The sequence below is a fragment of the Streptomyces bicolor genome (assembly GCF_000719285.1).
Lineage (GTDB): Bacteria > Actinomycetota > Actinomycetes > Streptomycetales > Streptomycetaceae > Streptomyces > Streptomyces bicolor.
Genome location: NZ_JOFS01000014.1, coordinates 113,535 through 228,877, shown reverse-complemented (window position 1 = coordinate 228,877; position 115,343 = coordinate 113,535). Strand labels below are relative to the sequence as shown.

Below are 115,343 nucleotides of genomic sequence, written 5' to 3'. Positions count from 1 at the left end.
GCGGGCCGCCTCCGGGTTCACCCGCCGGGCCAACTCGGCACTGCCGCTGGGCGACCCCGGGCTGCCCCTGCCGGCCGCCCTCGATGCCGTACGGCGCTGGTACGGCGACCGTGGGCTCCCCGCGTACGTCCAGACGGCGACCGGCGCCGCCGGCACGCAGGAGCTGTTGTGCGCGGAGCTGGATCGGCTGGGGTGGGTCCGGGAGGTTTCTGCGGAGATGTGGATCGGGGCGCTGGCACCGGTCGCCGACCGGGCCGAGGACGCCGGGGTGGTGCTGTCCCGGGAGGCGGACGAGGCTTGGCTCGGGCGGTATCAGCGCAAGGGGGTGAGCGAGGTGGCCCTGAAGGTGCTGGCGAGCGGGCCGTCCGTGTGGTTCGCGACCGTGCCCGGCGCCGCGGGTGACGCGCCCGCCGCGATCGGGAGGTGTGTCGTGGACGGGCGGTGGGCCGGGTTCGCCGCCGTGGAGGTGGATCCGGCGCTGCGGCGGCAGGGCCTGGCCACCCGGGTGATGGCGGCGCTGGCCCGGCGGGCCCTGGACGAGGGGGCCTCGGCTGCGTGGCTGCAGGTCGAGACGGAGAACGCGGGGGCGCGGGGGTTGTACGCCGGGCTGGGGTTCGCCGCGCATCACGTGTACCACCACTATCGATCACTCTGAGCAGCGGTACGGATCGCCGTGAAAGGGCACGAGCCAGCTATGCGTACCCCCTATCCCCCCTCACCCGAGCGCTCCGCCGAGCTGCGGCGGCGGTTCGCCGAAGAGGCGCGGTCCGAGCGGCCCGATCTGTCCATGCTGTGTCTGCTGGTGGGGGCCGAGGCGGACGGGGCGCTGGACGAGGCGGGCATGGACGCGGTGCAGGTGGAGCTGGACGGGCTGGCGGGGCAGCTGCCGTTCCGGCCCGGGGGGCCGCGGGCGTGGGCGGTCGCGCTGCGGGAGCTGCTCGGGGAGCGGTACGGGTTTCGCGGCTCCGCCGCGGACTATCAGCGGCTGGAGTCGTCCTTGCTGCACGAGGTGCTTCGGCGGCGGCGTGGGCTGCCGATCCTGCTGTCGGTGGTGTGGATGGAGGTCGCTCGGCGGGCGGGGGCGCCTGTGTACGGTGTCGCGCTGCCCGGGCACTTCGTGGTGGGTTTCGGACCGACGGACGAGCAGGTGCTCGCCGATCCGTTCGACGGGGGGCGCGTGCTGACGGGGGGCGATGCGGAACTACTGGTGGCGGGGGCCACGGGGGCGCCGCTGCATCCGTCGATGCTGACGCCGGCCGATCCGCTGGATGTGGTGCTGCGGATCCTGAACAACGTGCGGGCCTGGGCCGCCACCCGGCCCGAGCGGACGGATGTGGCCCTGTGGGCGGTGGAGTTGTCGCTGTTGCTGCCGTCGCATCCGGCTCGGTTGCGGTTCGAGCGGGGGCAGTTGCTGGTGCAGAGGGGGGAGTTCGTCGAGGGGGCCGTGGAGTTGGAGGGGTACGCGGAATTGATCAGTGCGGTTGATGCTGCCGCGGCGGAGCGGGTGCGGGGGCAGGCTCGGGCGGCTCGGGCGATGCTCAACTGATCTTCGCCGGTTCGCCGTAGGGGCTTGTGTGGTTGTGCGAGTGCGGGTGCTTCCTGGCTGATCGCGCAGTTCCCCGCGCCCCTGGGGGCGTTGCGCTTGGCCGGCGACTTACAGCCAGCCCTTTTCCCGTGCGCTCCTGGCCGCCTCCGCCCTGTTCCGTACCGCCAGTTTCTGGATCGCCGTCGACAAGTAGTTGCGGACCGTTCCCTGGGACAGGTGCAGGGCCGCCGCCAGTTCGGCGTTCGTGGAGCCGTCCTCCGCTGCTCGCAGGACCTCTCGCTCGCGGTCCGTCAGAGGGTTGGCGCCCTCCGCCAGGGCCGCTGCCGCCAGGGTGGGGTCGATGACCCGTTCGCCCGCCAGTACCTTTCGTACCGCTTCTGCCAGTTGGGCCGCGGGCGCGTCCTTGACCAGGAAGGCGTCGGCGCCCGCCTCCATCGCGCTGCGGAGGTAGCCGGGGCGGCCGAAGGTCGTGAGGATGACCAGCTTCACGGCCGGCAGTTCCGCGTGCAGCAGCGCCGCCGCCTCGATGCCCGTCGCGCCCGGCATCTCGATGTCGAGGAGCGCCACGTCCACGTCGTGCTCGCGGGGCGCCGCCAGCACCTCGCCGCCGGTGAACAGGACGAAGAAGGCGACGAGGATGGCGATGTCCTGGGCCCGCGGGGCCTGGCTCTGCTCGATGGCCCGCCCCAGGGCAGCGTACGCGTGCGTGGGCAGCCACTCGGCGATGTCCTGCAGCCAGGCCGGGAAACCCGAGGACGGGAACCACAGGCCGCCGAGGAGCGACAGGGCGAAGTAGATGATCATCGTGATGGGGCGGACCGCGTCCCCGGAGGCGAGGTAGCCGATGGCCACGCCGAGCGCGGCGAAGACCAGGCTGCCGGCCCAGATCGCGGCGGTGAGGGCGAGCCACTGCCAGGCGTCCAGACGTACGTCCTTGACGACGGCGGCGACCAGGAAGACGACCACGATGGACGGCAGGCTGACGACGGCGGCACCTGCCGTCTTGGCCAGGACATAGCCGCGCCCGGGCAGCGTGGTGAGCCGCAGCTGCCGTACCCAGCCGTTCTCCCGCTCCTTGGCGATGCGCTCGCTGTTGCCCATCAGCACGGCGGTCAGGGCGCCGAAGGAGGCCATGGAGACCATGACGTACGCCGCGACGGTCAGCTGGGTGCCGGCGACCTTGCCGTCGGTCCCATTCTGGTTCGAGGCGAGCAGGAAGATCACCGAGGGGTAGATCACCGAGAAGAACATGAACTTGCGGTTGCGCAGGGCGCGGGTGAGTTCCAGCTTGACGAGGCTGTTCACGAGCGGGCCTCCTCGGCCTCGGTGATGGCGACGAAGGCCTGCTCCAGACCGAGCCTGGCGACTTCGAGGTTGCGGGGGTACACGCCGAGGCCGTAGAGGGCGTGGACGGTGGCGTCGGCGTCGGTGGACTGGATGCGGACGGTGCGGCCGGAGACGGCGATCGTGCTGAGGAAGGGGAGGGCGCGCAGGGTCGGCTCGTCGATCTCCGGGTCGTCCAGGTCGAAGGAGATCCTCCGGGCGCCTGCCTTGGCCTTGATCTCGGCCGCCGTGCCGTCGGCCAGGAGCCTGCCCCGGTGCAGCACCAGCACCCGGTCGGCGATGGCGTCGGCTTCTTCCAGGTAGTGCGTGGCGAAGAGGACCGTACGGCCCTGGTCGGCCTGTTCGCGCATGGTGGCCCAGAAGGCCTGGCGGGTGGTGACGTCCATGCCGGTGGTCGGCTCGTCCAGGACGATCAGGTCACTGTCACCGGCCGTGGCGAGGGCGAAGCGGACGCGCTGGGCCTGGCCGCCGGAGAGCTTGTCGACCTTGCGGTCGGCGATCTGCGCGATCCCGGCGCGGGCCAGGACGTCGGACACCTGGTACGGCCGTGGGTGCAGATCGCAGGCGAGGCGCACCAGCTCCGCGACGGTCACCTCGTCCATCAGCCCGCCGCTCTGCAGCATCGCTCCCACGCGTCCGGCGACGATGGCCTCGCGCGGCCCGGTACCGAAGACGCGGACCGTCCCGCTGTCGGGTCGCTTGAGGCCGAGCAGCAGATCGAGCGTGGTCGACTTGCCGGCGCCGTTGGGGCCGAGCAGGGCGACGGTCTCCCCCGGGTGCAGGGTCAGACTCAGGCCGTCCACGGCCCGGACGTCGCCGTATGCCTTGCTCACCTGGTCGAATGCAGCCGCTGTGGTTGTCATGCGATCCAGAGTGGCTTTCGCGGCCCCGGGTCCGGCAGTGTCGGCGGTCCTGACTGCCGGATGACAGATGTCATACGACGGCCAGGGGCACCCGGCGAGTGCCGGGTGCCCCTGGTCCGACTGGTCCGAGCGGTTCCGCTAGCTCGGGTTGGTGTCGATGGTGACCGTGCGCTCCGCCGCCGTCTTGCCGCGCAGGGCCTTGCGCAGGGCGGAGGCGACGTCCTCCGGCAGGACGTCACGCTTGCCGCTCGCGCCGTTGATCTGCACGCCGTCGAAGGTGGCGCCGTACGCCTCCTTCAGCGCCTTGAGGTCGTACGTGTCCACGAGCTTGCCGTCGACGGCCTTGACGCCGAGGATCTTCGGCAGTGACAGGGCGCCGAACGGGATGCTGTGCGCGGCGTCCGTCTGGATCGTGACCTTGTTGGCCATCGCCGGCTCGGCGAACTCCTTCATGAACCGGTCGACCTCGGCGTTCGTGATCGTCGGCTGCTGGGTGGTCGTGGCGACCCGCACCGCGGCGGACGTGCCCGTCTCCACCTGGCTTCGGTACGCCTCCTCGACCGCCGTGGTCGACTTGGCGACGTCGATGCCCTGGCCGGCCTTGCCGTACACGGCGACCGCCTTGCCGGACGTGAACGTGACCGTGCCCTCGGTCACCGAGCCGGAGCCACCGGAGAGTTCCTCGAGGGCGGCGTGCAGCTTCTCCTCGTCGGTGGGCATGACCGGGTCGACGACCCGCTCCTGGCCGAACAGCGAGCCGATGACGGAGATCGGGTTGTAGTCGCTGGTCGCGGCCTTGCTGACGGTCTGCTGCATGTCGAACTGCAGCCCGGCCTTGTCCGGCTCCAGCGTGACGGTCCTGCCGCCCACCGACAGCTCGAGCGGCTTGTTGACCTGCTCGTCGAAGGCGTCGTTGAGCTTCTTGACCGCTTCGTCCCGGGTGCCGCCTCCGATGTCGACGCCGAGCACGCTCGTGCCCTTGGGCACGTCGGAGTGGGCCATCAGCAGGCCGGCGCCGTAGACGCCGCCCGCGAGGACGATCACTCCGCCGCCGACCAGCGCCAGCTTGTTGCGGCCCTTCTTCTTGGGCGCGCGGGAGGCCGGGGCGTCCGACGAGCCCGGTTCGGGCAGCTTCGGGGGCGTGTGCGGCGCCGGTGCGTCGGTGGTGCCCGCGCCGAAGGGGCCGTTCTGGGCGCCCGGAGGAACGACGGGGATGCCGCTGGTGACGGTGTGGCCCGAGACGTTGTCGGCGACGCCGCCGTACCGCGGGGTGCCGGGTTCGGGGGCCGGTTTCTGCGGGGTGAGGATCGCGGTGTCGTCGCTCAGGCCACCGCCGGGACCGGCGGGGCCGCCGGAGACACCGGGAGCACCCAGGCCTCCTGGACCACCCGGACCGGAAGGTCCACCAGGACCGCCCGGACCGGCGGGCCCACCACCCAGACCACTGCCGGGACCACCGGGCCGCCCCGGACCCGTGAAGATCCCGGTGGCACCCGTATCGCTCGGACCACCCGGACCGGCGGAAGGACCGGAGCCGCCCGGACCGCCCGGACGGCCGCGCGTACCGGAGCCGGGGAGACCACCGGGACCACCGGGCCCGCCCCGCCCACCGCCGGCGATCGGAGGCACCGCCGGACCGTCGCCGGTGACCGGACCGGTCGTCGGGCCCGCGGGACCCTGCGGGCCGCCCTGGCCGCCACGGCCGTTCGGGCCGCCGTAGTCCGGGCCGTTGAAGTCGCCGGAGCCGTTGAAGTCGTTCGGGGTGCCGAAGTCGGCGGCGGGGTCGAAGGGGTTCGGGGCGGTGAAGTCTTCGGAAGCGCCGAAGCCGTTCGGGCCCTTGGGGCCGCCGCCCTGGGCGCCGAACCCGTTCGGGCCGCCCTGCCCGTTCTGGCCGTTCTGGCCGTTCTCGGAGAAGTACGGCAGGTCGTCACGGCGCGTCTCGGCGCCGGGGCGGGAACCGTTGCCGCCGCCGCTGCCGTTGCCCAGCGAGCTCGCCGCCAGTGCCTCGGTCACGTCGAAGGAACCGGTGCCGCCGCCGTGCCCGGGAGCCACGGGCCCGCCGGTCGCGCCGGGGAGCCCCGCGCCCGTCCCGCCGCCGGGGCGGGAGCCGCCGGGCGCGCTCATCGAACCGACGACACCACCGGGCCGACCGGCACCCGGACGCGCACCACCGGGCGCACCGGCACCGGCACCGGAAGCCCCGGCGCCTGAACCGCCGGGCAGACCGGCCCCGTTGCTGGGCGGGCCGCCCTGACCGCCCTTGCCCGCCGAGGACTTGCGGGGCGCGAACCAGTCGCTGGTCTTCTCGTCCGCCTGCCCCGTGGGCTCGGCCGGAGCCTCGACGGTGCCCGTGGAGGTGGCGGTGGGCGCGGACGGCGCCGGCGGCTCGGTGTCCGCGGGGGCCCCGGCACTCTCGGCCTCGGTTACGGGTTTGCGCACGACGACCGGCGGAATCGGCCGCGATCCGGGGATGTTGATCCGGATCCGGGTCGTCAGCGTGGTCTCGGTCTTGCGTTCCTCCGGCTGCGTGGCCGAACGGCCCGCGTCCGCACCGCTGTCGGAAGCCATGGGGGTCCCGTACGGCGGCGTGCCGGAGGGGTATGCGGCTCCGCCGTGCCCGTTGGGCCCGGAGGACGGAGTGTCAGTTTCACGACTCAAGGCAGGTTCTCCCGGTTGGCTCCGCCGCCCGTACCTCACTGCTTCGGGCGGCTCGGCGGCGCGCACCACCATACTGGCCACTTCTGGCCCGTATCCCACGACCGCCTGGGAAACCCACACGGGACTCGCACGAGCGCGGCGTGGAGAAGTGGTACGTCAATTGCCAAGTCGGACGCCGTCGTCGCCCGGTTGCCGCACCGGGGCGAGGGTGGCGCAGATCACAGCCACCGCCATGCCGCCGAGCAGGAAGAGGTAGGAGGCGGCGCCTGTGCCGAAGACGAAGTCTCCTTCGGGGCGGCTGGCGGTGAGCAGTATGACGGTGATCATCCAGCCGCCGGCGGGTGCGACGGCCCCGGCCCGGCTGCCCGTCGCGCGGGCGCCGCCGAGACAGAGCCCGGCCTCGCCGGCGAGCGCCAGGAGCAGACCGCCCGGGAACCAAGCGGGCTGCACCAGCGCCCCGGCTGTCCCCACGAGGGCGCCGAGCAGGAAGAGCCCGAGGTGGGCGAGGGCCCGCAGGGCGGAAGGCCGCTTCAGCTTCAGCGGCTGGGCGAGCATCGAGCTCATGACGCCTCCTCGAAAGCGACACCGGCGAACAGATCAGACTCCGTCTCCGCCGAACCCGGCTCCCCGCGCACCAACTCGTAGTACTCGGTGGTGAAGAGGGGTTGGGCGAGTTCGTTGGAGAGCGCGAAGTACAGCTCGGCCACGTCGATCTGCGTGGCGTGGGCCTGCATCGCGCGGGCCTTGGCGGTGGCGTACGCGGCGCCGTCGATCACGGTGGTGATCCGCTCGTCGTCGACGACACCCGGCACGTCGTCGACGGTGGCGGCCTTGCTGAACGGCAGTCCGGGCAGATCCGCCTGAAGCCGGACGAAGGCCTCTTCGACGACCGTGCGCGGGACGCGGTTCCAGTAGGTCTTGGGGATCCGCCACCCCGAGTCCGCCGCCAGCTCGGCGGCGCGCATGGCGATGCGGTGGGCCTGGATGTGGTCCGGGTGGCCGTAGCCGCCGTCCGGGTCGTAGGTGACGAGGACCTGGGGGCGCACCTCCAGGATCACCTCGACAAGGTCCCGAGCGGCCGCTTCGACGTCCGCCCGCCAGAGGCAGGCCGGGTCGTCGTTGTCGGCGATGCCCATCATCCCCGAGTCCTCGTAGCGGCCCTTTGCGCCGAGGAGACGGAAGTCCTCGACGCCGAGCTCGCGCATCGCGGCGGTGAGCTCGGCCAGCCGGTGTTCGCCCAGTTCGGTGCCGGCCAGGTGCTGGAGCTCGGGGGGAATGACCTCGCCGTGCTCCCCAAGGGTGCAGGTGACCAGGGTCACCAGGGCACCCTCGGCCGCGTACTTGGCCATGGTCGCGCCGTTGTTGATCGACTCGTCGTCCGGGTGCGCGTGCACCAGGAGCAGACGCCGAGCGGGGAGTTCCGTCATGGACCCCACCCTACGAGGCGGCACCGACACCGCCACGTGGGCGGCTCAGAACTTGATGCTGCCGATCATGCCCGCGATGTTCGTCGTCAGCTCGCTGATGGTGGGAGCGACGGTCGACGACGCCAGATAGAAACCGAGCAGCATGCAGACGACCGCGTGGCCGGCCTTCAGCCCTGATTTCTTGATCAACAGGAAGACGATGATCGCCAGCAGCACCACCGCCGAAATCGAGAGTGCCACGGCGGCTCACCTCCAAGAATCCCAGGCGCGGGGGGTCGGACTATGGGGGCAGATAAATCCATGCAGCAGCCAGCAGGTTCATACCCACTATGCGGTTGTGATCATAACTATCCGGGCGTGCGCATCGATCGGCGCACAGCCGCACAAGGGGGCGCACTGGCCAATATGGTCGGGTCATGACGACCGAGCCTGTGTCCTTCCCCCGGCGGCACGCCCGTACCCAGCGGTTCACCCTCGGCGCGCCGCGCGCGTTCACGGTGGCGCCCGACGGCAGCCGTGTCGCGTTCCTGCGCTCCACCTCCGGTACGGACCCGGCGAGTTCGCTGTGGGTCCTCGACACCGCGGACGGCGGGGAGCGCGTGGCGGCCGACCCGCGCGCCCTGCTGGGCGGTGCGTCGGAAGACCTCCCGCCGGAGGAGCGGGCCCGGCGCGAACGCAGTCGCGAGGCCGGCGCCGGCATCGTCGCCCACGCCACCGACAGCGCCGTCGAGTTGGCGTCTTTTGCCTTGTCAGGGCGGCTATTCACGGCGGAACTGCGCGCCGGCACGGCACGCGAACTTCCGGTCCCCGGACCGGTGATCGACCCGCGCCCCTCCCCCGACGGACGGCACATCGCGTACGTCGCGCAGGGCGCCCTGCGGGTGGTGGGCGCCGAGGGCGAGGGCGACCGTGCGCTCGCCGAGCCGGAGTCGGAGGGGGTCACCTATGGACTGGCCGAGTTCATCGCGGCCGAGGAGATGGGGCGCTACCGGGGCTTCTGGTGGGGTCCGGAGTCGGACCGGCTGCTCGTGGCGCGCGCGGACGACACGCCGGTGCGCCGGTGGTGGATCGCCGATCCGGCGCGTCCGGAGAGCGAGCCGCGGCGGGTCGCGTACCCGGCGGCGGGCACCGGGAACGCGGACGTACGGCTGTTCGTGATCGGCCTGGACGGGGTCCGCACGGAGGTCTCGTGGGACCGGGCGCGGTACCCCTATCTGGCGCGGGTGCACTGGTCAGCGGCGGGTGCGCCGCTGCTCCTCGTCCAGGCGCGGGACCAGCGCAGCCAGTTGTTCCTGGCCGTGGACACGGCGACGGGGGCCACGCGGATGGTGCACGCGGACGAAGATCCACAATGGCTGGATCTTTTCCCTGGAGTGCCCTGCTGGTCCCCTTCCGGGCAGCTCGTGCGCATTGCCGACGAGGGCGGCGCGCGCGTGCTCACGGTGGGCGAACGCCCGTTGACGGGGCCGCAGTTGCACGTCCGCGCGGTGCTGGACGTCTCCGACGACGACGTGCTGATCTCGGCATCCGCCGGTGAGGCCGCGGCCGGTCCGGAGGTCGGCGAAGTGCATGTGTACCGGGTGAACGAGCTCGGCGTGGAGCGCGTGTCACAGGAGCGCGGCGTGCACTCGGCGGTGCGCGCCGGGGGCGTGACGGTGCTGGTGTCCCACACCCTCGACCGGCCCGGGTCGCACGTCCAGGTCCTGCGTGAGGGAAAGCGAATGGCGGCGGTCCGGTCGTATGCCGAAGATCCCGGTGTGACCCCGCGCGTGACCCTCACCGAGGGGGGCGCACGACGCATCCCGTGCGCCGTGCTTATGCCTCGGGACTACGCCGGTGACACTCCGCTCCCGGTTTTGCTGGATCCGTACGGGGGACCGCACGGCCCCCGGGTGGTCGCCGCGCACAACGCCCACCTGACCTCGCAGTGGTTCGCCGACCAGGGGTTCGCGGTGGTCGTCGCGGACGGGCGCGGTACACCGGGACGCTCGCCCGCCTGGGAGAAGGCGGTCCACGGCGACTTCACGGTCTCGCTCGACGACCAGATCGACGCGCTCCAGGACCTGGCGAAGTCCCACCCGCTCGACCTGTCCCGGGTGGCGATCCGCGGCTGGTCGTACGGCGGCTGGCTGGCGGGACTGGCGGTGCTGCGCCGCCCGGACGTCTTCCACGCGGGCATCGCGGGCGCGCCGGTCACGGACTGGCGCCTCTACGACACCCACTACACGGAGCGGTACCTGGGCGACCCGGCGGCACAGCCCGAGTCGTACGCGAAGAGCTCGCTCATCACCGACGACGGCCTGTCCTCCCCCGCCGAGCCGCACCGCCCGCTGATGATCGTGCACGGTCTGGCCGACGACAACGTGGTCGTCGCGCACGCCCTGCGGCTGTCCTCCGCCCTGCTGGCCGCCGGCCGGCCGCACGAGGTGCTGCCGCTGTCCGGGGTGACGCACATGACCCCGCAGGAGCAGGTCGCGGAGAATCTGTTGCTGCTTCAAGTGGACTTCGTGAAGCGGTCGCTGGGACTGAACTGAGCCCCCGGCCCGCTCAGTTGCCCGACCAGGCGAGGAAGAGCACGAGAGGAAGACCGGTGAGCAGGAGGTGGACGAACCCGGTCTTCCAGTAGCGCAACACCGCGGCGAGGGCGAAGCCGCCGCAGGTCAGCCACGCGGTGAAGACCGCGATGTCGTGCTGCCCCGCGGCCGCCCGCTGGTCGGCGTACTCGTCGAAACCCGCGCCGATGCCGGACGCGACCATGCCGTAGCCGAGGACGATCACCAGCAGGACGTCGAGGAGGCCTACGAGCACCGCGCACAGACCGTCGTGTTCTCCGGGTCGGCGTTCCATGGGCCAAGCCTCGGGCAGGGGCGGGCCGGAGTCCTGAGTACCCGTACTCATGTGCCGAACAGCAACGGACCGGGGTGACATGGCGCACCCCGGTCCGTTTACGGCACCCGCACGGCCGTACGCTGTTCAGCCTGACGCGTCCGTATATCGGGATCGGGTCGACGAAGTTGCCTGTGTGTTAACGCGGTTCGTGTGCGTTTGTACGGCTATGGCATCGGCTCCGGCAGCACCACCCGCTTCACCTCGGCGAAATGGCAGGCCGAGTCGTGCGCCGCGGGCCCGCCGCCCGGACCGCCCAGGTTCGACGGCACCGCGAGCGCCGGCACCTCCTGGGCGCAGCGTTCCCGGGCCTTCCAGCAGCGGGTGCGGAAGCGGCAGCCGGAGGGGACGCTCGTCGGGGAGGGGACGTCGCCCGCCAGGATGATGCGCTCGCGGTGCGCGCGGGCCTCCGGGTCGGGGACGGGGACCGCGGAGAGCAGCGCCTGGGTGTAGGGGTGCGTGGGGTGGTCGTAGATCTCCGCGTCGCTGCCGATCTCCACGATCCGGCCGAGGTACATCACCCCGACCCGGTCGGAGATGTGCCGGACGATCGACAGGTCGTGGGCGATGAAGACGTAGGAGAGCCCGAACTCGTTCTGCAGGCGGTCCATCAGGTTGATGACCTGGGCCTGGACGGAGACGTCGAGGGCGGAGACCGGTTCGTCGGCGACGATGATCTCCGGACGCAGGGCCAACCCCCGGGCGATGCCGATGCGTTGGCGCTGGCCGCCGGAGAACTGGTGCGGATAGCGGTTGATGTGCTCGGGGTTGAGGCCGACCACGTCCAGCAGCTCCTGGACTCTCTTGCGCCGGTCGCCCCTCGGGGCCGCCTCGGGATGGATCTCGTACGGCTCCCCGATGATGTCGCCGACCGTCATCCGGGGGTTGAGGGAGGTGTACGGGTCCTGGAAGACCATCTGGATGTTGCGCCGTACGGCCTTCAGGGCGCGGCCGGACAGTCTGGTGATGTCCTCGCCCTTGTACCTGATGGCGCCGGCCGTCGGCCGTTCGAGGTTGACCAGCATCCTGGCGACCGTGGACTTGCCGCAGCCGGACTCGCCGACGATGCCGAGGGTTTCGCCGCGGTGGAGGGTGAAGTCGACGCCGTCGACCGCCCTGACCGAGCCGGTCTCCTTCCTGAAGAGGATGCCCCGGGTGAGCGGGTAGTGCTTGACGAGGCCGCTGACCTCCAGAATCGCCTCAGCCATTCAGGCACTCCCTCCAGAAGTGGCAGGCGCTGCCCCGCACTTCGGAGACCTCGCTCAGCGGAGGTACGTCGGTGCGGCACACGTCCCTGGCCATCGGGCAGCGGGGGTGGAAGGCGCATCCCTGGGGGATGTCCATGAGGTTGGGGGGCAGGCCTTTGATGGCGTAGAGCTCCTGCCCCTTCTGGTCCAGGCGGGGGATGGAGTCCAGCAGGCCGCGGGTGTAGGGGTGGGCGGGCGCCTTGTAGAGGTCGTGGACCGGCGCCGTCTCGACGATCCGGCCCGCGTACATCACGGCGATCCGGTCGGCGACGTCCGCGACCACGCCGAGGTCGTGGGTGATGAGGATCAGCCCCATGGCGTACTCGTGGCGCAACTCCGCGAGGAGATCCATGACCTGGGCCTGGACGGTGACGTCGAGGGCGGTGGTGGGCTCGTCGGCGATGATGAGGGCCGGTTCGAGGGCGAGGGCCATCGCGATCATGATGCGCTGGCGCATACCGCCGGAGAACTGGTGCGGGTACTGTCTGACGCGCTCCTCGGCGGCCGGGATGCGCACGCGGTCCATCAGCTCGACGGCCTTCGCGCGGGCGTCCCTCCGCGACATCCCCCGATGCACCACGAACATCTCGCCGAGCTGGTCGCCGACGGTGAGTACGGGGTTCAGCGACGACAGCGCGTCCTGGAAGATCATCGCCATCTCGGCGCCGCGAACCTTGCGCCGCTGCTCCTCCTTCAGCTTCAGCAGGTCCCTGCCCTGGAAGAGGACCTCGCCGCCGGTGATCCGGCCGGGCGGCATGTCGAGGATGCCCATGATCGCCTGCGCGGTGACGGACTTCCCGGAGCCGGACTCACCGAGCACGGCGAGGGTCTCGCCCGAGTCCACTCCGTAGCTGACGCCGTTGACGGCCTTCGCGACACCGTCCCGGGTCCTGAACTCCACGTGCAGATCCCGCACTTCGAGCAGCATGCGACGGCTCACCTCAGCTTCGGGTCGAGGGCGTCGCGCACCATGCGCTCCGCTGGGGGGTGCCACAACGGGCCGCCGATCGTCTGCGGCTCCGTCGTGGTCGGTCGCGCCCACGCGGCGGTAGCCGCACATCGACACAGCCCCGCGCCCCTTCGGGGCGCGCACCACGTCACCGTGCACACCATCACGCCGTCACCTCAGCTTCGGGTCGAGGGCGTCGCGCACCGCGTCGCCGAGCATGATGAACGCGAGGACGGTGACCGCGAGCGCTCCGGACGGCCACAGCAGGGCGTGCGGGGCGTTGCGGATGTACGGGGAGGCCGCCGAGATGTCGATGCCCCAGGAGACGCTCGGGGGTTTCAGGCCCACGCCGAGGTACGACAGGGTCGCCTCCAGGGCGATATAGGTGCCGAGCGCGATCGTCGCGACCACGATCACGGGGGCGACGGCGTTGGGCGCGATGTGGCGGAGCAGGACGCGGGAGTTGGAGGCGCCCAGGGCGCGGGCGGCCTGGACGTAGTCGTTCTGCTGGGCGGTGATGACCGCGCCGCGGGCGATCCGGGAGATCTGCGGCCAGCCGAGCAGCACGATGAAGCCGATCACCGGCCAGACGGAGTTGCTGGTCACCACCGACAGCAGGACCAGGCCGCCGAGGACGACCGGGATGGCGAAGAAGATGTCGGTGACCCGGGAGAGGAACGAGTCCCACAGCCCGCCGAAGAAGCCGGCCAGCGCGCCCAGCACCGAGCCGAGGACCGCGACTCCGAGCGTGGCGCAGACACCGACCACGACGGACGTACGGGCGCCGTAGACCGTGCGCGTGTAGACGTCGCAGCCCTGTCCGTCGTAGCCGAAGGGATGGCCGGGCGCGGAGCCCTGCTGGGACTTGGCGAGGTCGCACTTGAGGGGGCTGCCGGGGGCGATCGCCGAGGGCCACAGCGAGACGAAGAGCAGGAAGATGATGATCAGGCCGGAGACGATGAAGACCGGGTTGCGGCGCAGGTCGCGCCAGGCGTCGGACCACAAGCTGCGGGGTCGCTCGGCGGAGACGGCCGCCGGCTCGGGTTCCACGGGCGCCCGCCCGCCGAAGGGCCGCTCCAGGGTCTCCGCCTCACTGGCGGCCAGGTGCATCGCCCCGGCCGTACCTCTGCCGGAGATCGCCCCGTCGGACGGGAACGGCTGGTCAGGCATAGCGGATCCTCGGGTCGAGTGCGGCGTACAGGAGGTCGACGACCAGGCTGCAGAGGAGAAAGACGAGGACCAGCACCGTCACGAAGCCGACGACGGTCTGGGTGTTCTGGCGCAGGATGCCCTGGTAGAGCTGGTAGCCGACGCCGTGGATGTTGAAGATCCGCTCGGTGACGATCGCGCCGCCCATGAGGAAGCCGATGTCGGCGCCGATGAAGGTGACGACGGGGATGAGGGAGTTGCGCAGCAGGTGCCGGGTGACGACCCGGTGCCTGGGCAGGCCCTTGGCGATGGCCGTACGGACGTAGTCGGAGCGCCGGTTCTCCGCGATGGACGTCCGGGTCAGGCGCGTGACGTACGCGAGGGAGACCGAGGCGAGGACCAGGCCGGGCAGGAGCAGCTCGGCGAAGGGGGCCGCCGAGGAGACGGAGGGGCGGATCCAGCCCCATTCCACGCCGAGCAGCAGCTGGAGCAGCAGGCCGGTGACGAAGGTGGGAACGGAGATGACGACGAGGGTGAGGAGGAGGACGCCGGTGTCGACGGGGTGGCCGCGGCGCAGGCCGGTGACGACGCCCAGCGTGATCCCGATGAGGATCTCGAAGGCGATCGCCACGATGGTGAGCCGGAGGGTGACCGGGAAGGCCGTGGACATCAGCTCGGTGACTTCCTGGCCGTTGAACGCCGTACCGAAGTCCCCGGTGAAGACGTTCCCCATGTAGGTCAGGTACTGCTGCCACACGGGCTGGTCGAGGCCGAACTCCTTTCTCAGCTGCGCGGCCGTCGCCGGGTCGCACTGCCGGTCGCCGCACAGGCCCGCGACGGGGTCGCCCATCACGTTCACCATGAGGAAGATCAGCAGGGTCGCCCCGACGAAGACCGGGATCATCTGCAGCAGGCGCCGTACGACGTACTGCCCCATGGCGGGCTCAGCCGACCTTGATCTGGTCGTAGACGGGGACGCTGAACGGGTTGAGGGACACGTTCGACAGCCGCTCGGACCAGCCGGCGCTGCCGTTCTGGTACCACAGCGGGATGGACGCCATGTTGTCCCGGACGACCTCCTCGGCCTTCTGGAAGGTCTCGACGGCCTTGGCGAGGTCCGTCTCGGCGTTCGCCCGGTCGACGAGCTTGTCGAACTCCTGGTTGGACCACTTGCCGTCGTTGGAGGAGGCGTTCGTGTAGTAGAGCGGCTGCAGGAAGTTCTGGGGCAGCGGGTAGTCCATCTGCCAGCCCGCCCGGAAGGGCCCGGAGAGCTTCTGGGTCGTGGACTTGCTCCGGAAGTCGGCGAAGGTGCCGATCGGGTTGCCGACGCAGGCCCGGTCGTTGCCCAGGGCGTTGTTGATGGAGTTGCAGACGGCGTCCACCCACAGCTTGTGGGAGCCGGTGTCCGCGTTGTACGTGATCTTCACCTGCCCGCCGGGCAGCCCGCCCCCCTCCTCGATCAGCTTCTTCGCCGCGGCGGGGTCGTATTCGCACCACTCACCGCACAGCCCTTCCTTGTATCCGCCCTCCGTGCCGAGGACGGGTGAGGTCCAGTCGGTGGCGGGGGTGCGGGTCCCCTGGAAGATGGTCCGGGTGATCTGCTCCCGGTCGATCGCCCGGGACAGCCCCTGGCGGACCTTGACCGAGCCGGGCTTGTTCCAGTCCTTGTCGTAATGGGGGAAGGCCAGGGTCTGGATGATGCCGGCCGGGGTGTTGAGGTAGCGGTCGCCGAGGTCGCTGCGGACGTTCCTGAGCTGCTGGGCGGGGATGTCGTCGACGAGGTCGAGGTTGCCGGCCATCAGGTCGGTGTAGGCCGTGTTGTTGTCCGTATAGACCTTGAGGGTGACGCCGTCGTTGCGGGCCGCGTCCTCGCCCGGATAAGCGTTCCATCTCGTCAGGCGCATCTCCGAGCCCTTGGTGTACGACTCCACGGCGTACGGCCCGTTGCCCACGGGCTTGGCCAGCCAGCCGGCGTGGTCGTCGAAGAACGCGCGGGGCAGCGGGACGAAGGCGTTGTAGCCGAGGGTGTCGGGGAAGCTCGAGAACTTCTGGCTGAGCCTGACGGTGAAGGTGCGGTCGTCGAGCACCTTCAGCCCGGACATCGTGTCGGCGCTCTGCTCGCCCTTCGCCGGGTGGACCTTGTCGTAGCCCTCGATGTAGCTGAAGAAGTAGGCGTTCTTCTGGTTGTTCCTGAGGCTCGCCCCGTAGTTCCAGGCGTCCACGAAGGACCGGGCGGTGACCTTCTCTCCGTTGCTGAAGGTCCAGCCGTCCTTGACGGTGATGGTGTAGTTCTGCGAGTCGGTCGTCTCGAACTTCTCGGCGAGCATGTTCTCGGCCTCACCGGTCTTCGGGTCGTACCGCTTCAGCCCCCGGAAGATCATGTCGAGCACCTTGCCGCCCTGCACCTCGTTGGTGTTGGCGGGTTCCAGCGGGTTCTGCGGATCGGTCCACGAGGAGCTGAGCACCGCGCCCCCGTCGGCGGCACTGCCGCCCCCGCCTCCGCAGCCCGTCGCCGCGAGGGCGAGCACCACCGCGCATACGGCCCATCTGGCGTGCGTGGCTCCGTGCATGGAGCGCCTCCTCCGGGTGCTGATCGGGTGCTGACCGGGCACTGATCGGACATTGATCGGGGTACTGATCCCTCACGGCCAATATCGAATCAAAAGGCGCGTATCGCACATGGACCGACCCAATGGGGCGACACACCATCCGGATGTACGCATCCGACGGATGATCTTTGATGCAACACGCAACGGATCTTCGCGATCCGATGCCGAACCGTTGGATTGAGCCCTCGGGATGTACACATTTCGGCACTGGACCATCCGCATATCGAACTCGTTGCCCGAATAGTCCAGTTGGTCCGAGTCAAGGCACAACTCAATCACGTTGCGCTACCCGCGTAGCTACGGAATGGTCAAGGCAGGGTAAAGAACGTAAAGAGACAACCAAGTCGGCCGAGAATTTATTGACCTTGAATGAATTGCGTTGAAAAAGTCCGGCGTAGCCCGTAGGGGAGCGTGCCCTGCGGAGTCACTCAGACCCTCCCTTGGGCCAGGAGCACCATGACCCCCCCAACTCCATCAGCGGCTGCCCCGCTTGAGGTAACCGATGAGAGCGCCGAGAAGTCGATCACTTCTCCCGCCCCCTCGGCCAACGAGAGCAAGTCCCCGGGACAGCTGGCCTGGCGTCGCTTCAAGCGGGACCGCACGGGCGTCGCCGCGGCATGCATCGTGATCTTCTTCTTCGTGATCGCGCTGTGCGCCCCACTGATAGCCAAGCTTTACGGGAAGGACCCGTACACGACGTACGGCCTGAGCACCCCCGGACTGCTGGGTGACAACGGCTTCCCAGTGAAGCCCAACGGTGGCATCGACAGCGAGTTCTGGTTCGGTATCGAGCCTGGGCTCGGCCGGGACCTGTTCACCTTCCTGCTCTACGGGATCCGCAACTCCCTGCTCATCGCCACGGCCATCACCCTCCTTGTCGTGATCATCGGTGTGACCCTGGGCGTCACCGCCGGCTATGTGGGCGGCAAGACGGACTGGTTCATCGGGCGGGTCATCGACATCCTGCTGGCGTTCCCCTCGCAGCTCTTCTTCGTGGCCTTCACCCCCGTGGTGCTCGCCCTGTTCGTGGCCGCCGACGAGAACACGCCCACCTGGCTCACCGTCGTGTGCCTCGTCGGCCTGCTCACCGTCTTCGGCTGGGCCTCCATCGCCCGACTCCTGCGCGGCCAGGTACTGGCCCTGCGCGAGCGGGAGTTCGTCGAGGCCGCCAAGGTCACGGGGGCATCTCCGGCGCGCATCATCTTCAAGGAACTGCTGCCGAACCTCTGGACGCCGATCCTGATCCAGGCGACGCTCAGCGTCCCGGCGATGGTCACCACGGAGGCCGGCCTCGCCTTCCTCGGCGTGGGCATCCAGGACCCGACGCCCGACTGGGGCGTCATGATCGGCCAGGCTGCCAAGGTGTACCAGGACGACATCACCTTCCTGCTCTTCCCCGGCCTGTCCATGGTGATCTTCGTCCTGGCGTTCAACCTCCTCGGCGACTCGGTGCGAGACGCACTGGACCCGAAGACCAAGCGTTAGCTCCGGCCCTTTTCAGGACCACGGCGAAGGCGCCGGGGTGCCGGATCTCTCTCATCACTCACCTTTCGAAGGCAGGATTGCGATGTCCTTCTCGCGCAGAAACTTCCTTATTGCCACCGGTGTCGTGGCGGCGTCCAGCTCCGTGCTGTCCGCGTGCAGCAGCGGCGACACCACCAACAACACCGGTGGTGGCGGCAAGCAGGAGGCGGCCAAGGCCAACGCGACCGTCGTCAAGATCGGCACCGCCGAGGACTCCAAGGGCCCGGCCCCCGAGGTCTCCGGCGCGAAGAAGGGCGGCACCGTCTACCTGCTGAACGACGACGACTTCTCGCACCTCGACCCGCAGCGCATCTACTACGCGTGGAACTCGCTCGCGGCGATGGTCATCTCCCGCACGCTGACCAACTACAAGATCGCCGACGACGGCTCCATGACGCTGGTCGGCGACCTGGCCACCGACACGGGCACCATGAAGGACGGCGGCAAGACCTGGTCCTTCACGCTCAAGGACGGCATCAAGTGGGAGGACGGCTCCGACATCACCGTCGATGACGTCCGCCACGGCATCGAGCGCTGCTTCGCCAACTTCGTCACCGAGGGCGCCTTCTACGTCCAGACCTGGCTGACCGGCTCGGCGGAGTACCGCAAGTCGTACCCGGGCCCGTACGGCGGCAAGCACCTGAAGTCCATCGAGACCAGCGGGAAGACCATCACCTTCCGCCTGTCCGAGGCGCGTCCCGACTTCAACTACGTCCTGGCGATGCACTCCTACGCGCCGACCCCGGTGAAGAAGGACACCAAGCAGGACTACGACAAGAAGCCTGTCTCCAGCGGTCCTTACAAGATCAAGTCGCACGTCACCGACAAGTCGATGACGCTGGTCCGCAACGAGCACTGGGACCCGGCGACGGACCCGATCCGCAACGCCTACCCGGACCAGTTCGACTTCACCTTCGGCATCGAGCAGCTGACGGCCATCGACCGTCTGCTGGCCGACGCCGGCAAGGACCAGTACGCCACCAGCTGGCGCACGATCCCGCAGGAGCGCATCCAGAAGGCGCAGACCGAGGCGAAGGACCGCGTCTTCGAGCAGCTCGGCAACGGCGTCAGCTGCTACTGGATCAACACCAGCCGCGTCAAGGACAAGGCCGTCCGTGAGGCCCTCATCAAGGCCTGGCCGACCGCCGGCATCCGTCAGCTGCTGGGCGGCAAGGTGCGCGGTGACTACGCGACCGGCATCATGAGCCCGCTCGTCGCCGGCTACGAGTCGCAGGACGTCTGGGGCAAGCTGGCGAAGCCCGAGGGCGACCCGAAGGCCGCCAAGGAGATCCTGAAGAAGGCCGGCAAGTCCGGCTACAAGGTCGTCTACGCCTACCAGCAGGACCCGCAGCAGGCGAAGATCAAGGTCGTCATCGAGAACGCCCTGAAGGCCGCCGGCTTCGAGGTCGTCACCAAGGGCATCGACTCCACCACCTGGTACGACCAGATCGGCAAGCTCGACAACGAGTTCGACGTCTACTGGGGCGGCTGGTCCTCCGACTGGCCGACCGGTTACTCCGTGTTCCAGCCGCTGTTCGACAGCAAGAACGTCGTCGACCAGGGCCAGAACTACTCGCACCTGAAGGACCCGGCCATCGACGCCGCCATCAAGGCCGCGACCGCCGAGACCGACCAGGACAAGGCCAACAAGATGTGGGCCGCCCTGGACAAGCAGGTCACCGAGACCGGTGCGTTCATCCCCGACGTGTACATGCGCCGCATCTACATGCACGGCTCCAAGCTCGGCAACGTGAAGATGGACCCGAACTTCGACGGCAGCATGCTCTACAAGATGTACGTCAAGTCCTGATCCACACCTGAGAGGTGGGGCGGCCGTGTGCCGCCCCACCCTCGGCTCGTCCACCGGGCCCCCGGGTGATCCCCGGTCCGGCCTTTCCGCACGACGGCCTCTCCCAGGAAAGCCACTCCCCATGCTTCGCTTCCTCGTCCGCCGGCTCCTCGGCGCCGTGATCACGCTGCTGATCATCAGCGCGGTCACGTTCATGCTCTTCTACGCGGTGCCACGCGACCCGGCCCGGATCGCCTGCGGCAAGCTCTGCACGCCGGAGACGCTGGAGCTGATCCGCCACAACATGGGGATCGCGGATCCGATGCCGGTCCAGTTCTGGCACTGGCTCAGCGGCATCTTCCTCGGCCGGGAGTACCCGGGCTTCGGCAACTGCGACGCACCGTGCCTCGGCTACTCGTTCGTCAACCGCGAGCCCGTCCTCGCCACCATCCTGGACCGGTTCCCGACGACGTTCTCGCTGTTCCTCGGCTCGTCCGTGGTGTTCCTGGTCTTCGGCGTCGGCGCCGGCATGCTGGCCGCGCGCAAGCAGGGCAAGGCCACCGACAAGGTCGCCAGCAGCGCCTCGCTGGTCGCGTCGTCCATGCAGATCTACTTCGTGGGCACCCTGGCCCTGTACCTCTTCGTGTACCAGTGGCAGATCCTCGACCAGCCCGGATACACGCCCTTCTCCGAGAACCCGGGCCAGTGGTTCGCCGGACTGCTGCTGCCGTGGCTGATCCTGGCGCTGATCTTCACCGCGAACTACACCCGTATGACGCGCTCCCAGATGGTCGAGCAGCTCAACGAGGACTACGTCCGCACAGCCCGGGCCAAGGGCCTCTCCGGACCGAACGTGTTCTTCCGGTTCGCCTGGCGCGGCGCCATGGGCCCGATCGTCACGATCTTCGGCATCGACATGGGCGTCCTGCTCGGCGGCGGCATGATCACCGAGAAGACCTTCAGCATCCAGGGCATCGGCATGCTCGCCGTCAAGTCGGCGACCAACAACGACCTGCCCATGCTCCTCGGCGTCATGGTGGTCACGGCCAGCTTCGTCGTGCTCGCCAACATCGTCGTCGACGCCTGCTACGCCCTGATCGACCCCCGCATCAGGCTCGCCTGACCCCGCCCCCACCAGCTACCCCGCATCACCCCTCACTGGAGCGTCCCCGTGACGAGCACCGATCAGCAGCCCTTCCTTTCCATCAAGGACTTGAAGGTGCACTTCTCGACCGAGGACGGCACCGTCAAGGCCGTCGACGGTCTGTCCTTCGACCTCGTACGCGGCAAGACGCTGGGCATCGTGGGCGAGTCCGGGTCCGGCAAGTCGGTCACCAACCTGACCATCCTGGGCCTGCACAACCCGGACAGCACCAAGGTCGAGGGCTCGATCACCCTGGACGGCGAAGAGCTGAACGGCGCCTCGGAGAAGACGCTGGAGAAGCTCCGCGGCAACAAGATGTCGATGATCTTCCAGGACGCGCTGACCTCGCTGTCGCCGTACCACACCATCGGCAAGCAGATCGGCGAGACCTACCGCAAGCACACGGGCTGCTCCAAGAAGGCGGCCCGGGAGCGGGCGATCGAGATGCTGAAGCGGGTCGGCATTCCGCAGCCCGAGGTCCGCGTCGACGACTACCCGCACCAGTTCTCCGGCGGTATGCGCCAGCGCGCGATGATCGCGATGGCGCTGGTCTGCGACCCGGAGCTGCTGATCGCGGACGAGCCGACCACGGCCCTCGACGTGACCGTGCAGGCCCAGATCATGGACCTCCTGAAGGACCTCCAGAAGGAGTTCGGCACGGCCATCATCTTCATCACGCACGACCTCGGTGTCATCGCCGACATCGCGGACGACGTGCTGGTGATGTACGGCGGCCGGTGCGTGGAGCGCGGCACGAAGAAGGAGGTGCTGCGCGACCCGCAGCACCCCTACACCTGGGGCCTGCTCAGCTCGATGCCGAGCCTGGACCACCCGGTGGACGTGCCGCTCAACCCGATCCCGGGTTCGCCGCCGTCGCTGCTGAACCCGCCGTCGGGTTGCCGTTTCCACCCGCGGTGCGCCTTCGCCGAGAAGGTCGAGGGCGGCCTGTGCTCGTCGGAGCGGCCGCTGCTGGAGCTCGTCGACGGACGAGGCTCCGCCTGCCACCTGACCGCCGAGCAGCGCGGCGAGTACTTCTCCGACCTGGCCGGCAGCGCGGCCAACTGACGTACAAGAGACGGGATTTCACCACCATGAGCAGCACCACTCCCCTCCTGGACGTCTCCGGGCTGACCAAACACTTCCCGATCAAGGGCGGCTTCCCGATCCGTCGCACGGTCGGCCACGTCCAGGCCGTCGACGGTCTGGACTTCCAGGTCAACGAGGGCGAGAGCCTCGGCCTGGTCGGCGAGTCCGGCTGCGGCAAGTCGACCACGGGCCGGCTGATCACGCGCCTGCTGGAGCCCACCGGCGGCAAGATCTCCTACCAGGGCAAGGACATCACGCACGCCAACCGCAAGCAGTTGGCGCCGGTCCGCTCCGAGATCCAGATGATCTTCCAGGACCCGTACGCGTCGCTGAACCCGCGCCAGACGGTCGGCAAGATCATCTCGGGCCCGATGGAGATCAACGACATCAACCCGGCGGGCGGCCGCGAGAAGCGGGTCCGCGAACTGCTGGAGATCGTCGGCCTCAACCCCGAGCACTACAACCGCTTCCCGCACGAGTTCTCCGGCGGCCAGCGCCAGCGCATCGGCGTGGCAAGGGCGCTGGCCCTCGAACCGAAGCTGATCGTCGCGGACGAGCCGGTCTCGGCACTCGACGTCTCCATCCAGGCGCAGGTCGTGAACCTGCTCCAAAAAGTCCAGCAGGAGCTGGGCATCGCGTTCCTGTTCATCGCCCACGACCTCGCCGTCGTACGGCACTTCTCGCAGCGCGTGGCGGTCATGTACCTCGGCAAGATCGTCGAGATCGCCGACCGCGAGGACCTGTACGCCAACCCGCGCCACCCGTACACCCGGGCGCTGCTGTCCGCCGTGCCCGAGGCGACGGTGGACGAGACCCCGGCCCGCGAGCGCATCCGCCTCCAGGGCGACGTCCCCTCCCCCATCAACCCGCCCTCCGGCTGCCGCTTCCGCACGCGCTGCTGGAAGGCGACGGAGAAGTGCGCGACCGACGCCCCGCCGCTGGTCCAGGTCGAGGGCAACAAGCCCGGTCACCTGACGGCCTGCCACTACCCGGAGACGGCCGACGCGACGCCCGCGCCCCGCCTTTCGAAGGACTCTCAGCCGGCGGCCTGACACAGCCAAGGCAACCAGGGCCCGTGCACACCTCTCGCGTGTGCACGGGCCCTCGGCCGTCCGGCCCATGCACGACCTTCGGCAGATCTGGTGCTCAGGGGTTGAGGTCGAGGATGCGCACCGGCCGCCCTTTTCGGTCGCGGGCTTCGGCGGGGATGCGAAGCTCCTCTCACTCACCTACAGAGGGTACGGGTACGTACCCGTACGCGATTGGCGGGACGGATCCAGGCGGGCGCCCTTGCCGCACGCCTGACCAGGCGGCAAAACTGCCTCCCCGTGGCCCTTCACCTGCGCGGCACCGTCCTCCCAAGCGGCATCCCCCGTGACCTCTGGATCCTCGGCGACCGCATCACCTTCGACCGCCCCTCGGCCGAGGCGGACACGGTGGCGGACGGCGGCTACCTGCTCCCCGGCCTCGTCGACGTGCACACGCACCCGGGATCCCCGTCCGAGGACGAACCCGCCTTCGACCCCGACGTGTTCGTCGAGCAGATCGCCGCGCACCGGGACGCCGGGACGACGGCGTTACGGTTCCCGGGGTTGCTCGGGGAGATCCCGGACGGGCTGCGGGACGCGGCCGACGCGCCGCGCATGATCACGGCAGGGCGCTGGCTGGCCTGGGCGGGCCTGTCGAAGAGTGCCGACTTCCACACGGTCACCGACGACCTGGTGACCGCCGCCGTCGCCGAGGCCAAGGCCCATGACGGCTGGTGCAAGCTCATGGGCGACTGGGACTTCGAGGCGGCCCCCGTGCCGTACGACATCCTGCGCGCCGTCACCGACGCGGTGCACGCGGCCGGTGGGCGGGTCGCCGCGCACTGCCAGTCCGCCCAGGGCGTGCTCAACGCCGCCCGCGCGGGCGTCGACTCGATCGAGCACGGCATGGGGATGCCGGAGGAGTGCGTGGAGCTGATGGCCGCGCACGGGGCGGTCTACGTCCCCACCCTCACCGCCTTCGCCCGCAGCGCGCCCCGCATCAAGGACAACCCCCGCGGCCGGCTCTGGCACGCAGGGCACCGCATCATGATCCAGCGCGTTCGCGAGGCCCATGACGCCGGCGTCACCGTCCTCGCCGGCACCGACTCCACCCCCTTCGGCAACGTCGCCACCGAGGTCGAGCACCTCATCGCCGCCGGGCTGCCCGCGGACGTGGCGGTGGGGGCGGCGAGTTGGGCGGCGCGGGAGTTCCTGGGGCTGCCGGGGCTGGTCGAGGGCGGGCTCGCCGATGTCACCGTCTACGACGTGGATCCGCGACGGGAGCCGGGGGTGCTGCGGCATCCTCGGCGGATCGTGCTGCGGGGGCGGGTCGTGCGGTGAGTGGGCCGCGCCTCGACGTCCCGGCGGTGCTGTCGGCGCCGAAACCGCCGTAGCGCAGCGGCAGTTGTGGCACACTTCCGCGAATGGTCGATCGGTCGTTCGGGGATCTCTCGCTCGCCGCGTGGTACGACGCCCTCAACCCGTGGGGTCCGGGTGACGACTTCTACCTCGGGTATGTGACGTCCGCCCGCGCCGTGCTCGACGTCGGCTGCGGCACCGGACGGCTGCTCCGGCGGGCCCATGCCGACGGTCACCGCGGGCGGCTCGTGGGGCTCGACCCGGCCGCCGCCATGCTCGTACAGGGCCGCCGGCACGACGGTGACGTCGAGTGGGTGCTCGGAGATCTGCGGACGCGCGACTGGCGCGCGGAGTTCGACCTGGTCGTGATGACCGGGCACGCGTTTCAGGTGCTGCTCTGCGACGAGGAGCTGCGTGCCGCGCTACGCGCCGTGCGTCGAGCTCTTCGTCCCGGTGGGCGGTTCGTGTTCGAGACGCGGAATCCGGGCGCGCGGGCGTGGCGGGCGTGGACACCGGACCGGGTGCACCGGGCCACCGACGCGGACGGGCGTGCCGTACGCGTGTGGCATGAGGTCGAGGGGCCCGTCGCCGGAGACCGGGTGACCTTCACCGAGACGTACGACTGCGACACCTGGCCGGCTCCTGCCGTCAGCCGCACCACCCTGCGCTTCCTCGGCCCCGACGCCCTGTCCGCCTTCCTCCACGAAGCCGGTCTCGCCGTCGTCGAGCAGTACGGCGACTGGGGACGAGGCCCGCTCACCTCCACGTGCCCCGAGATCATCACCGTGGCGGAGGCCTACCGCCAGGCCTACCGCTAGGGCCTGTCCCCTTGGCCCTCCCCGCCCTCCTCCAGCGCCGCCAACGCCGGATCCAGCACGATGTCCTCGTCCCGCGCCTCGGTCGTCGGCTCCTCCGGGAAGTGGCAGGCCGTCAGGTGGCCCGCGTGGTTGCCGGAGATCTGGACGAGCGGCGGCTCCTCGGCCGCGCACTTGTCCTGTGCCTTCCAGCAGCGGGTCCGGAAGCGGCAGCCGGAGGGCGGTGAGATCGGGGACGGCACGTCACCGGCCAGCCGGATCCGCTCCCGCTGGGTCGCCTCCTCGCCGGAGACGTTGACCTCGGGCACTGCGGACAGCAGGGCGTGGGTGTAGGGGTGCCGGGGGCGGGTGTAGATGGAGTCGCGGTCGCCGACCTCGATCACCTTGCCGAGGTACATGACCGCCACGCGCTGCGAGAAGTGCCGTACGACGGCGAGGTCGTGGGCGATGAACAGGAACGCGATACCCAGCTCCTGCTGGACTTTCTGGAGCAGGTTCACGACCTGCGCCTGGATGGAGACGTCGAGTGCCGAGACCGGCTCGTCCGCCACGATCAGCTTCGGCTCCAGGGCCAGCGCCCTTGCCACGCCGATGCGCTGGCGCTGACCGCCGGAGAACTCGTGCGGGAAGCGGTTGTAGTGCTCGGGGTTGAGGCCGACGATCTCCAGCAGCTCACGGACCCGCTTCTCCCTTCCTCCCTCCGGCTCGATTCCGTTGATCTCCATCGGGCCCGAGATGATCTTGCCGACCGTCTGGCGAGGGTTCAGTGAGGAGTACGGGTCCTGGAAGATCATCTGGATCTCGGACCTGATCGGTGCCATCTGCTTGCGCGAGGCCCGTGTGATGTCCTTGCCGCGGTACGCGATCCTGCCCCCCGTCGGCTCGAGGAGCTTGGTGATCAGCCGGCCCGTCGTCGACTTGCCGCAGCCCGACTCCCCCACCAGACCGAAGCTCTCACCGACGTGCACGGTCAGGTCGATGCCGTCCACCGCCTGCACCTGGCCGACCGTGCGGCGGATCGGGAAGCCGCCCTTCACCGGGAAGTGCTTGACGAGTTTCTCCACCACCAGCAGCGGTTCGCCGGGCGCGTCGGTGGCGGCCTCGCGGGGAGCGGGGAGGACGAGGTCCTCTGTCATAGCCGTAGTCCTCCTCAGACGTGGCTGATCGGGGCGCTGGCCCATGCGGGGCGCATGGCCCATGCGGGGCGCTAGCCCAGTCGGGGCTTGATCTCTTCGATGAAGATGGTTCGTTTCTGCTCGGCCGTGAGGTGGCAGGCGGACGAGCGGTCCGGGGCGAGCAGCGGGATCTCCGTCTCGCAGCGGGTGCCGCCGACGCGGTCCCGGAAGGTGCAGCGGGGGTGGAAGCGGCAGCCGGAGGGCGGATGGAGCAGGGAGGGCGGGGTGCCGGGGATGGGGGCCAGTGGGGCGTTCGGGTCCGAGTCCAGGCGGGGCATCGAGTTCAGCAGGCCCCAGGTGTACGGGTGTTGGGGCGCCCTCAGCACCTCGTCGACGGTGCCGCGCTCCACCGCGCGGCCCGCGTACATCACCATGATGTCGTCGGCCATGTCGGCGATCACCCCGAGATCGTGGGTGATGAAGATGATCGCCGAGCCGAACTCCTGCTGCAGGTCCTTCAGCAGGTCGAGGATCTGGGCCTGGACCGTGACGTCCAGGGCGGTGGTCGGCTCGTCGGCGATGAGCAGGTCGGGGTCGCAGACCAGGGCCATCGCGATCATCGCGCGCTGGCGCATACCGCCGGAGAACTGGTGCGGGTAGTCCTTCGCCCGCTGCCTCGGGTTGGGGATGCCGACCTTGCCCAGCATCTCCACCGCTCGCTCCCAGGCGGCCTTCTTCGAGGCACGCATGTGCTTCATGTACGGCTCGGCGATCTGCCGGCCCACCGTGTAGTACGGCGACAGCGCGGTGAGCGGGTCCTGGAAGATCATGGCGGCCTTGTTGCCGCGCAGCCTCTCCAGCTCGGACTCCCGGGCCGTGGTCAACTCCTGGCCCTCCAGGAGGATCTCGCCCTCGACGGTGGTGAACATCGGGTTGTGCAGCCCGAGGATCGTCAGGTTCGTCACCGACTTCCCCGAGCCCGACTCGCCCACGATGCCCAGCGTGCTGCCGCGCTCCAGGTCGAAGGAGAGCCCGTCCACGGCCCGTACGACGCCGTCCTCGGTCCGGAAGCTGACGTGCAGGTCCCGCACCGAGAGGAACGCGTCCGCGTCGGCCGGCACGGGGGCGCCGGCTTCCTTGGTCAAAGTGGTCACGTCAGTGCTCCCAAAGCAGCTCCTCGGCGCGGGCTAGGCCAGCCGCACGCGCGGGTCGATGAAGGCGTACGCGGCGTCGACGACGATGTTGCAGAGCAGAATCATGGTGGCGGAGAACAGCATCACGCCCAAGAGGAGCGGCAGATCGCTGAAGAACACCGACTCCACCGCCAGCCGGCCGAGCCCCGGGAGCCCGAAGGTGTACTCGGTGATGATGGCGCCGCCGAGCAGTGAGCCGAGGTCGATGCCGAAGATGGTGACGATGGGGATCAGCGAGCCGCGCCAGGCGTAGCGGAAGAAGACGTACCGCCGGGACATGCCCTTGGCGCGGGCGGTGCGCACGTGTTCCTCCTGGAGCTGCTCGATCATCGACGAGCGGGCCATACGGGTGTACTGCGAGGCGAAGATCGTGGAGAGGACGACCCACGGGATGATCAGCCCCGAGAACCAGGCGCCCGGGTTCTCGGTGAACTCGTTGTAGGCGGGCTTGTCGAAGAGGTGCGTCTGGTACACGAGGATCGCCAGGGCGAGCGGGCCGAGGAAGTAGATCTGCATCGAGCTGATCACCATCGCGCCGGCCGTGAAGCTCTTGTCGACGATCGTGCCGCGCTTCCACGCGGCGATCAGTCCGGCGCCCAGGCCGATGATCAGGAAGCAGACCGCCCCGCCGAGGGTGAGCGAGAGGGTGGTGGGCAGACGGTCCATCAGGGTGCCCCAGACCTGCTCGTTGGAGTGGTACGAGTACCCGAAGCAGGGGGCGGGGCAGGGGCCCTGGGCAAAGTCGTCGCTGCCCGTGACGAGGTTGGTCAGGAAGATCCAGTACTGCTCGGGGATCGGCTTGTCGAGGCCCAGCACCCGGTGCAGGTTCTCCAGGTTGGCCGGGGTGCACGTCTTGCCGCACATCAGGAGCGCCGGGTCACGCGGCATCCCGAAGAACAGCAGGAACGTGACGATGCTCAGCAGGAAGAGGATGACGACGGCGCCGAGGGACCGGCGGACCAGGAAGCGCAGCATGGCAGGCAGCTCTCAGACGTCGGCGGGCTCTGGCCTGTCCGGCGCGGCACCCGGTGCGCCGTCCTGAGCGGCGGACGCGCCGGGTGCCGGGCTGGCGGGGTTACTTGACGTACAGGCGGCGCGGGTCGACGCCGGCGATGATGTCGTCGTAGACGAGGCCGCCGATCTTCGACCCGGCGATCTGGGTCTGCTTGTAGTAGCCGGTCGGCACGACGTTCACGACCTCCGTGAGCAGGTACTTGTCGAGCTTCTCCCACTCGGCCGCGGCCTTCACCGGGTCGGTGATCTTGCTGATCCGGTCGATCTCGCTGTTGACCTTGGGGTCGTTGACCTGGGAGTAGTTCTGGGCGCCCTCGGCGATCCCGCGTCCGTCGTACAGCGGCGGGATCACGGTCGAGGCGGACGGCCAGTCGGCGCCCCACGCGGTGTGGAAGATGTCGTAGTTGTTGTCCAGCCTGCTGACCTGGTCGTAGTACGTCTCGGCCGGGATCTCCTGGCGCTGGACGTCGAAGCCGGCCTTCTCCAGGCCCGCCGCCATGGCGGTGGAGTACTGCTGGCCCTCCGGGGTGTTGATGTAGCCGAAGGTCAGCTTCAGGCCGACCTTGCCGGCCTCCTCCAGGAGCTTCTTGGCCTTGGCCGGGTCACCGGCGGGCTTCTTCTTCTTGCCGAACGGGTCGAACGAGGGGTCGTAGCCGCTCACGGTCGGGCTGATGATGCCGCCCGCGACCTCCATCGCGTCGGTGCCGCCGTAGGCACGCACGAACGGCGTGGACGGCAGGGCGTAGGCGATGGCCTGACGGACCTTGAGTTCCTTCATCTCCGGGTGGCTCATGTTGATGTTCATCTGGCCGACGTACGGCTGGTAGCCGCCGACCGTACGCGACTTCAGCTTCGGGTCGTTCAGGACCTTGGAGAGGTTGCCCGCGTCGACGGCGTTGCTGAAGCTCACACCGGTCTTGTCGGCGCCGCTGTCGGCGAGGAGCGCCTTGGTGGAGTCCTCGTACTGCTGGTTGAAGGTGATGTTGAACCGGTCGACGTACTGGTGGCGCAGCGGGTCCGTGGCCGGGTCCCAGTTGGTGTTCTTCACGAGCACCATCGACTTGCCGGACTTGAACTCCTGGATCTTGTACGGCCCGGTCACCACCGGGTCCTTGTCGTACTTCTCCTTGGTGTCGCCCTTCTCGGAGACGATGGCGTAACCCGTCATGGCCAGGGCGTACGGCAGGTCCGGGCGCGCCGTCTTGAACTTGAAGACGACCGTTTTCTCGTCCGGCGTCTCCAGGATGCTGTCCGGCAGGTGCTTGCCCTTGTACGGCCCGTCCGGCAGCAGCTTGCGGTAGTCGGCGCCCGGGGTGTCGGCCAGCCACTGCTGGACGTAGGGCGGGCCCTGGTTGATGAAGGACGCGAACTGCCGCTCGAAGGTGTGGCGGACGTCGGCCGAGGTGATCGCGGAGCCGTCCTCGAACTTGATGCCGTCCTTGAGCGTGTACTTCCAGGTCTTGCCGCCGTCCGTGGTGGTGCCGGAGTCGGTGGCGAGGTCGCCGACGACCTCGTGCTTCTTGCCGTCGTTGCTGGTCGCCTTGTAGCCGGTGAGCCCTCTGTGCAGCAGCTGGGAGACCGACATCTCGTCCTGGACGTAGACCTGGGCCGGGTCCAGGTGGGCGTAACTGTCGCGGGCCGGCACCGAGATGGTGCCGCCGCTCTTGGCGCCGGGGACCTCGGCGGCTGGGCCCTTGGACGCCGCGGCGTCCCCGAACTTGATGGCCGCCTGCTGCCGTTCGGCGTTCTCCTGCTGTTCCTTGTCGTTGCCACTGCCCTTGCTGCCGCCCTCGCTGCACCCGGTCAGCACGAGTGCGCCGGCCGCGAGCACCGAGATTGCCGCGTATACGTGGCGTCCGCCCCTACTCATCACTCAGTTTCCACCCATCTGTGTGTCACCAGTGCTGTGCGAAGGAAGTGCCAGGTGCCAAATGCGAAATGCGTAGTGCCTGGTGCGAAGTGCGTAATGCGTAGTGCCTAGTGCGTGGTGCGTAGTGCGTAGTGAGAAGTGCGTAGTGCCAACCGGTGCGTCAGCGCGCCGTCTTGGGGTCGAAGGCGTCCCTGACGGAGTCCCCCAGCAGGTTGAACGCCACGATGAAGATGATCATCGAGATGCCGGGGAAGAACATGTAGGTGATGTCGTTCTGCATCACGAGCTCGGTGGACGCCTTGGAGAACATCTGCCCCCAGTCCGGCGTCGGTTCGACGATGCCCACGCCGAGGAAGGACAGACCGGCCTCGGCGGTCACGAAGTTGGGGAGCATGTAGGTGCCCTGTACGAGGATCGGCGTGACCACGTTCGGCAGGATCTCCTTGCGGATGATCCGCCACGGCGGGGCCCCGCTGACCTTGGCCGCCTCGATGAACTCCCGTTCCCTCAGGGCGAGTGTGGTGCCTCTGAGGATCCGCGCGAGGCTCATCCAGCCCAGGAACCACATCACGAGGATCAGGGCGACCACCCGGACGTAGACGGGCGTCTCGTCGCGCGGGCTGACGAACAGTGAGACCACGACCGGCATGCTGGCGATGAAGAACAGCTGGGACGGGAAGGCGAGGAGGAAGTCGATGACCCGGCTGATCCAGTAGTCCGCCTTGCCGCCGAGGTAGCCGGCCGTGACACCGAGGAGGATCCCGGTGAGCACGGTGGCGAGGGTGACGGCGACCGAGATCCCCAGCGAAGTCCGGATGCCGTAGAGCAACTTGGTGAAGACGTCGTATCCGTTGCCCGGTTCGAGGCCGAACCAGAACTCGCCGCTGATCCCGCCGTTGGGCTGCACCGGCACGCCCGCGCTGTCGAACAGCTCGGGGCGTTCGTCGGCGTACACCGTGTACGGGTCCTTGCCGTACAGCCGGGAGATCACCGGCGCGAGCAGGCCGATCAGGAAGAAGAAGATGACGACATAGGCCGAGATCACGCCGGTGCGGTCACGTTTGAAGCGGATCCACATCAGCTGGCCGGGGGAACGCCCGACCAACTGCTCGTCCTCGGCCTTCGCGTCCGGCGGTGGTTCGCCGTCCGTGATGGCCGAGGTACCGCCACCCTCAATACCGATACGACTTGTCACGTTTCGCCCGTTTCGCTGGTATGGATATGCCAGAACGAGGCGTGCGGGATCCCGCAGCCGGACGCGCGTAGGAAGGGTCAGCCAACCCCCTGGTGCCGCTAACTATCTGCCATGCGCCAACTACCGACCACCCGTCTTAAATCTCAATTCAGTCACAGCTCACGCAAAGATCTTCCAGAATCCGGACAAACCGTTTGCCCGTGAAGGGCGCGAAACGGACTTGTTACCTGGCTATCGTGCGAGATTCTCCGCATTTCGGTCATGGGGTCGGTTCTCGGCCAGGAAAAACGGCTTGCGAAAAAGCCCGGGCTCCCCCATGACGGGGGAGCCCGGGCTCAAGTGTCCGATACTCAGCCGTGCTTGGCGCGGCTCGCGGCGCGGGCGCGCTCGCGCGCGTCCAGGTTCACCTTGCGGATGCGCACCGCTTCCGGCGTCACCTCGACGCACTCGTCGTCACGGCAGAACTCCAGGGACTGCTCCAGCGACAGCTTGCGCGGCGGGACGATCGACTCGGCGACATCGGCCGTGGACGACCGCATGTTGGTGAGCTTCTTCTCCTTGGTGATGTTGACGTCCATGTCGTCGGCGCGCGAGTTCTCGCCGACGATCATGCCCTCGTACACCTCGGTGCCGGGCTCCACGAACAGCACGCCGCGCTCCTGGAGGTTGGTCATCGCGAACGCGGTGACGGCACCGGAGCGGTCGGCGACCAGCGAGCCGTTGTTACGGGTCGTCAGGGTGCCGAACCAGGGCTCGAAGCCCTCGTGGATGGAGTGCCCGATGCCGGTGCCGCGGGTCTGCGTCAGGAACTCGGTCCGGAAGCCGATGAGACCACGGGACGGAACGACGAACTCCATCCGCACCCAGCCGGAGCCGTGGTTGGACATGTTGTCCATACGGCCCTTGCGCACGCCCATCAGCTGCGTGACGGCACCCATGTGCTCCTCGGGCACGTCGACGGTCATGCGCTCGACGGGCTCGTAGACCTTGCCGTCCACGTCCTTGGTGACGACCTGCGGCTTGCCGATGGTCAGCTCGAAGCCCTCGCGGCGCATCTGCTCGACCAGGATGGCCAGCGCCAGCTCACCACGGCCCTGCACCTCCCAGGCGTCGGGGCGCTCGGTGTCCAGGACGCGGAGGCTGACGTTACCGATCAGCTCGCGGTCCAGGCGGTCCTTGACCTGACGGGCGGTGACCTTGCGGTCCTTGACGGCCGCCTTGGCGTCGGCGCCCTTGCCGGTGCCGCCGCGGCCGACCAGCGGGGAGGTGTTGGTGCCGATGACCATGGAGATCGCGGGCTCGTCGACCGTGATCAGGGGCAGCGGTACCGGGTTCTCGGTGTCGGCGAGGGTCTCGCCGATCATGATGTCCGGGATGCCGGCGACGGCACAGATGTCACCGGGGCCCGCCACCTCGGCCGGCTTGCGGGTGAGCGCCTCGGTCATCATCAGCTCGCTGATGCGGACGTTGGTCACGGAGCCGTCGCGCTTCATCCACGCGACGGTCTGGCCCTTCTTCAGCTCGCCCTGGTGCACGCGGAGCAGGGCGATACGGCCGAGGAAGTTGTCGGCGTCCAGGTTGGTGACGTGGGCCTGGAGCGGGGCGTCCTCGTCGAAGGTGGGGGCCGGGATGTGCTCCAGGATGGTGGAGAAGAACGGCTCCAGGCTGGTGGAGTCGGCGGGCACGGTCCCGTCCTCCGGCTTGGTGAGGGACGCGATGCCGTCCCGGCCGCAGGCGTAGACGATCGGGAACTCGATCTGCTCCTCGTCGGCGTCCAGGTCGAGGAAGAGGTCGTACGTCTCGTTCACGACCTCGTCGATCCGGGCGTCGGGCCGGTCCGTCTTGTTGATGCACAGGATGATCGGCAGCCGGGCCTGGAGGGCCTTGCGCAGCACGAAGCGGGTCTGGGGCAGCGGGCCCTCGGAGGCGTCGACGAGCAGCACGACGCCGTCCACCATCGACAGACCGCGCTCGACCTCGCCACCGAAGTCGGCGTGGCCCGGGGTGTCGATGATGTTGATCGTGATCGGGTCCCCGCCGTCCTTGGGGTGGTACTTCACCGCCGTGTTCTTGGCGAGGATCGTGATGCCCTTCTCACGCTCCAGGTCGTTCGAGTCCATCATGCGGTCGTCGACAGAGTCGAGCTGGTGCGCGGCGAAGGCACCGGCCTGCTTCAGCATGCCGTCGACGATGGTGGTCTTGCCGTGGTCGACGTGGGCGACGATGGCGACGTTGCGGATGTCGTGGCGCGTGGCCATATTGCGGCGTACTCCCGGAGTGAGTGGACGGCCCTGCTGCGTACGTCTGTGTTACGCGGGCCCTGCCGGGCGGAACATGCCACGGCCTCACCCCATGGTACGGGGCCGCTGCCGCTGGGGCTTGGCGGGATGCTTCAGTGCAGGTCAGCTGGAGGATTGCCGCTCCTGCAGGCCCGCACTGGGGGCCTGCGGCCCCCTGCCTAGCCGGCCGACGCCGTCGCCGACGGCTTCGCCGCCTTCTTCAGGAAGCCCATGTCCTCGTACACCGGTGTCCCGAAGCCGAAGGCGCCGGCGTTGGCGACGTTCGTCCTCGCCGCGGTGAGCTGGGGGCGCTGGTAGAGGGGGATCGAGCCGGCGGCCGCCCAGATCCGGGAGTCGGCCTTGCGGATCAGGGAGCGGGACTCGGACTCGTCGAGTGTGGCGATCGCCTGGTCGAAGAGCTGGTCGACCTGGTCGGTGCCGACGCGCGTGTAGTTCTGCTCGACGTTCAGGGAGCCGTCGGCGGCCGGCACCGGCTTGGCGTAGATGGGGCGGGCGTCGGTGGCGGGGTAGGCGGAGCTGGGCCAGGAGTACAGGGCGAGGTCGTACTGGCCGGACGCGATGTGGTCCTTGAAGTAGCTGTCGTCCGAGACCTTGGTGATCGCCGTGCGGATGCCGACCCGCTCCAGCATCAGGCTGATCCGGTCCGCCACCGTGCGCAGCGTCTGCGAGCCCTCGCCCTCCGGCACCACGAAGCGCAGCGACAGCGGCTTGCCGTCCTTCGCCAGTGGCCGGGCAGCCGCCGCACCCGCCGGTGCGGGAGTGCCCGCCGGTGCCGGAGTGCCCTGGGGGGCGTACGCGCCGGGCGCCGAGCCCTGGTTCAGCGGCTTGTTGCCGTACTGCTTGCCCTCCTGGGCGAGATGCTCCCCCTCGCGGCCCTCACCGCCGTCCGCCTTGTTGTCCTCCCCGACGATGTACCGCCCGGCGTCCCCGCCCGACGACTCCGGGTCCTTCCCCGGGTCCTTTCCGGTGTCCTTTCGGGTGTCCTTCGCGCCGTCCTTCTCGGCGTCCTTCCCGCTCTTCTCCGCCTTGTCGGCCTTCTTCCCCTCCGGTCCCGCCGCGTTCTTCTCCTTCTCCGTCTCCTTGATCGGCCCGCCCCGCACCCACCCCGCGTCCTCCAGCAGCGCCTGGGCCTCCGCCGTGTCCTGGCCGCCGATCGCCCCGCTGTTGTCGGCGTACGCGGCCTGGCCGGACAGCGCGAGGTGGCTGCCGACCGGCTCGGCGGGCAGGCCCAGCGGGGTCAGGACGAGCTTCGCCAGCTCCTTGCGGTCGATCGCGCGGGCCACAGCCCGGCGCACCCGTTCGTCGGCGAGCGGACCGTCGGCGCCGTTGAGGGCGAGCTGGGTGTACGTCGGCTCCAGGGACTTGCGCACCTCGAAGCCCCGGAAAGCCGCCGCCTCGCGCCGCTGCTCGGGGGTCATCCTGCGCCGGTCCGGGCCCATCAGCGGCGAAGCGGAACCGGCCGGTGTCCCGGTGGTCGCGGTCCGGGGAGGCGCGGCGAGCGCGATGCGCCGGGCCGCGGCGGGGTCGACCTCGGCCAGGTCGAGCTGTCCGGAAGCCAGTGCGGCGGCGCGCTCGTCGCGCGGCACGGACCGCAGCACGATCTCCTGCAGCTTGGCCCGCTCTCCCCACCAGCGGGGGTTGCGGGCGAGCCGGACCTCGTCGCTCTTGCGGTCGATCCGCTTCACGGCGAACGGCCCGGCGCTGACCTTGAGCTTGCGCCGCGCCCCGTCGTTGAACGAGTCCGGCGTGCCCATGACCTCCTTCGGGTACAGTGGCGAGAAGAGAGAGCGCCAGTCGGCGTACGGCCGCGCGAAGGTCACCCGGACCTCCAGGTCGCCCTTGCCGCGCTCGATCTTCTCGATCCGGTCGTAGCCGGCGTTGCGGGCGGTCCAGTAGGCGCTGTCCTTGCCGGACAGGGCCCGCCACTGGGCGGCGAAGTCGGCGGCGCCGATCTCCCGGCCGTCGCTCCAGACGGCCTGCTGGTTCAGCTTGTACAGCACGACCTGCTTGGGCTCGGTCTCGACGATCTTGGCCGACTCCAGGTAGTCGGGGTTGCGCTCCGGGCGCCCGCTCGCGTCGAGCCGGTACATCGAGGGCAAGGTGGCCTGCGCGATCCGGGTGGTGGTCGCGTCGGCGTCCGACTGGAACGTGTTCAGCGTCTCCGGCACGGCGTCCACGGCCCACCGCAGCGTGCCGCCGTCGGCGACCTGGTCCCGGTCGGCCGATCCGATGTCCTGCCCGGCGAGCGGCTTTCCGGCCGGGTCGGGGTCGCTGCAACCGGCGAGCGCGGGCACGGCGAGCACCGCCGCGGCCAGGAAGGTGACCGACCGCGTGACCGAGGTGCGGCCAGGGCCCGTCCGGCGCCCGGGTCCGACGCCGCCGTAGGACATCTCGCCGTCGTAGGACATCTCAGGTACCTCCGGGGAGCCGCTCCCGCCGGTGACAATTAGTGTGTTCTGATCACGTTTGGCGGTATTTTGGAGTTGATCAGATCTAAGGGCCCCCACTGAAGAGGAAAGGGTTCGCCAGGCGGAGTCGACACGGCGGCGGGGACGCGCAACGCCACCCGTGTGGAGCAACGCATCAGCAAAGAGCTCCCACGCGGACGGAGCAACGCGCCCCCGCACTCCGTCCGGCCCACCGGCGTACACAGAGCGCATGCGGGCGCGCGTCGGAGGTGTGCAATCCGCCAATCGCTGCACACGCCTTCACAGCGACAGGTGTGACGCGCAACACTCGCAGGCGCATGAACGTTGCCACCCAGGGCCGAAGGGCCCACGGAAGTGAGGTCACGTCATGTCCGTGCAAGACGACCTGACAGCTGTCCAGCGCTGCCTCGACGACCTGGCCCGGTCCGTGGGCCGGCTGGAGAAGCAGCTCGGCACCGCCGGGCTCGAGATGCGCCGCGTCCGTACCGACGCCAACCATCTGCGCGAGAGCGTCGCGCTGCTTCGGGAGGCGGCCGCGAGCCCCACCCCGCAGCGCAAACCGGAGCTCGTCACCATCCCCGACACGCCGTACGACGACTCTCTGTGGATCGACACGGATGACGAGGGTCTCGGCGCCCGGGACCGCCACGCCCCCTAGAACCCACACCCGACCGGAGTCATGCATTGGCCACTGGTACGGAACCCCATCTGAACAGCGGCGGCGTACGAACCGGTACGCGCGCCGCGATCGCCGCCCCGCACCTGCGGACCGACCGCTGGTGGCTGGCTCCCGCCGCCACCGCGGCCGGTCTGCTCGCCTTCGTCGTCTACTCGACCTGGCGGGCCTTCGCGAACGCGGACTACTACGCGGCGCCGTACGTCTCCCCGTTCTACTCGCCCTGTCTGGCGGAGAACTGCGAGCCCATGCGCGCCGGGCCGAACTGGGACCTCTTCGGGAGCTGGTGGGGCATCTCCCCCGCGATCATCATCCTGATCTTCCCGCTCGGCTTCCGCCTGACCTGCTACTACTACCGCAAGGCCTACTACCGCGGCTTCTGGATGTCGCCCCCGGCCTGCGCGGTGGCGGAGCCGCACAAGAAGTACTCCGGTGAGACGCGCTTCCCGCTGATCCTGCAGAACATCCACCGGTACTTCTTCTACGCCGCGATCCCGGTCGCCGGGATCCTGACGTACGACACGGTGCTCGCCTTCCGCGACGAGAACTACGAGTGGGGCCACATGGGCCTCGGCACCCTCGTCTTCCTCGTCAACATCGTGCTGATCTGGGCGTACACCCTGTCCTGTCACTCCTGCCGGCACATCGTCGGCGGCAAGCTCAAGCACTTCTCCAAACACCCGGTGCGCTACCGGATGTGGCAGTGGATCGGGAAGCTCAACGCCCGCCACATGCTGCTCGCCTGGACGTCGCTGGTGAGCGTGGCGCTCGCCGACTTCTACGTCTATCTCGTCGCGTCCGGGGTCTTCGACGATCCGCGCTTCTTCTAGATTGAGTGGGGACTGAAACCAATGTCCGTGGTCGAACGGCAGGAGTGGGACGTCGTCGTGGTCGGCGCCGGGGGCGCGGGCCTGCGGGCGGCGATCGAGGCGCGCGAGCGAGGCGCCCGTACGGCCGTGATCTGCAAGTCGCTGTTCGGCAAGGCGCACACGGTGATGGCCGAGGGCGGCATCGCGGCGGCCATGGCCAATGCCAACCCGCACGACAACTGGCAGGTCCACTTCCGCGACACCATGCGCGGCGGGAAGTTCCTCAACCAGTGGCGGATGGCCGAGCTGCACGCGCAGGAGGCACCGGAGCGGGTGTGGGAGCTGGAGACCTGGGGCGCGCTGTTCGACCGTACGAAGGACGGCCGGATCTCGCAGCGCAACTTCGGCGGCCACGAGTACCCGCGCCTGGCGCACGTCGGCGACCGTACCGGCCTGGAGCTGATCCGCACGCTGCAGCAGAAGATCGTCTCGCTCCAGCAGGAGGACAAGAAGGAGACCGGCGACTACGAGTCCCGGCTGAAGGTCTATCAGGAGTGCACGGTCACCCGGATCCTCAAGGACGCGTCGGGCCGGGTCTCCGGGGTCTTCGCGTACGAGCGTGAGACCGGCCGTTTCTTCGTGCTGGAGGCCCCCGCCGTCGTCATCGCGACGGGCGGGATCGGCAAGTCCTTCAAGGTGACGTCGAACTCCTGGGAGTACACCGGCGACGGCCACGCGCTGGCGCTGCTCGCCGGGGCACCCCTGCTGAACATGGAGTTCGTGCAGTTCCATCCGACGGGCATGGTCTGGCCGCCGTCAGTGAAGGGGATTCTGGTCACGGAGTCGGTGCGAGGCGACGGAGGGGTGCTGCGCAACTCCGAGGGCAAGCGGTTCATGTTCGACTACATCCCCGACGTCTTCAAGGAGAAGTACGCCGAGTCGGAGGAGGAGGGCGACCGCTGGTACGAGGACCCGGACAACAACCGGCGGCCCCCCGAGCTGCTCCCCCGTGACGAGGTGGCGCGCGCGATCAACGCCGAGGTGAAGGCGGGCCGGGGCTCCCCGCACGGCGGGGTCTTCCTCGATGTGTCCACCCGGATGCCGGCGGAGGTCATCCGCCGACGCCTGCCCTCCATGTACCACCAGTTCAAGGAGCTGGCGGACGTGGACATCACGGCGGAGGCGATGGAGGTCGGGCCGACCTGCCACTACGTCATGGGCGGTATCGCGGTCGAGTCCGACACGGCGGCGGCGCGTGGCGTGCCCGGCCTGTACGCGGCCGGTGAGGTGGCCGGCGGCATGCACGGCTCGAACCGCCTGGGCGGGAATTCGTTGTCCGACCTGCTGGTGTTCGGGCGCCGGGCGGGCTGGCACGCCGCCGAGTACGCGGCCGCGCGGGCCTTCGAACGCCCCGAGGTCAGCGACCTGGAGGTCGACACGGCGGCCGCGGAGGCGCTGCGGCCCTTCTCGGCGGAGGGCCCGGTCGGGGGCGAGGCGGACGGACGCCCGCCGGAGAACCCGTACACCCTCCACCAGGAGCTCCAGCAGACCATGAACGACCTCGTCGGCATCATCCGCCGCGAGGGCGAGATGGAGCAGGCGCTGGAGAAGCTCGCGGATCTGCGGGTACGGGCCCGAAGGGCCGGCGTCGAGGGCCACCGCCAGTTCAACCCCGGCTGGCACCTCGCGCTGGACCTGCGCAACATGCTGCTGGTCAGCGAATGCGTGGCCCGGGCGGCGCTGGAGCGCACGGAGTCGCGGGGCGGCCACACCCGCGAGGACCATCCGACGATGGACCGCAAGTGGCGCAACATCAACCTGCTGTGCCGGCTGGCCGACCCGACGGGCGGCCTCGCGGCCATGGACCCGGAACGCGGCCAGATCGACCTCGTACGGGAGACCACCGACCCCGTCCGCCCGGACCTGCTCGCTCTCTTCGACAAGGAGGAGCTGGTCAAGTACCTCGCCGAAGAGGAGCTCTACCAGTGAGCAGCTACGAGGCCCGCTTCAAGGTGTGGCGGGGCGATGTGCAAGGCGGCGGCCTGGAGGACTTCAAGGTCGAGGTGAACGACGGCGAGGTGGTCCTCGACATCATCCACCGCCTGCAGGCCACCCAGGCACCCGATCTGGCGGTCCGCTGGAACTGCAAGGCGGGCAAGTGCGGTTCGTGTTCCGCCGAGATCAACGGGCGGCCGCGGCTGCTGTGCATGACGCGGATGTCGGTGTTCACCCGCGAGGAGACGATCACCGTCACACCGCTGCGGGCGTTCCCGGTGGTACGGGACCTGGTGACGGACGTCGGCTTCAACTACGAGAAGGCGCGCGAGGTCCCGTCCTTCGTGCCGCCCGAGGGCCTGGGCCCCGGCGAGTACCGGATGATGCAGGAGGACGTGGACCGCTCGCAGGAGTTCCGCAAGTGCATCGAGTGCTTCCTGTGCCAGGACACCTGCCATGTCGTCCGCGACCACGAGGAGAACAAGCCTGCGTTCGCGGGCCCGCGCTTCCTGATGCGGGTCGCCGAACTGGACATGCACCCGCTGGACGCTGCGAGCGAAAGCGGCCTGGACCGCAAGAAGACCGCCCAGGACGAACACGGCCTCGGCTACTGCAACATCACCAAGTGCTGCACGGAGGTCTGCCCCGAGGGCATCAAGATCACGGACAACGCGCTGATCCCCTTGAAGGAACGGGCGGTCGACCGCAAGTACGACCCGTTGGTGTGGCTGGGGTCGAAGATCATGAGGCGTTGATCAGGCGGCGGTCCCGCCGTCCGGGCCGCCGACCGGCGGTCCCGACCGGCTCCCCCGCCCCCGAGCACACCCGGAAGGCACCCCGGACGCACCCCGCTCGCGCGTGGGCATTCCTGCTCATACGCTCCGAAATGTGACGTCATCCTTGAGGCGGGGCCGGCCACGGCGTGCCTCGCACATATCCGTGCGGGTCGTGCTCGCGCTGGTGGGTGGGCTGATCGGGGTGGTGTGGCTGGTCCTGCCCGGGGTGACGGGCCGGGGTCAGGGGCGGGTCGCGGGCGGGGCGGCGCGGGCCGTTGCCGGTGGGGTGGGGCAGGGGGAGGTCGGGGAGACGTCCGCGGCCGATCTGGTGATGCCGATGCTGGCCGTCGTCGCGGTGGCGGTGCTCGCGGGGTACGGGTTCCTGCGGCGGAGGCGGCGGGCGCGGGGGCGTACGACACCGGGTGGGGCGCCGGTGCCGGGCACCGAGCCGGAGATCGGGGAGCTCGACGAGCGGGCGCGGGTCCTGCTGGTCCGGGCCGATGACTGGGTGCGGGTGAGTCGGGAGGAACTCGGCTTCGTCGAGGGACGGGTCGGGCTCGTCGCCGACCGGCCGGAGGCCTCGATCGGGGCGGCGGACGTCGAGCCGTTCACTCGGGTACTGCGGGATGCCGAGGCGGAGCTGGCGGTCGCGTTTCGGATGCGGTGGCAGTACGAGGGCGGGGTTCCGGGAGAGACCGCGGCGCGGCGGCATGTGCTGGCGGGGATCCTCGGGCGGGGTGAGGAGGCGGGGCGGTTGCTGGATGGGCAGGCCGCCGCGTTCGACCAGGTGCGGGGGTTGGAGGAGGGCCTGGGCGGCGGGCTGGGCGAGGCGTTGGCGGTCGCGGAGGGGCGGTTCCGCGAGCTGGCGGGGCGGACCGGGGGCGCCGACGCCGTGCTGCGCGGCCTCGCTGAGCGGTACGCCGCCTCGGCGACCGCCGCCGTCACGGGCCATGTCGAGCAGGCCAAGGACCGGCTGGTGTTCGCCACGGCCCGCCTCAACCACGCCCGCCAGAGTGCCGACTTGGGCGAGCTGGAGCGGGCCGCGGGCCAGTTGCGCGCCGCCGAGGGCGCCATCGCCCAGGCCGCCGTCTTCGTCGACGGCATCGACCGGCTCGCCGGGGAGCTCGCGACGGCCGCGGAGATGGTTCCGGCGGCGCTGACCGGCGGGGAGGCGGAGCTCACCGTGGCGCGGGAGTCGGCGCCGGGGGTGGGGGACGCGTATGTGGACGTGCCTCCCGGGGAGCTGCGCGCCCGTGTCCGCCACGCCGACGTCGTCCTGGCCGGCGTACGAGAAGAGCTGATCTCCGGGCCGTACGACCCCCTCGACCTGCTGCGGCGGATCGTGCGCGGCGTCGGGCCCGTCGTCGCGGGGCGGGGCGGGGTGATCGCGGCCGCCGCGCTGGTGTGCGCCCACAGTGCCCTCGCCGGTGCGGACGACGTCGTCGCGACGCATCGGGCCGCGGTGGGCGGCGAGGCGCGCACCCGGCTGGCGGAGGCCCGGAGACTGCTGGCTCCGGCGTCCGTACCGGCCGGGCGGAGCCCGCGTCGGGAACTCGCCGACCTCGTCACGGCCGACACCCTGGCCCAACAGGCCCGCGACCTCGCCGAACAGGACATCCGCACCCACGGCCACCCCGTCGACGGCCCGGGCGCGGACGCCATCGGACTCGCCGGGGCGGTGCTCGGCGGGGTGCTGCTGGGCGGACAGCCGAACGGCGGCCCGCCGGTCAGCTTCGGCGGGCCGCGCACACGGGAGCGACGCGGCGACACAACCTCCGCGTGAACGAACCCGCGCCCCGCCGGACAGAAGGCCGGACACCGGCCGGCCCTCAGCCCGGCGAGCCGCCCACACAGGCGTGACGCTGCGACACACCCTCCGCGTGAGCGACCCCCCTGCCCTCGCCCGCCGCCTCAGCGCGCTCAGAACAGGCTCAGCAACGCCTCCGCCGGATCCGCCAGCCCGTTCTCGCCGCCCGGCAGCGGGAGTTCGAACCACACCGTCTTGCCACGGGGCGTCCGGCGGGAGCCCCAGGCCGCGCTGAGGAGGCCGACCAGTTGGAGGCCTCGGCCGCCCTCGTCGGTGTCCCGGGCGCGGCGGCGGCGGGGTTGGACCAGGCCGGAGTCCCAGACCTCGCAGACCAGGGTGCGGTCCAGCAGCAGCCTGAGCCTGATCTCGCCCTCGCCGTAGCGCAGCGCGTTGGTGACGAGTTCGCTGACCAGGAGTTCCGTCGTGTCGACCAGCGGCTCCAGGTCCCAGGACAGCAACTGGCCGCGCGCGTACTCGCGGGCCCGGCCCACGCTGCGCGGCTCGCGCGGCAGGGTCCAGTCGCCGACCGATTCGGCCGGGAGGCCCTGGACACGGGCCATCAGCAGGGCGATGTCGTCCTCCCCGTGGTGGGAGTCGAGGGTGTTGAGGACGTGGTCGCAGACGTCCTCCAAGGGGCGGGCCGGGTCGGTGAGTGCGCCCACGAAGGCCTGGAGGCCCTCGTCCAGGGGGTGGTCGCGGGACTCGACCAGTCCATCCGTGTAGAGCGCCAGCAGCGCGCCCTCCGGCAGTTCGACCTCCACCTCCTCGAAGGGTTCGCCGCCCACACCCAGCGGCATCCCCGGCGGCACGTCCAGCATCAGCGCCGCCTCACCGGGTTCGACCAGGACCGGTGGGAGGTGGCCCGCGTTGGCGAAGGTGCAGCGGCGGGTGACGGAGTCGTAGACCGCGTAGACGCAGGTCGCCAGGTACACCTCGGAGAGGTCCGCCTCACGGGGGCGGCGGGCCGCGCGGGTCGCCTGCTGGACGCCGCCGGGGGCGCCGAGGCCGCGCGCGATCTCGTCCAGTGCCGAGAGGACTTCGGCCGGTTCGAGGTCCAGCAGGGCCAGCGTTCGTACAGCCGAACGGAGTTCGCCCATCGCGACGGCCGCCCGCAGGCCTCGGCCCATGACGTCCCCGACGACCAACGCCGTGCGGTGTCCGGGCAGTTCTATGACGTCGAACCAGTCGCCGCCCACCTCGCTGGGGCGGTCGGACGAGGCGTTGCCGGGGAGGTAGCGGCAGGCGATGTCCAGGCCGGACGCGACCGGGTCCCCCGGCGGGAGCAGGGACCGTTGCAGTATCAGCGCGCGTTCGTGCTCGCGGCGGTAGAGGCGGGCGTTGTCGATGCAGACCGCCGCACGTGCGGCGAGTTCGACCGCCAGGTCGCGGTCCCGGTCGCCGAACGGCTCGCTGCCCTTCGTACGCGCGAACTGCGCCAGTCCTACGACCGTGTCGTGGGCGACCATCGGCACGGCGAGCGTGGACTGCACCAGGCCGCCCTCCTCGCCGGGCACACGCTGCGGCCGGGCGGTGCGCAGGGCGTCCGCGCAGGGCGAGTTGAAGGGGTAGTGGTGGACGGCGCCGACCGCCACGGGGGCGCCGCCGCCGACGAAGGGCGCGTCGGAGACCGCGCTGGCGAAGGCGACGCGGCGCAGCTCCGCGCTGCCGTCGGCGAGGCCGGGCGGGGTCTCGTCGCCGGCCAGCAGGCCCTGGTAGAGGTCGACCGTGGCCAGGTCGCAGAAGCCGGGGACCACCACGTCCAGGAGTTCGCGGGCCGTGGTCTCCAGGTCGAGGGAGTTCCCTATGCGGGCGCCGGCCTCGTTCAGCAGGGCGAGATTGCGCCGCGCGGCGGCGGCCTCGCGGGCGGCGGCGCGCCGGGAGGTGATGTCGATTCCGAGCCAGGCGATGCCGATGGGGCGGCCGCTGCCGCTCTGCACCCGGTAGAGGTTGACGGACCAGTGGCGGCGCTCCTCGGAGCCCGGCAGAAAGCCCGTGACGTGCATGTCCGTGATGGAGTTGCCGCTCTCCATGACCCGCCGCAGGGTGGCCGCGACCCGGTCGGCCTCGGCGCGCTGCAGATAGTCGTGGACGCCCCGGCCGCGGTGGCTGTCGGGTGTGCCGCCGAACAGGGAGGCGAACCGGTTGTTGACGCGGCGGACCTTCAGCTCGGGGTCGATCAGCAGGAAGCCGAACGGAGATTGACCGAATATCGCCTGCGAGGCCGCGAGGTCGGTCTCTATCCGGCGCAGGGTGCGGACATCGACGACGATGCACACGGCGGCCCGCTCGCCGTCCTCGGTCCGCGTCGGCATGACGTACACCTCGGCGAGGCCGTCCTTGCCGCGCCCTCCGTCGGCGTCGTCCGGCATCCGGAAGGGGACCACGCCGGTCCACTCCCGCCCGTCCAGGATCTCGGCCATCTTGCGCTGGCCCTGTTCGCGCAGGTCGGGGTCGATGAACGCCTCGATGGGGTCCATGCCGACGGCACGCCCGGCCGGGATGCCGAAGAGCTGCTCGGCGCGCAGGCTCCACTGGTCGACCAGGCCGTCGGGGCCGATGGAGAAGGACGCGACCTTGATGTAGTCGTAGATCGAGCCGGGCGGGCTGCTCTGCCAGACGGCGTCGCCGGGGCGGGCGTCGTCGACGAAGCCGGCGGTGGTGACGGTCTCTGTGTCCTGCGAGGTCTGCGAAGCCCGTGTATCCCGCGAGGCCCATGTGTCTCGCGAGGCCGATGTGTCTGGGGAGGCCTGTGGGTCGTGGGCCGCCCGCTCTCCGGCGGCCTTCGCCCTCGCGCCGTCCGACGGGTCCTCGGACTCCGTGGCCTTCGCTGGTATCTCGCTCACGCGAACCGTCCCCTCCAGCTCACCGCGTCCGGCACCGGTCACCGGCGGCGGCTGCCCGCAGTATCCAGCACTACGGCCCCGCACAACACGGTGTTCACGATCACAGCACGTTCCCGATGGTTTTCGGTCCCGGCCGCGGAAACACTTCCAGACTTCTAACCAGCGGACACGCAGTCGAATCACGATCCGTGCCAACTGCCACTGGCCTGAACCAGACGTGCGACAGGGTGAGGGCGGACGTACAGCGGTGTGGACGCCTACTGACGGGTTGTAGAGGAACCTGAGTCAGCGGTGGTCACTCCGGCACCGCGAGCTCGAACCACACCGTCTTGCCCGCACTCCGGCCCGGCCGGGTTCCCCAGCGGCGCGAGGAGTGCGCCACGAGCTGGAGACCGCGGCCGCTTTCGTCCTCGGGGTGGGCGATGCGCTCGCGGGGCGGGTCGGGGAGGGGGTCGGAGACCTCGACCAGGAGAACGTCGCCGAGGGCGGCGGGGCGTACCAGGCGTACGCCGATGGGGCCCGTGGCGTGCCGGAGGGAGTTGGTCACCAGCTCGCTGACCAGGAGTGCGGTGATGTCGGCGAGGCTGTCCAGGCCCCAGTCGCGCAGGCGGCCGCGAACGGCTGCGCGCGCCGCGCGGACCGCGCCCGGCTCTGCGGGAAAGCTCCAATCGGCGCAGTCGCCTTCGGTGTCGATCACGCCGATCACTTCCCAGGCCAGCGGGTTCGCCCATGTCCGGTTTCGTGGGGTTAATAGGCACATACCCGATATCCAAGGGCGATATCGCGCAGGGAGTCAGACCACCGGGCGGTTCGCGACGCCGGTCCGCTCAGCTCGCCCCCAGCCGCGCGGCGGCTTCCCGAACCGCGGGCACGTCCTGGTCGAGCCAGTCCACGTCCCAGACTTCCTCGGAGCCCAGCCAGCGCAGCGCGTCGTGGTCCTGGAGGGGCTTGGGCTCCGGAGTGCCGGGCAGGAGGCGTGCGGTCCACACCTGAAGAACGTACGGAGGTTTCAGGGGCCACTGTCCCGGCACCCGCTCGATCACCTCGGCGTCGACGCCGAGTTCCTCCCGGAGCTCCCGCACGAGCGCCGCCTCGGGCGCTTCCCCCGGCTCGACCTTCCCGCCGGGCAACTCCCAGCGCCCGGCCAGTTCCTCGGGCGCGCTGCGGCGTGCCGCGAGCAGGCGGCCCCGGTCCAGGAGTGCCGCACCGACCACGATCCGTTCCGTCATGCGCCGGAGCCTACGGGAGCCGGGGTGCGGGCAGCGATTCGTCAGCTGCCCGCGCTGTCCCCGTTCTGCGCGATCCGCTCGACCCAGTACAGCTGCTTGTGTCCGCGGCTGTCGAGGCTGTCCGCGATCTTCTGGGCCTCCGCCCGGGTGGCGTACCGGCCCACGCGGTAGCGATTGCCGTTGTCGTCCTGCCGGACGACGAGCCAAGGAAGAGTGATCGTGCTGTCGTTCATCGCGCCCCACCGCTCCTTCCCGCCCACGACCGCCCGAGCCCCTCCCCCAGCCTTCGGCCGGGGGGACCCCCATCTCGCTTCGCTCGCGGCCTGTGCCGTGCCCCGCCCGCTAAGGAAACCGCAATCCGCATATGCCCGAGCCTACGCCTAACCTTTACGCAGCGAATACGGCTTTTCACAAAGAGGTACGCAACCAGCCAAGTCGCAGGGGGCGCACGGCATCGAATGCGCCGTGCGTGGATGTCGATGCATCCGGTCACAGGCATGGCGGACACGCCCGCTACGACCTGCGAAAACGGCCCGATTCCAACGACGATGAAAGGGGCGGGAGTTGGGGCTCCGGTGGTGACAACCGCGGCGGAGGAGTGCGCTACTTCATCAAAGGTGTGCGCTACTTCACGGGCAAGTGGTACGCGGCCCGGTAGCGGTCCGCCGGGATCACCACGTCCGCCGTCTCCACGGGACGGCCGGACGCGTAGTAGGTGCGTTGGATGACGAGGACCACATGGCCGGGAACGCCGCCCAACGCCAGCAGTTCCTCCGCCAGGCCGGGGCGCGCGCCCACCTCCTCCGTCACGTTGTCCACGACGACGTCGATGGCAGCCATGCGCTCGACGACGCCCATGCCGCCGAGCGGACCCTCCTCGGGCAGCATCACGGGCGTGCGGCCGGTGACGGCGAGGGGCTCCCAGGAGGTGGAGAGCATCATCGCCTCACCGGCGTCCCGGAAGACGTACCGCGTACACATGACGCGGTCGCCGGGCCGGATGGCGAGCCGCTCGGCGACGGAGACGCTCGCCTCGGCCTGCTCGCTGCTGGACTCCCAGGTGCCGCGGGTCTCGCCGTCGGCCTGCTCCTGACGGAAGGGCGTGGCACCGCTCGGCGGGCGGAAGCCGGAGCGGGCGATCCGGCGGGGCACGGGGCGCTCACGGACGTAGGTCCCGGACCCGGAGCGGCCCTCGACCAGCCCCTCGGCCATCAGCACCTTGCGCGCCTCCAGCGCGACGGTGTCCGAGACGCCGTACTCCTCGCGGATCCTGGCCTGGGACGGGAGGCGGGTGTGCGGTGGCAGCGAACCGTCGACGATCTTCTTGCGGAGATCACCCGCGACGCGCAGGTACGCCGGCTGCTCACCGAATGTCACTGGCCGCTCCCATCAGGTTGTACAGACAGCAACAGCGTGGCAACCCTGGGTTGTGCCGTGCAAGCAAAGGCCAGAGAATCACTCGATGTGATGACTTGTGGTGCCGGAGGGCTTTACGCAGGCAGTTTCTCCCCGCTATAGCCGCGATCACACCTCCGGTCACACAGGGAGGCCGCCCGCGTTCTCGCTCTCATCGCCACCGTCCGAGTCCTCCTCGTACGCCGGGAAAGTGGTGTCCAGGCCCAGAGCCTTGCGCGCGGTGACGGTCGCGCGGCCGTCCACGTACGCGTACCCACGGTCGTAGTGCGTGTAGAACGCGTCCGCGTCCTTCGCCGCGGCCGCCCGTGCCCACTCCTTGCGGGCGTCCTCCATCTCCTCGACCAGGTTCTCGACCGGCTGCTCGGCCCCGGCCGGCCACTCGTGCCCGCGCAGGGCCTCGATCTGCTCGCCGAGCACCGCGTGGACGTCCTTCGCCCAGGCCTGGTTGGCCGCCAGGTCCTCTTCGGGGTACGCCTCGGGCTCCTCCAACAGCGCCGTGTCGACGGCGTTGACGGCGGAGAGGAAGACGGTCTGGTCGGTGTCGAGCGTCGTCTTGTCGTTGCGCAGCGAGCCGGTCAGCCTGCCGTTCTCCTGGGTGTTGCCGAACAGGCAGGTGATCTCGCGGTCGCCGAAGCGCCAGCTCTGCTCGGACGGGATGAAGTAGTACACGTCCACGTCGTCCGGTACGGCCCAGGTGTCCATCGCGTAACCGTCGGAGAGCGCGTAGCACTTGTCGTCGGCGATGTCGGTGACCTCGTCGTCGCCCGGGAAGTCGCCGTCCGGCAGCGTGACCACCGCGAAGACCTCACCGTCGTGCCTGCCGGAGCAGGGCACCTCGTCGACGTCGTACGCGTCCCCCTCCAGGCTGGCGGTCGGCGAGTCGAAGCAGTCGCCCTTGGCGAGCGCGTAGGCGGTGCCCTCGCCCCTCGCGGCGTCCCGGAAGCCCTCCCAGAAGTCGGAGGCACCGCCGGTGGCCAGCGCCAGCGCCCACAGCACCAGACCGACGGAGGACAGGATGGAACCGGCCACCGCCATGCCCCTGCCGCGCTCGCCCTTCTTCTTGATCTGCGCGAGCGCGATCAGGCCGAGGGCCAGGCCGACGGCCGGGAGGAAGCAGAGGATGCCGAGGACGAGGGCGCCGATGGCTACGCCGTTGACGGGCGCGGGGCGGCCGTAGGGGCCGTACGGACCGTACTGGCTGTACGGGCCGTAAGGCTGGGGCGCGTACGGCCCCGGGGCACCGGGTGCGCCGTGAGCGTACGGCGACGGCGGTGGGTACTGGCCCTGTACGTACGGCCCTTGGGGCTGCTCCGGGGACCCTGGGGGCTGCTGGGGTCCGGGGGGCGGAGGTATGGACACGAGTACCGGGCTCCTGGGTCGGGCGGCGGTGCCGGTGGTGGGAACTGGCGTACGGCTGGGCGAATGGTAAGCGCGGGACGAGGGGGATTGTCATGTGGGTTACGAATGTGACGATCCGGGCCAGGGGAGGCCGGCCCGGATCGTGTGTCCTCGGGACGAGGTGGCGCGTCGTCGGTCCTACTCCTCCGGCTCCCAGGCGCGGAGCAGGTCGAACAGACCTGCGTCTCCGTCCATCCGCAGGGAGTCCGCCGGGATACGGTCGTACACGAAGAGAACCAGCTCACCGGCCGTACCGCGGACGGAGACGCCGGCCGCGTTCGGGCCCTCGCCGGCAGCGGCGACAGGTGCCGTGCCGGGCGCGGAGATACGGGTGGAGCGTGCGCCGTCGCCGTCGAGCGTGAGGCGCCAGGAGTGGCCCTCGGTGGCGTGGAAGTCGAAGGCAGTGGGCTTGTGCGGCCAGGCACTCGTCGTTGCGACGCAGGTGAACAGGAAATCCTCGACACCGTCGAGTGCCACCTCGTCCGGCAGCGGCTCCGGGGCCCCCACGGTGACCTGGGCGTCGTAGGTGTGCACCGCGATCTGCTGGAGCTGGTGCCGGGCGACGGCACCGCAGGTCTGCGGCGACTGGGACGCACCCCACCACGTCCAGCAACCGCGATCCGGGCCGGCCTCCCGCAGTGCGTCCAGCAACTCCTGCGTCGACGCGGCCAACCAGGCCAACAGGGCCTCGCGCTCCCGAGGCGCAGCCGGGGCGCCCTCTGGTGCGGACTTGGCCGCAGCAGGCCCTGCGGCGACGGTGGCGGCCCAGGCGCGGCGCCCCTCGCCGATGTGCTCCGCCAGATCGAACAGCGTCCACTCGGGGCAGGTCGGCACCTGCACGTCGAGGCTGGGCGCGGCCGCGACCGCGGCGCGGAAGGCGGCCGACCGTTCGTCCAGCAGGCGCAGCAGGTCGGGGAACTCGAGACTCTTTTTCACTCCGGATGTCTATCACCGGGCTCCGGCAGCCGGACAGCTGGTTTCACAGCCCACGGGGCGTGCACTCGCGCCGACCGCCTGCGGGTTCGTGTGGTGGCGGTGACGGGTCCGTCCTCGCGGCGGGCCGGGTGGTGGCCCGGACTCCCGCCGCGAGGACGGCCGTTGGTCCGCCGGGACTAGAACTGCAGCGCCCAGGCGTCGATGCGCCCGGTGTCCAGGTTCGCGTTGTCACTGACGCGGAGCTTCCACGTGCCGTTGGCGGCCTCGGAGGAGGCGTTCAGCGAGTACGTGGTGTTGATGTTGTCCGAACTGCCGCCGGTGCCGTACGACTTCAGCGTGTACGCCGTGCCGTCGGGGGCGATCAGCTGGACCTGGAGGTCGCCGATGTACGTGTGGACGATGTGGACCTCGACGGCCAGGGCCGAGGGCGCGTTGCCGGAGACGCCGGAGACCGTCACCGGGGACTCGACCGTGGAGTTGTCGGCGATGGCGTAGTCACCGGTGTTCTCGAAGCGCGGGCCCGGAGGGGTGGTCGTGCCGCCGCCGACGTAGAGGAGACGGTTGGGCGAGCCCGTGCCCGGGCTGGTGACGACGCCGGTCGTGGCGGCGGACGTCAGCGCCGAGGAGACCTGGGAGGGAGTCGCCGAGGGGTTGTCGGCCAGGTAGAGCGCGACCGCGCCCGCGACATGCGGGGTCGCCATCGACGTGCCGGAGATCGTGTTGGTCGCCGAGTCACCGGAGTTCCAGGCCGAGGTGATGGACGAGCCCGGCGCGAACAGGTCGAGGACCGAGCCGTAGTTGGAGTAGCTCGCCTTGGCGTCGGAGGATGTCGTCGCGCCGACCGTGATGGCCTCGGTGACGCGTGCGGGGGACCTGGTGGAGGCGTTGGTCGACTCGTTGCCCGCCGCGACGGCGAAGGTGACGCCGGAGGCGATGGCGTTGCGTACGGCCGTGTCGAGGGCGGTGTCGGCGCCGCCGCCGAGGGACATGTTGGCCACCGCCGGCTTGACGGCGTTCTGGGCGACCCAGTCGATGCCCGCGACGACCTGGGCGGTGGTGCCCTGGCCGGAGTTGTTCAGGACGCGGACGCCGACGACCTTCGCCTTCTTGGCGACGCCGTACGCGTTTCCGGCGACCGTGCCCGCGACGTGCGTGCCGTGGCCGTGGCCGTCCTGGGCGGTGTTGTCGTTGTCGATGGCGTCGTAGCCGTAGGAGGCGCGGCCGCCGAAGTCGCTGTGGGTGATGCGGACGCCGGTGTCGATGACGTAGGCGGTCACGCCCTGGCCGGCCGAGTCCGGGTACGTGTACGAGCTGTTCAGCGGCAGGTTGCGCTGGTCCACGCGGTCCAGGCCCCAGGAGGGCGGGTTGGTCTGGGTCGCGTTGATGCTGAACGTGCGGTTCTGCACGACGGAGGCGACCGCGGGATCCGCGGCCAGCTTCTGGGCCTCTGCCTCGGAGGCCTCGATCGCGTAGCCGTTCAGGGCCTTCTTGTACGTGCGCTCGACGTCGGCGCCGTACTTCTCGACGAGGGCGCGTCCCGCCTGGGAGCCCGAGCGGGCGTGGTCCGCCTTGAGGGTCACGATGTAGCTGTCGGCTACGGCGTTGGCCGCGCCCGCGTACTGGATGCGGCCCTCGGGTGCGGCCGCGGCGGGGAGTGCGGAGACGAGGCCGGCGACGAGCGCGGCGGTTGCCGCCGCGCTGAGCGTGGCGAGTCTTCGGCGGGAGTCTCTGCGGGAGTTACGCGTCACTGCCATCTGAGGGGTCCTCCTCAATCAGTGGTGCGCTGGTGGGGGGTGCACCGGTGCGCGGATACGCAAGATCAGGCAGGGACATGTCAATCGCCTGTGTCGCACCTGTGCGCCAGCCGAAAGATTGAGGCCTCCACAGGAATTGCACAAGGGCCCTGCACGGGCGGACTGAGGCGGTGGCGCCGGGGCGTCCCCGGAGCCGCTCAGTCCGCCCGTGAGAACCGCCGGACCGCCACCGTCAGGGTCACCGCGCAGAACACCACGACCACCGCGGCGGAGAGTGCGGCGGGCACCTGCCGGCCCGCCCAGGTCACCGGGTCGAAGAAGCTCTGCGAGGACTCGCCGGGGCGGAAGGCCACCACCGTGCGCCGCATGATGTCGACGGCGTACGTCAGCGGGTTGAGGAGGGTGAGGACCGCCATCCACGCCGGCATCGCGCTGACCGGAGGCGGCGATGCAACTGCTGCTCGGCCGGCTCGCGGCGGACGACGTGGTCGGCTTCCGGCCCCGGCCGGTGCCGGCCCGCGACCGCCACGGCTACGAGGCCGAGATACCGTCCGGCCGCAACCACGCCGAGTCCCATCCAGTCGGTTCCCGGTGGAATCGACCGTACGGACCATGGCTTTCAGAGCACTTCCGCGCGATGTGCAGATGGGTCACAGAGCACTGACGGAACACTGACAGGGCACTGACACCGCACGCACAGTCCACTTCCACACCGCTTGCACACGGGCGGCTCGCGGACGGTGACTCAGGAACCGCCGATGCCCGCGCCCCGGGCGCACAGCGCGGCCTGCACCCGGTTGCCCACCTCCAGCGCCGCCAGGATGCGGCTGACGTGCGCCTTCACCGTGCTCTCGCGCATGCCGAGCTGGGTGGCGATCTCCGCGTTGGACGCCCCGTCGGCGAGCAGGGCCAGGACGTCCTTCTCGCGTGGGGTCAGCTGGTCGATGCGGGTGCGCGCCTGGTGGGTCGTATGGCGGGTGGTGTGGTGGTAGTGGTCGATCAGGCGGCGGGCGGCGGACGGGTGCAGCATGGCCTGGCCGTCGGCGACGATGCGTACGGCGCGGACGATCTCGCCGGGGTCGGTGTCCTTCAGCAGGAAGCCGGCCGCTCCGGCGGCCAGCGCGTCATAGACGTACTGGTCGAGGTCGAAGGTGGTGAGGACGACCACCTGCGGCGGCTCGGGCAGCGCGCGCAGCCTGCGGGTGGCGGTGATGCCGTCCACGCCGGGCATGCGGATGTCCATCAGCACGACGTCGGGCCGCCGCGCCCGGGCCCGTTCGACGGCCTGCTCACCGTCCCCGGCCTGGTCGACGACGGTCAGGTCCGAATCGCCGTCGAGGATGTCGGCGAGGGCGAGCCGGACGAGGTGGTCGTCATCCACGATCAGCACCCGCACGGAGTCCCGGTCCACGGCCCCGCCCGTGTCTGATGCACCACTCATGTCCGCACTCCTCGTCCTTGCATCCCAGCCCGACTCCCACCCCGACCACGGCGCTTCGCGCCCCCGCCGCCCCTACCCGTCCCATCCACCAGGGGCGCTGCCCCTTCGACCCCGGCCCGTCCTGGGGCTGCCGCCCCCAGACCCCCGCTTCGGCCCGAAACCACCCGCACAAGCGCCGCAGGCACCGGCAGCCCCCACCCCTCACACCACCCCAGCCCGCGCAGGATCCCCCTGCGAAGGAGCCGGTGTCGTCGGGATCTGGGCCGTTACTCGCCAGCCGCCCGCGCCCGAGGGGCCGAACTCCAGGGTGCCGCCCAGGGATGTGATCCGTTCCGTCAGGCCGACCAGGCCGAAGCCGCTGGCCACCGGGGCCGACTCGGACGGGGTGCCCGGGCGGTTGCGGACCGAGACCGTCGAGTTGGGCGGGCCGTAGACCACCGCGACCTCGACCGGGGCGCCCGGCGCGTGCTTGCGGGCGTTCGTCAGGGCTTCCTGGACGACCCGGTGGACCGCGAGCCGGTGGCTGGTGGACACGGCGCCCGCATCGCCCTCGACGGTGGCCTCGACGCGCTGCCCCGCGCCCCGCGCCTCGCCCAGCAGAGCGGGCAGGTCCTCCGCCCTGGCCCCGCGGGCCCGAACCTCCTCGGCGGTCGTCATGCGCAGGGCACCGAGCACGTCCCGCAGATCCGCCAGCGCCTCGGTGGAGGTCTGACGCAGCAGGCCGACCCGCTCCACGACCGGCTCCGGCAGGTCCCCGGTGCGCCGCTGCAGCGCACCGGCGTGCAGGGCCAGCACGGTCAGGCGGTGGGCCAGCACATCGTGCATCTCGGCGGCGATCCGCGCCCGCTCCCCCAGCCTCGCCTGTTCGGCGCGCAGTTCACGCTCGATCCGCAGATGCCTGACCTGCTCGCCGAGCGAGACGACCAGCCGCCGTCGGCTGCCCGTCCACAGCCCCAGCACGATCACGGCCGCGGGCAGCAGCAGCGGCCCGTAGTTCCGCGTCGCCCACAGGCTGTGCGCCGGCTGGACGATCAGGCTGGCTCCCATGGCCGCCGCCGCGCACAGGGCCGCCACCCCGCCCCGGCCCCGTTGGGCCAGCTGGAACAGCACGACGAGCAGCGGCCACACGGTGCCGAACGTGGCGGCGACGACCACCGTGCACGCCGCGACGGCCCACGGCCACCGGCCGCGCAGCGGAAGCGTCAGGCTCGTCGCGGCGGCCACGGCCGCGGTCGGGCTGTGCAGCGTGCCGCCCGCGCCGATGTAGGCCTCCTGCACCGACAGCACGCCCACCACGCCGACCAGCGCCACCTCCGCCCACCACGGCCAAGTCGGCTTGCCGCGCGGCGCGTTGGCGTTCACCGTGTTCGCGTTCACGAGGTTCGAGCATAGACAGCGGCCCCCGGCCGGGACCCGGCCGTCGGGCCACCCCCACCCCCTACTTTCGTCGGTGTACGCCGTCGCCGCGCGGCCGATGGAGCGCCGTCCGCCGCTTCCTAGCGTCACGGCCATGGACCTGACGCACGCTCCCGGCAAGCCTCCGGCGGACCTCCGACTGCCCTACCGCACCGGCCGACTGGCCTTCCTCCGTGAGGCCGCCCGCACCTTCCGCACCACCGGAGCCGTGGCTCCCAGCAGCGGCCCGCTGGCCTCCCGGCTCGCCGCCCCGCTGGCCCTGGCCCGCGCCGAGCTGGGCGGCCCGGTGTCGGTGCTGGAGGTCGGCGCGGGCACCGGTCCGGTGACCCGGACGCTCGCGAGCAGGCTCGGACCGGCCGACCGGCTCGACGTGGTGGAGATCAACCCGCGGTTCGTGGAGGTACTGCACGACGCGCTGCGCACCGACCCCGCCCTGTCGGCCGCGTCCGACCGGATCCGGATCATCGCCGACTCCATCACGGAGGCCGGCCTGGACCGCCGCTACGACGTGATCGTCTCCTGCCTGCCGTTCGCCAACTTCGAACCACACGACGTCCGTTCGATACTGGACCGCTATCTGTCCGTCCTGGAACCCGGCGGCCACCTGACCTACTTCGCCTACGTCGGCACCCGGGCCACCCGAGCGGTGGTGGCCGACCGCACGGAGGCGGCCCGGCACCGGGCGTCAGCCGCGGTCCTGGCCGACTTCACGGCCCGTTACGGCGTGAGCGACAGCCTCGTCCTGCGCAACCTGCCCCCCGCGCGCGTACGGCATCTGCGCGCCCCCGGGCCGCTCGGCCGCACCGAGGCCCCGGCATGCTGACCGCCACGCCGCTCGCGGCCCCGGCGGGCCTGCCCGGCCCGGCGGATCTGCTGATGAGCCTGGGGCCGGCGGCCGCGTACGGCACCGTACTGGGCCTGGTTCTGCTGGAGTCCGTGCTGGTGGTCGGCGCCTTCGTGCCGACGCTGAGTCTGCTGCTGTGCGCGGGGTACCTCGCCCAGGCGGGCGTGCTGAGCCTGCCCCTGGTCATCGGCACCGCCACCGCCGGTGTGGTGATCGGCGACCTGCTCGCCCAGCGCACCGGGCGCCGGCTCGGCCACGGGATGCGGCGGCGCCGGCTGGGGCGGCGGATCCCGGAGGCCGCCTGGGACCGGGCGTGGGCGGTGGTCCGGCGGTGGGGCGGGCCGGCCCTTGTGGTGTGCCGGTTCGTGCCCGTCGTACGCACGCTCGCGCCGCATGTCGCCGGGGCGTCCGGACTGCGCTGGCGCGGTCTGGCCCCGTACAGCCTGGTCGCCGGTCTGGCCTGGGCCTGCGCGGAGGCCGGGGCGGGGTATCTCGCCGGCTCGTCCTACGAGCGGCTCGCGGCCGCCCCGGGGCTGCTGCCGGTGGCCGTCGTGGGTCTCGCCGTCGCCGCGGGCCTCGGCGTCCTCGCCGTACGCCGCCGCCCTGGTCCTGGTCGGCCTGGGGTCCGCGCTCGCCCTGCCGTACCGGACGCTCGGCGCCGCCCCGGCGTTCGCCCCCGACCTGTCCGACGTACCGGTCGTCCCGCTGCTGCCGCCGACGCGGTGTCTGCTGTCCGCGGCGGCCGTGCTCGCCCCCACGGTCGCGGCGGCCGGCCGCGCCCTGTCCGACACCCGGACGATCTGGCGACTGTGGCCCCTGTGGCGCGCCCTGATCGACGCGGTTCCCGAGGCCGCGCTGAACGGTGCCCGCTCACGCCTGCGCGAGGTGGTGCGGCCCGGCTGCTCCCGGCGCTTCCTTATGTACCGCAAGCTGATCGAGATCCGCGACGCGATCCTCGTCCTGGGCCGGCACACCGACGCCCCGGCGGCCCGGGCCGCGCGCGCCCACGTCGGCAGGGCCCGGCTGCCCGAACCGCTCGCCGAGGCGGCGGTCCTCGCCTGCCTCGTCCGGGAGGGCGGCCGGGCCCGCCTCGCGGGCCGACCCGCGTTCCCCGAGCCGTACGGGGCAACCGGCCCGCCCATCGAGAACCTGGACCACGAGAAGGCGTTCCCGCTGCGCCTCGCCACGGCCTACGACTGCCCCGCCGCCCGCACCTTCCGCGCCCCACGCCCGGTTTCCCGACTGCCGTGAAGGGCGGTTCCCGGCATGCGGTTCACGGCGTCCGATCAAGCCGGTCGCCCCAAATCGGTCCCCGATCAAGTCTGCAGTCCCGGCGCCCGGTTGGGACCGGCCAGCCGGCTCGGCCGCCGAGGCAGGCCTGTCGTCCTCGCAGGTCAGTCGTCGAAGGCCGTCGCCCGCGCGCTCTTCTCCCACGGGGCGATGTCCTCGCGGACCTGGTCGAGGTGGCCGAGGACCGCGGTGACGCCGTCGTCGCCCAGGGGCAGGCGCAGGGGGGTGCGGTCGGCCGCCAGCGCGGCGAGGATGAGGGCCGCCGCCTTCGCCGGGTCGCCGGGCTGGGTGCCGTCGCCGCCGGAGACGAACTCCCGGGTCCGGCTCACCTTGGGATACAGCCCGCTGTCCGTGCTGACCCCCCTGCGGTCGGCCTCGAACAGCGACGTACGGAAGGAACCCGGCTCGACGATCAGCACCTTGATGCCGAACTCGGCGACCTCGTCCGCGAGCCCCTCCGACATGCCCTCCAGCGCGAACTTGGTGGCGCTGTACGCCGAGAAGCCCGCGAAGGACATCTGCCCGCCCATGCTGCTCATCTGCACGATCGCTCCGGCCCGCCGCTCCCGCATGTGCGGAAGCACCGCACGTGTGAGGGCGGCGGGCCCGAAGACATGCACATTGAACAGCTTGCGCAGCTCGTCCTCGGTTGTCTCCTCGAACGCGCCCACATGGGTGCGACCCGCGTTGTTGACCAGCACGTCGATCCGTCCGTGCCGGGCGATCACATCCCGTACGGCGGACTCGGCGGCCCCCGTGTCGGCGACGTCCAGCCGCAGCGCCTCCACCTGGTCGGGATGGGATGCGACGAGATCGTCCAGCCCGTCGGGCCGCCGTACCGCACCCACGACCACGTCGCCCTCCGCGAGGACCGCCTCCGCGATGGCCCGCCCGAAACCGCTGCTCGCGCCGGTGATCAGCCACACCTTGTTCATGACAGCTCCTCGTCCTGGGACGTCCGTTCCCGTCGGCCTGCGCACTCCACCCTGCCGCCGGGCCCGGTTGCGTGTCCAAGACCCACGCTGATAACCGATGGCTATGACCATGGACGTACATGTGCGCGACCTGCGTTACTTCGTGACGGTGGCCGAGGAGCTGCACTTCACCCGCGCGGCGGAGCGGCTGTACGTCTCCCAGCCCGCGCTCAGCAAGCAGATACGGGCTCTGGAGCGGCAGTTGGGCGTGGAGCTGTTCCGCCGCGATCCGCGGGGCGTCGCGCTCACCGAGGCCGGCAAGGCGCTGCTGCCGGGCGCCCGGCGGGTGCTGGACGCCTGGTCCGAGGGGGCGGCGGCGATGGAGGCGGCCCGGGCCGCGGCGCGCGGCACCCTGGTGGTCGGCATGAGCACCAGCCCGGGCCGCGGCGGCCTGCTACCTGCCATCCGCTCCCGTTTCACCGCCGCGCATCCCGAAACGGTGCTGCGTCTTCGCCAGGTGGGCTGGCAGGACCCCACGGCGGGCCTCGCCGACGGCGACGCGGACGTCGCCTTCGTCTGGCTGCCCCTCCCCGACGCCGGCCGCTACGCTTGGACGGTGATCGCCGAGGAACCCCGCCTGGTCGCCCTCCCGGAATCCCATCCGCTCGCGGCCCGTACGGAGGTCGACTTCGCCGACCTCGCCGACGAGCCGTTCCTCGCCCTGCCGGCGAGCGCGGGGCCGTTGCGCGACCACTGGCTGGCGCTGGAGGAGCGGGGAGGCCGGCCGCCCCGCGTCGGGGCGGAGATCGCGAGCACGGAGGAGACGTACGAGGCACTCGTCGCCGGTCTCGGTGTCTGCCTGATCGCCACGGGCAACGCCCCGCTGATCACCCTGGGCGGGGTGGTGACGCGTCCGGTACGGGGGCTCTCGCCCAGCCGGTACGCACTGGCCTGGCGCGCGGAGGACGGGGGGCGGCCGCTGGTGCGGGCGTACGCGGAGGCGGGCCGGCAGGTGGCGAGCACCGTGACATGACGTCAACTCCCTTTGGCAGCTCCACGTTCGCACCTGAGTGCGGGTCGATGCTTACTTGACAACTCGGGTGCATGGGGCGGTCGTTGCCATACCTTGGTCATATGGCGCTGCATCACCACAGTGACAATCCGTGGCGGGTGAGGGTGGACGACGAGGACGGCACGCCCTGTGGCGCCGGGGTGCTGCTGGACGGCCGTCATGTGCTCACCTGCGCGCACGTCGTCCGGTACGCCGGGGCGGAGCCCGGGGGCACCAGGCGCCATGTGCGGATCAGCAGTGTCGGGTGCCGGCCGGAGTGGACCCTGCCCGCGCAGGTGGCCCCGGGGACGTGGCAGCACCAGAACCGCACACAGCGCGGCGACGTGGCACTGCTCGAACTCGACGAGCCGGCCGGGTGCGGCATCCGGACCACGCTGTGGCAGGCGCCCATCTCCGGCGGCACGGTCCGTGTGTACGGCTTTCCCCATGCCGACCCGATCGGCATGGGGACCGACGCGGAGCTCGCGGGTTCCGGCGGGCGGCAGGGCGAGTGGGGGCTGCTGAAGCGGGCGCGTACGGGTGATCCGTGGATCGAGCGGGGGTACTCGGGCGCCGGGGTGATGGCGCTGGGCGGCTCGTTCGACGGGCGGGTCATCGGCATCGTGGTCGCCGACTTCGTCGACGGCGACGCGCGGGCGGCGTGGATGCTGCCGACCGAGACGGTGCTCCACTATCTGCCCCGGCTCCGGGAGTTGGGGTTCGTCGCCGGTGACCGGAGCAACGCGATGGACGACACCCACGACGGGTCGCCGGACAACGTGCTGGCCGACCCGCTCCGGCTCGCCCTCACCCAGGAGCTCACCCGGCTGCTCGACAGCGGCCGGCCGGGCACCGTCGTCGTCGGCACCGGCGGCACGATGGCGGTGGGCGACTCCTGGCTCGTCCGCCTGGTGCGCACGGCCGACCCGGCGGCCCGGGCGGCCGTCTCCGACGCGGAGCTGACCGGCGCCCCCGGCGACACGGTCCTCGGCCTGGGCTCCATCGACGCGGCCTACGAGGCGCGCGGCAAGTCGGTCGCCGACGTGTGCGGCTACCTCGCGCGCCGCTTCGGCCTCCCGAGCGCGGACGCCGAAGCGGTGGCGTGGCACCTGCTGCGCCGCAGGCCGCCGGCCTGCCTGGTGGTGGGCGGCGTCGACCGGGCCGAGGATCCGGAGGCACTCGTCCGGGAGCTGCTGGGGACGCTGGCCGAACGCGCCCGGTCCAGGGGGCTGCGTCTCGTGCTCGGCTTCGAGGGCGCGCCGCCCCAGGGCCTCGCCCACGACGTGTCCCTCGACCCGGAGCCGATCCCCGGATCCGCCGTCGAGGGCGTGACCGCGGCGCAGGCGCAGGGGGTCGTCGGCCGACTCGCCGGCGAGGAGGACGCCGCGGCCGCGCTGGACCAGGAGTGGGGGATGCGGTTATTCGGCGCGCCCCGGCTGCCGCCCCGTATCGCGCCCCGGCTGCGGGTCCGGCTGGCCGTCGCCCGCGCCACGGAGCCCAGCCCCGAACTCACCGCGGTGCACGACCGGGCCGTCGCGGCGCGCGCCGCCGTGGCCGCCTTCGACCGCGATCTGCGCCGGATGGTCGAGGCCCACCAGGACCTCGCCTCGACCCTGGAACTGCACCGCCTGCGGGCCGCCCGGTACTTCGGCGACGAGGACCGCCGCCTCGCCGAACTCCACGCCCCCGCCGCCCGGGCCCTGCAGACCGTGCCGATCAGCCTGGCGGCCGCCCGCCGGTCGGTGCGCCGCTACACCGACGAGGTCAACCGCCGTATCGAAGAAGGGTGAACGCCGTGCGGATGTGCAATCGCCCCGACTGCGACCGTGGCGAGATCGACGAGGACGGCTTCTGTGTCGTGTGCGACCGGAGGCCTCTGCCACCGGACGACGCCACGGCGGCGGTCCGCGTCCCCGAACCGGTGCGGGGCGCGGGCGGCGTGGCACATGTGCGGCCGGATCCCTGGTACGGCCTCGCGCTGGTCGACTCCGATCAGGGTCCCGACGCCCCGGAGGTGCCGCCCCCGTCGGCGCATCCCCTCGCCGAGGAGGATCGCTTCTGCCCCAACTGCGCGCAGCCCGTCGGCCGTGGACGCGACGGCACGCCGGGCCGTACGACCGGCTACTGCACGGAATGCGGCACCGCCTTCGACTTCACCCGGCCCGACGGCCGCACCGTCGCCGGTCGCTACGACATCGAACGCGTCCTCGGCGCGGGAGCGTACGGCGCGGCCTACCTCGCCCACGACCGCAACCTCGCCACCCATGTCGTCCTCAAGGCCCTGCACAGGTCGGTCGCGAAGACCGCCCTGCACGAACGGGACGTACTGGTCGGGCTCCGGCACGACAGCATCGTCCGCATCCTGGGCTACGAGCCCGAGGGTCCGCACCTCGTCCTGGAGTACGTTCCCGGCGTACCGCTCACGGCGGGCGACGACGACCGGCTGGAGACCCTGCTCGCGCACGGCATCCGCATCCTCCAGGCGCTCGACTACCTGCACGCCCGGGGCCTGCTGCACTGCGACGTCAAGCCCCTGAACATCATGCGGTTCCGGGAGGAGAGCCCGGCGGGCGCGCTGGACCGGGTGCGGCTGATCGACTTCGGGGCGGTGCGCCGCCAGAAGGACGAGGGCCCCATCGGTCCGTACACCCCGTCGTTCGCGCCCCCGGAGAGCGATCCGGAACACCGGCACCCGACCCCGGGCTTCGACCTCTACTCCGTGGGCGTCACCCTGCGCGAGGTGTGCCGGGCCCGCTGGACCGACCGCTCCGCGCCGGGCGTCGACTCGCTCCACCTGCTGCTGGAGCGGGCCACGGACACCGGGCGGCCGCAGCGGCGGTTCGTGTCGGCGCGGCAGTTCGCGGAACAGCTCAGCGGTGTCATCCGGCAGGTCGTGGCGGCCCCGCCGACCCTGCGTCAGGTGGCCCGCCCGTCCGCCCTGTTCGGTTCGATGCCGCATTCACTGCACGGCGGGCTCGGAGCGGCCCGGCCGCTCGCCCACTGGGTCGAGGCGCGGCCCGGCGAGGACGGGACGCTGACGATGCCGGCCCCGTTCTCCTCCCCCGAGCCCGGCGACATCGCGACCGCGCTGCCGGCGCCGCTGTCCGATCCCGACGCCCCGGACATGGCGGGCTCCACCGGGCGGGCCCTGGCCGCGAGCCGGCAGGCCCTGCGCAGGAGGGATCCGGAGCTGGCCGAGCGGGCGCTCGCGGCGGCGGGCCTGGACGACTGGCACTGGCTGCACGCCTGGTACTCCGGCCTGATCGCGCTGGCCCGCGAGGACCTCCCCTCGGCCACCACGGCGTTCACCACGGTACGCGAGGCCGTTCCCGGCGAGTTGATACCCCAGCTCGCGCTCGGTCTGTGCGCCGAGCTGCGCAGGGACCTCGCCGCCGCCCGGTCGCACTACGGCGCGGTCTTCGACACGACCCCGGCTCTCGGCGCGGCCGGCTTCGGCCTGGCCCGGGTGCATCTGCTGGCCGGCGAGCGGGCGAAGGCGGTGGGCACCGCCGTACGGCTGGCGGAGGAGTTCCGCTACGAGCGCGGGGCGCGCGTGGCGGCCGTACGCCTGAGCGTCATGGTCCTCGACGGGGACGACCGTCCGGCGCCGACCGGGGACGACCTGGAGCGGGCCGGGGCGGACCTGGACGGCCTCGACGTGGACCGGGCGGCGAGGGCCGGGCTGTACGCCGAGATCCAGTACGCGCACTTCCTGCACCACCGCGACCGCGAGCGGCTGTCCGACGCGATCCGCGAACTCGGGCGGCATGCGCCCACCGAGCGTGCGTACGTCGCACTCGTGGACCTCGCGAACCGGCTGCGCCCCCCGCTTCGGTGGAGATGGTGCGAACGGCGTGGCAGAACCGGTCATTCCCGTTTCGGCGGAACACCCAGAACGCTAAGCTCCTGATACGCCAAGTAGCGGACGCATCCACGCTGGGTAAGGGACACAGGGACACGCACGCAGCGACGCGATCGGGTGGTGCCGGTGGGGGACAGCTCGCCCTTGGGGCTCAGTTTCGCCCTGGAAGTGGACGCACCCTCGGATCTGGCCTACGACGAGCAGCGCGCGGACGCCCTCATCACCGTCACGGCACGTTCCACCGCGCAGGCGGCGCCGGACGCGCCGGGTGCCGAAATCCTCATCATGGACCGGTCGTTGTCCATGTCCGGCCGCAAGCTGGACGAGGCCAAGCGCGCGATGTGCGCGGCCATCGACACCCTCCGGGACGGCACCCTCCTGGGCATCGTCGCGGGCAACCACAAGGCCGAGGTGATCTTCCCGGCCACCGGCGGCCTCGCCCGCGTCGACGCCCTGACGCGGGAGGACGCCAAGCTCCGGGTCGTCGGCCAGCTCGCCGAGGGCGGCACGGCGATCGGCACCTGGCTGACCTGCGCCCGGCACCTCTTCGCCGCGACGCCGGCCCCCGTCGGCGTCCGCCACGCCGTGCTCTACACGGACGGCAAGGACGAGCACGAGACGCCCGAGCAACTCGGCGACGTACTCACCGCGTGCACCGACCAGTTCGTCTGTGACGCCCGGGGACTGGGCAGCGACTGGCACTACGCCGATCTGCTCCGCATCACCGCGGCCCTGCACGGCACCGCCGAGGCCGTCGTCACCATCTCCGACCTCACCGAGGACTTCACCCGCCTGATGCGGCAGGCGCAGCGCATCGTCGTCCCCCGGGTCTATCTGGGCCTGCGCCTCAACGACCGTTTCCAGCTCGCCTTCGTACGCCAGACCCGCCCCGTGGAGGCGGAACTGACGGCCCGCCGGCAAGTCGACCTGGAGACGTATGTCCCCCTGGGCTCCTGGCCCCCTCAGACGCGCCAGTACCAGGTCTCCCTCCGCTTCGACCCCCACACCCTGACCGTCGACGAGGAGCTGCGCGCCGCCCGCATCACCCTGCACGCCGAGCGCCCCGACGGCACCCGCACGCCCTGCTCGGACACCGCGTCCATGGTCGTACGGCGCCGCTCGACGCCCGGCTTCGGCATCCCCCGGTCGGCCAACCTCACCCGGGTCGAGAACGAACGCGAACTCGGCATGGCGATGCGTGCCTGCGCCGACGCCCACCTGCGCGGTGACCTCGAACGCGCGGACCACGAACTGCGCCTGGCGACCGGCCTCGCCCAGGACCTCCGCGACACCGCCCGCCTGCGCCTGCTGCGCGCCCTGGCCACCTCCGGCCCGGACGGCCGGCTGCGGGTGCGGCGCGATGTCTCCCGGGCGGAGATCCAGAGGATCGGGGTGGAGTCCACGAAGACGGCGGTGCCGCCCAGGGATCTGGTCGACGCGGTCGAACTCCCGTCGGCGGATGCCTCGTCGGTGTCGCGCGAGTGCCCGCGGTGCGGTACGGCTGCGGCCTCGGCGTCGGCCAAGTTCTGCGAGGAGTGCGGGTTCCGTTTCACGGCCGGGACGTCGGAGCCTGGGCCGGTGGACGCGTCATGAGGGTGAGATGGCGTGCGTTCTGGACGGGGCTGCGCGCATCCCATCCGATCGTGGTGCTGCGGTGGCTGCGGGCGGGCCTGCTGGGGATGGTGGCCCTGACCGCGTTGCTGTACGTCGTGGTGGCCAATCGGGCGGGTGATCAGGCCGACGCGGTCGGCCGCACGGACGAAGCCATCGAGGACATCGTCGCCGCGCAGCGCTACGCCGACCGGGCGAAGGACGCGCTGAACGCCGCCATCGACGCCAACGCCGAGAACCTGATCGGCCCCGGCTCCGACTTCGCGAACCGCACCACCCAGGTGAGCACCCTTCTCACCTCGGCGGCCGAGGGCAACGCGGACAAGGACGACGGTCTGCGCGACTTCCAGTTCGTGCAGGGCCAGTTGAGCACGTGCATGCAGTTGGCCAACAGAGTCGTGAGCGAAGGCCCGAAGTGCATGTCGGCGGCGCACGCGGTGGTGACCGACAAGGCATCGAAGACAGGGAAGGACCGCAAGGTCAGGGTCCAGTTCACCGGCGGGCTCATCCAGTCACTGCACGACCTGGAGGTGAACGAGGCCAAGGCCCTGGCACAGCAGCGCGAGGCACGCTGGCTCAACCCCCACCTCCTGTGGCCCCTGCTCACCGTCCCGGCGGCCGTCATGCTGCTGCTGGTCTGCGCGAGCGGCTACGTCGTCGCCCGCCACTTCCGCCAGTACCCGAGCCCCGCGCTCGTCCTGGCCCTGGCGCTGACGGCGTCCGTCGCCATCACCACATGCCTGCGGTGCAGGGACGGCGGGGCCGACGGAGGGGTCATGGCGATCATGCTGCCGCTGCTCGCCGTCGCCGGTGCGCTCACCTACCTGGGCTTCCAGCCCCGGCTCGCCGAGTACAGGTTCCCCCGCCCATGAGAAGACTGACGGCACCACTCGTGCGCTGCGCCCTGGTCGTCGGCCTGCTCCTGACAGCGGTCGGGTGCGGCGCTTCCGGGAAGGACCGGGTGACGATCATGGTCCCCTGGACCAAGACCGAGTTCGCGGCCTTCTACACCGTCATCCAGGCCTTCGAGGACGATCACCCCACCATCGAGGTCGACCCGCGGGTGACCCGCGACCTGACGCCACAGCTCGACGCCGCGGTGGCCGCGGACGCGGCGCCCGACCTGGCCGTGCTGCCGAACGTGGGAGCACTCACGAAGTTCCACCACGACGACGTACTCGAAACGATCGAGGTCGACACGGAGTCGTTCCTGCGCCCGTTCGGCGATCTGGCCATGCAGGACGGTGACGTCTATGCGGTCCCGGTCAAGGCCGACGTCAAGAGCCTCATCTGGTACGACCCGAAGGTGGTCGTCCCGCCACCCCCGAAGACCTGGTCCGCCCTCCGGTCCCGACCCGAGCCCTGGTGCCTCGGACTGGCGTCCGGGCCGACCTCCGGCTGGCCCGGCGCGGACTGGATCGCGGACATCCTGCTCGCCGAAGAGGGCGTCGGCGCCTACGAGGCCTGGGTCTCGGGGAAGACGAAGTGGGCGTCGAAGCCGGTCTCGGACGCATGGTCCATGTGGCACGGCCTCGTCGAGAAGAACAGGAGCAGGAGCGGCCTCACACAGGCGTCCACCCTCGCGTTCGACGCGGCCGCGGCCGGCATGAAGGACGACTCCTGTTCGCTGAGCCGCGGCACACTGTCCGCGATGGGCCTGGAGCCACAGGAAGTGAAGAAGTACACCACGGTTGAACCTCCCCTGGATCAACCCCTCGAGGTCTCGGCGGACTTCGTCGTCAAGTTCACCGGCAGCGAGAGCGCCGCCGAGCTCATCAAGTACCTGGCATCGGCGGAAGCCCAGCAGGCCTGGGTGGACGAACCCGGGTTCGCGCTCTCCGCGCACAAGGACGTGACGCGCTACCGGGACAGCACCCAGGGCAAGGTGGCGCGGATGCTCCGCTCCGGCCGTCCCCTCTGCTTCAGCGCCGCCGACGCCATGGACCCCGACGTCTCCGCGGCCTTCTACCAGGCCGTCCTGGAGTACGTGAACGGCGAGGACCTGACCGAGCTCCTGCGATCGCTCGACAGAGTCCAGAGAACGCTGGGAAAGGACGACTCCCCCGCGTCCACCCCGCTCTGCGGCACCCCGAACCGATCCTGACCCACCGCCCCACCCGCACGCCGCCCCAAGGAGCCCCAAGGAGCCCCATGCCGGACGCAGTCCAGTTCACCCTCTCCGACGGCACCGTCGTCCTCGTCGCCCCACCGGCCCGCGCGGGCACCGGTGCGGTGGGACTCGGGACACGTCTGGAGAGCGCGGCACAGTCCCTGCGCGACGCGCTGGCGCCGGTCACCGCGGCCGCGTCCGACGTGATCGGCGGGTTCCGGTCTCTCGCGCAGCGGCCCGACGAGGTGGAGGTGACCTTCGGCGTCGTACTGGACGCCAAACTGGGCGCGGTCCTGTCGAGCGCGAGCGCCGGCGCCCACCTGGACGTCACGCTCCGCTGGAACGGCACGGATGCGGCACCGGACGCGGGGGACGCGGCGCCGGCTGCGCGACCGTGACGCCCTCATGGCCGACAGGTGACGCATGACCAACGAAATCCTTGCGCTCCTCCGCTAACATGATCGAACCAACTTTCGATCACCCTTAACACCTAACAATCGGCCAACAATTGACATCCATAGCATCGCGGGCGTTTTCCCGAATAAGACGCGGAATTACTTCCGCCGAACGGCACTTGCCGCGGGCGGCACTGTGGGCCACAGCGGGCGTCGTGGCCCTCGGATTCCTCATAGCCCTGGAGATCGCGGCGCGTCGCTACGGCATGCCGGGCCCGATCACCAATCAGGCACGAGAAGTTATGTTCCCGCCCAAGTCGGGCTTCCTGCTGTACGCCGGTATGGCGTTGACGTTGGTCGTGCTCACCTGGCGCCAACGGTTCATCGCGATCGGTGCCGCGATCGGCATCGACGTCACCATCTTCTTGGTGCGGTGGGCGGTTGGCGTCAGGGTGACCGAGGGCCACCCGTTCGGCAACGGCGCGTTGTTGGTGGTCCTCGGCTGCGCGGTCATCGCCGTCACACGCCGCACCGGCCCGGAACGGGCGCTGCTGCTCAAGGGCGTCGGGCTGGGCCTGCTCCTGGTGGCCGGCCGCAAGACCGGCGACGCCTGGCTGCTCATCACGTCGAAGACCCGCCCGACGGTGCTCGACCCGTACCTGGCGGTCGCCGATCAGGCGCTGGGCAACCCGTCGTGGCTGGTGGGCCGGATCGTCAGGGCCACCGGCCCGGTCGGCGCCCATGTCCTCGACTACGTCTACGTTCAGCTCGCGGTGGCCGCGGTCGTCGTCGCCCTGTACCAGCTGCGCCATGTGGCGGTCGAGCGCCGCTTCCCATCCCACCATCTGGTGCGCACCTTCCTGGTGATCGGCCTCCTCGGGCCGGGCATCTACATGATCTTCCCGGTGGTCGGACCGATCTTCGCCTACGGCGCCGACGGCGGGTCCTGGGCGGCGGCCAACCTGTGGCCGGAGACGGTGCCGCCGATCAGCCCCCCGCACCCGATCCCCTTCGACGAGATCACCCCACGCAACTGCATGCCCAGCCTGCACACGGCATGGGCCACCGCGATCTTCATCCACTCCCGCAAGGGCCCACGCCTCCTGCGCTACGCAGGGACCTTCTGGCTGATCGCCACGCTCGGCGCGACGCTGGGCTTCGGCTACCACTACGGCGTGGACCTCGTCGCCGGCGTGGTGTTCACGATCACGATCGAGGCCGCGCTGCGCTCCGTTTCCCGCGGCTGGGATCGCCACGGAATCCAACTGACCGCTTACGGCGCCACGGTCTTCGTCGCACTCTTGGTGTCCTATCGCTATCTGCCGTTGGAGATGGCGGTACACCCGTGGCTTTACGGACCACTTCTCATCCTGGCGATGAGCTCGGTGATCTACGGCTACATACGAACCACCGGCCGCTGGGAACGAAGCGCCGAACCGACACCGCAATCGGAACGGCAACCCGAACTGGTCCGAGAAGGCATCTGAGAAGGCAAAGGGGCTGACTCCGCCGAGTCGGCCCCTCCTGGTCTGCCTGGCTCAGACGTCCTTGATCTGGACACGGTCGCCGCACAGCTGGGACCAGTCGTCGCGGCCCGAGGTCAGCACCAGACGGGCGCCGGGGTGCGGGGCGCCATCGCGGCCACAAGAGCATGAGCCGTCCAGGCCGGGGTGGCGCCACCGTCGCACCGACGATCACGAGGATCGCGACTCCAACGCTGCCGATGATGTCGAACGTGGTGCCGCTGTGCGGCCCTGCCGTCAGGAGCAACGACGCCGGCATGTCGGGGAACGACCCGCCGTCGGGGGGCATCGACCCGGAGCCGCCGGACGACGGCCCGCCTTCCGCGAGGCTGTCCAGCGCGCCCTTGCCGGCCAGCAGCAAGGACATGCCGTACGCGGCCACGGTGAGGGCGCCACCGAACGCGGCGAGGCGCCGCTGGACAGTGCCGGAAGACAGGTCGAAGCGGGCCAGCGCCATTCCGGCGATCACGAACGACATCCACGTGAGCGCCGGGTAGAAACCGGAGAGCAGCAGATCGAGCACTCCCACGTCGCTGAGCCGGTGAAGCGGGTCGTAGGCGTTGACGCTCTGCCGTATCGGGTCGGTCAGCAACGACTTCAGGGCGAACGCCAACTGCGGTGTGACGAGGGCGAGTGCGGCCGCGGTGACCGCGAGCGTGCTGGCCCTCAGTCGCACCAGAGGCAGGGCGAGGAGGAAGTAGACCCCGTAGAAGCCGAGGATGATCACTCCCCCGTACTCCATCGCCATCGCGGTGCCCAGCGCCAGCAGGATCACGGCGCGGATCGCGATGCGGGCCTTCGCCTGCCGACCGGCCAGGCCAGTCTTGGGTTCGCGGCGGCCGGCGAGCAGCATCAGGGAGAACCCGGCGAGGGTGGCGAACAGGACCGATGAATGACCGTCCGATATGTACCGGATCCAGCTGGCGACGCCGCTCGTGGCGGACAGCGGGGGGCCAATGTGCACGACGTACATGCCGAACACCGCCAGCGCGCGGGCCAGGTCCACTCCGACGAGGCGTCCCATCGAGGGACCGGGCGAGGCCGGCACGACGGACTCGGGCGGGGTGCGGGGCTGCGGAGGCGACTTCTCCTGCGGAGTTGACGTCTCCTGCGGCGGCTGTATCTGTGTCATACGGAGAATCTCGCGTGGACGTCAGGAGGCGGACCATCCGGCAGTCTTCGGTAACGCCCCCGCCGGTCGGCGGGTACCGCCCTGCCGACCGGCGGAGTCTCGTCCTGACCGGTCCGGCGCGACCGGAGACCGGTCTTCTTCAGCCACTTGGCGGGGGTGGACCCGACGGTTGCCGGATGGGCTCGGGGTAACCGGGCTTCCAGGCTGGAGGCATGACACACCGTGCGCGACACAAGGAACCCGACACTCCCCTCGGATCATCGGCCGACGTACCGGGCCGTGACGCCGTCGCTGGCAGGGGCGAACTTCTGGAATTCCTCGGCCTGACGCTCGCGGCCGGTGCCTTCGTCCTGTTCGTCGTCCGCCCTGAGGTATCCGAAGCGCTGGTGCACACCCTCGCCACGAGCACAGCCGGACTCGTCCACTGACCCGACACATGCTCACGCCCTGGTGTGCCGGACCGTTGATGCGGTGCCCGGCACACTGCAGAAGAAAGGAATGTCGTGAACACCGCATCCGCCCCGACGACGGATGAAACGTCCCTGTCCGCCCGAGAAACGGTCAAGGCACTGGGCGCGTACGTCCGGCCGCACCGGTGGGCCGTCGGCCTCGGCCTGCTGTGCGCGCTGGTCGGGGCCGCCGGGGGACTGCTGCAGCCGCTGGCCACGAAGACGCTGGTGGACCGCCTCGCGACAGGGGAGACCGTCGCCGGGATCCTGCTGGCGCTGACCGCGCTGGTGGTGCTGGGCACAGCGGTCGAGGCGTTCGGCGCGTATGTGCTGGAGCGGACGGCGGAGTCGGTGGTCCTGGCCGCGCGGCGCACCCTGGTGGGGCGGCTGCTGCGGCTGCGGATCGCGGAGTGGGAGCGGATCCCGCCGGGTGATCTGATGTCCCGGGTCACCTCGGACACGACGCTGCTGCGGGCGGTCAGCACTCAGGCGGTCGTCTCCGCGGCCACCGGCGCGGTGGCGTTCGTGGCGGCGATCGTGATGATGGCGTTCCTGGACGTCGTGCTGCTGGCTGTGACGCTCGGTGTGGTCGTGCTGGTCGGTGGTGCCGTCGCGCTGGTGATGCCGAGGATCGCCCGCGCCACCGAGCGGTCGCAGGAGGCGGTCGGGGAGATCTCCGTCGCCCTGGAGCGGGCCTTCGGGGCGTTTCGCACGGTGAAGGCCTCCGGTGCCGAGGAGCGGGAGACCGCCCGGGTGGAGGCGGCGGCGCGGCGGGCGTGGCGGCACGGTGTGAAGAGCGCGAAGTGGGAGGCCGTGGCGGGCTCGGCGGACGAACTCGCCGTGCAGCTGGCGTTTCTCGCGGTGCTCGCGGTCGGCGGGGCGCGGGTGGCGTCCGGGGAGATTCCCGTGTCCACCCTCATCGCCTTCCTGCTGTACCTCTTCTACCTGATCGAGCCGGTGTCCAGGCTGGTCGACGCTGTGTCCTCCTATCAGGAGGGGGCGGCCGCGATCTCCCGGATCGCGCAGGTGGAACGCCTTGCGGCGGAGCCGCCCGCCCGGCAGGTGGGCGCCCTGCCAAGGCAGTGTGCAGCGGGGACGGGTCCGGCGTCGGTCCGCTTCGAGGACGTCTCCTTCCGCTACCGTGCCGGCCTGCCGTACATCCATCAGCACGTGACTTTCGAGGTGCCGGGCGCCGGGATGACGGCCTTCGTCGGTCCTTCCGGTGCGGGCAAGTCCACGGTGTTCGCGCTCATCGAGCGGTTCTACGAGGCCACCGGCGGGCGGGTCCTGGTCGACGCCAAGGACGTACAGGACTGGTCACTGCCTCAACTGCGTTCCGCCATCGGCTATGTCGAGCAGGACGCCCCAGTGCTGGCCGGCACGCTGCGCGAGAACCTCGTCTTCGCCGCGCCCGGCGCGACAGACGACGACATCCGTGACGTACTGGCCCGGACGAGGCTCGACACCCTCGTCGAGCGTCTGCCCCACGGCCTGGACACCCCGGTCGGGCACCGCGGTTCGAAGCTGTCGGGCGGCGAGCGGCAGCGCATCGCCATCGCCCGCGCCCTGCTGCGCAGGCCCCGGCTGCTGCTGTTGGACGAGGCGACCTCGCAGCTCGACGCCGTGGGCGAGCTGGCGCTGCGGGACGTCGTCACGGAGGTGGCCCGCGAGACCACCGTGCTGGTGGTGGCCCACCGCCTGTCGACGGTGACGGGCGCCGACCGGATCGTCGTGATGGACGCCGGCCGGGTCCGGGCGGTGGGCACCCATGAGGAACTGGTGGCCCAGGACTTGCTGTACGCGCAGCTGGCGGCCACCCAGCTCCTGGCGCCCGCCCGGTGACCCGCCACACGCAGGGTTGTCCGGAGGTGTGGGCGAGGCGGAAACCAGGGCTGTCACGAGTGGGCCCAGTGTGCCGCGAGCCGACGGAACAGCATGAGGGGTTTGTCAGTCCCCGCTGAGGGGCACCCGCAGCCGCACCCGGTAGCCGCCCTCCGCGGTCGGACCCGACTCCAGGGTGCCGTGCAGGATCTCGGCCCGTTCCCGCAGACCGACCAGGCCCTGCTGCGAACCGGGGAGGGAGAGGGAGGGACGTGTGGGAGGGGTGTTGGTGACGGTCACTCCGATGCCGTCACCGTCCTGCCACAGCTCGACGCAGGCCGTGGCGCCGGGGGCGTGCTTGCGGACGTTGGTCAGCGCCTCCTGGACCGTACGGTAGAGGGCCCGTTGGGCGGGGGTGCCCACAGCGGGCGGCAGCTCACCCGTCAGCTCCACCTGAGTGCCGCTTGATTCCACCAGTTTGCGCAGGTCGGCCAGAGTGGGCTGAGGAGTCAGCTCGGTGGCGTGGCCGCCGGAGGCGCGCAGCAGTGTGACCATGGTGCGCAGTTCGTCGAGCGTGGTGACGCTCAGCGAACGGATGGTGCGGGCGGCCTCTTTGGCGTCCGCGTCCTTGGTGGCGACCTGGAGGGCTCCGGCCCGTACGGCGATCAGGCTGACTTGGTGGGAGACCACGTCGTGCATCTCGCGGGCCAGTTGGGCGCGTTCGCGGGCGAGCACGGCCTGGGCGTGCAGTGCCCGCTCGTGCTCCTTGGCCTCCTCGATCTCGACAAGCCGCCGCGCCAAGTCCCGATGGGTCTGGAGAAGTTGTGCAATGAGGACCGGTGCGGCGGCGGTCGCCAGGCTGTACACGAAGGTGATCAGCGTCATGGTCCGGCCGACCTCGGTGAGGCTGGCCAGGGGCCACGGAGTGCTGTTCGCGACGGCGGTCAGGGCGACGCACACCGCGAGGAGAGGGCGGTTGCGGGACCGTTCGGCCAGCGTGAACAGCGCCGCGAGCGGAGCAACGGCGACGGGCTGCGTCAGCGCGATGGGCAGGGTGAGCAGGAACACGCCGAGTGGGCACCGGCGCCGGAAGGCCAACGCGGCGCAGCCGAGCGTGGCCAGCGCGACACCGAGGCGGGTGTCGTCCCACAGGTTCAGCCACACGTCCACGGCCGCTGCCACCACCAGGACGAGGTCGACGACCGGCGCGGGCACACGCTCCCACAGCGCGCGGGCGCGATTCATCGCCCGGCATCCGACCGGGGCTGCTCGTCGAGCAGTCCGGCCCGCTGCGCCAGCAGCGCGGCCTGCACCCGGCTGGTCACCCGCAGCTTGGTGAGGATCGCGCTGACGTGGTCCTTCACCGTGCCGGCGCCCAGGTGGATGCGCGCCCCGATGTCGGCGTTCGACAGCCCTTCCGCCACCAGGACGAGGACATCGCGCTCGCGGGCGGTCAGCAGCCGGACCCGTGCCGCATCCTCGTCGACGGCCGCCCCCCTGCCGGGGTGGCTGTGCAGCAGCGTCCGCGACGCCTTGGGGGAGAGCACGACGCCGCCCGCGGCCAGGGTGCGCACCAGGTGGGCGAGTTGTTCCGGCTCGGTGTCCTTGAGCAGGAAACCGGCCGCGCCGCAGTGCAGCGCGGTCAGGATGTACTCGTCGGCGTCGAACGTCGTCAACATCGCCACCACAGGAGCGTCCGGTCTCGCCCGCAGCTCCCGCAGGACGGTGAGCCCGTCGACGTCCGGCATCCGGATGTCCAGCAGCACCACGTCCGGCCGCTCCCTGCGGACGGTCTCCACGGCAGCGCCCCCGCTCGCGGTCGCGACGACCTCGATGTCCTCGGATGCGCCCAGAATGAGTTCGAAGCCCGAGCGGACCAGTGCCTCGTCGTCCACCACCACTACCCGGATCACGCGCTCCGCCTCACCTTCGTTCATGCCGTCCGGCCCATGCCGACTCGACCCTAAAGCCACGCAGAGCCCCGGCGGCCCGACGAGCGGCAGCTCCAGCCACACGGCGGGGTAGCACCCACCAGTCGGCAGGGACATCACAGCCTCCTGCCGGACAGTCCGTGATCGGCCCGGTCTCCGGGCGGTGCCCAGGGCCGGCTGTCCGGCCCTGATGGCTGCTGCGCTCGTGTGACGTACCGCGCTGCTTGCGGTTGGCGGTCCGGTACACGCTGCCAGTCGCCGACTGCGTGCACCCGGATCAGCGGGGAGGGCGCCGTGCGTGGTCCAGCTCGGCGCCCTCCGCTGTCCGTCGTCGGTCTTTGCGCTACGACCAGGGCAGGACCAGGGCGCCCCACGCGACGACGGGGCCGAGGGCGACGATTCCGCCGGTGTAGCCGATGACCTGGCGGTAGAAGCGGCGGGTGTCCACCCCACGGGCGTTGCTGAGGACGAGTGCTCCGTTGGTCGAGAAGGGAGAGGTGTCGACGATCGTCGTGGAGACGGCGAGCGCGGCGATCAGTCCAGCGGCGCTGAGATGGCTGGAGAGCAGCAGCGGTACGGCGATGGGGATGATCGCGGTGAGGATCGCCGTGGACGAGGCGAAGGCGGAGGTGATGGCCACGGTGAAGCACAGCAGCAGGGCGACGACGATTGGGGCGCCCAGGTTGGCGGCGTGTTCGGAGATCTCCTCGATGATGCCGGCCTTCTCCAGCATCGCGATGTACGTCATCATGCCCGCGACCAGAAGCAGGGTGGACCAGCTGACACCGTCTACGGCCTTCTCCTGCCGCTTCATGTCCACCAGGGCCAGCAGGGCACCGGCAGCCAGCGCAAGGAAGCCGATCTCCAGGTGGAAGCCGAGCGCGCCGACAACGAGGGCCACCAGAGAGGCGAGGGTGAGCCACTGCCGCCAGTCGGGCCTGCCGGAGACGGCGAGGTCCTCGTCGTCGGCCGCCTCCGCGGCGCCCTCGGCCAGCGGGGCGGGACGCTTGGCGAGCAGGGCGTAGGTGAGGATCGAGAGCACCAGGTTGATCACGAAGCTGGCGCTGAACAGCGCGACGGCGGAGACCTGCAGATCGGTCTTGTCGACGAGGCCGAGTACCAGCGCACCGGAGACAGCCAGCGGGGAGAACGCGCCCGCGTGCCCGCCGCTGATCACCATCATGCCGACGACCAGCGGGTTGAGCTTGTAGCGGTGGGCGAAGTTCATGCCGATCGGCGCGAGGATCGCGACCGCGGCCGGGGTGAACGTACCGAACGCCGTCAGCAGGGCGGCCACCAGGAACAGCACCCAGGGGATGAGCTCCACCTTGCCGCGTACCAGCCGCACCCCGGCCGCGACGAGCCAGTCGATGGTGCCGTTGCGGCGGGCGACGGAGAACAGGTAGGTGACTCCGACGATGGTGACGAAGAGCTTCGCCGGGAACCCCTCGAAGATCTCGTCCTCGGTGAGGCCGAGCGAGGCGGTGCCGACCGCGAAGGTGGCGACGAAGGCGAGGATGCCCAGGTTGATCGGCAGCACGGTGCCGACCACGAACATCACCAGCAGGGCGCCTATGGAGATCACTTCAGCAGACATCTTTGTCCTTGGTGCGGCGGGGACGGGGTGGCGCGCCCCGAGGGGGGCGCGAGGGTATCCCGGTGCGGACGGCTGGGAGCCGGCCCGACCGAGGTGATGTTCGTCGCGGCTCAGGCGGCTTGCGGGCTGCCTGCTTGCGGTACGTAGATTCGGGCGTCGGCGAGCAGACGGGCCGCGCGCTGCACGGTGACCCGGTGCGGCAGGCCGTCCCTCACATCGGTGCAGCGGACCGCGACGACGCCGGCGGGCGTGCCGAGGCGCAACCACTCGTCGGTCGGGCCGCCCGCGGTCCGGGAGACCACGGACCCCTCCAGCAGCCCGGCCGCCGCGACGGCGACGGCAGAGGTCAGGCCGATCGCGGGGTGCGGGGCGTTCATGGTGAGCATGCGCACCGACACGTCGTAGTCCTCGGCACCGATCGGTTCACCGAGGGTGGTGGTGTACGGCACCGGCGGGCCGACCAGGCCCACCTTGGGCACCGCGTCCCCCGGTTCCCCACCGGGCTGGAGCAGCCCCATCAGGGGTGCGGCGGTATGACGGACGGTGCGCAGCCAGGCGACGTCTGCGCTCATCCGCTCCAGTGACTCGGCACCGGTACGCCCGGCGCTGGCGGCGTCGACAAGGACGACCGGAGCTCCTGCGGTCACCATGCTCACGCGCACCGGCTCGGCGGCGCCGACCCGCAGGTCCTGGGCGGCCTTGCCGGTGGGGAGCAGCCGGCCGGTGGCACCACCGGCGGGGTCGCGGAAGGTGAGGCCGACCGCGACCCCGCCGGCCCGGGTGCCGGGTACCGTCTGGCGGCCGAAGTGGTGCACCACGCCTCCGGGGGTGTCGACGATCCCTTCGAGGACCGCGCCCGTATTGGTGTTGCGCATCACCACGCGCGTCCGGTCGCCAGTAACCGGAACCATTCCCTTGGACACCGCGTACAGGGCGACGCCGGTGGCGCAGTTGCCGCAGTTGCTCGTCCACTCCACCGAGCCCGTCCCGATGCCGACTTGAGCGAACAGGTAGTCGACGTCGACGCCGGGCTGGGGTGAGGCGCTGACCACCGCCGCTTTCGAGGTGGTGGGGGTTGCCCCGCCCACCCCGTCCAGCTCCACGGGGTCGGTGGCACCGTACGCGGCGACCAGCAGCCTTTCGAGGTCGCCACGGTCGGCAGGGACTTCGACCTGGTTGAACAGCCAGCACTTGCTTGTGCCGCCACGCACCAGGGTCGCGGGAATGTGCACGTCTGAGGCTCTTCCTGGATCAACGAAGGCAGGGAAAGGGCCGGAGCAGCGGTTACGGGCGCATTGCGGGCCGGTGACCGCTCGGCGATTGCGGAGACCTTCGCAGAGGCATGACTTCGGAACAATCGCAGTTCGCTTCACCTGGGTTTAGCTCAGCTAAAGTCGTCGGCATGCTCAACGTGCGCCGTCTGTTGCTGCTCACCGAGGCCACCGAACGCGGTTCACTCACTGCCGCGGCGGAAGCCCTCGGCATGACCACCTCCGCCGCCTCCCAGCAGATGTCCCTGCTGGAGCAGGAGGCAGGCCAGCCCCTCATCGAGCGGCTGCCGCGCGGTATCCGCCCCACCCCGGCGGGTGCCGCGCTGGCCGGGCGAGGTCAGGCGATCCGCCGTGAACTGCGCGCGGCGCAAGCCGACTTGGACTCGTTCACGGCCCTCGACCAGGGCACGTTGCGACTCGGCTCCTTCCCCACGGCGAGCGCGTCCCTGCTGCCGCTGGCGCTCACGCGTTTCCGACGTCGCCACGCCGGCATCCGCATCGAGGTACGCGCCGGAGTCCTCGCGGGGCTCCGGGAGATGCTGCACACCGGGGAGGTGGAACAGGGGCTGCTCTGGGACTACGAATGGAACCGCCTCGACGATCCGGCGCTCGCCCTCACCCACCTGCTGGACGACCCCACGGTGCTGGTCGTCCCTGCCGACTCACCCCTGCGCACACATCCCTCCGTGCGCCTCGGCGACCTCGCCGACCAGGAGTGGATCATCCGCGCCGACAACCACCCCGTCGCCGACGTCCTGCGCCGAAGCTGCCGCCAGGCGGGATTCGAGCCGCGCATCGCCTACTCATCGCACGACTACCAGGAGGCACAGGCCATGGTCGCCGCCGGTCTCGGCATCGCGCTCGCACCCCGCCTGGCCCTCACCAGCCGACGCAGCGACGTACGCCTCCTGCCGTTCGCCTCCGACGTCCCCGCCCCGACCCGCCGCATCCTCCTCGCCCGCGCCACGGCACGCCCCGCCACCCCACCGGCCCAGGCGATGGCCCGCGTCCTGCGCACGGTGGCCCAGCGATTCACCGCCCCAGACCTGCACCGGACCCAGCTCGGAGCGGTCCGGCGCGGCTGACGGTTCGGCCACGAACTGCGCCCCCAAGCAGAGGTTCGCACTGGCCGTCGACGAACATCCGGCGCCGCGGGTCTGAGTGCACGCCGACCGCCGGATAGTGCCGCCCGCTTGCCGATCGCATCCCGCTCTGCCCGCTGCCAAGACGCGGTTGGGAGGAGGACCAGAGAAGATCTCCGTCCTCCGTCGCGCTGGCTGATCTTGCACTGAGCGCCGGCCAGACTGACGCGGAGCCCTTCGATCTCGCCGAGCCGGCCCTCCCTTCCGCTTCGGCGATGCGTTCAACGAGGTTGTCTCGAATTTCCACCAGCCGACCATCCCAGCACGATCCCAGCACGGGAAAAAAACCAAGGGCCCGACTCCGCAGAGCCGGACCCTCTCTGACCTGCATGTTGCCAGATCAGCGACGTGGAGATACCTCAGCGGCTACACGTTGAACCGGAACTCCACCACGTCCCCGTCCTGCATGACGTAGTCCTTGCCCTCCATCCGCGCCTTCCCCTTCGCACGGGCCTCCGCCACCGAGCCGGTCTCCACCAGGTCGGCGAAGGAGATGACCTCGGCCTTGATGAAGCCCTTCTGGAAGTCGGTGTGGATGACGCCGGCGGCCTCCGGGGCGGTGGCGCCCTTCTTGATGGTCCAGGCTCGGGATTCCTTGGGGCCGGCCGTGAGGTAGGTCTGCAGCCCGAGGGTGTTGAAGCCGACGCGGGCGAGGGTGGCGAGGCCGGGCTCCTCGGCGCCGACCGACTCCAGCAGCTCCATCGCGTCCGCCTCGTCGAGCTCGGCGAGGTCGGCCTCCAGCTTGGCGTTCAGGAAGATCGCCTCGGCGGGGGCGACCAGAGCGCGCTGCTCGTTCTTGAAGTCCTCGTCGACCAGTTCGTCCTCGTCGACGTTGAAGACGTACAGGAAGGGCTTGGTGGTCAGGAGGTGCAGGTCGTGCAGGAGCTCGTTGCGCTCGGTGCCCTGGACGATGCCGTGCGCGAAGAGCGTGTCGCCCTTCTCCAGGATCTCCTTGGCCTCCTCGACGGCCTTCACCTTCGGCGCGACGTCCTTCTTGATCCGCGACTCCTTCTGGAGCCGGGGCAGGACCTTCTCGATGGTCTGGAGGTCGGCGAGGATCAGCTCGGTGTTGATCGTCTCGATGTCGTCCTTGGGCGAGACCTTGCCGTCGACATGCACGACGTTCTCGTCCTTGAAGGCGCGGATGACCTGGCAGATCGCGTCCGACTCACGGATGTTCGCCAGGAACTTGTTGCCCAGGCCCTCGCCCTCCGAGGCGCCCCGCACGATGCCCGCGATGTCGACGAAGTCGACGGTCGCCGGGAGGACGCGCTGGGAGGAGAAGATCTCGGCCAGCTTGGTGAGGCGTGCGTCCGGGACGCCGACCACGCCGACGTTCGGCTCGATCGTGGCGAACGGGTAGTTGGCCGCCAGCACGTCGTTCTTGGTCAGGGCGTTGAACAGGGTCGACTTGCCGACATTCGGCAGACCGACGATTCCGATCGTGAGCGACACGTTGCGACTTCCCGTACGTGAGAGGACTTCAGGGGCTGGGCTGGGGCCCGGTCCTTCTTCGATCTTCGATGCAGACCGATCTTCGATGCAGATGCACGGGCCGATCCACAAGTCTACGGCGTGCCGGACCCGGCCCCGGCGCCGTGTCGAACACCTGGCCAAGGTCCGCCCCTGGGCGTGTCTCATGGGCCATTCGGCACATAAACCGACCTAGGTTGGTCCAGTGGAGCAAGTCAGGACGCGATCTGCCGGGTACGGATCGCCACGCGGTACGCCGCCGTCGTTGCCGTTGTCGTTACAGCTGCCGGCACAGGTGGCGCGGCGGGGCGCGGGCGGGGCCACGCGGGGTGTGGGCGGATTCGCGTCGGGCGAGGGCGGAATCGCAGCGGACGGGGACAGGGTGGAGCGGGGCGAAGGTCGTACTGGGCGCGGCGAGGGCGGGTTCGCCCGTGGCGGGGGTGGTTCGGCTCGGTCCGCCTGGCCTGCCCGGTCGGCCCGGTCGTCCCGGTCGGCGGGCGCCGAGTCGTCGGGGGCTGCGGGCGCCGGGTCGTCCCGGTCGGCGGGCGCCGGGTCCCGGTCCCGGCTCGCCGCCGCCCGTTCCGCCCGGGCCACGGCCTCCGACCGGCCCGTGCGTTCCTCCCGGCCCGTCCCCCAGCGCCGCCCGGTTTCGGGTACGGCCCCGGCGGCAGCGGCCGTACGGCGGCCCGGGCCGTCCCCCGCACCGCAGGCGGTACGCCGGTTCCCCAACCCCCGGCTCACGGGGCTGGGCAGCGGGCTGTTCTGCGGTGCCGTGATGGCGCTGCTCGGCTACCTGGACGCGCTGCTCTTCGGGGCCTCGCTCACCGTGTACAGCGTGCTGTTCCTGCCGGTGTGCGTGCTGACCGCCGTCTGGGTGCGCAGGGGCGACCTGGTGACCGCACCGGTCGTGCTGCCGATCGCGTTCGCGGTGGGGCTGGTTCCGGTGGCCGACAACGGCGGGGGGATGAGCGGCCACCTGATGGGCCTCTTCACCGCCCTCGCCACCCAGGCCGGATGGCTGTACGGGGGGACGCTGATCGCCGGTCTCATCGTGACCGTACGAAGGGTCCGGCTGATCGCACGCCGGGTGGCGGCCCGGCGCCGGTCGCGGTGACCGTCGGCGGCGGCTAGCCGGCCTGCTCCGCCGCGTGCATCGCGGCCCCCACGATTCCCGCGTTGTTCTGCAGCTGGGCCGGAACGATCTCCGCCTGGATGCCCTCGATGTAGTGCAGGAACTTGTGGGATTTCCGGCTCACCCCGCCGCCGATGATGAACAGCTCCGGGGAGAACAGCATCTCGACATGGGCGAGGTACTTCTGGACGCGGTGGGCCCAGTGCTCCCAGGTCAGTTCCTCGTCCTCCTTGGCCTTGCTGGAGGCGCGCTTCTCGGCGTCATGGCCGTGGAGTTCGAGGTGGCCCAGCTCGGTGTTGGGGACGAGGGCGCCGTTGATGAACAGGGCGCTGCCGATGCCGGTGCCGAAGGTGAGGAGGATCACGGTGCCCCGGCGGTCGCGGCCCGCGCCGAAGTGCATCTCGGCGACGCCGGCCGCGTCCGCGTCGTTGACCACCGTCACCGGGTGACCACCGAGGCGCTCGCTGAACAACGCGCGCGCGTCGGTGTCGATCCAGCTCTTGTCGACGTTCGCCGCCGTACGGATCGTGGATCCGTCGGTGACCACACCGGGGAAGGTGAGCCCGACCGGTCCTGTCCAGCCGTAGTGCTCGACGACCTGCTTCACACCGTCGGCCACCCCGTCGGGCGTGGCCGGGTGCGGAGTGAGCACCTTGAAGCGCTCCTGCGCGAGGTCGCCTCTGTCCAGGTCCACCGGGGCGCCCTTGATCCCGGATCCACCGATGTCCAAGCCGAAGATCTGCATGGCCCTACGTTACGACGGTGGACTGACAGTCACTCCGCGGAGTCGCCGGAGCCCGCGGCCCCCGTGCGCTCGGCGATCAGCGCCGCCGCCTCCTCGCGCAGGTCGCGGCGGAGCTCCTTCGGCAGGGAGAAGGTGATGGACTCCTCGGCCGCCTTGACCAGCTCGACGTCGCCGTAGCCGCGCTGCGCGAGCCACTCCAGGACCTCCTCGACGAGCACCTCCGGGACGGAGGCGCCTGAGGTGACGCCCACCGTCGTCACGCCCTCCAGCCAGGCCTCGTCGATCTCGCTCGCGAAGTCCACGAGATAGGCCTCGCGCGAGCCGGCCAGCTTGGCGACCTCGACGAGCCGCTTGGAGTTGGAGGAGTTGCGCGAGCCGACCACGATGACCAGCTCGGCCTCGGCGCCCATCTGCTTCACCGCGAGCTGGCGGTTCTGCGTGGCGTAGCAGATGTCGTCGCTGGGCGGGGAGATGAGCTGCGGGAACTTCTCCTTCAGCGCGTCGACGGTCTCCATGGTCTCGTCGACGGAGAGGGTGGTCTGGGAGAGCCAGACCACCTTCGACTCGTCGCGGACCTCGACCTTGGCGACGTCCTTCGGCCCGTCGACGAGCTGGATGTGCTCGGGGGCCTCGCCGGAGGTGCCGATGACCTCTTCGTGGCCCTCGTGCCCGATCAGGAGGATGTCGTAGTCCTCATTGGCGAAGCGGACGGCTTCCTTGTGCACCTTGGTGACCAGCGGGCAGGTCGCGTCGATGGTGGCGAGCTTGCCGCGCGCGGCCTCCTCGTGGACGACGGGGGCGACACCGTGGGCGGAGAACATCACGATGTTCCCCGGCGGGACCTCCTCCGTCCGCTCGACGAAGACGGCGCCCTTCCGCTCCAGGGTCTGCACGACGTACTTGTTGTGGACGATCTCGTGCCGGACGTACACCGGAGCGCCGTACTGCTCCAGGGCTTTCTCGACGGCGATCACGGCGCGGTCCACACCCGCGCAGTAGCCACGGGGGGCGGCGAGCAGGACACGGCGGCCAGGCGAAGCAGTCATGCGTCCCATCGTAAGGGGGCGTTCGGGGGCGCGAAGATCGCGCGGGTGACGGGTTGGTGGCGAGGGGGTGGGGGACTGTGGGGTTTCAGCCCGTCTGGGGGGTGCCCCCTCTGGGGGAGTTTGAGGACGAGGCCCTTCGGGCCGAAGCGGGGGTCTGGGGGCGGCAGCCCCCAGGGACGGGACGGGTAGGGGCGGCGGGGCGAAAACGCTCCCTGCCCGCACCCGACCGCCGGCCGGTGATGTCGGCGGTGGCCGTTACGCTCGGCGCATGGCTGTGAACACGTCGCCCGAATCCCCCCTGCCCGTAGGTGAGGTGTCGCGGCTCATCGGCGGCTGGATCGACCGGCTCGGGGCGGTCTGGGTCGAGGGGCAGATCACGCAGTTGTCGCGGCGGCCCGGTGCCGGCGTCGTGTTCCTGACGCTGCGCGACCCGTCGTACGACATCTCCGTGAGCGTGACGGCCTACCGGCAGGTGTTCGACGCCGTCGCCGACGTCGTGAGCGAGGGCGCCCGTGTCGTCGTACTCGCCAAACCGGAGTGGTACGCCCCCCGCGGCCAGCTCTCCCTGCGCGCCACCGAGATAAGGCCCGTCGGCGTCGGCGAGCTGCTCGCCCGGCTGGAGATGCTGAAGAAGGCCCTCGCCGCCGAGGGGCTGTTCGCGCCGGAGCGGAAGAAGACACTCCCCTTCCTCCCCCAGCTCATCGGCCTCGTCTGCGGACGGGCCTCCGCCGCCGAGCGGGACGTGCTCGAGAACGCCCGCCACCGCTGGCCGGCCGTCCGCTTCGAGGTGCGCAACGTCCCCGTGCAGGGCGTGCACGCCGTGCCGCAGGTCGTGCAGGCGGTGAAGGAGCTCGACGCGATCGACGACGTGGACGTGATCATCGTCGCCCGTGGCGGCGGGAGCGTCGAGGACCTGCTGCCCTTCTCCGACGAGCAACTGGTACGGGCCGTCGCCTCGTGCCGTACGCCCGTCGTGTCGGCCATCGGACACGAGCCGGACACGCCCCTCCTCGACTACGTCGCCGACCTGCGCGCCTCCACCCCGACCGACGCCGCCAAGAAGGTCGTGCCGGACGTCGGCGAGGAGTACGAGCGGGTGCGGATGCTGCGGGACAGGGCCCGGCGGTGTGTCGAGGCCTTCATCGACCGGGAGGAACGCGGGCTCGCCCACGCCCTCGCGCGGCCCTCGATAGAGGATCCGCACCGGATGATCGACGAACGCGCCGATCACGTGGCCTCCCTCCTCGACCGCGGCCGCCGCTGCCTCGGCCACCACCTCGACCGCGCGGAGTCGGAATTGACGCACACGCACGCGCGCGTGGTGGCCCTCTCCCCCGCGGCGACCCTCAAGCGGGGGTACGCGGTGCTGCAGAGGGCCGACGGGCACGTGGTCCGCGACCCGGGCGAGGTGGCGGCGGACGAGGCGCTGCGGGCGCGGGTCGCCGAGGGTGAGTTCTCCGTACGGGTCGACGCACGAAACGACGCACGAAACGACGCACGAAGCGATGCATAGGGTGGGCGAATGACCAGCAAGGTGGAAGAGGCACTGGGCTATGAGCAGGCCCGGGACGAACTGATCGAGGTCGTACGGCGTCTGGAGGCGGGCGGTACGACGCTCGAGGAGTCCCTCGCGCTCTGGGAGCGGGGCGAGGAGCTGGCCAAGGTGTGCCGGCGCTGGCTGGACGGGGCGCGGGCCCGCCTGGACGCGGCGCTCGCCGAGGAGGCCGAGGCGGAGGCCGCGCAGGAGAACGGCGGGGACGACTCCTGAGCCACGGTACTGAGACACGACTGCTGAGCCACGGCTCCTGAGACGGGGCGGGCTGTGAACCAGGTCACCGAAGCCCGCCCTTTGTTGAACCTTGAACTTGTCTCGCGTACTGTCGACTCGGTAAGCGGTCCCCGGTCCGCTTAGCTCACGACACCCGACGCACCACGTACTCCCCGAGAAGGTTCACGCATGTCTCTCGTCCTTGACCCCGCCGCCCAGGACCTGCTGTTCCGCGAGGCCCGTACCGCGAACACGTTCACCGACGAGCCGGTGACCGAGGAGCAGGTGCAGGCGATCTACGACCTGGTCAAGTACGGCCCGACCGCCTTCAACCAGACCCCGCTGCGCATCACCCTGGTCCGCTCCGCCGAGGCCCGTGAGCGCCTGGTGCAGCACATGGCCGAGGGCAACCAGGCCAAGACCGCCGCCGCCCCGCTGGTCGCGATCCTCTCCGCGGACAACGAGTTCCACGAGGAGCTGCCGACCCTGTTCCCGGCGTTCCCGCAGGCCAAGGACGTCTTCTTCAGCGAGCGCGCGGCCCGTGAGAACGCCGCCGGTATGAACGCCGCCCTCCAGGCCGCGTACTTCATCGTCGGCGTCCGCGCCGCCGGGCTGGCCGCCGGCCCGATGACCGGCTTCGACTTCGAGGGCGTCCGCAAGGAGTTCCTGGACGACGACCACACCCCGCTCATGGTCGTCAACATCGGCAAGCCGGGCGCCGACGCCTGGTACCCGCGCTCCCCGCGCCTGGAGTTCGACCAGGTCGTGACCACGGTCTGAGCGGCCAACGGTCCGCAACGGCCCCCAGTGGTCCTTGCCGACCACACGGCGAAGGCCCCCGGTGGCGAGGCGACACCGGGGGCCTTCGCCATGCTCATGAGGCTCAAGCAGCGCCCACGAGGCCTACTTGGCCTTCAGCGCCTCGGCCATCTCCGTCAGCTGCTCGAAGGACCCCGTGCCGGCCACCACGGTCGTCACGTCCGCCTGCTGGCGTACGAGCGCGTCGTACCGGCCCCCCGTGTACCGCGTCCACGTCATGCCGTCGATGCTCTGGGTGACCTTCGTCGGCTGCGCGCCCTGGCTGGCCTCCTCGATGAACGGCGCCGGCTCCTGAGTCGACTGTTCGATCTGCACGTACTCCCCGTCGGGGGCATGGAAGCCGAGGTGCCAGGCGTCGTTCTTGTCGCCCTGGAAGCGGACGGAGGTCGCCTTCCAGGTATCGGGCAGGCCCTCGGGCGCCTCCACCCCGTAGGGCGCCGCGCGGCGTGCCGTCAGCAGCTCCACGCGGTAGTCGACCCGGGGGAGGTCGGGAGTGCCGTCCTCATGGGGGACGAAGAGATACATGACCCCCGCCGCGAGCACGGTCACCCCGAGGGAGAGGACCATGTTCCGGACCGACTTCTGCTTGCCGTTCGAACCTGCCACGCCCACTATCGTCGCAGGTGCCCCGGTCTGCTCATCCGTGGGGTCCCCTGCTCATTCTGTCCGCCCGGGGATAGAGTCAGGGCCGTCACCCTCATCCGGCCGTCGTCGTATCAGAAAGGTGCGCTCCGATGACCGAGAATCATCATCATCTACCGTCCGAGCTCGAGGTACCGAGCGAAGCTCCCGACCGCAACCTGGCCCTGGAACTGGTCCGTGTCACCGAGGCGGCGGCCATGGCCGCGGGTCGCTGGGTCGGGCGCGGCGACAAGAACGGCGCCGACGGTGCCGCGGTGCGCGCCATGCGGACCCTCGTCCACACCGTGTCGATGAACGGCGTCGTCGTCATCGGTGAGGGCGAGAAGGACGAGGCGCCGATGCTCTTCAACGGGGAGCGGGTCGGCGACGGGACCGGGGCCGAGTGCGATATCGCCGTCGACCCGATCGACGGGACCACCCTGACCGCCAAGGGCATGCCGAACGCGATCTCCGTGCTGGCCGCGGCCGACCGGGGGTCCATGTTCGACCCGTCCGCCGTGTTCTACATGGACAAGCTGGTCACCGGCCCCGAGGCCGCCGACTTCGTCGACATCGACGCGCCCGTCGCGGTGAACATCCGCCGGGTCGCCAAGGCGAAGCGGTCGACGCCGGAGGACGTCACCGTCGTCATCCTCGACCGGCCTCGGCACGAGGGCATCATCAAGGAGATCCGGGACGCCGGTGCGCGGATCAAGCTGATCTCCGACGGCGATGTCGCGGGGTCGATCTACGCGCTGCGCGAGGGCACCGGCGTCGACATGCTGCTCGGCATCGGTGGTACGCCGGAGGGCATCATCTCGGCGTGCGCCGTGAAGTGCCTCGGCGGGACCATCCAGGGCAAGCTGTGGCCGAAGGACGACGAGGAGCGGCAGCGGGCGATCGACGCGGGGCACGACCTGGACCGGGTGCTGCTGACCGATGACCTGGTCGCCGGGGACAACGTGTTCTTCGTCGCGACCGGGATCACCGACGGTGAGTTGCTGCGGGGTGTGCGGTACCGGTCGGAGACCGCGACCACGGACTCGATCGTCATGAGGTCCAAGTCGGGGACGGTGCGGCGGATCGACTCGGAGCATCGGCTCAGCAAGCTGCGGGCTTACAGCGCGATCGACTTCGATCGCGCCAAATAGCTCGGGGGCTGCGGAGCGTTGGCGGCCGCGGGTTGTGGGTGGCTTGTCGCGCAGTTCCCCGCGCCCCTAGGTGGGCCATCTCCCCGTACGCCGAAAAGTGAGGAGCGCCCCCGGTGCGGAGGGGGCGCCCTTTCTTTTTTGCCTTTCAGCCCGCCTGCGCTATCCGGTTCGCCGCCCGCGTCGCCTTCTTCAACTCCATTTCGCGGCGGCGGCGCCTCGCCAGGACCACGCGGCGTTCCGCTGCCGTGAGGCCGCCCCAGACGCCGTACGGCTCGGGCTGGAGGAGGGCGTGTTCGCGGCACTCGACCATGACCGGGCAGCGGGCGCAGACCCGCTTGGCCGCCTCCTCGCGGGAGAGGCGTGCCGCGGTGGGCTCCTTGGAGGGGGCGAAGAACAGGCCGGCCTCGTCGCGGCGGCACACGGCCTCTGTGTGCCATGGGGCGTCTTGGTCCCTGTCTCGCACTGGCACCCGCTGGGCCGGAACGGCAGCGACCTGCAGGGACGAATGCGGCGGTTGCAGCACGGTCTACTCCTGACGACGGCTTCGCGAGCGAGAGACGATGCAGCAAGGTCTACCCGCTGTGCGCGCGCCTATGCAGGCAGTTCCGAACCGCTGGATTTCGGGGGGTCCTGCGCACCCCTGTGCGGCGGGCGAGAGAGCCGCGGAGGCGGGTGCGAATCGCTTCGATTCACAACCGTCAACGATCCAAATGCTTGCGCAAACTCTTGTCGACCTTGCGCTGAACACGGTCGAGGATGTCAGCGACCAGCTTGCCCCGCTTGGGCCTGCCCTCGATGCTGCCGAGCACCGCCCAGCCGTCGACATGGACGACGGGCGCCTCGGGGTCCTCGGCGTCGAGCGTGTCCACCTCGAAGGTGCCGAGCACACCGCCGCCCGCGCCGCGCAGCGAGACGTTCTCCGGGACGCGGACCTCGACACTGCCGAAGACCGATATCGCGCGGATCACGACCTGCTGGTACTCGAAGAGGGCCTCGCTGAGGTCTATCTCCACGCTGCCGAAGATCGCGTACGCGTGGATACGGCGGCCCGCGCGCCAGCGGCCCTTGCGGACGGCGGCGCTGAAGACCGCGACCACGTTCTCGTCGGGGTCGGCGGGCACCGCGACGGGGGCGGGGCGGCCGGCGGCCGGCACCTGGGGTGCGCGGCGGGGGTGGGCGGCCGGCAGATCCCGTATGAAGACGTCCAGTTCGCCGACCGTCTTGGCCGCCAGCACGCCCTCGACGCGCTCCGCGTGCTCGTCGGCGGTGAGGCGGCCCTCGGCCAGGGCTTCACGCAGGATGTCGGCGATCCGGTCGCGGTCGGCGTCGGAGGCGCGGAGCTCGGTGGTGGCAGGGGGCGCGGTCTGCTTCTGAAGGTCCACGGCAGCAGCGTACCCAAACACGATAGATCGCGATAGCCCCTCTCTCGCGTCGATCGGTGTCGAACTGAGCCTTACCTCACAAGCTCGCCGTCAGTGGCAGGTTCTACGCTGGTTGGCGCTTGCCAATGGAGGCCGGCCGCAGGCGAGAGCGCCTCGAAGAAGCTGCCGAGTGAGGAATGGGCACCGATGCCTGAGTTCGCGTACACCGATCTGCTCCCCATGGGAGAGGACACCACCCCGTACCGGCTGGTGACCGCCGAGGGTGTCTCCACCTTCGAGGCCGACGGGCGGACGTTCCTCAAGGTGGAGCCCGAGGCGCTGCGCAAGCTGGCCGAGGAGGCCATCCACGACATCCAGCACTATCTGCGGCCCGCGCACCTGGCCCAGCTGCGGCGCATCATCGACGACCCCGAGGCGTCGGGCAACGACAAGTTCGTCGCGCTGGACCTGCTGAAGAACGCCAACATCGCGGCGGCGGGCGTCCTGCCGATGTGCCAGGACACCGGTACGGCCATCGTGATGGGCAAGCGCGGGCAGAACGTGCTGACCGAGGGCGGTGACGAGGAGGCCCTCTCCCGCGGCATCTACGACGCGTACACCAAGCTCAACCTGCGGTACTCGCAGATGGCTCCGCTCACCATGTGGGAGGAGAAGAACACCGGCTCCAACCTGCCGGCGCAGATCGAGCTGTACGCCACCGACGGCGGCGCCTACAAGTTCCTCTTCATGGCGAAGGGCGGCGGCTCGGCCAACAAGTCGTTCCTCTACCAGGAGACCAAGGCCGTCCTGAACGAGGCCTCCATGATGAAGTTCCTGGAGGAGAAGATCCGTTCGCTGGGTACGGCCGCCTGTCCGCCGTACCACCTGGCGATCGTGGTGGGCGGTACGAGCGCCGAGTACGCCCTCAAGACCGCGAAGTACGCCTCCGCCCACTACCTGGACGAGATCCCGGCCGAGGGCTCGCCGCTCGGGCACGGGTTCCGGGACAAGGAGCTGGAGGAGAAGGTCTTCGAGCTCACGCAGAAGATCGGGATCGGGGCGCAGTTCGGCGGCAAGTACTTCTGCCACGACGTGCGTGTGGTGCGGCTGCCGCGGCACGGGGCTTCGTGTCCGGTCGCCATCGCCGTGTCCTGCTCCGCCGACCGGCAGGCCGTCGCGAAGATCACCGCCGAGGGCGTCTTCCTGGAGCAGCTGGAGACCGACCCGGCGCGGTTCCTGCCGGAGACGACGGACGAGCACCTCGAGTCGGACGGCGACGTGGTCAGGATCGACCTCAACCAGCCGATGGACGACATCCTCGCCGAGCTGACCAAGTACCCGGTGAAGACGCGCCTTTCCCTCACCGGTCCGCTGGTCGTGGCGCGTGACATCGCGCACGCCAAGATCAAGGAGCGGCTGGATGCGGGCGAGGACATGCCGCAGTACCTGAAGGACCACCCCGTGTACTACGCGGGGCCGGCCAAGACGCCGGAGGGGTACGCGTCCGGTTCCTTCGGGCCGACCACGGCCGGCCGCATGGACTCCTACGTCGAGCAGTTCCAGGCGGCGGGCGGTTCCAAGGTGATGCTGGCCAAGGGCAACCGCAGCAAGCAGGTCACCGACGCGTGCGACGCCCACGGCGGCTTCTACCTCGGGTCCATCGGCGGGCCCGCGGCGCGTCTCGCCCAGGACTGCATCAAGAAGGTCGAGGTCGTCGAGTACGAGGAGCTCGGCATGGAGGCCGTCTGGAAGATCGAGGTCGAGGACTTCCCGGCGTTCATCGTGGTCGACGACAAGGGCAACGACTTCTTCCAGGACCCGGCGCCTCAGCCGACGTTCACGTCGATTCCGGTGCGGGGGCCGGGGCTGGCGTAGCGCCTCGGGTGCGGCGGGGAGGTTTTCGCCCCCGCCGCCCCTACCCGTCCCATCTCTGGGGGCTGCCGCCCCCAGACCCCCGCTTCGGCCCTGAACGGGCCTCGTCCCCAAACTCCCCCAGCGGGGGCACCCCCAGACGGGCTGGATACAACCCCTCCGGCGGGCGAGAAAGCAACCCCCGAGCGGACCAACCCCGGAACAACCGCCCCCGCCCCCACGCTGTACCCGGTATGAGCGACTACCGCATCGAGCACGACTCCATGGGCGAGGTCCGCGTCCCCGCGGACGCCAAGTGGCGGGCGCAGACCCAGCGTGCCGTCGAGAACTTCCCGATCTCCGGGCAGCGCATCGAACGCGCCCACATCGAGGCCCTCGCCCGTATCAAGGGCGCCGCCGCCAAGGTGAACGCGCGGTTGGGGGTGCTCGACGAGGACGTCGCCGGGGCGATCCAGGAGGCGGCGGTCGAGGTCGCCGAGGGGCGGTGGGACGCGCACTTCCCGATCGACGTGTTCCAGACCGGGTCCGGCACCTCGTCCAACATGAACACCAACGAGGTGATCGCCACCCTCGCGACCGAGCGGCTCGGGCGGGACGTCCATCCCAACGACCATGTGAACGCCTCCCAGTCCTCCAACGACGTCTTCCCCTCCTCCATCCACATCGCCGCCACCGCCGCCGTCACCCGTGACCTGATCCCGGCGCTGGAGCACCTGGCCGCGTCCCTGGAGCGCAAGGCCGAGGAGTTCGCCGATGTCGTGAAGTCGGGGCGGACCCATCTCATGGACGCCACGCCCGTGACGCTGGGCCAGGAGTTCGGCGGGTACGCCGCCCAGGTGCGGTACGGCGTCGAGCGACTGCAGGCCTCCCTCCCCCGCCTCGCCGAACTCCCCCTCGGCGGCACGGCCGTCGGCACCGGCATCAACACGCCCCCCGGCTTCTCCGCCGCCGTCATCGAGGAGGTGGCCCGGGTCACCGGGCTGCCGCTCACCGAGGCGCGGGACCACTTCGAGGCGCAGGGCGCCCGGGACGGGATCGTGGAGACCAGTGGGCAGCTCAGGACGATCGCGGTCGGGCTGACCAAGATCGCCAATGATCTGCGGTGGATGTCGTCCGGGCCGCGCACCGGGCTCGCCGAGATCAGCCTCCCCGACCTCCAGCCGGGGTCCTCGATCATGCCCGGCAAGGTCAACCCGGTCATTCCGGAGGCCGTCCTCATGGTCGCCGCGCAGGTCGTCGGCAACGACGCCACCGTGGCCACCGCCGGAGCCGCCGGCAACTTCGAGCTGAACGTGATGCTCCCGGTGATCGCGAAGAACGTCCTGGAGTCCATCCGGTTGCTGGCCAATGCCTCCCGGCTGCTGGCCGACCGTACGGTCGACGGCATCGTCGCGCACCGCGAACGGGCCCTCGAGTACGCCGAGTCGTCACCCTCCGTGGTCACGCCGCTCAACAAGTACATCGGGTACGAGGAGGCCGCCAAGGTCGCCAAGAAGGCCCTCGCGGAGCGCCGGACGATCCGCCAAGTCGTCCTGGACAACGGGTACGTGGAGCGCGGTGACCTCACACTCGAGCAGCTCGACGAGGCCCTGGATGTCCTGCGGATGACGCGGCCGTAACCAGTGGCCGCCGGAACGCCTCGGCGGCGTGAACCGTGACACTCACCGCAGCGTCGTATGCCTGTGGCACCTAATATCTGCGCATGGAAGACGGTGGAGCGGTGACGACGGAAGTGGAAGCGGGCGGCTCGACGGGCTCCTGGGCGCCCGGGACGCAGATCCTGTGGCGGTACCGGGAGAACGCGGGCCGTGGCTTCCACATCGCGCGTCCCGTCACCGTCGTACGGGACGACGACGAGCTCCTCGCCGTATGGCTGGCGCCTGGGACGCAGTGCGTGAAGCCCGTCCTCGCGGACGGAACCGCCGTGCACCTGGAGCCTCTTGAGACGCGGTACACCAAGCCGCGCTCCGTCCAGCTCGACCGCTGGTTCGGCACCGGGGTGCTGAAGCTCGCGCGGCCCGGTGAGCCGTGGTCGGTGTGGCTGTTCTGGGAGCCCGGGTGGCGGTTCAAGAACTGGTACGTGAATCTCGAGGAGCCGCTGACCCGTTGGTCGGGTGGGGTGGACTCCGAGGACCACTTCCTCGACATCTCCGTGCACCCGGACCGCAGTTGGCACTGGCGGGACGAGGACGAGTTCGCGCAGGCCCAGCGGGACGGGCTGATCGACGAACGGCTCGCCGCGCGGGTGCGGGAGGCGGGGCGCGAGGCGGTGGAGGTGATCCGCGCCTGGGGGCCGCCGTTCTCGGACGACTGGCCGCACTGGCGCCCGGATCCCTCCTGGGCTGTACCTTCTTTGCCTGAGGACTGGGATCGCACGCCCGCGCACCTGTCCTCATGAGACCCTTGATGCGCCCCCGGGCAACAAACGTAGGATCGTCCTCCGCAAGGGCGCGCATGGGCAACTTCCGGAGTGCGCGCCGGGCTTGACCGATCGTCACCGAGGGGCGGCAGGACGTGAGCGAGGGTTACCAGGGCAACGCCCGTGGCACCGGTACGGGCCGCGGAGGTTCCACCGGCGGCACAGGAACTGTCTCTGGCCACGCGGGAATTCCGTTCCTGGGGCACGTATTGCGGGTATCGGAGTTTCGGCGGGACGAACTGCACGCGTGGCGCGCAGCCCCGGACGGATGGATTCGAAAGGCGTGACGGAGCAGCCGACCTCCTTCGAACGCCCCGAGACGGGCGTCGACCCCGCGGAGTCCCGCGGGGCGCTCGTGCGTACCTCGACGCCGTCGACGACGCACTCCACGCCGCCGCACACCCCCGGCGGCACAGCCGCCTTACCCGCGCAGGCGCGCACCGGAGAGACCCCCTCCACGCCGGGCACCACCACGCCGTCCGGCCCGAGCAAGGAGCCCCCAGTCATCGTCGGCAACGGCCCCGAGCACTCGCAGCCCTCCGTCGCCGCCGAGCCCATGGGGGTCCCTCCCGCGGGAGCGGATTCGACCGTGGGTGAGCACCGGCCTCGGCCCGTTCCGGAGGCCATACCGCCCCAGCCGGGCACCGAGCCGGCGCAGGCGTCCGCCGAGCGGCGCACCGGGCAGGGTCTGCCTCCCGGGCGTCCCACGCCGATGCGGCGGGACGGCGACCGGCTGCGCTTCGTGGGCGCCGCCACCCGGCGGATCGCCCGCGGCATCGACCTGGACGAGATCGTGATGGGGCTGTGCCGGGCGACCGTGCCGACCTTCTCCGACGCGATCCTCGTCTATCTGCGCGACCCGCTGCCGGTCGGCGACGAGCGGCCCACGGGTCCCGTCGTGCTGCGGCTGCGCCGCACCGACCGGATCCCGGAGGAGCGCGACACCGAGGGCGGTGGCTTCCTGCCCGCGCAGACCCAGCCGGAGCCGACCGAGCTGGCCGAACTGTCCGCCCTCACCGCCGAGCTGTGCGAGGTGCGGCCCGGCGGTGCGCTCGCCGAGGTGCTGCGCGGCGTACGTCCCGTCTTCGCCGACGCGCCCGCCGCCCGCGCCGCCCTGCCCGAGCTCCTCGGCGACGACGGCCAGTTGATCATCCCCGACGGTCAGCGCGCGATCCTCGCCCCACTGCGCGGCCGCCGCCGTGTCATCGGCGCCGCGGTCTTCCTGCGCCGCCCGGAGCGCCTCGCCTTCGAGCCCGACGACCTCCTCGTCGCCGCCCAGCTCGCCACGCACAGCGCGCTCGGCATCGACAAGGCGGTGCTGTACGGCCGTGAGGCGTACATCGCGGACGAGCTGCAGCGCACCATGCTGCCGGAGACGCTGCCGCGTCCGACGGGCGTACGGCTCGCCTCCCGCTACCTCCCGGCGGCGGAGACGGCCCGGGTGGGCGGCGACTGGTACGACGCGATCCCCCTGCCGGGCAGTCGCGTGGCGCTGGTCGTCGGTGATGTCATGGGCCACTCCATGACGTCGGCGGCGATCATGGGCCAGCTGCGCACGACGGCCCAGACCCTCGCCGGTCTCGACCTGCCCCCGCAGGAGGTCCTGCACCACCTCGACGAGCAGGCCCAGCGGCTGGGCACCGACCGCATGGCGACGTGTTTGTACGCCGTCTACGATCCGGTCTCGCATCGGATCACGATCGCCAACGCCGGCCATCCGCCGCCCGTTCTGCTGCACCTGGGCGGCCGGGCGGAGGTACTGCGGGTTCCGGCGGGCGCGCCGATCGGCGTCGGCGGCGTCGACTTCGAGGCCGTCGAGCTGGACGCGCCGGCCGGAGCGACGCTGCTCCTCTACACCGACGGTCTGGTCGAGTCCCGCCTGCGCGACGTGTGGACCGGCATAGAGCAACTGCGCGAGAAGCTGGCCGCGACCGCGCAGCTCACGGGTCCTGATCACCCGCCGCCGCTGGAGGCCCTCTGCGACGAGGTCCTCGACATGCTGGGCCCGGGCGACCGGGACGACGACATCGCGCTGCTCGCCGCCCGCTTCGACGGGATCGCGCCGAGCGACGTGGCGTACTGGTTTCTGGAGCCGGAGGACGCGGCGCCGGGCCGGGCCCGGCGGCTCGCGCGGCGGGCGTTGGCGCGGTGGGGGCTGGAGGAACTCACGGATTCGGTCGAGCTGTTGGTCAGCGAGGTCGTGACGAACGCCGTGCGGTATGCCTCGCGGCCGGTGACGTTGCGGCTGTTGCGGACCGATGTGCTGCGGTGCGAGGTGGGCGATGACGTGCCTCAGTTGCCGCGGCTGCGGCAGGCTCGGGCGACGGATGAGGGTGGGCGGGGGCTCTACCTGGTTAATCGGTTGGCTCGGCGGTGGGGGGCCACGCGGTTGAGCACCGGAAAGGTCGTCTGGTTCGAGTTGAATCGCGGCTGAGCGCCGTAGGGGGAACTGCGCGTCGCCGGCCGCGTGTACTTCGTGGCTGATCGCGCAGTTCCCCGCGCCCCTATCGGGGCGCTGTTCTACTGGCCGTCATCCGGTCTGACCGGGTCCAGGGTGACGTCGTCCGTCGGTTCGCTCGTCGGCGGTGTCGTCGGCTGCTGCGTCGTCGGCGTCTCCGTCGGCTCCTCGGTCGTCGGCGTCTCCGTCGGCTCCTCGGTCGTCGGCGTCTCCGTCGGCTTCTGGGTCGTCGGCGTCTCCGTCGGCTTCTGGGTCGTCGGCTCCTGGGTCGGAGTCGGCGTCCAGGTCGGCTGGACCGCCGCACCCTGGTCGGTCTCGAGGTCGAACCTGGCGTCCGTCTTCGTCACCCCGAACATGTACGCCGCCCAGATCTCCGCCGGGAAGCCACCGCCGTTGACGCGGTCGAAGCCGCCGGCGCCGTACATCTTGGTCTGGGCGTGCGTCTTGTCGTCCTCGCCGAACAGGCCCACCGAGGTGACCAGGTCGGGCGTGTAACCGGTGAACCAGGCCGACTTGTTGTCGTCGGACGTACCCGTCTTGCCGGCGACCTTCTGGCCGTCGTGCTCGGGGTTGTTCGCCACGGCCTTCCGGGCCGTACCGTCGTCGACCACGCCCGTCAGCACCGAGGTCACGGTGTCGGCGGACTCGCGGCTGATGACCTGCTCGCCGATCGGGTTCGGCAGCTCGACCGTCCGGCTGTTGTGCTCGGCCGCCTTGATGATGCTCGGCGTGACCTTCTTGCCGTGGTTGTCGAGGGTGGCGTAGACCCCTGCCATCTGCAGCGGGCTCGCGCCCATGGTGCCCAGCGTCTGGGCGGGTACGGCCTGCTCGTCGGAGACGTCCATGCCGAGCTTGCCGGCCACGTCCATGACGTTCCTCATGCCGACGTCGACGCCCATCTGTGCGAAGACGGAGTTGACCGACTTGTTCATCGCCGTCTGGACGGTGATGGGGCCGTAGTTCTCGTCGTCCTCGTTCTCGGGGGCGAAGCCGACCTTGTTGCCGTCGCTGTCCACGACCGGCCGCTTGCTGGTGCCGTCGTAGACCGTGTTCGCGGTGATCGGCTTGCCGGACCGCGTCTCGGCGTTCTCCTCCAGCGCGGCGGCCAGGATGACCGGCTTGAACGTCGACGCGGGCTGGTAGTCCGTGCGGGTCGCGTTGCTCGTGTAGTGGTCGAAGTAGTCCACACCGCCGTACAGGGCCACGACCTTGCCCGTCTTGGGGTCGACGGAGACCGCGCCGGCCTGGATGTCCGCGTCGACCTTGCGCTTCTTGCTGTCCAGCTTGCTGGTCAGCTGCGCCTTGACGGCCTTCTCCAGCTCGGACTGCTTCTTCTTGTCGATGTTCAGGGTGATGGTCCAGCCCTGGTCGACGACCGCGGCCTCGGCCTGGGAACGGGTGAGGCCCTGCTCCTTCATCAGCTGGTCCTCCAGCTGACGGTTGGCGAGCGCGATCAGATAGCCCTTCTGCCCCTCCAGGCCGGCGGTGGGCTTGGGCTCCTCCGGCTCCGGGAACTTCATGTCCTGGCGCTCGGTCTTGTCCAGCCAGCCCTCCTCGACCATGTTGTCCAGGACGTAGTTCCAGCGGGCCTTGACCAGCCTCTTGCCGGTGTCGGAGGCGACCGCCCAGTCGTACTGGCTCGGCGCCTGCAGCAACGCGGCGAGATACGCGCCCTGCGCGACGCTGAGCCTGTCGGCGTCGACGCGGTAGTAGGCCTGGGCGGCGGCCTGGATGCCGTAGGAGTTGCGGCCGTAGTAGCTGGTGTTGATGTAGCCGGCGAGGATCTCGTCCTTCGACATCTGGCGGTCGACCTTCAGGGAGATGACGATCTCCCTGAGCTTGCGGCTGACCGTCTGTTCCTGGCTGAGGTAGTAGTTCTTGACGTACTGCTGGGTGATCGTCGAACCGCCCTGCGCGCCCTTGCCCATCAGCGTGTTGAGCACACCGCGGGCCGTGCCCTTCAGGTCGATGCCGTTGTCGTTGTAGAAGGACTTGTTCTCGGCGGCGACGAAGGTGTACCGGACCTCCTTCGGCACCTTGGACAGGTCCACGATCTCGCGGTTGACCTCGCCGTCGCGGGCCAGGGTCGAGCCGTCGCTGTACTTGTAGATGTTGCTCTGGCGCTGGGCGGCCTGGGCGGCGGCGTTGTCCTCCGGGATGTCCACGTAGAGGTACAGCGCGATGAACGCCCCGATGACGAGCAGGCAGCTGCCGAGGAACGCGCCGAGCATCTTCTTCCAGGTGAACAGCCGGCGTATTCGGCCCTTGCCGTCGCCACCCTTGCCCCTGCCCGCGGACTTGGCCGCCCGGCGGGCCGCGGCCCGTCCTCCCGGGACGGGCTCCGAGCCCACCACGGTGACCGCCTCGCCTCTGCCGGTGGCCGACGGCGTCCCTGAGGAGCGCCGGGGGGCGGCGCGGCGACCGCCACGCTGACGCGCTCGTCTCTCTTCCGCTCGTCCCATGGGTCCGTTCCGCTCCGCTTCGTTCTTGTGTGCACGCCTGCAACACAGGTTCGCCGCTCAGGTCAGCTCAGAAAGCTAACACCGGAAGTTGTGACAAAGGACTGCCGATCCGGGCTTTTACGGACGTGACAATCAGCACCTGTCCCAACGGAACCGACGACTGAGGGGTGCGTAGGGTTGCCCGGGTGGGGTAAAGTGATATCACTTAGCTAGACCGAAGCTAGAAGCAGGAAGCCCGCGGAAACCCCGCCGAGGCTTCCGCGGGAAACGGGGGACACACCCATGCCGAACGACAAGAACGACGCCACGTCCATCGCCGCCGACGTGCCGGCCATGCCCGCGCCCCGCGTGCGGGAGTTCGCCGCGCACAGCATCGGCGGCGGGCTCGCCCTGCTGCTGGGACTGGTCGGCCTGGTGGCCGGGGCCGGGCTGATCGCCGCTTCCGGGGCGGTCTCCGGGGGCGGCGGCAAGGCGGCCCTGATCATCACCGGCATCCTGGTCGCCATCGCCGCGGTCCTCGCCATGTGCGGGCTGAACATGGTCGCGCCGGGCGAGGCGCGGGTCGTCCAGCTCTTCGGGCGGTACCGGGGGACGATCCGGCAGGACGGGCTGCGCTGGGTGAATCCCCTCACGTCCCGCACGAAGATCTCGACCCGGGTCCGCAACCACGAGACGGCCGTCCTCAAGGTCAACGACGCCTACGGCAACCCGATCGAGCTCGCCGCGGTCGTGGTGTGGAAGGTCGAGGACACCGCGCAGGCGACGTTCGAGGTGGACAACTACCTCGAGTTCGTGGCCACCCAGACGGAAGCGGCCGTGCGGCACATCGCCATCGAGTACCCGTACGACGCCCATGACGAGGGCGGCCTGTCGCTGCGCGGCAACGCCGAGGAAATCACCGAGAAGCTCGCCTTCGAGCTGCACGCGCGCGTGGAGGCGGCCGGCGTGCAGATCATCGAGTCGCGTTTCACGCATCTCGCGTACGCTCCCGAGATCGCCTCCGCGATGCTCCAGCGGCAGCAGGCGGGGGCGGTCGTCGCGGCGCGGCGGCAGATCGTCGACGGTGCGGTGGGCATGGTGGAGGCGGCGCTCGCGCGGATCTCCGAGCAGGACATCGTGGAACTGGACGAGGAGCGGAAGGCTGCGATGGTGTCGAACCTGATGGTGGTGCTGTGCGGCGACAGGTCCCCGCAGCCGGTCCTCAACACCGGGACGCTCTACCAGTGACGGCTCCCTCCGGGGGGTCAGCCCCTCAGGGTCGGCCGCAGCGGAAGCAGGTTTTGCTGCGGCTCGACCCGTCCGTGTACGAGGCGTTGGCGCGGTGGGCCGGGGACGAACTGCGCTCGGCCAACGCGCAGATCGAGTTCCTGCTGCGCCGTGCTCTCGCGGAGGCAGGCCGACTGCCGGGTGAGGCCAAGCCGATTCCTCGCCGAGGGCGGCCTCCCGTGGACCCGCCCGAGTCCCAGTAGCAGAACCGTGACAATCGGCCCCCACCTGGGGCTTCACACCCTCGGCCAAGATCTACACACTGGGCGTATACATGCGGCGTATACACGCCGTGTACAGTCCCTGTCATGTCCATCGGTCACACCCTTCTAGGGCTCCTGGAGTCGGGCCCCCGCCACGGTTACGACCTCAAGCGGGCCTTCGACGAGAAGTTCGGTCACGACCGGCCGCTGCACTACGGCCAGGTCTACTCGACGATGTCCCGGCTGCTGAAGAACGGGCTCGTCGAGGTCGACGGGATCGAGCCCGGCGGCGGGCCCGAGCGCAAGCGGTACGCCATCACCGACGCCGGGATCACCGACGTACAGCGCTGGCTCGCGACGCCCGAGAAGCCGGAGCCGTACCTCCAGTCGACCCTCTACACCAAGGTCGTCCTCGCCCTGCTCACCCGGCGCAACGCGGCCGACATCCTCGACACCCAGCGCGCCGAGCACCTGCGCATGATGCGGATCCTCACCGACCGCAAGCGCAAGGGCGATCTCGCCGATCAGCTCATCTGCGACCACGCCCTGTTCCACCTCGAGGCCGACCTGCGCTGGCTGGAACTCACCGCCGCGCGTCTCGACAAGCTGGCCGAGGTGGTGGCCAAGTGACTCCGCCTCCCGGTTCCCTGCTCGCGGCCGAAGAGCTGCGCAAGGCCTACGGCCCGACCGTCGCCCTCGACGGCGCCGAGTTCTCCATCCACCCCGGCGAGGTCGTCGCCGTCATGGGGCCGTCCGGCTCCGGCAAGTCGACCCTGCTGCACTGCCTCGCCGGCATCGTGCCGCCCGACTCGGGGTCCATCACCTACAACGGGCGCGAGCTGGCCACCATGAGCGACGCCCAGCGCAGTGCGCTCAGGCGCTCCGAGTTCGGCTTCGTCTTCCAGTTCGGCCAGCTCGTACCGGAGTTGACCTGCGTCGAGAACGTCGCCCTTCCGCTGCGGCTCAACGGGACCTCCCGCAAGGAGGCCGAGAAAGCGGCCCTGACCTGGATGGAGCGGCTGGAGGTCGACGACCTGCGCAAGAAGCGGCCCGGTGAGGTCTCCGGCGGTCAGGGGCAGCGCGTCGCCGTGGCCCGTGCGCTGGTCACCAACCCGCGCGTGCTGTTCGCCGACGAGCCGACCGGCGCGCTCGACTCCCTCAACGGCGAGCGCGTGATGGAGCTGCTGACGGACGCCGCCCGGTCGACCAACGCCGCCGTCGTCCTCGTCACCCACGAGGCGCGGGTCGCCGCCTACTCCGACCGCGAGATCGTCGTACGGGACGGCAAGTCCCGGGACATGGAGCGCGTCGTATGAGCGTCCGCCAGTGGGGCAAGGATCTGGCCCTGGGGGTTCGGTTCGCCTTCGCCGGCGGACGGGAGGGATGGGTCCGGGCCCTGCTGACGGCCGTCGGCGTCGGGCTCGGGGTGGCGTTGCTGCTGCTGACGACCGCCGTGCCGAGCGCGCTGACCGAGCGCGAACACCGCGGCACCGCCCGGGACGACTTCACCTACGGCGCGGAGCAGCTGTCCAAGGCGGACGACACGTTGATCATCGCGAATGTCGACACGACCTTCCGCAGCGATGACATACGGGGCCGCCTCCTGGAGCCCGAGGGCTCGCGGGCGCCGCTGCCGCCGGGTGTCGAGAAGTTCCCCGCGAAGGGCGAGATGGTCGCCTCGCCCGCGCTGAAGCGCCTGCTGGAGTCCGACTCGGGCAAGCTGCTGCGCGAACGCATCCCCTATCGGATCACCGGCACCATCCAGAAGTCCGGACTCGTCGGGCCCGCCGAACTCGCCTACTACGCGGGCGGCTCGGGGATGGCAAGCCATCTGAGCAACGGTTCCATCGAGCGCATCGACTACTTCGGGCCCTCCTCGGGGCCGGTGGATGACGGGCTGGACCCGATCCTGATCCTGCTCGTCATGATCATCTTTGTGGTGCTGCTGCTGCCGGTCGGCGTGTTCATCGCGGCGGCCGTGCGCTTCGGCGGCGAGCGCCGGGACCGTCGGCTCGCGGCCCTCAGGCTGGTCGGCGCGGACGGGGGGATGGCGCGCCGGGTCGCGGCCGGCGAGGCACTCGCCGGAGCGCTGCTCGGGCTCGTCCTCGGTACCGGGTTCTTCCTGGCGGGGCGTCAGCTGGCGTCCCTGCTGAAGGTGCGCAACATCAGCGTGTTCCCGAGCGACCTCAATCCGTCGCCCGCGCTCGCCGCGCTGGTCGCCGTCGCCGTACCGGCCGCGGCCGTGCTGGTGACGCTGTTCGCGCTGCGCGGGGTCGTCATCGAGCCCCTCGGCGTCGTCCGTACGGCGAAGCCCCCGCGCCGTCGGCTGTGGTGGCGACTGCTGCTGCCGCTGGCCGGCCTCGCGCTGCTGTACCCGATGATGGGTCAGGGCAATGGCAACGGGAACTTCAACGAGTGGATGGTGATCGGCGGCACCGTACTGCTGCTGGTCGGCGTCACCGCGCTGTTGCCGTGGCTCGTCGAGGCCGTGGTGGCCCGGCTGAACTCGGGCTCGGTCTCCTGGCAACTGGCGGTTCGCAGGCTGCAGTTGAGCAGTGGTACGGCGGCCCGCATGGTCAACGGCATCGCGGTCGCGGTGGCCGGGGCGATCGCCCTGCAGATGCTGTTCGCCGGGGTCGAGTCCGACTACACCAAGGACACGGGCAACGACCTGAGCCGGGCTCAGCTGACGTTCTACGTGCGGGACGACGTCTCGCTGGGCGAGCTCGCCGGGCAGCTGACGCGCACCGAGGGCGTGAGCCACACGACGGCCCTCGCCGAGGGCGTGCTCGGCGACCGGGCCAAGGAGCCGGACACCTCGGTCGAGGTGACCGTCGCCGGCTGCGCCGAGTTGCGTGAGGTGGCCCGTCTGACGTCCTGCCAGGACGGCGACGTCTTCAGGATCCTCGGCACGGAGTACGACGGCGAGACGGAGAAGCTCACGGCGCCGGGCCGGACCCTGTACTTCGACCCGGCCTATCCGGATTCGCCGAGCCACACGGTGTCCTGGAAGGTGCCCACCGGCATCAAGGCAGCGGCGCAACGCGAGGATCCCACCGGCTACGCGCGCGGCGGCCTGCTGTTCACCCGGGGCGCACTGCCCGAGGGCGCGGCAGCGGGCATGTTCGAGAAGGTGTACCTCTCGCTGGACACCTCGGTGCCGGACGCCGCCGAGTTCGCGCGCAACACCGCCGCGCGGGTCGATCCGCTGACGGACGTGAGCGCCCTGACCGCCAGTCGGCAGTCCGAGGAGTTCCGCGCCATCCGCAACGGCCTGTTCGTCGGCGCGACCTGTGTCCTGCTGCTGATCGGCGCGAGCCTGCTGGTCTCCCAGCTGGAGCAGCTGCGCGAGCGCAAGAAGCTGCTCTCGTCCCTGGTCGCCTTCGGCACCCGGCGCCGCACGCTGAGCCTGTCGGTGCTGTGGCAGACGGCGATCCCGATCGCGCTGGGTCTGCTGCTGGCCTCGGTGGTGGGACTCACGCTGGGCGCGGTCCTGCTGAAGATGGTGGAGGCCACGGTGAGCGTGGACTGGGCGAGCGTGCTGACGATGACGGGCATCGGCGCCGGGGTCGTGCTCGCGGTGACGCTGCTCAGCCTGCCGCCGCTGCTGCGGCTGATGCGGCCGGACGGGCTGCGCACGGAGTGACGGCGTGACCGACTGACGGCCGGCCCCTCTCTTCCGGGAGGGGCCGGCCGTGTCGTGTACGGCCGCCGGTCCTGCGGCGCACAGAACCGGGAAGATCGCGGCCGGACGCCAACTCGCGCTCGGTCCGAGGGGAAGGGCTGCGGCTGCACATCGGCTGGGTGCAGGACGCAGGCCCGGATGTGCGGGAGATGGCGCGCCGACTCGGACCCGACGAGCGCCGACTCGGGCGGCCGGGACTCACGCCTCCGTGCCCACCACCCGTACGGGCAGCGGACGCAGAGCCTCGCGCAGCGCTGCCGCCAGCTCCGCGTACTCCGCTCCACGCGCCGCCCCCGTCCGCATGGCGAGGGCGACGCGGCGGGTGGGGGCCGGGTCCGCGAAGTACCCGGTCAGGAGCTGGCTGCTGCGGCTGGTCTCGACCTTGAGGGCGGTGCGCGGCAGCAGCGTGCAGCCCAGGCCGCCCGCGACGAGCTGGACGAGCGTCGACAGGCCGGCGGCGGTCGTGGTCACCGGCGCATCCTCACGGCCCGCCTCCCGGCAGATGTCGAGGGCCTGGTCGCGCAGGCAGTGGCCCTCGTCCAGGAGCAGCAGGTTCAGTTCCTTGAGGACCTCGCGCGGGATGCCCTCGCGGCCACCGAGCCAGTGGTCGAGCGGGGTGACGAGCACGAAGTCCTCGTCGAAGAGCGGGAGTTCGGCGATGCCGGGCACACCGAGAGGCACGGCGAGCAGAAGCAGGTCCAGGCGGCCGGTGGTGAGCCCCTCGACGAGGCTCGCGGTCTGCTCCTCGTGTACCTGGAGGTCGAGGTGCGGGTAGCGGTCGTGGACGAGGCGCAGAACGGTGGGCAGGAGGTACGGCGCGACGGTGGGGATGACGCCGAGGCGCAGGGCGCCGGTGAACGGGGCTCGCACCGCCTCCGCCTCCTCCATCAGCGCCGCGACCTCCGCCAGCACCGCCTTCGCCCGTACGGCCAGACGCTCGCCGGCGGGCGAGAGCAGCACCTTGCGGGTGGTGCGCTCCAGGAGCGTCACTCCGAGTGACTCCTCCAGAGCGGAGACGGCACCCGACAGAGCGGGCTGGCTCATGCCGATCGCCGCGGCGGCGTCCCGGAAATGGAGGTGCTCGGCGACGGCTGCGAAGGCACGCAGCTGGGCGAGGCTGGGCTGCCTTCTCTTACTCACGGTCACTGATAGAACCCTCCGATCAACCCGACCGAGTGTAGCTATTTCCCGTATCAATGCAGCCTGTGCCAGGATCGGTAAGGTCCAACCCACAGGGAGACACCTGTACCGAACGGGTGTCTCTTTCGCTGCAAGGAGAGCGTGTGCTCACTGTCGGTGACAAGTTCCCCGAGTTCGAACTGACCGCCTGCGTCTCGCTGGAGAAGGGCAAGGAGTTCGAGACGATCAACCACAAGACCTACGAGGGCAAGTGGAAGATCGTCTTCGCCTGGCCGAAGGACTTCACCTTCGTCTGCCCGACCGAGATCGCTGCATTCGGCAAGCTGAACGAGGAGTTCGCCGACCGCGACGCCCAGGTCCTCGGCTTCTCCGGTGACTCGGAGTTCGTCCACCACGCCTGGCGCAAGGACCACGACGACCTGCGCGACCTGCCGTTCCCGATGCTGGCCGACTCCAAGCACGAGCTGATGCGCGACCTCGGCATCGAGGGCGAGGACGGCTTCGCCAAGCGCGCCGTCTTCATCGTCGACCAGAACAACGAGATCCAGTTCTCCATGGTGACCGCGGGCTCCGTCGGCCGTAACCCCAAGGAGGTCCTGCGGGTCCTGGACGCCCTGCAGACCGACGAGCTGTGCCCGTGCAACTGGACCAAGGGCGACGAGACCCTGGACCCGGTCAAGCTCCTCGCCGGAGAGTGAGTGACATGTCCCTCGACTCCCTGAAGTCGCGCATACCGGACTACGCCAAGGACCTGAAACTCAACCTGGGTTCGGTCATCGGCAACTCCGACCTCCCGGCGCAGCAGCTGTGGGGCACGGTGCTCGCCACCGCGATCGCCTCCCGCTCCCCGATCGTGCTGCGCGAGCTGGCGCCGGAGGCGAAGGCGAACCTCTCGCCGGAGGCGTACACCGCGGCCAGGTCCGCGGCCGCCGTGATGGCGATGAACAACGTCTTCTACCGGACCCGGCACCTGCTGTCCGACCACGAGTACGGCAACCTGCGCGCCGGGCTCCGTATGAACGTCATCGGCAACCCCGGTGTCGACAAGGTCGACTTCGAGCTGTGGTCCTTCGCGGTGTCCGCCATCAACGGCTGCGGCCTGTGCCTCGACTCGCACGAGCAGGTGCTGCGCAAGGCGGGCGTGGACCGGGAGACGGTCCAGGAGGCGTTCAAGATCGCGTCGGTCGTCCAGGCCGTCGGCGTCACGCTGGACGCGGAGGCGGTTCTGGCGGATTAGCGCTTCGCCTGGAAACGCGGGGCCCGTTCACCCTTGGGGTGAACGGGCCCTTGTCATCACTCGGATGTCATCACTCGGAGCCCGACTTGTCCTTGTCGGACGGGGGCGGCGGGTCGGCCGAAGCCACACCCACCGCCGTGGCCCCGCGCGGCTCGGGCGCGTAGCGAAGCGCCGCCTCCTGCGAGTACGCCCGCAGATACCCCACGATCGTGTTCGTCACCGCCACCAGCGGTACGGCCACCACCGCGCCGCCGATCCCCGCCACCATGCCGCCGGCCGCCACCGACAGCACCACCGCCAGCGGATGGACGCGGACCGCGCGGCCGAGGATGAACGGCTGCAGGACGTGGCCCTCGATCTGCTGGACGGCCAGCACGACCACGAGGGTCATGACCGCGGTGAAGACGCCCTGCGTCACCAGGGCGACGACCACGGCGAGCGCACCGGAGGCCACCGCGCCGACGAGGGGGATGAAGGAGAACAGGAAGATGAAGACGGCCAGCGGGACGGCCATGGGGACGTCCAGGAAGTAGATCCCGATGCCGATGAAGACGGCGTCGATCAGGGCGACCATCACCGTGCCGCGCACATACGCCGTCAGCGTCTCCCAGGCCCGCGGCCCGGCGCCCGCCACGCCCGGACGGGCCGCGGCCGGGACCAGCTTGAGGGTCCACTGCCAGATCCGCTTGCCGTCGTAGAGCAGGAACAGCGTCGAGAAGGCCGCCAGCAGGATGCCGGTGAGCGCCTCGACGATGACCGTCACGCCTTCGAGGCCGGCCGAGGTGATCGCGTCGGTGTTGGCGCCGATCGCCTCCCGGAGGTTCTCGGCGATGTCGTTGATCTGCTTGTCGGTGACGTGGAACGGGCTGTTGAGCAGCCAGTTGCGCAGCTCGTCGATGCCGTCCTGGACCTGGTCGGAGAGGTTGTCGATGTTCTCCATGACCTGCCAGGTCACGAACCAGCCCATCAGCCCGATGACGACGAACCCGAGGATCGCGGTCAGCGCGGTGGCGAGCCCGCGCGGCAGCCCGCGTCGCATCAGCCACGCCACCGAGGGCTGCATCAGGGCGGTGAGGAGCAGGGCGATGACGAACGCCAGCACCACGAGCTGTACGGCGCTGATGACCCGCATCAGCACCCAGAGCGTGCCGGCCAGCACCAGCAGCCGCCAGCCGGCTTCCGCCGCGACCCGTACGCCCCACGGCACGACCTGTGCGGGGTCGGGGCGGGGCGGCGGAGCTGCGGGCGCGTAGTCGGGGGGCCGTGGGACGTGGTCGGCGGGCGGTGCCGGGGCGTCGGCGGCCACGGACTCGGGCGCGACGTCAGTGGCGGTGGCGGCCCCCCGCTCCGGCCGGAACTCGGCGTCCTCCCGCTCCACCGCGGCACGACGCTCGTCCAACCGCTCACTCATCTCGGTCAGTCCGGCGCCGAGCCGACCGAGCCACCCTGGCACTCGCGACATGATCCGTCCTCTTCCCCCGTCTCTCCTCACCACTCCCCCCTGGAGTCGCTGCGTCCGACCGTACATGGCACCGGGGCACGAAAGCGCGAAGGCCCCTCACCAAAGGACGGTGAGGGGCAACGCAGGGTTGAGAAGCGCCGCCAGGGGCGCGGGGCTGCATGAGATGTGCGGCTCCGCCGCGCGGGCGCGACCAGCCGCAACGGCGCCGCACGCAACCAACGACGTATCTCGGCTGGATCGGCGGAGCGCCTAGTACCAGTTGTTGGCCTGCCAGAACGACCAGGCACCGCAAGGGCTGTCGTACCGCTCGTTCATGTAGTTGAGGCCCCACTTGATCTGGGTCGCCGGGTTCGTCTGCCAGTCCGAGCCGACGGACGACATCTTGGAACCGGGCAGGGCCTGGAAGAGGCCGTAGGCCCCGGAGGAGGGGTTGACGGCCCGGTAGTTCCAGTCCGACTCGTGGTCCACGATGTTGCTGAAGCACTGCCACTGGTCGGCCGGCACCATCTGGCGCGCCATCGCCTGGATCTGCTCGATCGTGTAGGAGCTCTGGATCGGGAAGTCACCGGCGGAGGACCGGGAGGCCTTCGCCTCGGCCTCTTCGCGCTCCTTGGCTTCCTGCGCCGCCTTCTCGGCGGCTTTCTTCTTCTCGATCGCGCTCTGGGCGGCAGCCTTGCGGGCCGCCTCCTCCGCGTCCTTCTTGGCGCTCGCGTCCGCGGCGATGGCCTGGACATTGGCCTGTGCCGTCAGGGATTCGGTCTGCACCTGGGCCTGCTGGCCCGCGGGTATGTCCGCGAGGAGCGTCGAATCGGCAGCCGTCGCCTCGGCGTCGTTGTTCTGCGCGGTGCTGCCCGAGGCAACGCCGACGACGCTTCCGACAGCGGTGACCGCGGTGGCCGAGGCCACTGCGAATCCCCTGACCGAAATCGGACTCACACGGTTTCCTTCCAGCATCGCCCGCTTCGGTGACCCTGGCGGACGCAATCGTGCCCCTGGCGCTGGCCTCCCAACTGCGGGTCACGGGAGGCACTGACCCGGTGGGCAACTCCCGTGCGGGAGCGCCGCGTGAAGACTCGGGCGGCATACGACGGCACTATGCAGTTGGTTGTAGTGCTGCTGTGGTTCCGTACCGCTGGGGGTACAGGTGTGTCGTATGCGGGGCCTGACAGGAGTGAGACTCTGCCGTACCTGGACGCCGCAAGGCAATTCTGTGTTGCGTGTGAAAGCTCACACCTCGTTTGTCCCTGGGGTTTTGCGGAAAGCCGCACACGCCAAGGCGCCGCCCGGATAGGCTCTCGGCCTTTCCGAACGGCGCCAACCAACGAGTAGCTACCGCAAGTTGAGCACTTGGGTCAGATCTGCCCGTCCTCCAGCATTTCGGTCACAAGGGCGGCGATCTGGGACCTCTCGGACCGCGTCAGCGTGACGTGGGCGAAGAGGGGATGCCCCTTCAGCTTCTCCACGACGGCGACGACACCGTCGTAGCGCCCGACGCGCAGGTTGTCCCGCTGGGCCACGTCATGGGTGAGAACCACTCGCGAATTGGCACCAATTCGGGACAGAACAGTCAGCAGGACATTCCGTTCCAGCGACTGCGCCTCGTCCACGATCACGAACGCGTCGTGCAGCGAGCGGCCGCGGATGTGGGTGAGGGGCAGGACTTCGAGCATCCCGCGCGCGGTGACCTCTTCGATGACCTCGCGGCTGGTGACCGCGGACAGCGTGTCGAAGACCGCCTGCGCCCAGGGGCTCATCTTCTCGGCCTCGGTGCCGGGCAGATAGCCGAGCTCCTGCCCGCCCACCGCGTACAGCGGCCGGAAGACCATCACCTTCTGGTGCTGACGACGCTCCAGCACCGCCTCCAGACCCGCGCACAGCGCCAGCGCCGACTTGCCGGTGCCGGCCCGGCCACCCATGGACATGATCCCGATGTCCGGGTCGAGCAGCAGGTCGAGCGCGATCCGCTGCTCGGCACTCCTGCCCTTGATGCCGAACGCCTCCCGATCCCCGCGCACCAGACGGACGTTGCCCTCGGGCGTGATCCGGCCCAGCGCCTTGCCGCGCTCGGAGTGGATCGTCAGTCCGGTGTGGACGGGCATGTCGGCGGCCTCGGGGACATATACGTGTCCCGCTTCGAAGAGGACGTCCACCTGCTCGCCCGGCAGGGTCAGTTCGGACATTCCGGTCCAGCCGGAGGAGTCCGTGATGGCGAGCTCGGCGCGGTACTCCTCGGCGAGGAGGCCGACGGACGAGGCCTTGATCCTGAGCGGCAGGTCCTTCGACACGACGGTGACGTCGAACCCCTCGGCCTGCAGATTGCGGGCGACCGCGAGGATACGGGAGTCGTTGTCCCCCAGGCGGTAGCCGGTGGGCAGCACGCTGGGGTCCGAGTGGTTGAGCTCGACACGGACGGTCCCGCCGAGGTCCCCGATCGGAATGGGGGCATCGAGACGGCCATGCTTCACCCGGTAGTCGTCGAGCAGGCGCAGCGCCTGCCGGGCGAAGTAGCCGAGTTCGGGATGGTGCCTCTTGGCCTCCAACTCCGTGACCACGACGATGGGGAGCACGACCTCGTGCTCGTCGAAGCGGCTCAGGGCGTTCGGGTCGGCCAGCAGGACGCTGGTGTCGAGAACGTAGGTGCGCCGGTCGGGCTTGTGGCGCTTTGTGCTGGTCACCACGGAAGGACGTACCCCCTCGGATGAGGTCGGGGAGCGACGGAGTGGAGCTGGACCGGTCGTCGGCCGCCCTGCACGCCATGCACGGGCCGAAAACCGGCCCTCCACTGCTTCTTCCGTGCCGTGACCGCACGGTCGAACTGGTGCAAAGGGCCTCCCGGGCGGACGGCTCCGGCGCCGCCCGCTGAGATACGACACCCGTGGTTCGGGTGTCGACCTGCTTGGCTTATGCCCTCGAACATGCGGTGCCATGCTTACGCATATGACGGCGCCCTGGTGAACTCCTTGTTACTTCCGCCCCAAATGCGGTGCTCGCACCCCCCGCTGGAGGTGTGGTGTTTCAGCCGCCGTAACGCCGGTGACGCGCCGCGTAGTCGCGCAGGGCGCGCAGGAAGTCGACCTTGCGGAAGGCCGGCCAGAAGACCTCACAGAAGTAGTACTCGGAGTGGGCCGTCTGCCAGAGCATGAATCCGGACAGCCGCTGCTCGCCGCTGGTGCGGATCACGAGGTCGGGGTCGGGCTGGTCGCCGGTGTAGAGGTGGCGGCCGATCAGGTCGACGCTGACGGACTCGGCGAGGTCCTCCATCGAGGTGCCCTTGTCATGGGCGTCGACGATCATCGAGCGCACGGCGTCGGCGATCTCCTGGCGCCCGCCGTAGCCGATGGCGACGTTGACCAGTATCCCGTCGACGTCCGCGGTGGCCTCCTCGGCCTCCTTGAGGGTGGTCTGCATCCCGGCCGGCAGCAGGTCGGGCGTGCCGACGTGGTGCACCCGCCAGCGGCCGTCGGCGGCGAGGGTGCGGACGACGTCCTCGATGATCCCGAGGAGCGGGACCAGCTCGTCCTGCGGCCGGTCGAAGTTGTCGGTCGACAGCAGCCAGAGGGTGACGACCTCGACGTCCGTCTCGGAGCACCAGCCGAGGAACTCCTCGATCTTCTCGGCCCCGGCCCGGTGACCGTGCACGGTGGTGGAGCCCGCGGCCTTCGCCCAGCGGCGGTTGCCGTCCATGATCACGCCGATGTGCTTGGGCACCTGAGCGTGGTCCAGGTGACCCTCCACCCGGCGTGCGTACAGCCTGACCAGCAGGCCGCGCAGCTTGTCGCGCAGGTTCACGTGATTGTCAGCCCCTCCGTACGGATCGGACAGGCGCGCGGGCGCTGCGGCGTGGTGCGCGTGGCGCGCTGCGCAGTCGAGGGCGGTTGCTGTCCGGGTGGCGGTCGCCTACCGGCGAAGCGTACCCCTGCGGGGCTTGGGCCGTGGTTGTGGGGTGCGGGCGGTTGGGGGGCGCCTTGGGTGGGGGGTGGCTGGTGTTGGGTGGCGGGTGCGGGTGAGTGGGGGCTGGTCGCGCCCACACGGCGGAGCCGCAAATCAAACACAGCCCCGCGCCCCTTTGAGTGGGTGCCGTGGTTGGTCGGCCGACGGGGCTCCGGCTGCTTGGGCAGAAAAAACGGGCCGGTCCGTGGGGGGGAGACGGACCGGCCCGAGGGGGGGTTTCCACCATAACCCTTCGTAAGGGATGCTGCGCGCATCGGCGTGCCACAACTACTCTCCGAAATCGCTCGGCGACGGCGCGGTGGCCATGAGAGGGCGTCTTCGTGGCGGAATCGCGGCCGTGACGGAGCGGATTGCCTGGGGAAACGCGGGGAATGCGGAGGGATCCGTAGGGTTTGCCGTGGCTTGGGGGCTGCTCGGCGACTTGTCCGGGCTTCCCTCCCCCGGGTGACCCCGACCGCGAACGTCGCCTTGACGGCTTGGACGGCCCGGCGGGGCGGAGGTGGGGGCGAAGCGATGCGCGTCCAGCAGGGGGGCGGGGAAGTGCATGGCACCGCGCAGCCCCCTCCACTGCGCGGTGCCACCGCGCAACTTTGCTTACGCGAATTACCTTGGTCTGAACTTACGCGGGGAGTGAAGAGAAAGCGAGTCGGCCGTCATAACAATGCGGAAAAGGTGTGGGCTCCTTTGATGTGCAGGGGGCGAGGGGCGTTCGCCCATGGATGCACGGTTTGCACCGAATGGCACGGGTGGGGTGCGCACCACGTCGAGAAGCGGACAGCATCTGACCTCTGTCCGGCCTAACGTCGCCGTATGACTGTCACTGTCACGTGGGATCAGGCGAGCGCGCGGCGGCTGGAGCGGCAGTTCCTGGACCGTCCCGCAAGGCTCGGGACGCCGGTCGCCGATGTCGTCGCGGCGATGCTGGGCGCGCATGCCCAGGTGCTGTCGGCGGCCGAGGTGTCGGTGGGGGTGCGGGCCGCCGGGGTGACGCGGGCGGATGTGCGGGCTGCGCTCTGGGACAACCGGTCGGTGGTGAAGACGTTCGGTGCGCGCGGCACCGTGCATCTGCTCCCCGCCGCCGGACTGCCGGTGTGGTGCGGTGCGCTGAGCGCCGTTCCGAGGGGGCCGAGCCCGTTTCCGCCGGATGTGCGGGTGACCGACGAACAGGCGGAGCGGATCGTGGCCGCGATCGGGGACGCCCTGGACGGGGTCTGTCTGACCGTGGAGGAACTGGGCGAGGAGGTGGTCGCCCGTACCGGTCCCTGGGCCGGTGACCTGGTGATGCCCGCCTTCCAGGACCTGTGGCCGCGCTGGCGGCAGGTGATGCACCGGGCGGGACAGTCGGGCGCGCTGTGCTTCGGGCCGAACCGGGGGCGGAAGGTGACGTATACCCGGCCGACGGGATTCGATCCGGGGACGGCGGGCGAGGGGGCGCTTCGGGAGTTCGTACGGCGGTATCTGCGCGCGTACGGTCCGGCGACTCCCCAGCACTTCGCCAAGTGGCTGGCGGCGCCCGTGGGGTGGGCGGTGGCGCTGTTCGGGGAGCTGGCGGAGGCCGGGGAGGTCGAGGAGGTGTCGTTCGAGGGAACGGTGGCCTGGGTGGCGGCGGGTGACACGGAGTTCCCGGGCGGGCCGGTGCGGGGTGTGCGGTTGCTGCCGTACTTCGACGCGTACGCCATCGCCGCGCAGCCGCGGGAGTCGCTGTTCCCCGGGAAGGCCTACCGGCGGGCGCTGGCGGGTGGTCAGGCGGGGAACTATCCGGTGCTGTTGGTGGACGGTGTGGTGGCCGGGGTCTGGCACCAGCGCCGCCAGGGCCGGCGTACGACGGTCACGGTGGAGGTGGTCGGACGACGGCTGACGACGCGGCAGGAACGGGAGCTGGGCGAGCAGGTGGAGCGGGTCGGGGAGGTGCTGGAGGCGAAGGCGGAGCTGGTCGTCGGGGAGGTGACGGTCGGTCCGCACGCGTGAGGGCCGCCCCGGGCGGGTTCAGGCGTCGGGCTTGCGGGCCTCGAAGAGGTGGCGGGTGCTGTGCGCGACGAAGGGGCCGTGGGTCCGGATCCGCTCGTGCAGCGCGCGAAGGCGGGGCTCGTACGCCTCGACGGTGAAGCCGGGGACCATCCACACCACCTTGCGCAGGAAGTGGACGACCGCCGCGATGTCGTGGAACTCCATGCGCAGTCGCTCGGCCCGCAGCTCGACGATGTCGAGCCCGGCGGCCTCGGCGGCGGCGCGCTCGCGGTCGGGGTGGCGGACGTTGGCCTGCTCGTCCGGGATCGGGCCGAGGAAGTACTCGACGAGTTCGAAGACGCTGCGCGGCCCGACGTGCTGGGCGAAGTAGCTGCCGCCGGGCTGCAGGACACGGGCGATCTCGGACCAGTGCGGGCTGACCGGGTGCCTGCTGCCGACCAGGTCGAAGGCACTGTCGGCGAAGGGCAACGGGGCGTCCTGCGGGCAGGCGACGACGGCGACGCCGCGCGGGCGGAGGAGGGCGGTGGCCTTGGCGACGTTCGGCTGCCAGCCCTCGGTGGCGACGGTGAGAGGCGGAACCTTCACGGCGCGGCCGAGGGCGAAGTCGAGTACCTCTCCTCCCCCGGTCTGGATGTCGAGGGCGGCCGTGGCACGGGACAGCCGCTCGGCGAGGCACGTTGAGTATCCCCAAGAGGGACGGGCCTCGGTGGCGCGCCCCTCGAACCAGGAGAAGTCCCAGCCTTCGGTGGGGACGGCGGCGCCTTCGGCGACGAGGTCTTCGAAGGTGCGGGTGTGCTGCGGCTTCTCCATACGGTGATCGTCCCAGGGCGTCGTCAGTTGCCGCCTCCGCTTTTCCGCTCGTGGCCGGCCTCGGCCTCGGGGAGCACGAGCAGCACGTGTTCGTCGTCGCCGTGGTGGACGGTGCCGGCGCGCTGGAAGCCGTGGCGTTCGAGGAGGAGTACGGAGGCGGTGTTGCCGTGGAAGGGGTCGGCGTACAGCGGACGCGTCCGGTCGAGTTCCAGGAACAGGGCGAGCGCCCTGGTGGCGATGCCCCGCCCCCAGTACGGCCGCCCGAGCCAGTAGCCGAGGAAGCGGCGGTCGCCGTCCCACCAGGAGATGACGTTGCCGGCCACCTCCTTCCCCACCATGACCGTCTGCACGAGGCAGGTCTCGTCGCCGAGCACGCTGGTCCGCCAGTGCTTCATGAAGGCGTCGCGCGGCCGAGGCGTGAATCTCGACCGCCGGCGGGCCTCCGGGTCGTGCTCGTAGGCGAGGAAGGCTTCCAGGTCGGAGTCCAGCACGTCACGGAGGCGGACGTCCACGGTGTCGTGGCTCGGTTCGTCGCCCTGTCCAGGGCTCAGTTCGTCGCTCATCTCGCTCATGTCCAGGAGTCTGGCAGGCGCCACTGACAACGCCGCCGTACCGGGACGCGGGCCTGTACCGCTATGGAACCAGCGGCCGCACTTCCTCCGCCACGAACCGTACGAACCCCTCCGGGTCGGGTTCGTCCCCCGTCGGCTGCAGCACCACGGTGTCGGCGCCCGCCTCCGCGAGCCGCCGCACGGCCTTCGCGACGGCGCCGGCGTCCCCGGCGACACCGAGATCGGGCACGGAGCCGAGCCCTTCCGCGGCGAGCTCGGCCTTGAGGCGGGCGGCGCCGTCAGGCCCGGTGGCGGCGAGCAGATAGACGACGACCGGATGCGGCTCGGCACCCGAACGTCCCGCTGCCTCCCGCCCCTCGTCGATGAGTTGCCGTGCCCGTCGTACCCCCTCGGGCGACGTCGACGCGGTGAGCAGGGTCCCGTCGGCGGCCTCCCCGGCGAGCCGCAGCGAGCGGGGCCCGGTGACCCCGGCGATGACGGGCACCGGCTCGGCGGGCGGCCAGTCGAGAGCGACGTCGTCGAGCCTGACGTAGCGCCCCTCGACGGTGAGCCGCTCCCCGCGCAACAGGGCACGCAGCGCGTCGAGATGCTCCCGCAGCAAGGTCACCGGCGACTCGACCCGGGCCCCGACCTGGCCCATCCAGTCCTGCACGCCGTGCCCGACGGCGAGGATCGGCCGCCCCGGGAACATCCGGTGCAGCGTGGCGGCCTCCATCGCGGCGATGGCCACGTTCCGCAGCGGGACGGGCAGCAGCCCGACACCGACCCTGACCCGCTCGGTCCAGGCGAGGGCGGCCGCCGCCGTGGAGATCCCGCCCTCCCGGAAGCAGTCCTCCCAGAGCCAGAGTTCTTCGAGGCCTGCGTCGTCGGCCAGTCGGGCGACGGATCGGAGTCGTTCGGGGGCGAGTTGGGGGCGGAATACTGCGCCGAGTCCGGTCATGCGACCTTTCCTACCCGGGTAGCACTCGGCGGACAACACAGATTCCGGGATCCAGGAGGTGGCCGGGCATGGGACGGCGGTGGCGTGACGGGCGAGGGACCCTCGTCGTCCATGGGGAGCGGGGCGACATCACGGTCCCCCTCGAGATCGCCGCGTCCTATCGGGCCCGTACGAAAGGGCTCCTGGGGCGTGACGCCGTCGACGGGGCGATGCTGCTCACGCCGGCCAGTGGTGTGCACACGTTCCGCATGCGCGTCCCGATCGATGTCGCGTACCTCGACCGCAAGCTGAACGTCATCGCCGTACGCACGATGAAGCCGGGACGGTTGGGTCTGCCGCGGCTTCGTTCGCGGCATGTGCTGGAGGCGGGGGCCGGGGCCATGGCGGGGTGGGGGGTGCGGGCCGGGGTGCGGGTCGGCGTCGACTCCGGGTGACCGTGAGGCTTCGGCGCGGGGTCTGCCTGCGGACCGGCCTGTGGAATTCTCGTAAAGCTCATACAGCGCAAGGGATTCCCCGGTATCAGTGGTGCATGCCCGAGCCAATAACGCTGGCCGCTGTCTCGCTTGCGGGGATACCGGTCATTGCCTCGTTTCTCCTCGATCGCGTCGGACATGTGCTGGACCGCCGACGTGAGGACAGGGGCTTTCCGGTTGTGCGGGAGCCGTCACCGCAGCAGCGGGACGAACTCGAGGAGCTACAGGGGACCCTGAGCGGGCTGGTCGCACGGCCGGCCGCTGAGGTGCGGAACGACGCGGACGCGCTGGCGACGATGGACCGGGCGCGGACGCTGCTCGAGCATCTCCA

Annotated in this window: 95 protein-coding genes and 5 pseudogenes (2 of these 100 cut by a window edge); 48 read left to right on the top strand and 52 right to left on the bottom strand. The window is 70.5% G+C overall.

Features of this window, described 5'->3' with window-relative positions:
• Positions 1-655: the 3' portion of a GNAT family N-acetyltransferase gene (locus IF78_RS0120505; RefSeq protein WP_031483905.1), read on the top strand. The gene continues 338 nt to the left of window position 1, outside the view; only the last 655 of its 993 coding nucleotides appear in the window; its start codon lies off the left edge, out of view; it ends in the stop codon at positions 653-655.
• 39 nt (positions 656-694) lie between these two features.
• The gene (locus tag IF78_RS0120500) at positions 695-1,546 is read left to right on the top strand and encodes a transglutaminase family protein (RefSeq protein WP_031483903.1); all 852 of its coding nucleotides are present in this window, start codon (positions 695-697) and stop codon (positions 1,544-1,546) included.
• A gap of 108 nt (positions 1,547-1,654) precedes the next feature.
• On the opposite strand, the pseudogene IF78_RS49165 reads toward IF78_RS0120500, so the two are convergent.
• From IF78_RS49165 to IF78_RS0120470, 7 genes and pseudogenes are all read right to left on the bottom strand, one after another.
• Positions 1,655-2,155, bottom strand: a pseudogene (locus IF78_RS49165) (response regulator transcription factor); the annotation flags it as partial.
• Positions 2,150-2,851 (bottom strand): annotated as a pseudogene (locus tag IF78_RS49160) (ABC transporter permease); the annotation flags it as partial. The pseudogenes IF78_RS49160 and IF78_RS49165, both read right to left, overlap by 6 nt.
• Positions 2,848-3,699 (bottom strand): annotated as a pseudogene (locus tag IF78_RS0120490) (ABC transporter ATP-binding protein); the annotation flags it as partial. The pseudogenes IF78_RS49160 and IF78_RS0120490, both read right to left, overlap by 4 nt.
• Before the next feature lie 192 nt (positions 3,700-3,891).
• The gene (locus IF78_RS0120485) at positions 3,892-6,411 is read right to left on the bottom strand and encodes a hypothetical protein (RefSeq protein WP_031483897.1); all 2,520 of its coding nucleotides are present in this window, start codon (positions 6,409-6,411) and stop codon (positions 3,892-3,894) included.
• 156 nt (positions 6,412-6,567) lie between these two features.
• A complete protein-coding gene (locus IF78_RS0120480) occupies positions 6,568-6,975 on the bottom strand; it encodes a DUF6113 family protein (protein WP_031483896.1) in 408 nt (135 codons plus the stop codon).
• Positions 6,972-7,838: an N-acetyl-1-D-myo-inositol-2-amino-2-deoxy-alpha-D-glucopyranoside deacetylase gene (gene mshB / locus IF78_RS0120475; protein ID WP_031483894.1), complete on the bottom strand. Its 867-nt coding sequence runs from the start codon at positions 7,836-7,838 to the stop codon at positions 6,972-6,974. The genes IF78_RS0120480 and mshB overlap by 4 nt, the downstream gene beginning before the upstream one ends.
• Positions 7,839-7,883: 45 nt before the next feature.
• Positions 7,884-8,078, bottom strand: a complete 195-nt coding sequence (locus tag IF78_RS0120470; protein WP_019755516.1) for a hypothetical protein — start codon at positions 8,076-8,078, stop codon at positions 7,884-7,886.
• A 176-nt stretch (positions 8,079-8,254) separates the two neighbouring features.
• Here IF78_RS0120470 and IF78_RS0120465 point away from each other — a divergent pair, with 176 nt between their 5' ends.
• On the top strand, positions 8,255-10,372 hold the full coding sequence (locus tag IF78_RS0120465; RefSeq protein ID WP_031483891.1) for a S9 family peptidase: 2,118 nt from the start codon (positions 8,255-8,257) through the stop codon (positions 10,370-10,372).
• Between the two features lie 13 nt (positions 10,373-10,385).
• Here the strand turns inward: IF78_RS0120465 and IF78_RS0120460 are convergent, their stop codons facing one another.
• From IF78_RS0120460 to IF78_RS0120435, 6 genes are all read right to left on the bottom strand, one after another.
• On the bottom strand, positions 10,386-10,685 hold the full coding sequence (locus IF78_RS0120460; protein WP_031483889.1) for a hypothetical protein: 300 nt from the start codon (positions 10,683-10,685) through the stop codon (positions 10,386-10,388).
• A gap of 206 nt (positions 10,686-10,891) precedes the next feature.
• The gene (locus tag IF78_RS0120455) at positions 10,892-11,932 is read right to left on the bottom strand and encodes an ABC transporter ATP-binding protein (protein ID WP_031483887.1); all 1,041 of its coding nucleotides are present in this window, start codon (positions 11,930-11,932) and stop codon (positions 10,892-10,894) included.
• Positions 11,925-12,899 carry an ABC transporter ATP-binding protein gene (locus IF78_RS0120450; RefSeq protein ID WP_031483885.1) on the bottom strand — a complete coding sequence of 325 codons (975 nt, stop codon included), beginning with the start codon at positions 12,897-12,899 and terminating at the stop codon, positions 11,925-11,927. The genes IF78_RS0120455 and IF78_RS0120450 overlap by 8 nt, the downstream gene beginning before the upstream one ends.
• A 192-nt stretch (positions 12,900-13,091) precedes the next feature.
• Entirely contained in the window at positions 13,092-14,090 is a 999-nt protein-coding gene (locus tag IF78_RS0120445; RefSeq protein ID WP_031483883.1) for an ABC transporter permease, read from the bottom strand.
• Positions 14,083-15,006, bottom strand: coding sequence for an ABC transporter permease (locus tag IF78_RS0120440; RefSeq protein ID WP_031483881.1), 924 nt, complete (start codon positions 15,004-15,006; stop codon positions 14,083-14,085). The genes IF78_RS0120445 and IF78_RS0120440 overlap by 8 nt, the downstream gene beginning before the upstream one ends.
• A gap of 7 nt (positions 15,007-15,013) precedes the next feature.
• On the bottom strand, positions 15,014-16,639 hold the full coding sequence (locus IF78_RS0120435; RefSeq protein WP_031483879.1) for a peptide ABC transporter substrate-binding protein: 1,626 nt from the start codon (positions 16,637-16,639) through the stop codon (positions 15,014-15,016).
• A 495-nt stretch (positions 16,640-17,134) separates the two neighbouring features.
• On the opposite strand from IF78_RS0120435, the gene IF78_RS0120430 reads away from it, so the two are divergent.
• From IF78_RS0120430 to IF78_RS0120400, 7 genes are all read left to right on the top strand, one after another.
• Complete coding sequence (locus IF78_RS0120430) at positions 17,135-18,163, top strand: ABC transporter permease (protein ID WP_031483877.1); 1,029 nt, start codon at positions 17,135-17,137, stop codon at positions 18,161-18,163.
• A gap of 82 nt (positions 18,164-18,245) precedes the next feature.
• Positions 18,246-20,012, top strand: coding sequence for an ABC transporter substrate-binding protein (locus IF78_RS0120425; RefSeq protein WP_031483875.1), 1,767 nt, complete (start codon positions 18,246-18,248; stop codon positions 20,010-20,012).
• Between the two features lie 121 nt (positions 20,013-20,133).
• The gene (locus tag IF78_RS0120420; RefSeq protein WP_031483873.1) at positions 20,134-21,114 is read left to right on the top strand and encodes an ABC transporter permease; all 981 of its coding nucleotides are present in this window, start codon (positions 20,134-20,136) and stop codon (positions 21,112-21,114) included.
• 48 nt (positions 21,115-21,162) lie between these two features.
• Positions 21,163-22,200, top strand: a complete 1,038-nt coding sequence (locus IF78_RS0120415; RefSeq protein ID WP_031483871.1) for an ABC transporter ATP-binding protein — start codon at positions 21,163-21,165, stop codon at positions 22,198-22,200.
• Positions 22,201-22,226: 26 nt separating this feature from the next.
• On the top strand, positions 22,227-23,273 hold the full coding sequence (locus tag IF78_RS0120410) for an ABC transporter ATP-binding protein (protein WP_031483869.1): 1,047 nt from the start codon (positions 22,227-22,229) through the stop codon (positions 23,271-23,273).
• 276 nt (positions 23,274-23,549) lie between these two features.
• Positions 23,550-24,590 (top strand): amidohydrolase family protein, encoded by a 1,041-nt coding sequence (locus IF78_RS0120405; protein WP_031483867.1) that lies wholly within the window; start codon positions 23,550-23,552, stop codon positions 24,588-24,590.
• Between the two features lie 83 nt (positions 24,591-24,673).
• On the top strand, positions 24,674-25,426 hold the full coding sequence (locus IF78_RS0120400; protein WP_031483865.1) for a class I SAM-dependent methyltransferase: 753 nt from the start codon (positions 24,674-24,676) through the stop codon (positions 25,424-25,426).
• Here the strand turns inward: IF78_RS0120400 and IF78_RS0120395 are convergent.
• From IF78_RS0120395 to IF78_RS0120365, 7 genes are all read right to left on the bottom strand, one after another.
• Positions 25,423-26,559, bottom strand: a complete 1,137-nt coding sequence (locus IF78_RS0120395) for an ABC transporter ATP-binding protein (protein ID WP_031483863.1) — start codon at positions 26,557-26,559, stop codon at positions 25,423-25,425. The genes IF78_RS0120400 and IF78_RS0120395 overlap by 4 nt on opposite strands.
• 71 nt (positions 26,560-26,630) lie before the next feature.
• The gene (locus tag IF78_RS0120390) at positions 26,631-27,692 is read right to left on the bottom strand and encodes an ABC transporter ATP-binding protein (protein WP_031483861.1); all 1,062 of its coding nucleotides are present in this window, start codon (positions 27,690-27,692) and stop codon (positions 26,631-26,633) included.
• A gap of 33 nt (positions 27,693-27,725) precedes the next feature.
• Positions 27,726-28,706 (bottom strand): ABC transporter permease, encoded by a 981-nt coding sequence (locus IF78_RS0120385; protein WP_031483859.1) that lies wholly within the window; start codon positions 28,704-28,706, stop codon positions 27,726-27,728.
• A gap of 100 nt (positions 28,707-28,806) precedes the next feature.
• A complete protein-coding gene (locus IF78_RS0120380; protein ID WP_031483857.1) occupies positions 28,807-30,615 on the bottom strand; it encodes an ABC transporter substrate-binding protein in 1,809 nt (602 codons plus the stop codon).
• A 160-nt stretch (positions 30,616-30,775) separates the two neighbouring features.
• The gene (locus tag IF78_RS0120375; protein ID WP_031483855.1) at positions 30,776-31,810 is read right to left on the bottom strand and encodes an ABC transporter permease; all 1,035 of its coding nucleotides are present in this window, start codon (positions 31,808-31,810) and stop codon (positions 30,776-30,778) included.
• Positions 31,811-32,160: 350 nt separating this feature from the next.
• The gene (gene typA / locus IF78_RS0120370) at positions 32,161-34,068 is read right to left on the bottom strand and encodes a translational GTPase TypA (protein WP_031483853.1); all 1,908 of its coding nucleotides are present in this window, start codon (positions 34,066-34,068) and stop codon (positions 32,161-32,163) included.
• A gap of 200 nt (positions 34,069-34,268) precedes the next feature.
• Positions 34,269-36,500, bottom strand: a complete 2,232-nt coding sequence (locus IF78_RS0120365; protein ID WP_031483851.1) for an ABC transporter family substrate-binding protein — start codon at positions 36,498-36,500, stop codon at positions 34,269-34,271.
• A gap of 406 nt (positions 36,501-36,906) precedes the next feature.
• On the opposite strand from IF78_RS0120365, the gene IF78_RS0120360 reads away from it, so the two are divergent.
• From IF78_RS0120360 to IF78_RS0120340, 5 genes are all read left to right on the top strand, one after another.
• The gene (locus IF78_RS0120360; RefSeq protein WP_031483848.1) at positions 36,907-37,197 is read left to right on the top strand and encodes a hypothetical protein; all 291 of its coding nucleotides are present in this window, start codon (positions 36,907-36,909) and stop codon (positions 37,195-37,197) included.
• Between the two features lie 26 nt (positions 37,198-37,223).
• Positions 37,224-38,045 (top strand): hypothetical protein, encoded by an 822-nt coding sequence (locus IF78_RS0120355; protein WP_031483846.1) that lies wholly within the window; start codon positions 37,224-37,226, stop codon positions 38,043-38,045.
• Positions 38,046-38,066: 21 nt separating this feature from the next.
• Positions 38,067-40,013 (top strand): fumarate reductase/succinate dehydrogenase flavoprotein subunit, encoded by a 1,947-nt coding sequence (locus tag IF78_RS0120350; protein WP_031483844.1) that lies wholly within the window; start codon positions 38,067-38,069, stop codon positions 40,011-40,013.
• Positions 40,010-40,774: a succinate dehydrogenase/fumarate reductase iron-sulfur subunit gene (locus IF78_RS0120345; protein WP_031483842.1), complete on the top strand. Its 765-nt coding sequence runs from the start codon at positions 40,010-40,012 to the stop codon at positions 40,772-40,774. Before IF78_RS0120350 ends, IF78_RS0120345 begins: the two co-directional genes overlap by 4 nt.
• 133 nt (positions 40,775-40,907) lie before the next feature.
• Positions 40,908-42,578, top strand: a complete 1,671-nt coding sequence (locus tag IF78_RS0120340) for a hypothetical protein (protein ID WP_031483840.1) — start codon at positions 40,908-40,910, stop codon at positions 42,576-42,578.
• A gap of 137 nt (positions 42,579-42,715) precedes the next feature.
• Here the strand turns inward: IF78_RS0120340 and IF78_RS0120335 are convergent, their stop codons facing one another.
• From IF78_RS0120335 to IF78_RS0120280, 11 genes are all read right to left on the bottom strand, one after another.
• Entirely contained in the window at positions 42,716-45,445 is a 2,730-nt protein-coding gene (locus IF78_RS0120335; RefSeq protein ID WP_031483838.1) for a SpoIIE family protein phosphatase, read from the bottom strand.
• A gap of 295 nt (positions 45,446-45,740) precedes the next feature.
• The gene (locus IF78_RS0120330; protein ID WP_051828035.1) at positions 45,741-46,205 is read right to left on the bottom strand and encodes an ATP-binding protein; all 465 of its coding nucleotides are present in this window, start codon (positions 46,203-46,205) and stop codon (positions 45,741-45,743) included.
• A 67-nt stretch (positions 46,206-46,272) separates the two neighbouring features.
• Positions 46,273-46,674: a (deoxy)nucleoside triphosphate pyrophosphohydrolase gene (locus IF78_RS0120325; RefSeq protein WP_031483834.1), complete on the bottom strand. Its 402-nt coding sequence runs from the start codon at positions 46,672-46,674 to the stop codon at positions 46,273-46,275.
• A 41-nt stretch (positions 46,675-46,715) separates the two neighbouring features.
• Positions 46,716-46,907, bottom strand: a complete 192-nt coding sequence (locus IF78_RS0120320; RefSeq protein ID WP_031483832.1) for an SPOR domain-containing protein — start codon at positions 46,905-46,907, stop codon at positions 46,716-46,718.
• 391 nt (positions 46,908-47,298) lie between these two features.
• Positions 47,299-48,051: a GntR family transcriptional regulator gene (locus IF78_RS0120315; RefSeq protein WP_031483830.1), complete on the bottom strand. Its 753-nt coding sequence runs from the start codon at positions 48,049-48,051 to the stop codon at positions 47,299-47,301.
• Between the two features lie 159 nt (positions 48,052-48,210).
• On the bottom strand, positions 48,211-49,449 hold the full coding sequence (locus IF78_RS0120310) for a DUF4190 domain-containing protein (RefSeq protein ID WP_031483829.1): 1,239 nt from the start codon (positions 49,447-49,449) through the stop codon (positions 48,211-48,213).
• A 177-nt stretch (positions 49,450-49,626) separates the two neighbouring features.
• Positions 49,627-50,424, bottom strand: coding sequence for a maleylpyruvate isomerase family mycothiol-dependent enzyme (locus IF78_RS0120305; RefSeq protein WP_031483827.1), 798 nt, complete (start codon positions 50,422-50,424; stop codon positions 49,627-49,629).
• Between the two features lie 176 nt (positions 50,425-50,600).
• Positions 50,601-52,178: a S8 family peptidase gene (locus IF78_RS0120300; RefSeq protein WP_031483825.1), complete on the bottom strand. Its 1,578-nt coding sequence runs from the start codon at positions 52,176-52,178 to the stop codon at positions 50,601-50,603.
• Between the two features lie 197 nt (positions 52,179-52,375).
• Positions 52,376-52,606: a hypothetical protein gene (locus IF78_RS0120295; protein ID WP_031483823.1), complete on the bottom strand. Its 231-nt coding sequence runs from the start codon at positions 52,604-52,606 to the stop codon at positions 52,376-52,378.
• 317 nt (positions 52,607-52,923) lie between these two features.
• A complete protein-coding gene (locus IF78_RS0120285) occupies positions 52,924-53,619 on the bottom strand; it encodes a response regulator transcription factor (protein WP_051828032.1) in 696 nt (231 codons plus the stop codon).
• A gap of 201 nt (positions 53,620-53,820) precedes the next feature.
• Entirely contained in the window at positions 53,821-54,996 is a 1,176-nt protein-coding gene (locus IF78_RS0120280) for a sensor histidine kinase (protein ID WP_234439856.1), read from the bottom strand.
• A gap of 133 nt (positions 54,997-55,129) precedes the next feature.
• Between IF78_RS0120280 and IF78_RS0120275 the strand changes: the two genes are divergently transcribed.
• From IF78_RS0120275 to IF78_RS49740, 3 genes and pseudogenes are all read left to right on the top strand, one after another.
• Entirely contained in the window at positions 55,130-55,858 is a 729-nt protein-coding gene (locus IF78_RS0120275) for a class I SAM-dependent methyltransferase (protein ID WP_031483815.1), read from the top strand.
• A pseudogene (locus tag IF78_RS49745) lies at positions 55,852-56,310 on the top strand (DedA family protein); the annotation flags it as partial. The gene IF78_RS0120275 and the pseudogene IF78_RS49745, both read left to right, overlap by 7 nt.
• Positions 56,273-57,130, top strand: coding sequence for a DUF6545 domain-containing protein (locus IF78_RS49740; RefSeq protein WP_234439855.1), 858 nt, complete (start codon positions 56,273-56,275; stop codon positions 57,128-57,130). The pseudogene IF78_RS49745 and the gene IF78_RS49740, both read left to right, overlap by 38 nt.
• Before the next feature lie 143 nt (positions 57,131-57,273).
• Here the strand turns inward: IF78_RS49740 and IF78_RS0120265 are convergent, their stop codons facing one another.
• Complete coding sequence (locus IF78_RS0120265; RefSeq protein WP_031483810.1) at positions 57,274-58,104, bottom strand: oxidoreductase; 831 nt, start codon at positions 58,102-58,104, stop codon at positions 57,274-57,276.
• A 97-nt stretch (positions 58,105-58,201) separates the two neighbouring features.
• On the opposite strand from IF78_RS0120265, the gene IF78_RS0120260 reads away from it, so the two are divergent.
• The 8 genes from IF78_RS0120260 (at position 58,202) to IF78_RS0120225 (ending at position 68,599) form a co-directional block, all read left to right on the top strand.
• A complete protein-coding gene (locus IF78_RS0120260) occupies positions 58,202-59,116 on the top strand; it encodes a LysR family transcriptional regulator (RefSeq protein ID WP_031483808.1) in 915 nt (304 codons plus the stop codon).
• Positions 59,117-59,217: 101 nt separating this feature from the next.
• A complete protein-coding gene (locus IF78_RS0120255; protein WP_031483806.1) occupies positions 59,218-60,924 on the top strand; it encodes a S1 family peptidase in 1,707 nt (568 codons plus the stop codon).
• An 11-nt stretch (positions 60,925-60,935) separates the two neighbouring features.
• The gene (locus IF78_RS0120250; RefSeq protein ID WP_234439859.1) at positions 60,936-63,044 is read left to right on the top strand and encodes a tetratricopeptide repeat protein; all 2,109 of its coding nucleotides are present in this window, start codon (positions 60,936-60,938) and stop codon (positions 63,042-63,044) included.
• Positions 63,045-63,140: 96 nt separating this feature from the next.
• On the top strand, positions 63,141-64,589 hold the full coding sequence (locus IF78_RS0120245) for a vWA domain-containing protein (RefSeq protein WP_031498406.1): 1,449 nt from the start codon (positions 63,141-63,143) through the stop codon (positions 64,587-64,589).
• Positions 64,586-65,479 carry a hypothetical protein gene (locus IF78_RS48495; RefSeq protein WP_158751448.1) on the top strand — a complete coding sequence of 298 codons (894 nt, stop codon included), beginning with the start codon at positions 64,586-64,588 and terminating at the stop codon, positions 65,477-65,479. Before IF78_RS0120245 ends, IF78_RS48495 begins: the two co-directional genes overlap by 4 nt.
• Positions 65,476-66,711 carry an ABC transporter substrate-binding protein gene (locus IF78_RS0120235; RefSeq protein WP_158751446.1) on the top strand — a complete coding sequence of 412 codons (1,236 nt, stop codon included), beginning with the start codon at positions 65,476-65,478 and terminating at the stop codon, positions 66,709-66,711. The genes IF78_RS48495 and IF78_RS0120235 overlap by 4 nt, the downstream gene beginning before the upstream one ends.
• Before the next feature lie 47 nt (positions 66,712-66,758).
• Entirely contained in the window at positions 66,759-67,115 is a 357-nt protein-coding gene (locus tag IF78_RS43750) for a CU044_2847 family protein (RefSeq protein ID WP_051828028.1), read from the top strand.
• A gap of 155 nt (positions 67,116-67,270) precedes the next feature.
• On the top strand, positions 67,271-68,599 hold the full coding sequence (locus tag IF78_RS0120225) for a phosphatase PAP2 family protein (protein WP_425314624.1): 1,329 nt from the start codon (positions 67,271-67,273) through the stop codon (positions 68,597-68,599).
• Positions 68,600-68,756: 157 nt separating this feature from the next.
• Here IF78_RS0120225 and IF78_RS46280 read toward each other — a convergent pair.
• A pseudogene (locus IF78_RS46280) lies at positions 68,757-69,767 on the bottom strand (heparan-alpha-glucosaminide N-acetyltransferase domain-containing protein); the annotation flags it as partial.
• A gap of 212 nt (positions 69,768-69,979) precedes the next feature.
• Here IF78_RS46280 and IF78_RS48490 point away from each other — a divergent pair.
• On the top strand, positions 69,980-70,195 hold the full coding sequence (locus IF78_RS48490; RefSeq protein ID WP_158751444.1) for a hypothetical protein: 216 nt from the start codon (positions 69,980-69,982) through the stop codon (positions 70,193-70,195).
• A gap of 75 nt (positions 70,196-70,270) precedes the next feature.
• Positions 70,271-72,058, top strand: a complete 1,788-nt coding sequence (locus IF78_RS0120210) for an ABC transporter ATP-binding protein (RefSeq protein ID WP_031483790.1) — start codon at positions 70,271-70,273, stop codon at positions 72,056-72,058.
• Positions 72,059-72,163: 105 nt separating this feature from the next.
• Here IF78_RS0120210 and IF78_RS0120205 read toward each other — a convergent pair whose 3' ends face one another.
• The 4 genes from IF78_RS0120205 to IF78_RS0120190 form a co-directional block, all read right to left on the bottom strand.
• Positions 72,164-73,282, bottom strand: coding sequence for a sensor histidine kinase (locus IF78_RS0120205; RefSeq protein WP_031483788.1), 1,119 nt, complete (start codon positions 73,280-73,282; stop codon positions 72,164-72,166).
• The gene (locus IF78_RS0120200) at positions 73,279-73,974 is read right to left on the bottom strand and encodes a response regulator (protein ID WP_031483786.1); all 696 of its coding nucleotides are present in this window, start codon (positions 73,972-73,974) and stop codon (positions 73,279-73,281) included. Before IF78_RS0120200 ends, IF78_RS0120205 begins: the two co-directional genes overlap by 4 nt.
• Positions 73,975-74,311: 337 nt before the next feature.
• Positions 74,312-75,565 carry an SLC13 family permease gene (locus IF78_RS0120195; RefSeq protein ID WP_031483784.1) on the bottom strand — a complete coding sequence of 418 codons (1,254 nt, stop codon included), beginning with the start codon at positions 75,563-75,565 and terminating at the stop codon, positions 74,312-74,314.
• A gap of 110 nt (positions 75,566-75,675) precedes the next feature.
• The gene (locus IF78_RS0120190) at positions 75,676-76,797 is read right to left on the bottom strand and encodes a PrpF domain-containing protein (RefSeq protein WP_031483782.1); all 1,122 of its coding nucleotides are present in this window, start codon (positions 76,795-76,797) and stop codon (positions 75,676-75,678) included.
• A 170-nt stretch (positions 76,798-76,967) separates the two neighbouring features.
• Here IF78_RS0120190 and IF78_RS0120185 point away from each other — a divergent pair, with 170 nt between their 5' ends.
• On the top strand, positions 76,968-77,921 hold the full coding sequence (locus IF78_RS0120185; protein ID WP_031483780.1) for a LysR family transcriptional regulator: 954 nt from the start codon (positions 76,968-76,970) through the stop codon (positions 77,919-77,921).
• A 423-nt stretch (positions 77,922-78,344) separates the two neighbouring features.
• Here the strand turns inward: IF78_RS0120185 and ychF are convergent, their stop codons facing one another.
• Positions 78,345-79,433 (bottom strand): redox-regulated ATPase YchF, encoded by a 1,089-nt coding sequence (gene ychF / locus IF78_RS0120180; protein WP_031483778.1) that lies wholly within the window; start codon positions 79,431-79,433, stop codon positions 78,345-78,347.
• Positions 79,434-80,061: 628 nt separating this feature from the next.
• Between ychF and IF78_RS46270 the strand changes: the two genes are divergently transcribed.
• Complete coding sequence (locus IF78_RS46270) at positions 80,062-80,565, top strand: DUF6542 domain-containing protein (RefSeq protein ID WP_234439853.1); 504 nt, start codon at positions 80,062-80,064, stop codon at positions 80,563-80,565.
• Positions 80,566-80,578: 13 nt separating this feature from the next.
• Here IF78_RS46270 and ppgK read toward each other — a convergent pair whose 3' ends face one another.
• The gene (ppgK, locus tag IF78_RS0120170; RefSeq protein ID WP_031483773.1) at positions 80,579-81,328 is read right to left on the bottom strand and encodes a polyphosphate--glucose phosphotransferase; all 750 of its coding nucleotides are present in this window, start codon (positions 81,326-81,328) and stop codon (positions 80,579-80,581) included.
• 29 nt (positions 81,329-81,357) lie between these two features.
• Positions 81,358-82,383 (bottom strand): 4-hydroxy-3-methylbut-2-enyl diphosphate reductase, encoded by a 1,026-nt coding sequence (locus IF78_RS0120165; protein ID WP_031483771.1) that lies wholly within the window; start codon positions 82,381-82,383, stop codon positions 81,358-81,360.
• Between the two features lie 259 nt (positions 82,384-82,642).
• Here IF78_RS0120165 and xseA point away from each other — a divergent pair, with 259 nt between their 5' ends.
• The 3 genes from xseA (at position 82,643) to IF78_RS0120150 (ending at position 84,922) form a co-directional block, all read left to right on the top strand.
• Positions 82,643-83,887, top strand: a complete 1,245-nt coding sequence (gene xseA, locus IF78_RS0120160; RefSeq protein ID WP_031483769.1) for an exodeoxyribonuclease VII large subunit — start codon at positions 82,643-82,645, stop codon at positions 83,885-83,887.
• A 9-nt stretch (positions 83,888-83,896) separates the two neighbouring features.
• Positions 83,897-84,142 (top strand): exodeoxyribonuclease VII small subunit, encoded by a 246-nt coding sequence (locus IF78_RS0120155; protein WP_031483767.1) that lies wholly within the window; start codon positions 83,897-83,899, stop codon positions 84,140-84,142.
• Positions 84,143-84,331: 189 nt separating this feature from the next.
• On the top strand, positions 84,332-84,922 hold the full coding sequence (locus IF78_RS0120150; RefSeq protein ID WP_031483765.1) for a malonic semialdehyde reductase: 591 nt from the start codon (positions 84,332-84,334) through the stop codon (positions 84,920-84,922).
• A gap of 123 nt (positions 84,923-85,045) precedes the next feature.
• On the opposite strand, the gene IF78_RS0120145 is transcribed toward IF78_RS0120150, so the two are convergent.
• Positions 85,046-85,567, bottom strand: coding sequence for a DUF4245 domain-containing protein (locus IF78_RS0120145; RefSeq protein ID WP_031483762.1), 522 nt, complete (start codon positions 85,565-85,567; stop codon positions 85,046-85,048).
• 128 nt (positions 85,568-85,695) lie between these two features.
• Here IF78_RS0120145 and glpX point away from each other — a divergent pair, with 128 nt between their 5' ends.
• Positions 85,696-86,733, top strand: a complete 1,038-nt coding sequence (glpX, locus tag IF78_RS0120140; protein ID WP_031483760.1) for a class II fructose-bisphosphatase — start codon at positions 85,696-85,698, stop codon at positions 86,731-86,733.
• A gap of 145 nt (positions 86,734-86,878) precedes the next feature.
• Here the strand turns inward: glpX and IF78_RS43740 are convergent, their stop codons facing one another.
• A complete protein-coding gene (locus IF78_RS43740; protein ID WP_031483757.1) occupies positions 86,879-87,256 on the bottom strand; it encodes a WhiB family transcriptional regulator in 378 nt (125 codons plus the stop codon).
• Positions 87,257-87,431: 175 nt separating this feature from the next.
• Entirely contained in the window at positions 87,432-88,115 is a 684-nt protein-coding gene (locus IF78_RS0120130) for a DUF1707 SHOCT-like domain-containing protein (protein WP_031483756.1), read from the bottom strand.
• A 186-nt stretch (positions 88,116-88,301) separates the two neighbouring features.
• Here IF78_RS0120130 and IF78_RS0120125 point away from each other — a divergent pair, with 186 nt between their 5' ends.
• From IF78_RS0120125 to IF78_RS0120110, 4 genes are all read left to right on the top strand, one after another.
• Positions 88,302-89,969, top strand: a complete 1,668-nt coding sequence (locus IF78_RS0120125; protein ID WP_031483754.1) for a fumarate hydratase — start codon at positions 88,302-88,304, stop codon at positions 89,967-89,969.
• A gap of 230 nt (positions 89,970-90,199) precedes the next feature.
• Entirely contained in the window at positions 90,200-91,585 is a 1,386-nt protein-coding gene (locus IF78_RS0120120) for a class II fumarate hydratase (protein ID WP_031483752.1), read from the top strand.
• An 83-nt stretch (positions 91,586-91,668) separates the two neighbouring features.
• Complete coding sequence (gene fomD / locus IF78_RS0120115) at positions 91,669-92,364, top strand: cytidylyl-2-hydroxypropylphosphonate hydrolase (RefSeq protein WP_031483750.1); 696 nt, start codon at positions 91,669-91,671, stop codon at positions 92,362-92,364.
• Positions 92,365-92,653: 289 nt separating this feature from the next.
• Positions 92,654-94,819, top strand: a complete 2,166-nt coding sequence (locus IF78_RS0120110; RefSeq protein WP_031483749.1) for an ATP-binding SpoIIE family protein phosphatase — start codon at positions 92,654-92,656, stop codon at positions 94,817-94,819.
• An 86-nt stretch (positions 94,820-94,905) separates the two neighbouring features.
• Here the strand turns inward: IF78_RS0120110 and IF78_RS0120105 are convergent, their stop codons facing one another.
• Positions 94,906-97,305: a transglycosylase domain-containing protein gene (locus tag IF78_RS0120105; protein ID WP_031483746.1), complete on the bottom strand. Its 2,400-nt coding sequence runs from the start codon at positions 97,303-97,305 to the stop codon at positions 94,906-94,908.
• A 282-nt stretch (positions 97,306-97,587) separates the two neighbouring features.
• Between IF78_RS0120105 and IF78_RS0120100 the strand changes: the two genes are divergently transcribed.
• The 5 genes from IF78_RS0120100 to IF78_RS0120080 all read left to right on the top strand — a co-directional run bounded on the left by IF78_RS0120100 (position 97,588) and on the right by IF78_RS0120080 (position 102,420).
• On the top strand, positions 97,588-98,532 hold the full coding sequence (locus tag IF78_RS0120100; protein WP_031483744.1) for an SPFH domain-containing protein: 945 nt from the start codon (positions 97,588-97,590) through the stop codon (positions 98,530-98,532).
• Positions 98,529-98,774: a type II toxin-antitoxin system antitoxin gene (locus IF78_RS0120095; protein ID WP_031483742.1), complete on the top strand. Its 246-nt coding sequence runs from the start codon at positions 98,529-98,531 to the stop codon at positions 98,772-98,774. The genes IF78_RS0120100 and IF78_RS0120095 overlap by 4 nt, the downstream gene beginning before the upstream one ends.
• A gap of 105 nt (positions 98,775-98,879) precedes the next feature.
• Entirely contained in the window at positions 98,880-99,404 is a 525-nt protein-coding gene (locus tag IF78_RS0120090; protein ID WP_031483740.1) for a PadR family transcriptional regulator, read from the top strand.
• The gene (locus IF78_RS0120085; RefSeq protein ID WP_031483739.1) at positions 99,401-100,090 is read left to right on the top strand and encodes an ABC transporter ATP-binding protein; all 690 of its coding nucleotides are present in this window, start codon (positions 99,401-99,403) and stop codon (positions 100,088-100,090) included. Before IF78_RS0120090 ends, IF78_RS0120085 begins: the two co-directional genes overlap by 4 nt.
• A complete protein-coding gene (locus tag IF78_RS0120080) occupies positions 100,087-102,420 on the top strand; it encodes an ABC transporter permease (RefSeq protein WP_031483736.1) in 2,334 nt (777 codons plus the stop codon). The genes IF78_RS0120085 and IF78_RS0120080 overlap by 4 nt, the downstream gene beginning before the upstream one ends.
• Before the next feature lie 237 nt (positions 102,421-102,657).
• Here IF78_RS0120080 and IF78_RS0120075 read toward each other — a convergent pair whose 3' ends face one another.
• Positions 102,658-103,605 (bottom strand): LysR substrate-binding domain-containing protein, encoded by a 948-nt coding sequence (locus IF78_RS0120075; RefSeq protein ID WP_031483733.1) that lies wholly within the window; start codon positions 103,603-103,605, stop codon positions 102,658-102,660.
• 137 nt (positions 103,606-103,742) lie between these two features.
• Between IF78_RS0120075 and IF78_RS0120070 the strand changes: the two genes are divergently transcribed.
• Complete coding sequence (locus IF78_RS0120070; protein ID WP_031483731.1) at positions 103,743-104,297, top strand: peroxiredoxin; 555 nt, start codon at positions 103,743-103,745, stop codon at positions 104,295-104,297.
• 5 nt (positions 104,298-104,302) lie between these two features.
• Positions 104,303-104,836, top strand: coding sequence for an alkyl hydroperoxide reductase (locus IF78_RS0120065; RefSeq protein WP_031483729.1), 534 nt, complete (start codon positions 104,303-104,305; stop codon positions 104,834-104,836).
• A 70-nt stretch (positions 104,837-104,906) separates the two neighbouring features.
• On the opposite strand, the gene IF78_RS0120060 is transcribed toward IF78_RS0120065, so the two are convergent.
• The 4 genes from IF78_RS0120060 to IF78_RS0120045 form a co-directional block, all read right to left on the bottom strand.
• Positions 104,907-106,298, bottom strand: a complete 1,392-nt coding sequence (locus IF78_RS0120060) for an AI-2E family transporter (protein ID WP_051828027.1) — start codon at positions 106,296-106,298, stop codon at positions 104,907-104,909.
• A gap of 249 nt (positions 106,299-106,547) precedes the next feature.
• Positions 106,548-107,234 (bottom strand): aggregation-promoting factor C-terminal-like domain-containing protein, encoded by a 687-nt coding sequence (locus tag IF78_RS0120055; protein ID WP_031483726.1) that lies wholly within the window; start codon positions 107,232-107,234, stop codon positions 106,548-106,550.
• 416 nt (positions 107,235-107,650) lie between these two features.
• Positions 107,651-108,976 (bottom strand): RNA 5'-3' helicase PhoH2, encoded by a 1,326-nt coding sequence (phoH2, locus tag IF78_RS0120050; protein ID WP_031483724.1) that lies wholly within the window; start codon positions 108,974-108,976, stop codon positions 107,651-107,653.
• A gap of 337 nt (positions 108,977-109,313) precedes the next feature.
• Positions 109,314-110,087 carry an isoprenyl transferase gene (locus IF78_RS0120045; protein WP_031483722.1) on the bottom strand — a complete coding sequence of 258 codons (774 nt, stop codon included), beginning with the start codon at positions 110,085-110,087 and terminating at the stop codon, positions 109,314-109,316.
• A 972-nt stretch (positions 110,088-111,059) separates the two neighbouring features.
• On the opposite strand from IF78_RS0120045, the gene IF78_RS0120040 reads away from it, so the two are divergent.
• The gene (locus IF78_RS0120040) at positions 111,060-112,217 is read left to right on the top strand and encodes a winged helix DNA-binding domain-containing protein (RefSeq protein WP_031483720.1); all 1,158 of its coding nucleotides are present in this window, start codon (positions 111,060-111,062) and stop codon (positions 112,215-112,217) included.
• Between the two features lie 18 nt (positions 112,218-112,235).
• Here the strand turns inward: IF78_RS0120040 and IF78_RS0120035 are convergent, their stop codons facing one another.
• The 3 genes from IF78_RS0120035 to IF78_RS0120025 all read right to left on the bottom strand — a co-directional run bounded on the left by IF78_RS0120035 (position 112,236) and on the right by IF78_RS0120025 (position 114,539).
• Positions 112,236-113,027, bottom strand: coding sequence for a methyltransferase domain-containing protein (locus tag IF78_RS0120035; RefSeq protein ID WP_031483718.1), 792 nt, complete (start codon positions 113,025-113,027; stop codon positions 112,236-112,238).
• Between the two features lie 23 nt (positions 113,028-113,050).
• A complete protein-coding gene (locus IF78_RS0120030; protein WP_031483716.1) occupies positions 113,051-113,590 on the bottom strand; it encodes a GNAT family N-acetyltransferase in 540 nt (179 codons plus the stop codon).
• Between the two features lie 70 nt (positions 113,591-113,660).
• On the bottom strand, positions 113,661-114,539 hold the full coding sequence (locus IF78_RS0120025) for an LLM class flavin-dependent oxidoreductase (RefSeq protein ID WP_031483714.1): 879 nt from the start codon (positions 114,537-114,539) through the stop codon (positions 113,661-113,663).
• Between the two features lie 68 nt (positions 114,540-114,607).
• Between IF78_RS0120025 and IF78_RS0120020 the strand changes: the two genes are divergently transcribed.
• Both IF78_RS0120020 and IF78_RS0120015 read left to right on the top strand, forming a co-directional pair.
• Complete coding sequence (locus tag IF78_RS0120020) at positions 114,608-114,973, top strand: DUF192 domain-containing protein (RefSeq protein ID WP_031483712.1); 366 nt, start codon at positions 114,608-114,610, stop codon at positions 114,971-114,973.
• Between the two features lie 95 nt (positions 114,974-115,068).
• Positions 115,069-115,343, top strand: partial view of a hypothetical protein gene (locus IF78_RS0120015; RefSeq protein ID WP_158751442.1) — the 5' portion only. Its footprint extends 205 nt past the window's final position; only the first 275 of its 480 coding nucleotides appear in the window; its start codon is at positions 115,069-115,071; its stop codon lies off the right edge, out of view.

Coding starts and splice junctions, on each gene's coding strand:
- IF78_RS0120500 (WP_031483903.1), top strand. CDS start 695: ATGCGTACCCCCTATCCCCCCTCACCCGAGCGCTCCGCCGAGCTGCGG.
- IF78_RS0120480 (WP_031483896.1), bottom strand. CDS start 6,975: ATGAGCTCGATGCTCGCCCAGCCGCTGAAGCTGAAGCGGCCTTCCGCC.
- mshB (WP_031483894.1), bottom strand. CDS start 7,838: ATGACGGAACTCCCCGCTCGGCGTCTGCTCCTGGTGCACGCGCACCCG.
- IF78_RS0120465 (WP_031483891.1), top strand. CDS start 8,255: ATGACGACCGAGCCTGTGTCCTTCCCCCGGCGGCACGCCCGTACCCAG.
- IF78_RS0120460 (WP_031483889.1), bottom strand. CDS start 10,685: ATGGAACGCCGACCCGGAGAACACGACGGTCTGTGCGCGGTGCTCGTA.
- IF78_RS0120455 (WP_031483887.1), bottom strand. CDS start 11,932: ATGGCTGAGGCGATTCTGGAGGTCAGCGGCCTCGTCAAGCACTACCCG.
- IF78_RS0120450 (WP_031483885.1), bottom strand. CDS start 12,899: ATGCTGCTCGAAGTGCGGGATCTGCACGTGGAGTTCAGGACCCGGGAC.
- IF78_RS0120445 (WP_031483883.1), bottom strand. CDS start 14,090: ATGCCTGACCAGCCGTTCCCGTCCGACGGGGCGATCTCCGGCAGAGGT.
- IF78_RS0120440 (WP_031483881.1), bottom strand. CDS start 15,006: ATGGGGCAGTACGTCGTACGGCGCCTGCTGCAGATGATCCCGGTCTTC.
- IF78_RS0120435 (WP_031483879.1), bottom strand. CDS start 16,639: ATGCACGGAGCCACGCACGCCAGATGGGCCGTATGCGCGGTGGTGCTC.
- IF78_RS0120430 (WP_031483877.1), top strand. CDS start 17,135: ATGACCCCCCCAACTCCATCAGCGGCTGCCCCGCTTGAGGTAACCGAT.
- IF78_RS0120425 (WP_031483875.1), top strand. CDS start 18,246: ATGTCCTTCTCGCGCAGAAACTTCCTTATTGCCACCGGTGTCGTGGCG.
- IF78_RS0120420 (WP_031483873.1), top strand. CDS start 20,134: ATGCTTCGCTTCCTCGTCCGCCGGCTCCTCGGCGCCGTGATCACGCTG.
- IF78_RS0120410 (WP_031483869.1), top strand. CDS start 22,227: ATGAGCAGCACCACTCCCCTCCTGGACGTCTCCGGGCTGACCAAACAC.
- IF78_RS0120400 (WP_031483865.1), top strand. CDS start 24,674: ATGGTCGATCGGTCGTTCGGGGATCTCTCGCTCGCCGCGTGGTACGAC.
- IF78_RS0120395 (WP_031483863.1), bottom strand. CDS start 26,559: ATGACAGAGGACCTCGTCCTCCCCGCTCCCCGCGAGGCCGCCACCGAC.
- IF78_RS0120385 (WP_031483859.1), bottom strand. CDS start 28,706: ATGCTGCGCTTCCTGGTCCGCCGGTCCCTCGGCGCCGTCGTCATCCTC.
- IF78_RS0120380 (WP_031483857.1), bottom strand. CDS start 30,615: ATGAGTAGGGGCGGACGCCACGTATACGCGGCAATCTCGGTGCTCGCG.
- typA (WP_031483853.1), bottom strand. CDS start 34,068: ATGGCCACGCGCCACGACATCCGCAACGTCGCCATCGTCGCCCACGTC.
- IF78_RS0120365 (WP_031483851.1), bottom strand. CDS start 36,500: ATGTCCTACGGCGGCGTCGGACCCGGGCGCCGGACGGGCCCTGGCCGC.
- IF78_RS0120360 (WP_031483848.1), top strand. CDS start 36,907: ATGTCCGTGCAAGACGACCTGACAGCTGTCCAGCGCTGCCTCGACGAC.
- IF78_RS0120350 (WP_031483844.1), top strand. CDS start 38,067: ATGTCCGTGGTCGAACGGCAGGAGTGGGACGTCGTCGTGGTCGGCGCC.
- IF78_RS0120330 (WP_051828035.1), bottom strand. CDS start 46,205: ATGTGCCTATTAACCCCACGAAACCGGACATGGGCGAACCCGCTGGCC.
- IF78_RS0120325 (WP_031483834.1), bottom strand. CDS start 46,674: ATGACGGAACGGATCGTGGTCGGTGCGGCACTCCTGGACCGGGGCCGC.
- IF78_RS0120320 (WP_031483832.1), bottom strand. CDS start 46,907: ATGAACGACAGCACGATCACTCTTCCTTGGCTCGTCGTCCGGCAGGAC.
- IF78_RS0120300 (WP_031483825.1), bottom strand. CDS start 52,178: ATGGCAGTGACGCGTAACTCCCGCAGAGACTCCCGCCGAAGACTCGCC.
- IF78_RS0120295 (WP_031483823.1), bottom strand. CDS start 52,606: ATGCCGGCGTGGATGGCGGTCCTCACCCTCCTCAACCCGCTGACGTAC.
- IF78_RS0120285 (WP_051828032.1), bottom strand. CDS start 53,619: ATGAGTGGTGCATCAGACACGGGCGGGGCCGTGGACCGGGACTCCGTG.
- IF78_RS0120275 (WP_031483815.1), top strand. CDS start 55,130: ATGGACCTGACGCACGCTCCCGGCAAGCCTCCGGCGGACCTCCGACTG.
- IF78_RS49740 (WP_234439855.1), top strand. CDS start 56,273: ATGTCGCCGGGGCGTCCGGACTGCGCTGGCGCGGTCTGGCCCCGTACA.
- IF78_RS0120265 (WP_031483810.1), bottom strand. CDS start 58,104: ATGAACAAGGTGTGGCTGATCACCGGCGCGAGCAGCGGTTTCGGGCGG.
- IF78_RS0120260 (WP_031483808.1), top strand. CDS start 58,202: ATGGCTATGACCATGGACGTACATGTGCGCGACCTGCGTTACTTCGTG.
- IF78_RS0120255 (WP_031483806.1), top strand. CDS start 59,218: ATGGCGCTGCATCACCACAGTGACAATCCGTGGCGGGTGAGGGTGGAC.
- IF78_RS0120250 (WP_234439859.1), top strand. CDS start 60,936: ATGTGCAATCGCCCCGACTGCGACCGTGGCGAGATCGACGAGGACGGC.
- IF78_RS48495 (WP_158751448.1), top strand. CDS start 64,586: ATGAGGGTGAGATGGCGTGCGTTCTGGACGGGGCTGCGCGCATCCCAT.
- IF78_RS0120235 (WP_158751446.1), top strand. CDS start 65,476: ATGAGAAGACTGACGGCACCACTCGTGCGCTGCGCCCTGGTCGTCGGC.
- IF78_RS43750 (WP_051828028.1), top strand. CDS start 66,759: ATGCCGGACGCAGTCCAGTTCACCCTCTCCGACGGCACCGTCGTCCTC.
- IF78_RS48490 (WP_158751444.1), top strand. CDS start 69,980: ATGACACACCGTGCGCGACACAAGGAACCCGACACTCCCCTCGGATCA.
- IF78_RS0120205 (WP_031483788.1), bottom strand. CDS start 73,282: ATGAATCGCGCCCGCGCGCTGTGGGAGCGTGTGCCCGCGCCGGTCGTC.
- IF78_RS0120200 (WP_031483786.1), bottom strand. CDS start 73,974: ATGAACGAAGGTGAGGCGGAGCGCGTGATCCGGGTAGTGGTGGTGGAC.
- IF78_RS0120195 (WP_031483784.1), bottom strand. CDS start 75,565: ATGTCTGCTGAAGTGATCTCCATAGGCGCCCTGCTGGTGATGTTCGTG.
- IF78_RS0120185 (WP_031483780.1), top strand. CDS start 76,968: ATGCTCAACGTGCGCCGTCTGTTGCTGCTCACCGAGGCCACCGAACGC.
- ppgK (WP_031483773.1), bottom strand. CDS start 81,328: ATGCAGATCTTCGGCTTGGACATCGGTGGATCCGGGATCAAGGGCGCC.
- IF78_RS0120165 (WP_031483771.1), bottom strand. CDS start 82,383: ATGGGACGCATGACTGCTTCGCCTGGCCGCCGTGTCCTGCTCGCCGCC.
- xseA (WP_031483769.1), top strand. CDS start 82,643: ATGGCTGTGAACACGTCGCCCGAATCCCCCCTGCCCGTAGGTGAGGTG.
- IF78_RS0120155 (WP_031483767.1), top strand. CDS start 83,897: ATGACCAGCAAGGTGGAAGAGGCACTGGGCTATGAGCAGGCCCGGGAC.
- IF78_RS0120150 (WP_031483765.1), top strand. CDS start 84,332: ATGTCTCTCGTCCTTGACCCCGCCGCCCAGGACCTGCTGTTCCGCGAG.
- glpX (WP_031483760.1), top strand. CDS start 85,696: ATGACCGAGAATCATCATCATCTACCGTCCGAGCTCGAGGTACCGAGC.
- IF78_RS0120125 (WP_031483754.1), top strand. CDS start 88,302: ATGCCTGAGTTCGCGTACACCGATCTGCTCCCCATGGGAGAGGACACC.
- IF78_RS0120120 (WP_031483752.1), top strand. CDS start 90,200: ATGAGCGACTACCGCATCGAGCACGACTCCATGGGCGAGGTCCGCGTC.
- fomD (WP_031483750.1), top strand. CDS start 91,669: ATGGAAGACGGTGGAGCGGTGACGACGGAAGTGGAAGCGGGCGGCTCG.
- IF78_RS0120110 (WP_031483749.1), top strand. CDS start 92,654: ATGGATTCGAAAGGCGTGACGGAGCAGCCGACCTCCTTCGAACGCCCC.
- IF78_RS0120105 (WP_031483746.1), bottom strand. CDS start 97,305: ATGGGACGAGCGGAAGAGAGACGAGCGCGTCAGCGTGGCGGTCGCCGC.
- IF78_RS0120100 (WP_031483744.1), top strand. CDS start 97,588: ATGCCGAACGACAAGAACGACGCCACGTCCATCGCCGCCGACGTGCCG.
- IF78_RS0120090 (WP_031483740.1), top strand. CDS start 98,880: ATGTCCATCGGTCACACCCTTCTAGGGCTCCTGGAGTCGGGCCCCCGC.
- IF78_RS0120080 (WP_031483736.1), top strand. CDS start 100,087: ATGAGCGTCCGCCAGTGGGGCAAGGATCTGGCCCTGGGGGTTCGGTTC.
- IF78_RS0120065 (WP_031483729.1), top strand. CDS start 104,303: ATGTCCCTCGACTCCCTGAAGTCGCGCATACCGGACTACGCCAAGGAC.
- IF78_RS0120060 (WP_051828027.1), bottom strand. CDS start 106,298: ATGTCGCGAGTGCCAGGGTGGCTCGGTCGGCTCGGCGCCGGACTGACC.
- IF78_RS0120040 (WP_031483720.1), top strand. CDS start 111,060: ATGACTGTCACTGTCACGTGGGATCAGGCGAGCGCGCGGCGGCTGGAG.
- IF78_RS0120035 (WP_031483718.1), bottom strand. CDS start 113,027: ATGGAGAAGCCGCAGCACACCCGCACCTTCGAAGACCTCGTCGCCGAA.
- IF78_RS0120030 (WP_031483716.1), bottom strand. CDS start 113,590: ATGAGCGACGAACTGAGCCCTGGACAGGGCGACGAACCGAGCCACGAC.
- IF78_RS0120025 (WP_031483714.1), bottom strand. CDS start 114,539: ATGACCGGACTCGGCGCAGTATTCCGCCCCCAACTCGCCCCCGAACGA.
- IF78_RS0120020 (WP_031483712.1), top strand. CDS start 114,608: ATGGGACGGCGGTGGCGTGACGGGCGAGGGACCCTCGTCGTCCATGGG.